The 114,239-nt window shown below is 63.0% G+C and carries 111 protein-coding genes and 1 tRNA gene (2 of these 112 cut by a window edge); 49 read left to right on the top strand and 63 right to left on the bottom strand.

The genetic code is table 11. The features are described 5' to 3' along the window. On the bottom strand, positions 1–237 hold the start of the coding sequence (locus BJD99_RS14585; RefSeq protein WP_084347767.1) for an NAD-dependent succinate-semialdehyde dehydrogenase. It extends 1,215 nt beyond the left edge of the window; 237 of the gene's 1,452 nt are visible here — the first part of the coding sequence; its start codon is at positions 235–237; the stop codon falls past the left edge of the window. 80 nt (positions 238–317) lie between these two features. On the opposite strand from BJD99_RS14585, the gene pgi reads away from it, so the two are divergent. The 3 genes from pgi to BJD99_RS21320 all read left to right on the top strand — a co-directional run bounded on the left by pgi (position 318) and on the right by BJD99_RS21320 (position 3,073). Continuing rightward, on the top strand, positions 318–1,967 hold the full coding sequence (gene pgi / locus BJD99_RS14580; RefSeq protein WP_084347765.1) for a glucose-6-phosphate isomerase: 1,650 nt from the start codon (positions 318–320) through the stop codon (positions 1,965–1,967). 158 nt (positions 1,968–2,125) lie between these two features. Then, positions 2,126–2,386, top strand: a complete 261-nt coding sequence (locus BJD99_RS21325) for a hypothetical protein (RefSeq protein ID WP_256895757.1) — start codon at positions 2,126–2,128, stop codon at positions 2,384–2,386. A 126-nt stretch (positions 2,387–2,512) separates the two neighbouring features. Next, positions 2,513–3,073: a hypothetical protein gene (locus tag BJD99_RS21320; protein WP_256895756.1), complete on the top strand. Its 561-nt coding sequence runs from the start codon at positions 2,513–2,515 to the stop codon at positions 3,071–3,073. A 112-nt stretch (positions 3,074–3,185) separates the two neighbouring features. Here BJD99_RS21320 and BJD99_RS14570 read toward each other — a convergent pair whose 3' ends face one another. Together BJD99_RS14570 and BJD99_RS14565 are read right to left on the bottom strand one after the other, a co-directional pair. Next, the gene (locus BJD99_RS14570) at positions 3,186–4,817 is read right to left on the bottom strand and encodes an acyl-CoA dehydrogenase family protein (RefSeq protein ID WP_084347763.1); all 1,632 of its coding nucleotides are present in this window, start codon (positions 4,815–4,817) and stop codon (positions 3,186–3,188) included. After that, positions 4,807–5,418, bottom strand: a complete 612-nt coding sequence (locus BJD99_RS14565) for a TetR/AcrR family transcriptional regulator (protein ID WP_084347761.1) — start codon at positions 5,416–5,418, stop codon at positions 4,807–4,809. Before BJD99_RS14565 ends, BJD99_RS14570 begins: the two co-directional genes overlap by 11 nt. A gap of 60 nt (positions 5,419–5,478) precedes the next feature. Here BJD99_RS14565 and BJD99_RS14560 point away from each other — a divergent pair, with 60 nt between their 5' ends. Continuing rightward, positions 5,479–6,243, top strand: a complete 765-nt coding sequence (locus BJD99_RS14560; protein WP_084347759.1) for a crotonase/enoyl-CoA hydratase family protein — start codon at positions 5,479–5,481, stop codon at positions 6,241–6,243. Positions 6,244–6,311: 68 nt separating this feature from the next. Continuing rightward, positions 6,312–7,463 (top strand): hypothetical protein, encoded by a 1,152-nt coding sequence (locus tag BJD99_RS14555; RefSeq protein WP_256895755.1) that lies wholly within the window; start codon positions 6,312–6,314, stop codon positions 7,461–7,463. 56 nt (positions 7,464–7,519) lie between these two features. Here BJD99_RS14555 and BJD99_RS14550 read toward each other — a convergent pair whose 3' ends face one another. Beyond that, entirely contained in the window at positions 7,520–8,281 is a 762-nt protein-coding gene (locus tag BJD99_RS14550) for an SDR family oxidoreductase (protein ID WP_084347758.1), read from the bottom strand. 29 nt (positions 8,282–8,310) lie between these two features. Here BJD99_RS14550 and BJD99_RS14545 point away from each other — a divergent pair, with 29 nt between their 5' ends. Next, complete coding sequence (locus tag BJD99_RS14545; RefSeq protein WP_084347756.1) at positions 8,311–9,747, top strand: NAD(P)/FAD-dependent oxidoreductase; 1,437 nt, start codon at positions 8,311–8,313, stop codon at positions 9,745–9,747. 3 nt (positions 9,748–9,750) lie between these two features. Here the strand turns inward: BJD99_RS14545 and BJD99_RS14540 are convergent, their stop codons facing one another. Together BJD99_RS14540 and BJD99_RS14535 are read right to left on the bottom strand one after the other, a co-directional pair. After that, positions 9,751–11,154 carry an APC family permease gene (locus BJD99_RS14540; RefSeq protein WP_084347754.1) on the bottom strand — a complete coding sequence of 468 codons (1,404 nt, stop codon included), beginning with the start codon at positions 11,152–11,154 and terminating at the stop codon, positions 9,751–9,753. Beyond that, positions 11,151–11,537, bottom strand: a complete 387-nt coding sequence (locus BJD99_RS14535) for a hypothetical protein (RefSeq protein WP_084347752.1) — start codon at positions 11,535–11,537, stop codon at positions 11,151–11,153. Before BJD99_RS14535 ends, BJD99_RS14540 begins: the two co-directional genes overlap by 4 nt. A 37-nt stretch (positions 11,538–11,574) precedes the next feature. Here BJD99_RS14535 and BJD99_RS14530 point away from each other — a divergent pair, with 37 nt between their 5' ends. After that, a complete protein-coding gene (locus BJD99_RS14530) occupies positions 11,575–12,180 on the top strand; it encodes a TMEM175 family protein (RefSeq protein WP_179142345.1) in 606 nt (201 codons plus the stop codon). Between the two features lie 23 nt (positions 12,181–12,203). On the opposite strand, the gene BJD99_RS14525 is transcribed toward BJD99_RS14530, so the two are convergent. Genes BJD99_RS14525 through BJD99_RS14515 form a run of 3 tightly spaced genes read right to left on the bottom strand, consistent with a single transcriptional unit; the run spans position 12,204 to position 15,321 of the window. Further along, the gene (locus tag BJD99_RS14525) at positions 12,204–13,196 is read right to left on the bottom strand and encodes a D-glycerate dehydrogenase (RefSeq protein WP_084347748.1); all 993 of its coding nucleotides are present in this window, start codon (positions 13,194–13,196) and stop codon (positions 12,204–12,206) included. Further along, the gene (locus BJD99_RS14520; protein WP_084347746.1) at positions 13,193–14,128 is read right to left on the bottom strand and encodes a hydroxymethylglutaryl-CoA lyase; all 936 of its coding nucleotides are present in this window, start codon (positions 14,126–14,128) and stop codon (positions 13,193–13,195) included. Before BJD99_RS14520 ends, BJD99_RS14525 begins: the two co-directional genes overlap by 4 nt. Beyond that, the gene (locus BJD99_RS14515) at positions 14,128–15,321 is read right to left on the bottom strand and encodes a CaiB/BaiF CoA-transferase family protein (RefSeq protein ID WP_143542190.1); all 1,194 of its coding nucleotides are present in this window, start codon (positions 15,319–15,321) and stop codon (positions 14,128–14,130) included. The genes BJD99_RS14520 and BJD99_RS14515 overlap by 1 nt, the downstream gene beginning before the upstream one ends. Before the next feature lie 104 nt (positions 15,322–15,425). On the opposite strand from BJD99_RS14515, the gene BJD99_RS20800 reads away from it, so the two are divergent. Beyond that, a complete protein-coding gene (locus tag BJD99_RS20800; protein WP_143542173.1) occupies positions 15,426–15,647 on the top strand; it encodes a hypothetical protein in 222 nt (73 codons plus the stop codon). A gap of 69 nt (positions 15,648–15,716) precedes the next feature. Here BJD99_RS20800 and BJD99_RS14510 read toward each other — a convergent pair whose 3' ends face one another. Then, the gene (locus BJD99_RS14510; RefSeq protein ID WP_084348066.1) at positions 15,717–16,283 is read right to left on the bottom strand and encodes a molybdenum cofactor biosysynthesis protein; all 567 of its coding nucleotides are present in this window, start codon (positions 16,281–16,283) and stop codon (positions 15,717–15,719) included. Positions 16,284–16,337: 54 nt separating this feature from the next. On the opposite strand from BJD99_RS14510, the gene BJD99_RS14505 reads away from it, so the two are divergent. Then, on the top strand, positions 16,338–17,891 hold the full coding sequence (locus BJD99_RS14505) for a carboxylesterase/lipase family protein (RefSeq protein ID WP_084347742.1): 1,554 nt from the start codon (positions 16,338–16,340) through the stop codon (positions 17,889–17,891). Here BJD99_RS14505 and BJD99_RS14500 read toward each other — a convergent pair. Next, positions 17,884–18,750, bottom strand: coding sequence for an Fpg/Nei family DNA glycosylase (locus BJD99_RS14500; RefSeq protein ID WP_084348065.1), 867 nt, complete (start codon positions 18,748–18,750; stop codon positions 17,884–17,886). The genes BJD99_RS14505 and BJD99_RS14500 overlap by 8 nt on opposite strands. 29 nt (positions 18,751–18,779) lie before the next feature. Between BJD99_RS14500 and BJD99_RS14495 the strand changes: the two genes are divergently transcribed. The 3 genes from BJD99_RS14495 to BJD99_RS14485 all read left to right on the top strand — a co-directional run bounded on the left by BJD99_RS14495 (position 18,780) and on the right by BJD99_RS14485 (position 20,474). Continuing rightward, positions 18,780–19,580, top strand: a complete 801-nt coding sequence (locus BJD99_RS14495; protein WP_179142344.1) for a thymidylate synthase — start codon at positions 18,780–18,782, stop codon at positions 19,578–19,580. After that, positions 19,580–20,086, top strand: a complete 507-nt coding sequence (locus tag BJD99_RS14490) for a dihydrofolate reductase (RefSeq protein ID WP_084347740.1) — start codon at positions 19,580–19,582, stop codon at positions 20,084–20,086. The genes BJD99_RS14495 and BJD99_RS14490 overlap by 1 nt, the downstream gene beginning before the upstream one ends. A gap of 61 nt (positions 20,087–20,147) precedes the next feature. Further along, a complete protein-coding gene (locus BJD99_RS14485) occupies positions 20,148–20,474 on the top strand; it encodes a cupin domain-containing protein (protein WP_084347738.1) in 327 nt (108 codons plus the stop codon). On the opposite strand, the gene BJD99_RS14480 is transcribed toward BJD99_RS14485, so the two are convergent. Both BJD99_RS14480 and BJD99_RS14475 read right to left on the bottom strand, forming a co-directional pair. Continuing rightward, the gene (locus BJD99_RS14480; protein WP_143542172.1) at positions 20,471–21,337 is read right to left on the bottom strand and encodes a universal stress protein; all 867 of its coding nucleotides are present in this window, start codon (positions 21,335–21,337) and stop codon (positions 20,471–20,473) included. The two genes, BJD99_RS14485 and BJD99_RS14480, sit on opposite strands and share 4 nt — an antisense overlap. Before the next feature lie 163 nt (positions 21,338–21,500). Then, positions 21,501–22,373 (bottom strand): acyl-ACP desaturase, encoded by an 873-nt coding sequence (locus BJD99_RS14475; RefSeq protein WP_256895754.1) that lies wholly within the window; start codon positions 22,371–22,373, stop codon positions 21,501–21,503. A gap of 366 nt (positions 22,374–22,739) precedes the next feature. Here BJD99_RS14475 and BJD99_RS14470 point away from each other — a divergent pair, with 366 nt between their 5' ends. From BJD99_RS14470 to BJD99_RS21440, 5 genes are all read left to right on the top strand, one after another. Continuing rightward, entirely contained in the window at positions 22,740–23,972 is a 1,233-nt protein-coding gene (locus BJD99_RS14470; protein WP_084347734.1) for a CdaR family transcriptional regulator, read from the top strand. Between the two features lie 222 nt (positions 23,973–24,194). Beyond that, on the top strand, positions 24,195–24,893 hold the full coding sequence (locus BJD99_RS14465) for an ABC transporter ATP-binding protein (RefSeq protein WP_084348062.1): 699 nt from the start codon (positions 24,195–24,197) through the stop codon (positions 24,891–24,893). Continuing rightward, the gene (locus BJD99_RS14460; protein WP_084347732.1) at positions 24,890–27,364 is read left to right on the top strand and encodes an ABC transporter permease; all 2,475 of its coding nucleotides are present in this window, start codon (positions 24,890–24,892) and stop codon (positions 27,362–27,364) included. Before BJD99_RS14465 ends, BJD99_RS14460 begins: the two co-directional genes overlap by 4 nt. A 34-nt stretch (positions 27,365–27,398) precedes the next feature. Continuing rightward, a tRNA-Arg gene (locus BJD99_RS14455) sits at positions 27,399–27,474 on the top strand. Positions 27,475–27,540: 66 nt separating this feature from the next. Further along, a complete protein-coding gene (locus tag BJD99_RS21440) occupies positions 27,541–27,879 on the top strand; it encodes a helix-turn-helix domain-containing protein (RefSeq protein WP_306294102.1) in 339 nt (112 codons plus the stop codon). Here the strand turns inward: BJD99_RS21440 and BJD99_RS14445 are convergent. Beyond that, positions 27,876–28,463, bottom strand: a complete 588-nt coding sequence (locus BJD99_RS14445) for a ClpP family protease (protein WP_084347730.1) — start codon at positions 28,461–28,463, stop codon at positions 27,876–27,878. The two genes, BJD99_RS21440 and BJD99_RS14445, sit on opposite strands and share 4 nt — an antisense overlap. After that, the gene (locus BJD99_RS14440) at positions 28,463–29,071 is read right to left on the bottom strand and encodes a ClpP family protease (RefSeq protein WP_084348060.1); all 609 of its coding nucleotides are present in this window, start codon (positions 29,069–29,071) and stop codon (positions 28,463–28,465) included. The genes BJD99_RS14445 and BJD99_RS14440 overlap by 1 nt, the downstream gene beginning before the upstream one ends. Positions 29,072–29,246: 175 nt before the next feature. Here BJD99_RS14440 and BJD99_RS14435 point away from each other — a divergent pair, with 175 nt between their 5' ends. Both BJD99_RS14435 and BJD99_RS14430 read left to right on the top strand, forming a co-directional pair. After that, positions 29,247–30,560 (top strand): HNH endonuclease, encoded by a 1,314-nt coding sequence (locus tag BJD99_RS14435; protein WP_084347729.1) that lies wholly within the window; start codon positions 29,247–29,249, stop codon positions 30,558–30,560. 256 nt (positions 30,561–30,816) lie between these two features. Further along, complete coding sequence (locus BJD99_RS14430) at positions 30,817–32,217, top strand: DEAD/DEAH box helicase (RefSeq protein WP_143542171.1); 1,401 nt, start codon at positions 30,817–30,819, stop codon at positions 32,215–32,217. A 65-nt stretch (positions 32,218–32,282) separates the two neighbouring features. Here the strand turns inward: BJD99_RS14430 and BJD99_RS14425 are convergent, their stop codons facing one another. Then, a complete protein-coding gene (locus BJD99_RS14425; RefSeq protein WP_084348059.1) occupies positions 32,283–32,735 on the bottom strand; it encodes a GNAT family N-acetyltransferase in 453 nt (150 codons plus the stop codon). A gap of 63 nt (positions 32,736–32,798) precedes the next feature. On the opposite strand from BJD99_RS14425, the gene BJD99_RS14420 reads away from it, so the two are divergent. Together BJD99_RS14420 and BJD99_RS14415 are read left to right on the top strand one after the other, a co-directional pair. Beyond that, complete coding sequence (locus BJD99_RS14420) at positions 32,799–34,826, top strand: ABC transporter ATP-binding protein (protein ID WP_256895752.1); 2,028 nt, start codon at positions 32,799–32,801, stop codon at positions 34,824–34,826. Beyond that, the gene (locus tag BJD99_RS14415) at positions 34,823–35,557 is read left to right on the top strand and encodes an energy-coupling factor transporter transmembrane protein EcfT (protein ID WP_084347725.1); all 735 of its coding nucleotides are present in this window, start codon (positions 34,823–34,825) and stop codon (positions 35,555–35,557) included. The genes BJD99_RS14420 and BJD99_RS14415 overlap by 4 nt, the downstream gene beginning before the upstream one ends. 8 nt (positions 35,558–35,565) lie before the next feature. Here the strand turns inward: BJD99_RS14415 and BJD99_RS14410 are convergent, their stop codons facing one another. The 16 genes from BJD99_RS14410 to BJD99_RS14335 all read right to left on the bottom strand — a co-directional run bounded on the left by BJD99_RS14410 (position 35,566) and on the right by BJD99_RS14335 (position 53,381). Next, entirely contained in the window at positions 35,566–35,952 is a 387-nt protein-coding gene (locus BJD99_RS14410; RefSeq protein WP_084347723.1) for an HsmA family protein, read from the bottom strand. A gap of 98 nt (positions 35,953–36,050) precedes the next feature. Then, the gene (locus BJD99_RS14405) at positions 36,051–37,700 is read right to left on the bottom strand and encodes a VWA domain-containing protein (RefSeq protein WP_084347721.1); all 1,650 of its coding nucleotides are present in this window, start codon (positions 37,698–37,700) and stop codon (positions 36,051–36,053) included. A 98-nt stretch (positions 37,701–37,798) separates the two neighbouring features. Beyond that, the gene (locus BJD99_RS14400) at positions 37,799–39,379 is read right to left on the bottom strand and encodes a VWA domain-containing protein (protein WP_084347719.1); all 1,581 of its coding nucleotides are present in this window, start codon (positions 39,377–39,379) and stop codon (positions 37,799–37,801) included. 157 nt (positions 39,380–39,536) lie between these two features. After that, a complete protein-coding gene (locus BJD99_RS14395) occupies positions 39,537–39,971 on the bottom strand; it encodes an SRPBCC family protein (RefSeq protein WP_084347717.1) in 435 nt (144 codons plus the stop codon). 80 nt (positions 39,972–40,051) lie between these two features. Next, the gene (locus BJD99_RS14390; RefSeq protein ID WP_084347715.1) at positions 40,052–41,683 is read right to left on the bottom strand and encodes a cation acetate symporter; all 1,632 of its coding nucleotides are present in this window, start codon (positions 41,681–41,683) and stop codon (positions 40,052–40,054) included. Continuing rightward, the gene (locus tag BJD99_RS14385) at positions 41,680–41,979 is read right to left on the bottom strand and encodes a DUF485 domain-containing protein (protein WP_084347713.1); all 300 of its coding nucleotides are present in this window, start codon (positions 41,977–41,979) and stop codon (positions 41,680–41,682) included. Before BJD99_RS14385 ends, BJD99_RS14390 begins: the two co-directional genes overlap by 4 nt. 208 nt (positions 41,980–42,187) lie before the next feature. Continuing rightward, complete coding sequence (locus BJD99_RS14380) at positions 42,188–43,921, bottom strand: cation acetate symporter (protein WP_373270546.1); 1,734 nt, start codon at positions 43,919–43,921, stop codon at positions 42,188–42,190. Positions 43,922–43,923: 2 nt separating this feature from the next. Further along, positions 43,924–44,289: a hypothetical protein gene (locus tag BJD99_RS14375; protein WP_084347709.1), complete on the bottom strand. Its 366-nt coding sequence runs from the start codon at positions 44,287–44,289 to the stop codon at positions 43,924–43,926. Beyond that, a complete protein-coding gene (locus BJD99_RS14370; protein WP_084347707.1) occupies positions 44,286–45,140 on the bottom strand; it encodes a LytTR family DNA-binding domain-containing protein in 855 nt (284 codons plus the stop codon). The genes BJD99_RS14375 and BJD99_RS14370 overlap by 4 nt, the downstream gene beginning before the upstream one ends. 28 nt (positions 45,141–45,168) lie before the next feature. After that, the gene (locus tag BJD99_RS14365) at positions 45,169–46,338 is read right to left on the bottom strand and encodes a sensor histidine kinase (RefSeq protein ID WP_179142359.1); all 1,170 of its coding nucleotides are present in this window, start codon (positions 46,336–46,338) and stop codon (positions 45,169–45,171) included. 11 nt (positions 46,339–46,349) lie between these two features. Then, on the bottom strand, positions 46,350–46,745 hold the full coding sequence (locus BJD99_RS14360; protein WP_084347703.1) for an MmcQ/YjbR family DNA-binding protein: 396 nt from the start codon (positions 46,743–46,745) through the stop codon (positions 46,350–46,352). A gap of 3 nt (positions 46,746–46,748) precedes the next feature. Further along, positions 46,749–47,942, bottom strand: a complete 1,194-nt coding sequence (locus BJD99_RS14355; protein ID WP_084347701.1) for a lipase family protein — start codon at positions 47,940–47,942, stop codon at positions 46,749–46,751. Next, complete coding sequence (locus BJD99_RS14350; RefSeq protein ID WP_084347699.1) at positions 47,943–49,580, bottom strand: Na+/H+ antiporter; 1,638 nt, start codon at positions 49,578–49,580, stop codon at positions 47,943–47,945. A gap of 34 nt (positions 49,581–49,614) precedes the next feature. Beyond that, entirely contained in the window at positions 49,615–49,803 is a 189-nt protein-coding gene (locus BJD99_RS14345; RefSeq protein ID WP_084347697.1) for an antitoxin, read from the bottom strand. A gap of 34 nt (positions 49,804–49,837) precedes the next feature. After that, a complete protein-coding gene (locus BJD99_RS14340) occupies positions 49,838–52,258 on the bottom strand; it encodes an HAD-IC family P-type ATPase (RefSeq protein ID WP_084347695.1) in 2,421 nt (806 codons plus the stop codon). Between the two features lie 22 nt (positions 52,259–52,280). Further along, positions 52,281–53,381 (bottom strand): MBL fold metallo-hydrolase, encoded by a 1,101-nt coding sequence (locus tag BJD99_RS14335; protein ID WP_084347693.1) that lies wholly within the window; start codon positions 53,379–53,381, stop codon positions 52,281–52,283. 123 nt (positions 53,382–53,504) lie between these two features. Between BJD99_RS14335 and htpG the strand changes: the two genes are divergently transcribed. After that, entirely contained in the window at positions 53,505–55,442 is a 1,938-nt protein-coding gene (gene htpG, locus BJD99_RS14330) for a molecular chaperone HtpG (protein WP_084347691.1), read from the top strand. A gap of 122 nt (positions 55,443–55,564) precedes the next feature. Here the strand turns inward: htpG and shbA are convergent, their stop codons facing one another. After that, positions 55,565–56,140, bottom strand: a complete 576-nt coding sequence (gene shbA, locus BJD99_RS14325) for an RNA polymerase sigma factor ShbA (protein WP_084348057.1) — start codon at positions 56,138–56,140, stop codon at positions 55,565–55,567. A gap of 229 nt (positions 56,141–56,369) precedes the next feature. Here shbA and BJD99_RS14320 point away from each other — a divergent pair, with 229 nt between their 5' ends. Both BJD99_RS14320 and BJD99_RS21315 read left to right on the top strand, forming a co-directional pair. Continuing rightward, on the top strand, positions 56,370–57,116 hold the full coding sequence (locus BJD99_RS14320; RefSeq protein ID WP_256895750.1) for an alpha/beta fold hydrolase: 747 nt from the start codon (positions 56,370–56,372) through the stop codon (positions 57,114–57,116). Then, on the top strand, positions 57,014–57,310 hold the full coding sequence (locus BJD99_RS21315) for an alpha/beta fold hydrolase (protein WP_373270545.1): 297 nt from the start codon (positions 57,014–57,016) through the stop codon (positions 57,308–57,310). Before BJD99_RS14320 ends, BJD99_RS21315 begins: the two co-directional genes overlap by 103 nt. On the opposite strand, the gene BJD99_RS14315 is transcribed toward BJD99_RS21315, so the two are convergent. After that, positions 57,293–57,913: an FHA domain-containing protein gene (locus tag BJD99_RS14315; protein WP_084348056.1), complete on the bottom strand. Its 621-nt coding sequence runs from the start codon at positions 57,911–57,913 to the stop codon at positions 57,293–57,295. The two genes, BJD99_RS21315 and BJD99_RS14315, sit on opposite strands and share 18 nt — an antisense overlap. A 53-nt stretch (positions 57,914–57,966) precedes the next feature. After that, positions 57,967–58,698, bottom strand: coding sequence for an enoyl-CoA hydratase (locus BJD99_RS14310; protein WP_084347689.1), 732 nt, complete (start codon positions 58,696–58,698; stop codon positions 57,967–57,969). A 52-nt stretch (positions 58,699–58,750) separates the two neighbouring features. Between BJD99_RS14310 and BJD99_RS14305 the strand changes: the two genes are divergently transcribed. From BJD99_RS14305 to BJD99_RS14290, 4 genes are all read left to right on the top strand, one after another. Continuing rightward, entirely contained in the window at positions 58,751–59,833 is a 1,083-nt protein-coding gene (locus BJD99_RS14305) for an NAD(P)-binding domain-containing protein (RefSeq protein WP_084347687.1), read from the top strand. A 156-nt stretch (positions 59,834–59,989) separates the two neighbouring features. Beyond that, a complete protein-coding gene (locus BJD99_RS14300; RefSeq protein WP_084348055.1) occupies positions 59,990–60,811 on the top strand; it encodes a mycofactocin-coupled SDR family oxidoreductase in 822 nt (273 codons plus the stop codon). Positions 60,812–60,820: 9 nt separating this feature from the next. Continuing rightward, on the top strand, positions 60,821–61,780 hold the full coding sequence (locus BJD99_RS14295; RefSeq protein ID WP_084347685.1) for a MoxR family ATPase: 960 nt from the start codon (positions 60,821–60,823) through the stop codon (positions 61,778–61,780). Positions 61,781–61,849: 69 nt separating this feature from the next. Further along, the gene (locus BJD99_RS14290; RefSeq protein WP_084348054.1) at positions 61,850–62,773 is read left to right on the top strand and encodes a VWA domain-containing protein; all 924 of its coding nucleotides are present in this window, start codon (positions 61,850–61,852) and stop codon (positions 62,771–62,773) included. A gap of 67 nt (positions 62,774–62,840) precedes the next feature. Here the strand turns inward: BJD99_RS14290 and BJD99_RS14285 are convergent, their stop codons facing one another. Further along, a complete protein-coding gene (locus BJD99_RS14285; RefSeq protein ID WP_084347683.1) occupies positions 62,841–64,052 on the bottom strand; it encodes an acetyl-CoA C-acetyltransferase in 1,212 nt (403 codons plus the stop codon). Positions 64,053–64,113: 61 nt separating this feature from the next. Next, the gene (locus BJD99_RS14280; RefSeq protein ID WP_373270550.1) at positions 64,114–65,019 is read right to left on the bottom strand and encodes an SDR family oxidoreductase; all 906 of its coding nucleotides are present in this window, start codon (positions 65,017–65,019) and stop codon (positions 64,114–64,116) included. 191 nt (positions 65,020–65,210) lie between these two features. Here BJD99_RS14280 and BJD99_RS14275 point away from each other — a divergent pair, with 191 nt between their 5' ends. Continuing rightward, positions 65,211–66,758 carry a FadD3 family acyl-CoA ligase gene (locus BJD99_RS14275; RefSeq protein WP_084347679.1) on the top strand — a complete coding sequence of 516 codons (1,548 nt, stop codon included), beginning with the start codon at positions 65,211–65,213 and terminating at the stop codon, positions 66,756–66,758. Between the two features lie 82 nt (positions 66,759–66,840). Here the strand turns inward: BJD99_RS14275 and BJD99_RS14270 are convergent, their stop codons facing one another. Then, positions 66,841–67,902, bottom strand: coding sequence for a ferredoxin--NADP reductase (locus BJD99_RS14270; RefSeq protein ID WP_084347677.1), 1,062 nt, complete (start codon positions 67,900–67,902; stop codon positions 66,841–66,843). A gap of 106 nt (positions 67,903–68,008) precedes the next feature. Next, positions 68,009–68,770, bottom strand: coding sequence for an SDR family NAD(P)-dependent oxidoreductase (locus tag BJD99_RS14265; protein ID WP_084347675.1), 762 nt, complete (start codon positions 68,768–68,770; stop codon positions 68,009–68,011). A 125-nt stretch (positions 68,771–68,895) separates the two neighbouring features. Between BJD99_RS14265 and BJD99_RS14260 the strand changes: the two genes are divergently transcribed. Continuing rightward, on the top strand, positions 68,896–69,669 hold the full coding sequence (locus BJD99_RS14260) for an SDR family oxidoreductase (RefSeq protein WP_084347673.1): 774 nt from the start codon (positions 68,896–68,898) through the stop codon (positions 69,667–69,669). A gap of 10 nt (positions 69,670–69,679) precedes the next feature. Here the strand turns inward: BJD99_RS14260 and BJD99_RS14255 are convergent, their stop codons facing one another. From BJD99_RS14255 to BJD99_RS14225, 7 genes are read right to left on the bottom strand one after another with little or no spacing between them, the layout of a single operon-like run. Then, on the bottom strand, positions 69,680–70,513 hold the full coding sequence (locus tag BJD99_RS14255; RefSeq protein ID WP_084347671.1) for a MaoC/PaaZ C-terminal domain-containing protein: 834 nt from the start codon (positions 70,511–70,513) through the stop codon (positions 69,680–69,682). After that, complete coding sequence (locus BJD99_RS14250) at positions 70,510–71,688, bottom strand: lipid-transfer protein (RefSeq protein WP_084347669.1); 1,179 nt, start codon at positions 71,686–71,688, stop codon at positions 70,510–70,512. The genes BJD99_RS14255 and BJD99_RS14250 overlap by 4 nt, the downstream gene beginning before the upstream one ends. Continuing rightward, a complete protein-coding gene (locus BJD99_RS14245) occupies positions 71,685–72,119 on the bottom strand; it encodes a MaoC family dehydratase (RefSeq protein WP_084347667.1) in 435 nt (144 codons plus the stop codon). Before BJD99_RS14245 ends, BJD99_RS14250 begins: the two co-directional genes overlap by 4 nt. Further along, the gene (locus BJD99_RS14240) at positions 72,116–73,228 is read right to left on the bottom strand and encodes an acyl-CoA dehydrogenase family protein (protein ID WP_084347665.1); all 1,113 of its coding nucleotides are present in this window, start codon (positions 73,226–73,228) and stop codon (positions 72,116–72,118) included. The genes BJD99_RS14245 and BJD99_RS14240 overlap by 4 nt, the downstream gene beginning before the upstream one ends. Next, on the bottom strand, positions 73,228–74,136 hold the full coding sequence (locus BJD99_RS14235; protein ID WP_084347663.1) for a Zn-ribbon domain-containing OB-fold protein: 909 nt from the start codon (positions 74,134–74,136) through the stop codon (positions 73,228–73,230). The genes BJD99_RS14240 and BJD99_RS14235 overlap by 1 nt, the downstream gene beginning before the upstream one ends. Beyond that, positions 74,133–75,299 carry an acyl-CoA dehydrogenase family protein gene (locus BJD99_RS14230; RefSeq protein ID WP_084347661.1) on the bottom strand — a complete coding sequence of 389 codons (1,167 nt, stop codon included), beginning with the start codon at positions 75,297–75,299 and terminating at the stop codon, positions 74,133–74,135. Before BJD99_RS14230 ends, BJD99_RS14235 begins: the two co-directional genes overlap by 4 nt. A gap of 54 nt (positions 75,300–75,353) precedes the next feature. Beyond that, positions 75,354–77,066, bottom strand: a complete 1,713-nt coding sequence (locus BJD99_RS14225; RefSeq protein ID WP_084347659.1) for an AMP-binding protein — start codon at positions 77,064–77,066, stop codon at positions 75,354–75,356. 269 nt (positions 77,067–77,335) lie between these two features. On the opposite strand from BJD99_RS14225, the gene BJD99_RS14220 reads away from it, so the two are divergent. Further along, positions 77,336–78,997, top strand: a complete 1,662-nt coding sequence (locus tag BJD99_RS14220) for a class I adenylate-forming enzyme family protein (RefSeq protein ID WP_084347657.1) — start codon at positions 77,336–77,338, stop codon at positions 78,995–78,997. 77 nt (positions 78,998–79,074) lie between these two features. Here the strand turns inward: BJD99_RS14220 and BJD99_RS14215 are convergent, their stop codons facing one another. From BJD99_RS14215 to BJD99_RS14195, 5 genes are all read right to left on the bottom strand, one after another. Beyond that, the gene (locus BJD99_RS14215; protein WP_084347655.1) at positions 79,075–79,725 is read right to left on the bottom strand and encodes a PaaI family thioesterase; all 651 of its coding nucleotides are present in this window, start codon (positions 79,723–79,725) and stop codon (positions 79,075–79,077) included. Continuing rightward, positions 79,722–80,594, bottom strand: a complete 873-nt coding sequence (locus tag BJD99_RS14210) for a MaoC/PaaZ C-terminal domain-containing protein (RefSeq protein ID WP_084347653.1) — start codon at positions 80,592–80,594, stop codon at positions 79,722–79,724. The genes BJD99_RS14215 and BJD99_RS14210 overlap by 4 nt, the downstream gene beginning before the upstream one ends. Positions 80,595–80,634: 40 nt before the next feature. Continuing rightward, on the bottom strand, positions 80,635–82,827 hold the full coding sequence (locus tag BJD99_RS14205; RefSeq protein ID WP_084347651.1) for an acyl-CoA dehydrogenase: 2,193 nt from the start codon (positions 82,825–82,827) through the stop codon (positions 80,635–80,637). 36 nt (positions 82,828–82,863) lie between these two features. Then, positions 82,864–84,039, bottom strand: coding sequence for a steroid 3-ketoacyl-CoA thiolase (locus tag BJD99_RS14200; RefSeq protein ID WP_084348053.1), 1,176 nt, complete (start codon positions 84,037–84,039; stop codon positions 82,864–82,866). 106 nt (positions 84,040–84,145) lie between these two features. Further along, a complete protein-coding gene (locus tag BJD99_RS14195; protein WP_084347649.1) occupies positions 84,146–84,757 on the bottom strand; it encodes a TetR family transcriptional regulator in 612 nt (203 codons plus the stop codon). A gap of 239 nt (positions 84,758–84,996) precedes the next feature. On the opposite strand from BJD99_RS14195, the gene BJD99_RS14190 reads away from it, so the two are divergent. Further along, positions 84,997–86,523, top strand: coding sequence for an FAD-dependent oxidoreductase (locus BJD99_RS14190; protein WP_084348052.1), 1,527 nt, complete (start codon positions 84,997–84,999; stop codon positions 86,521–86,523). On the opposite strand, the gene hsaA is transcribed toward BJD99_RS14190, so the two are convergent. Beyond that, positions 86,524–87,690, bottom strand: coding sequence for a 3-hydroxy-9,10-secoandrosta-1,3,5(10)-triene-9,17-dione monooxygenase oxygenase subunit (gene hsaA / locus BJD99_RS14185; RefSeq protein WP_084347647.1), 1,167 nt, complete (start codon positions 87,688–87,690; stop codon positions 86,524–86,526). Between the two features lie 196 nt (positions 87,691–87,886). Here hsaA and BJD99_RS14180 point away from each other — a divergent pair, with 196 nt between their 5' ends. The 3 genes from BJD99_RS14180 to BJD99_RS14170 are packed head-to-tail and all read left to right on the top strand — an operon-like array spanning position 87,887 to position 90,102. Further along, a complete protein-coding gene (locus BJD99_RS14180) occupies positions 87,887–89,050 on the top strand; it encodes a Rieske 2Fe-2S domain-containing protein (RefSeq protein ID WP_084347645.1) in 1,164 nt (387 codons plus the stop codon). Beyond that, positions 89,028–89,288 carry a hypothetical protein gene (locus BJD99_RS14175; RefSeq protein WP_084347643.1) on the top strand — a complete coding sequence of 87 codons (261 nt, stop codon included), beginning with the start codon at positions 89,028–89,030 and terminating at the stop codon, positions 89,286–89,288. Before BJD99_RS14180 ends, BJD99_RS14175 begins: the two co-directional genes overlap by 23 nt. 22 nt (positions 89,289–89,310) lie before the next feature. Continuing rightward, positions 89,311–90,102, top strand: a complete 792-nt coding sequence (locus tag BJD99_RS14170) for an SDR family oxidoreductase (protein ID WP_084347641.1) — start codon at positions 89,311–89,313, stop codon at positions 90,100–90,102. A gap of 81 nt (positions 90,103–90,183) precedes the next feature. Here BJD99_RS14170 and bphC read toward each other — a convergent pair whose 3' ends face one another. The 4 genes from bphC to BJD99_RS14150 all read right to left on the bottom strand — a co-directional run bounded on the left by bphC (position 90,184) and on the right by BJD99_RS14150 (position 95,033). Further along, positions 90,184–91,125 carry a biphenyl-2,3-diol 1,2-dioxygenase gene (gene bphC, locus BJD99_RS14165; protein ID WP_084347639.1) on the bottom strand — a complete coding sequence of 314 codons (942 nt, stop codon included), beginning with the start codon at positions 91,123–91,125 and terminating at the stop codon, positions 90,184–90,186. Positions 91,126–91,153: 28 nt separating this feature from the next. Next, positions 91,154–92,332 (bottom strand): acyl-CoA dehydrogenase family protein, encoded by a 1,179-nt coding sequence (locus tag BJD99_RS14160; RefSeq protein ID WP_084347637.1) that lies wholly within the window; start codon positions 92,330–92,332, stop codon positions 91,154–91,156. A gap of 110 nt (positions 92,333–92,442) precedes the next feature. After that, positions 92,443–94,158, bottom strand: a complete 1,716-nt coding sequence (locus tag BJD99_RS14155; RefSeq protein ID WP_084347635.1) for an FAD-binding protein — start codon at positions 94,156–94,158, stop codon at positions 92,443–92,445. Beyond that, entirely contained in the window at positions 94,155–95,033 is an 879-nt protein-coding gene (locus BJD99_RS14150) for an alpha/beta fold hydrolase (protein ID WP_084347633.1), read from the bottom strand. The genes BJD99_RS14155 and BJD99_RS14150 overlap by 4 nt, the downstream gene beginning before the upstream one ends. A gap of 195 nt (positions 95,034–95,228) precedes the next feature. On the opposite strand from BJD99_RS14150, the gene BJD99_RS14145 reads away from it, so the two are divergent. Next, entirely contained in the window at positions 95,229–95,765 is a 537-nt protein-coding gene (locus BJD99_RS14145) for a flavin reductase family protein (RefSeq protein ID WP_084347631.1), read from the top strand. Positions 95,766–95,837: 72 nt separating this feature from the next. Here the strand turns inward: BJD99_RS14145 and BJD99_RS14140 are convergent, their stop codons facing one another. Continuing rightward, positions 95,838–96,731: an IclR family transcriptional regulator gene (locus BJD99_RS14140; protein WP_084347629.1), complete on the bottom strand. Its 894-nt coding sequence runs from the start codon at positions 96,729–96,731 to the stop codon at positions 95,838–95,840. A 209-nt stretch (positions 96,732–96,940) separates the two neighbouring features. Between BJD99_RS14140 and BJD99_RS14135 the strand changes: the two genes are divergently transcribed. From BJD99_RS14135 to BJD99_RS14115, 5 genes are all read left to right on the top strand, one after another. Then, positions 96,941–97,834: a TIGR03619 family F420-dependent LLM class oxidoreductase gene (locus BJD99_RS14135; protein WP_084347627.1), complete on the top strand. Its 894-nt coding sequence runs from the start codon at positions 96,941–96,943 to the stop codon at positions 97,832–97,834. After that, positions 97,831–98,313, top strand: a complete 483-nt coding sequence (locus tag BJD99_RS14130; protein ID WP_084347625.1) for a nuclear transport factor 2 family protein — start codon at positions 97,831–97,833, stop codon at positions 98,311–98,313. Before BJD99_RS14135 ends, BJD99_RS14130 begins: the two co-directional genes overlap by 4 nt. A gap of 205 nt (positions 98,314–98,518) precedes the next feature. Further along, entirely contained in the window at positions 98,519–99,460 is a 942-nt protein-coding gene (locus tag BJD99_RS14125; RefSeq protein WP_084347623.1) for a 3-oxoacyl-ACP reductase, read from the top strand. Next, positions 99,457–100,200, top strand: a complete 744-nt coding sequence (locus BJD99_RS14120) for an SDR family NAD(P)-dependent oxidoreductase (RefSeq protein WP_084347621.1) — start codon at positions 99,457–99,459, stop codon at positions 100,198–100,200. Before BJD99_RS14125 ends, BJD99_RS14120 begins: the two co-directional genes overlap by 4 nt. Positions 100,201–100,263: 63 nt before the next feature. Further along, complete coding sequence (locus BJD99_RS14115; protein WP_084347619.1) at positions 100,264–101,100, top strand: mycofactocin-coupled SDR family oxidoreductase; 837 nt, start codon at positions 100,264–100,266, stop codon at positions 101,098–101,100. Between the two features lie 21 nt (positions 101,101–101,121). Here the strand turns inward: BJD99_RS14115 and BJD99_RS14110 are convergent, their stop codons facing one another. The 3 genes from BJD99_RS14110 to BJD99_RS14100 are packed head-to-tail and all read right to left on the bottom strand — an operon-like array spanning position 101,122 to position 103,673. After that, positions 101,122–101,913, bottom strand: a complete 792-nt coding sequence (locus tag BJD99_RS14110) for a 2-keto-4-pentenoate hydratase (RefSeq protein ID WP_084347617.1) — start codon at positions 101,911–101,913, stop codon at positions 101,122–101,124. Between the two features lie 48 nt (positions 101,914–101,961). Further along, positions 101,962–102,804, bottom strand: coding sequence for a uroporphyrinogen-III synthase (locus BJD99_RS14105; protein WP_084347615.1), 843 nt, complete (start codon positions 102,802–102,804; stop codon positions 101,962–101,964). Positions 102,805–102,824: 20 nt separating this feature from the next. Next, positions 102,825–103,673, bottom strand: coding sequence for an aldo/keto reductase (locus BJD99_RS14100; RefSeq protein ID WP_084347613.1), 849 nt, complete (start codon positions 103,671–103,673; stop codon positions 102,825–102,827). A gap of 140 nt (positions 103,674–103,813) precedes the next feature. Here BJD99_RS14100 and BJD99_RS14095 point away from each other — a divergent pair, with 140 nt between their 5' ends. The 6 genes from BJD99_RS14095 to BJD99_RS14070 are packed head-to-tail and all read left to right on the top strand — an operon-like array spanning position 103,814 to position 109,904. Further along, the gene (locus tag BJD99_RS14095) at positions 103,814–105,448 is read left to right on the top strand and encodes an ABC-F family ATP-binding cassette domain-containing protein (protein WP_084347611.1); all 1,635 of its coding nucleotides are present in this window, start codon (positions 103,814–103,816) and stop codon (positions 105,446–105,448) included. A 38-nt stretch (positions 105,449–105,486) separates the two neighbouring features. Continuing rightward, positions 105,487–105,759, top strand: coding sequence for a helix-turn-helix transcriptional regulator (locus BJD99_RS14090; RefSeq protein WP_084347609.1), 273 nt, complete (start codon positions 105,487–105,489; stop codon positions 105,757–105,759). Then, complete coding sequence (locus BJD99_RS14085) at positions 105,756–106,292, top strand: hypothetical protein (protein WP_084347607.1); 537 nt, start codon at positions 105,756–105,758, stop codon at positions 106,290–106,292. Before BJD99_RS14090 ends, BJD99_RS14085 begins: the two co-directional genes overlap by 4 nt. Before the next feature lie 12 nt (positions 106,293–106,304). After that, a complete protein-coding gene (locus BJD99_RS14080) occupies positions 106,305–107,198 on the top strand; it encodes an ABC transporter ATP-binding protein (RefSeq protein ID WP_084347605.1) in 894 nt (297 codons plus the stop codon). Further along, positions 107,195–108,388 carry an ABC transporter permease gene (locus BJD99_RS14075; RefSeq protein ID WP_084347603.1) on the top strand — a complete coding sequence of 398 codons (1,194 nt, stop codon included), beginning with the start codon at positions 107,195–107,197 and terminating at the stop codon, positions 108,386–108,388. The genes BJD99_RS14080 and BJD99_RS14075 overlap by 4 nt, the downstream gene beginning before the upstream one ends. Before the next feature lie 10 nt (positions 108,389–108,398). Beyond that, on the top strand, positions 108,399–109,904 hold the full coding sequence (locus BJD99_RS14070; protein WP_084347601.1) for a carboxyl transferase domain-containing protein: 1,506 nt from the start codon (positions 108,399–108,401) through the stop codon (positions 109,902–109,904). Here the strand turns inward: BJD99_RS14070 and BJD99_RS14065 are convergent. Together BJD99_RS14065 and BJD99_RS21310 are read right to left on the bottom strand one after the other, a co-directional pair. Further along, positions 109,881–110,246, bottom strand: coding sequence for a hypothetical protein (locus BJD99_RS14065; protein ID WP_143542170.1), 366 nt, complete (start codon positions 110,244–110,246; stop codon positions 109,881–109,883). The genes BJD99_RS14070 and BJD99_RS14065 overlap by 24 nt on opposite strands. Positions 110,247–110,419: 173 nt before the next feature. Further along, positions 110,420–110,800, bottom strand: a complete 381-nt coding sequence (locus tag BJD99_RS21310) for an endonuclease domain-containing protein (protein WP_256895732.1) — start codon at positions 110,798–110,800, stop codon at positions 110,420–110,422. A 310-nt stretch (positions 110,801–111,110) separates the two neighbouring features. Between BJD99_RS21310 and BJD99_RS14055 the strand changes: the two genes are divergently transcribed. Both BJD99_RS14055 and BJD99_RS14050 read left to right on the top strand, forming a co-directional pair. Continuing rightward, positions 111,111–112,967, top strand: a complete 1,857-nt coding sequence (locus BJD99_RS14055) for a propionyl-CoA synthetase (RefSeq protein WP_084347596.1) — start codon at positions 111,111–111,113, stop codon at positions 112,965–112,967. Between the two features lie 51 nt (positions 112,968–113,018). Then, entirely contained in the window at positions 113,019–113,921 is a 903-nt protein-coding gene (locus tag BJD99_RS14050) for a DMT family transporter (RefSeq protein ID WP_084347594.1), read from the top strand. Positions 113,922–113,951: 30 nt separating this feature from the next. Here BJD99_RS14050 and BJD99_RS14045 read toward each other — a convergent pair whose 3' ends face one another. Then, positions 113,952–114,239: the end of a deoxyribodipyrimidine photo-lyase gene (locus BJD99_RS14045; protein WP_084348051.1), read on the bottom strand. It continues 1,041 nt past the right edge of the window; only the last 288 of its 1,329 coding nucleotides appear in the window; the start codon falls outside the window, past its right edge; it ends in the stop codon at positions 113,952–113,954.

Genomic DNA, 114,239 nt, shown 5'->3' with positions numbered 1-114,239 from the left:
CGCGCGCAGCAGCTCACCGCGCTCCCTCGGCGCAGTGGCCGCCCAGGAACTCTGCGCATTCGCTGCCGCGTCGAGAGCCCGGAGCGCGTCTGCAGGGCTGGCGTCGGCCACCTTCGTGAACGGCCTGCCGGTAGCTGGATCGTTGACGTCGAAAGTCGCGCCGTTCTCGGCGTCGACCGCGTGGCCGCCGATCCACAACTTCGCTGGAATGGATTCGATGAGAGTGCTGTGGTCCATACCTCGAGTGTGCCCTCGAGCAGTCCTCACCAAACGGGATGACGCGCGCAACCCGTCGGCGCACATTAGGGTTGGCAAATATGAGCGGCGACATCACGGGCACCGAGGCCTGGAAGAACCTGACGGCACACCACGACTCCATCGGCGAGACCCATCTGCGCGATCTGTTCGCCGCCGATCCGGATCGCGGCCGCGAGTTCACCCTCGACGCCGGTGAACTACACATCGACTACAGCAAGCATCGCATCGACCGCGCGACCCTCTCACTGCTCGTAGAGCTCGCACGGACAGCCGACGTCGAAGGCCATCGCGACGCTATGTTCGCGGGCAAGCACATCAACACCTCGGAAGACCGCGCCGTGCTGCACACCGCGCTGCGGCTACCCGCCGACGCAACCCTCGAGGTCGACGGCCAGAACATCGTTGCCGACGTGCACGAAGTACTGACGCGGATGGGTGAATTCACCGATCGCGTTCGCTCGGGTGAGTGGGTGGGAGCCAGTGGTCAGAAAATCCGAACCGTCGTCAACATCGGAATCGGCGGCAGCGACCTCGGACCCGTCATGGTCTACCGCGCGTTGCGCCACTACGCCACCGCGGGCATCGAAGCGCGTTTCGTCTCCAACGTCGATCCCGCGGACCTGGTTGCCGCTCTCGCCGACCTGGATCCGGCGACCACGTTGTTCGTCATCGCATCGAAGACGTTCTCGACACTCGAAACCCTCACCAACGCCACCGGTGCACGACGCTGGCTGACGGCAACCCTCGGCGAGGACGCCGTCGCCAAGCACTTCGTCGCCGTCTCCACCAATGCCGAACGGGTCGCCGAGTTCGGCATCGACACCGCCAACATGTTCGGGTTCTGGGACTGGGTCGGCGGACGGTATTCCGTCGACTCCGCAATCGCCCTCTCGGTCATGGCCGCCGTCGGAAAGGAAGCATTCGGGGAGTTCCTCGACGGATTCCACCGCATCGACGAGCATTTCCGTACGACCCCGCTCGCGCAGAACGCTCCGGTACTCCTCGGACTGATCGGTCTCTGGTACACCAACTTCTTCGGCTCGGAAACCCGAGCAGTACTTCCTTATTCGAACGACCTCTCGCGTTTCCCCGCCTACCTCCAACAATTGACGATGGAATCGAACGGCAAGTCCGTCAAGGCCGACGGCACGCCCGTCACCACCTCGACCGGAGAAATCTTCTGGGGCGAGCCCGGCACCAACGGTCAGCACGCGTTCTATCAATTGCTGCACCAGGGAACACGTCTGGTGCCCGCCGACTTCATCGGATTCGCCGAGCCCACCGACGACCTCCCCACCCGCGACGGCACCGGCAGCATGCACGACCTGCTGATGAGTAACTACTTCGCGCAGACCCAGGTGCTGGCATTCGGCAAAACCGCCGAGGAGATCGCCGCCGAAGGCACCAAGGCCGACGTCGTACCGCACAAGGTCATGCCCGGCAATCGGCCGACGACATCGATCCTCGCACCGAAGCTGACACCGTCCGTCGTGGGTCAGCTCATCGCCCTCTACGAGCACCAGGTGTTCGTAGAAGGTGCCATCTGGGGCGTCGACCCCTTCGACCAGTGGGGCGTCGAACTCGGCAAAACCCAGGCACTCGAACTGACCCCCGTCCTCACCGACACCGACGCCCCGGCGCCGCAGAGCGATTCCTCCACCGACGCCCTCGTGCGTTGGTACCGCGATCAGCGGGGTCGGGCAAAGTAGCGTCGGGACGCTGGGGCGCTGGGTCCGGGGCGCGATTTACTCCCCTTGTAGGGATCCGTACCCCCTGCACGTTCTTTGCCAGGAGGTTCGAATCCCTATACGGGGAGCATTTTGTCCGCAGATGAATCCAAACGACCTCGATACACGTCCAACTGGGTATGGACTTCGATCAACCGGGCATGTTCACCCGCGCCGACGCGCTTGCATCCGGCTATACGGACGACGATCTAAGACGCAGTCGAGCCGACCGAACCCTGTTGTCGATTCGTCGTGGCTACTTCGTGCGATCAGCGGTGTACCGAACACTGGACTCCTCCTCGCAGCATCTCCTGCTCGCCAAAGCTGTGCTGTCGGACTCTGCAGACGACGCTGTGCTCAGTCACGTGTCAGCCGCGGTGTTGCACGGCATGCCGGTATGAGGCATTGCTCTCGACAAAGCTGCTCTGACGATCGGACGAAGCTACGCCAGCAAGCGCGGCAGACGACGGACCCTGCACGGGACGCGTCTGCCCGATTCCGATCGCATGATCATAAATGGCGTACCGGTGACAGTTCCTGCGCGGACGGTGATCGACCTGGCAAGAGCCGAGGGCGTCGAGCAGGCGGTGTGTGTCGGTGACCATGCACTGCACAGTGGCCTGACCACAGCGTTCGAGTTGGCCGAAGCCATCGACGACGCCGCTGGACGAACAGGGGTGGGCCGTGCACGCCACGCGGTCGGTCTCATGTCCTCCCGCAGCGAAAGCGTCGGCGAATCACGGAGTCGACTGCTCTTTCACAACCTCGGCTTGCCTACGCCCTTGCTGAACCAGTGGGTCTACGACACCTCGGGGGGATTCCTGGGCAGGGTGGACTTTCTGTTTCCCGATGGCGTGATCGGCGAGTTCGACGGTGAGGGTAAATACGAGTCGGATCCTGTGCGAGCCGTCATCGACGAAAAGAACCGCCAAAACCGTCTGCACGACCTCGGGTGGGTCGTCGTTCGGTGGGACTGGCGGGATCTGTCGAAGCCCGACGTCCTGGTCACGCGTCTGCGCGGCGCTTTTCGCCGGGCAGCAGCAAATGGCACACCTGTTGGTACGTACCGGTCGGATCGACTCCCCTAGTGGGGATCCGAACCTCCTGCAGGGGGTTCGAATCCCAACTCGGGGAGTAAATTCGGCCCAGCAACAAGCCAACCCGGCCCAGCAACCACCCGCCCAGCACGCAGCACCGCCCCTACACCCGAGCCAACACCGCCCGCGTGTCCACTCCGGTCGGCAGTGTTCCGAATGCACCGCCCCAATCTTCACCGAGCCTGCTGGCGCAGAATGCGTCGGCGACGGCCGGATCGCCGTGGCGGACGAGAAGCGATCCTTGGAAGACGAGTGCCATGAGTTCGACGACGCGTCGAGCGCGGTATTCGATATCGGAGCGGTCGGAGAGTTCTTTGCCGACGCGTGCGATGGCGTCGTCGAGGCGCGAGTCCGATCCGGATGCCAACGATACTTCGGTGAAATACGCTTCGACGCTGTCCGGCTGCTTGGCAAGTGCGCGAAGCGAATCCAGTGCAGCGACGTTGCCCGAGCCCTCCCAGATCGACATCAGCGGCGATTCGCGAAAGAGCCGCGGCATGCCGGATTCTTCGACGTAACCGTTGCCGCCGAGGCATTCGAGAGCTTCGGCCGCATGTGAGGGCGCACGCTTGCAGACCCAGTACTTGCTGACGGCCAAGGCGATTCGACGCAACTCGGCTTCACCGGCATCACCGTGTGCTGCGCGATCGGTAGCTCCGGCCAATCGCATCATGGCCACGGTTGCCGCTTCCGATTCGATCACCAGGTCCGACAACACATTGCGCATCAGTGGCTGATCTATCAGCGGCACACCGAATGCGGAACGGTGTCTGGCGTGATGCACCGCGCGGACTGTTGCGTTACGTATCCCCGACGCCGAGCCGATGACGCAGTCGAGGCGGGTCATGTTGACCATCTCGATGATCGTCTGGACGCCGCGTCCTTCTTCGCCGACGAGCCACCCCGTCGCGCCCTGGTATTCGAGTTCGCCCGAGGCATTGGACTTGTTGCCGAGCTTGTCCTTGAGGCGTTGGAGCACCATCCGATTGCGGGTTCCGTCGGGCAGTACGCGAGGAAGCAGGAAGCACGACAGTCCACCCGGTGCATGCGCCAACGTGAGGAACATATCCGACATCGGTGCGGAGGTGAACCATTTGTGTCCGACGATTGCGAACGTTCCGTCCGAGGACGGAGTGGCCGTGGTGGTGTTGGCTCGGACGTCGGACCCGCCTTGTTTTTCGGTCATCGACATTCCGGCGATGAGCCCCCGCTTGGTGGTGGGAACGCGAAGGCCGAAATCGTAGTGGGTCGATGCGAGCAGGGGTTCGTACACGTCGGCCAGTGCTGCATTGTGGCGTAGCGCAGGCACCGCCGCGTAGGTCATGGAGATCGGACACATGTGCCCTGCCTCGGCTTGACCCCAAGCGTAGAACTTGGCGGCGCGGGCAACGTGGGCGCCGGAGCGATCGCACCGCCACGGCGTCGCGTGCAGTCCGTTCGCCACCGCAACCGACATCAGGTCGTGCCAGTGCGGATGGAACTCCACCTCGTCGATGCGGCTGCCGTAGCGGTCGTGCGTGCGCAGGATGGGAGGGTTCTCGTTGGCGAGCCGACCCCATTCCTGCACTTCGACGCTGCCTGCGAGATCTCCGAGTTCGCGCAGCTCGCTCGACGCCCACTCCGCTCCCTCGCGGTGGAGCCCTTCGAGGAGGGTCGCGTCGTCCGAGGTGTCGTACGGCACCAGATCAGGCACCTGGTTGAACACGGTGTGGGTGACGGGAAATTCAGCGGTCAAGGCGAACTCCTAACGAGCGCAGGGCGAATGCAACGAGGTCGGGTACGACGTCGGACGCTGTCGCTGACTTACTATCCGGACCGAGCGGGCCGACGAGAACTTCGCCGACGGCACCGACGAGTCCCGCCGCCGCGAGGTCGGCGTTCTGTTCCGGTATGTCTCCCGCCGCGATACCTGCAACGACCGCGCAGGCGATGGCGTCGGTGAAGCTCCTGCGGAAGACGAGCCGTTCGGCGTCGACTGCGCGATCGACGGGTTCTGCGAGCAGCGCGTAGGCCATGGTGCGGTTTTTCAAGGCGCGCCCGGCAAAGGTCTCGACGATCGCGGTGACTCGTTCGACGACAGTGCCGCTGGAACCTGCCTCCGCAACGGCGTCGACCTCCCGGCTGCATACTTCACGAAATATCGTCACGACGAGGTCGGATTTACTGGCGAAATGGGTGTAGACACTGCCTGCGGAGACTCCGGCCGCGGCGGCGACCGAGGCGATCGAGAGGCCCTTGTAGCCCTGCGCGGACAGCACGTCGATGGCGGATGCGAAGAGCGTGGCGCGTCCGGCGTCGAGCCTGGCTTGCACGGCCGTGGTGCGGCGGTACGGCATGTGAAGGATTGAAGCATTGATTCAGTGCTTCACACAAGACCTCTCGAGTACGGTTCAAGCATGTCAGTTTCGATCGTGCGCTCCGGACCGGTCACCACCATCGTGCTGTCACGACCGGAATCCCGTAACGCGGTGGACGGCCCGACAGCTGCCCTACTTGTCGCGGCCTTCGAGGAGTTCGATGCCGACGAAGACGCGGCTGTCGCCGTGCTGTGGGGCGAGGGCGGCACGTTCTGCTCCGGGGCCGACCTCAAAGCGCTGGGCACCGAACGATCGAATCACGCCACCGAACACGGCGACGGCCCGATGGGCCCGACGCGGATGCGGTTGTCGAAACCGGTCATCGCCGCGGTCTCCGGCTTCGCCGTCGCTGGCGGACTGGAACTCGCCCTGTGGTGCGACCTACGAATTGTGGAGCAGAACAGTACATTCGGGGTCTTTTGCCGACGCTGGGGCGTACCTCTCATCGACGGTGGCACCGTGCGATTGCCGAGGCTGATCGGCGCCTCACGCGCGATGGATCTCATCTTGACCGGCCGTGCCGTCGACGCCGAGGAAGCACTCGCGATAGGCCTGGCAAACAGAGTGGTCCCGACGGGGCGTGCGCGGGCGGAAGCCGAAGCTCTCGCCGCGCAACTCAGCACGTTTCCGCAGACCTGTATGCGCGAGGATCGGATGTCACTACTGGAGCAGGACGGTAAGAGCGAAGAGGACGCCATCGTCAACGAATTCCGACACGGGGCAATCTCGATGGCGGCCGATGCCCTCGCCGGTGCCGAAAAGTTCGCGTCGGGCGCGGGAAGGCACGGCGTACCGAACCCGTGATATCAGCTCGACTCTCCGTCATAGACGACATCTTTCTGCGCACCCATCGAGGCTTTGGCATCCCAATCGTGCTCCAGGGAGTCTGGCGCAGCGACGACGCCGTCGATCACGTCGAGCTGGCGGCGATCCACTCGAACCTGTCGTTGGGTCCACTCGGACGCCGGGTCGTCACCCCTACAATGCCCTTCGCACGACGACGTTGGGCACCGAGCACCGACTCACTTCCGCTCGAGTACGACACCTCTCCCCTGGCCGTGTCGGAGGTACTCGATTGGGCAGACGCGCAGGGTGAATGCGACCTCGATCCGGAAACCGGCCCGAGCTGGCGCCTCTCGGCACGATCGACCGACGACGGCGGCACTGTCCTGTCACTTGTCTGTTCGCATGTCGTCGCCGATGCTGCGGGTCTGATCGAGGCTGCAGGAATGGCTTTGACCGGCAGCGTCCCGCCGGAATCGTATGCGTACCCGATCTCCGATGTCTGCGACGCCGCCGCACTGGTCTGGCGTGTTTCCAAAGCTGCACTTCTAGCTCTCGCCGGCCTGCTCTTCAGTCGGCGTGCCCGGAGCGAACTTCGTGACTATGTCCGAGCTTCGTCCGAAGCGAGTCCGCACGAAATGTCCGTATCCACTGCGGTATTCGATATCGAAGCGCGTCTGAGTAATTCCGAGTTCATCTCCGTCGTCACCGATATCATGGTTGCGCTCGGGCAGCACGAACCGGTGGCGATCAATGTCCCGTTCCGCTCGAACATACCGGGCGCCAATGGAATCGGAATGGCCACGGTTCACACCTCACGCACCGATTCGCTCGCGGAGATCAAGAACGCCTGTAAGCGTGCGTTCACCACCCCCGCGGGTGCTCCGAGCGGATTCCCTGCCGAAATGGTTCAGTTGCTGCCCGAGCGGGCCGCAGCGGCGCTCACCTCGGCGCCGGGGCACGCGGCGGCCCTGTGCTCCAACATCGGCGACCTACCCGATGCGGTCGGTGTCATCGGCAGCCATCGCGCGAGCACCGTGGCGACGCGGGCGCTCCACCCTCACTCCGGGTCGGCGCGCACCACCAAGATCCTGTCCGCATACCTCTCGACGCTGAACGGGACGTCGACGTTGTCGCTCGTCGGCACCGATCCAGCGTTGATTCCGTCCTCTGACACTTTGGCCGAGCAAGCGCATGCGGTGTTGACGGATCGGCAACTCACTGCCCGATCGTGGCGATAGAAGTGAACCGATAGAAGTGAACACTGCCGAGCAGGTCGAGCACTACCTGCAATAGGTCACACCAATCGGTTGGAAATTTTGTTCGGCAGGAAGCGCAGAGCGATATCGATGCCCTGCCACTTGAGACCTGGCAACGCAGCGCGCCGCGATTCTTTCTCGATAGCGCCGACCATTGCGCTGACACCTTCGTCGAGAGTTGCTGTCAGAGCGGAGTTGTCGCCGGCCTTCGAGGACATGTCCGTGGCAATGAATCCGGGCAATAGCGTCGTGACGACGATGTCCGTCTTGGCGAGTTCGGCTGCCAACGCTTCACCGAGGGCCGCGACTCCGGCCTTGCTTGCCGAGTACACGGCCTTCGCACCGGGGAGACCGCGGTCCGCGCTGATGGAGGAGACGAGTACGAGATGACCGTACTTCTGTGCGCGGAAGATTTCGAGTGCGGCCTCGGCCTGCGACAGTGCACCGACGAAGTTTGTGCGTGCGGTTGCGAGGTTGGCGTCCGCGCGTCCGGATCCGATCTTCGCGCCCTTACCGAGACCTGCATTGACGATGACGCGGTCGAGACCTGAAAGTTCGTCCGTCAACTCGCCGAAGACGCGGACGACAGCGTCGTGATCGGTCACGTCGAGTGCACGAACGGCAACCTTGATTCCGGGGTTGGCGGCGATGAGTTCCTCACGCAGCACGTCCAGTCTGTCTATTCGGCGCGCGCACAGCGCCAGATCTCTGCCGGTCGCTGCAAACCGCCGGGCCATCTCCTCCCCGAGCCCCGAGCTGGCACCGGTGATCAGGATCTTCTTCCGCGTCTTCCCTGTCATGACCGCCGACCCTATGCCACGCTGGTGTGATGACCGAGAAGAGCACTGACGAATTCGATGTCATCGTGATCGGCGGCGGGCCGGTCGGCGAGAACGCGGCAAGTTATGCCATCGCCGGCAGCGATCGCACCGCAGTCATCGTCGAGCACGAACTCGTCGGGGGTGAATGCTCGTATTGGGCCTGCATGCCGAGCAAAGCGTTGCTGCGTTCCGGCGAGGTCTTCGACAGTGCCCGAAAGATGCCGGGCGTCCGAGAGGTGATCGGTGACCGATCACTCGACGTCGAGGCCGTCATGGCCCGTCGGGAAACGTTCACTCATTCTCTCGACGATTCTCCCCAGGTCGAATGGGCCGAATCCGCCGGGATCTCGATCATCCGCGGGAGCGGCCGCCTTACCGGCACCAAGACGGTCGACGTCGATGGGCGGACGCTGACAGCCCGACACGCTGTGGTTCTCGCGACCGGAACTACGGCATCGGTCCCGAACACCCCAGGGCTGCGTGATGCGTTGCCGTGGATATCTCGCGACGCCACCAACATGCATGAGGTTCCCGCCCGAATCGCCATCATCGGTGGCGGTGTCGTGGCGTGCGAGAGCGCTACGTGGCTCCTGTCGTTCGGCGCCGAGGTGACCATGATCGTCCGCGGGTCCGCCCTGCTTGCGTCCGGCGAGCCGTTCGCCAGTGACCTGGTGGCCGATGCGCTTCGTGCGCGTGGCGCAGAGATTCACTTCGATGCGGAGGTGACGAGCGTGTCGCGACCAGATGCGCGGGACACCGGTGTCGGCAAGATCCACGGCGGGCCGGTCGAATTGACGGTCGGCGGCGAGCTGATCGCCGCGGACGAGGTTCTCGTTGCGGCGGGACGGCACCCGGCAAGCGGGGACCTCGGGCTCTCGACTGTCGGGATGGTGGACGGGAAGTACGTCGACACCGATGACCAACTGTCCGTGGCCGGCACCGAGTGGCTTTACGCCGCCGGCGATATCAACGGGCGCGCCCCGCTGACACATATGGGCAAGTACCAAGCCAGGGTTGTCGGTGATGTCATCGCCGCGCGAGCCGAAGGTAAACCGTTGCACGGCAAGAGGTTCGCTGCTACCGCTGATCACGGACAGATACCGCAGGTGGTCTTCACTGCGCTCGAGGTCGCATCGGTCGGGCGGACCGAGAAGCAGGCCCGCGGGGCGGGGATCGACGTCGAGATTCTGGGTGTGGACATCGCCGTCGCCGGATCTTCGCTGCAGCAGGACGACTACTCCGGTCATGCACAGTTGGTGGTCGACAAGGCGGCCGACGTCATCGTCGGCGCAACCTTCGTCGGGCCCGGGGTGGCCGAATTGGTCCATGCAGCAACCGTTGCCGTTGTCGGCAAGGTGACGCTGGACGACCTATGGCATGCAGTCCCGTCCTACCCGACCGTCGGTGAGGTGTGGCTGCGGTTGCTCGAATCTCGCCGCGGGTAGCAGTCAGCGCAAGGACGCCGCCGCAATGCCTGCGTAGACCTCCGCGTCTCGACGCCGAATTCTCAACGCGACGAGGACGCCGACGATCGCGGCGACAATCAGAACAATCGGGATAGCGTTGACGACAACGGAATCGGATCCGGTGAGAGTGCTGTAATGGGTCCCAGCCAGGATCAATCCCGTCGTCAGGCCGACGAACCCGATGCCCGGCGCGAAGACCGTGCGCACCATCGACCGGTCGGGACGTGTCCAGAAGAAAACCACGACCGACAATGCGGCCGCCGCCTGTAACGCGATGATTCCCAGCGTGCCGAGACCGATTGCGCCTGCCGCCACCACCAGATAGGGATCGGCTCCCACGACCGCGAACACGACGAGTGCCACGGTACTGACAGCCGTCACTGTGATGCTGCCGATGTGTGGGCTGAAATGTACGGCATGGAACCGCCCGAGAACCTCTGGTAGTACTCGTTCACGACCGAGCGCGAACAGGTACCGGCTCGCGGCATTGTGCACTGCCAAATACGACGCGAGGACGCTGGTGCACAGCAACACTGCGGTGCCGTCGTAGAGGATCGTGCCACCGAATTCCTGGGCCAAAGCGAACAACAGATTCCCGAGTTCGGTCTGCGCCATAGCCGGCGCGTCGAGACCTCCGGCGGCACCGACGATGACCCAACTGGTCAGCACGTAGAACACCGCGATGGTCGAGACGGCGATATACGTCGCACGAGGAATGCTGCGTCGAGGATCTTTCGTCTCTTCCCCGTACAGTGCAGCGGACTCGAATCCGATGAAGCTGGAGAATGCGAACATCATCGCAATACCGATGGATCCGGAGAATACCTGTGCCGGAGCGAATGATTCGAGCGGGAGAGCAGCCGTACCCTTCTGCCCGAGAACGAGAACATCGAACACCGTCAGGAACGCGAACTCCGCGACCATCAACGTACCGAGCACCTTCGCCGACAGATCGGCGTTACGAAACCCGAGACAGGCGACGATGGCGACGGCGACAGCGGTGAAGACCCACCAAGGAACGTCGAGACCGGAGTCGAGGACCACGAGGTGAGTGAAGTATCCGAATGCCGCGGCCAACCCGCATGCGAGCGAGGTGTACGCGAGCACCGCGACGTACGCAGCTGCGACACCCGGTGGTTTACCGAGCGCAAGCCCTACGTAGGTATAGAAGGCGCCCGTGTTGATCACTTGCTGGCTCATCGCCGCGAACCCCACCGAGAAACACAGCAGCACAATGCCGCTCACTGCGAATGCGGCAGGCAGGCCCGCGCCGTTGCCTCGAATGAGCGCCAAGGGGACATTGCCGATCATGGCAGCCATCGGTGCTGCTGCTGCGACGACGAGAAACACCACGCGACCTGTCGTGAGTGTGCGCCGCTCGTTCATGCGTCTCCGAACTTGTAGACTGCACTCAGCTGCGACCAGTTCGGCCAGGTCAGCTCCCAGAACCGATGCATCAAGCCGTCGACGAAGTTCGGGATGAACATGACTTCGATGCGTGTCGGCTTATCCTCGGGGCGTGTCGTGGTGATCCGCATCCGCCCTGTAATACAAGTCGGCGACTGGACCCATGCCTGTTCGTCGTACTCGATCTCGCAGGTGTTGTCTGTGGCATGAACCGTGCGATGTCCGCGCTCGAATTCGGCATATGTCCGGGTTGTCCCATTAGTGAACAATTCGAATTGCGGGTGATAGGACCTCGGGACAGCGTCAGCATTCTTCGATACGACAACGACTGAAAACATCTCACGCAGCTTCTCGATAGCCATGAATGAAAAGTACGCTGCCGCAGACGACAATAACGGGATGCAACCACAACGCGGTCTTGAACGGCTCGTCAACCTGAGCGACGCGGTGGTCGCTATTGCTGCAACACTGCTCGTCCTACCCCTGGTGGAGATCGCCGGCCCTGACTCCGGCAGTTCGACATGGGAGGCCATCACCAGCCACCACGTCGACCTCTTCGCATTCGTTCTCAGTTTCACGGTGATCTTCGTGCTGTGGATGACGCACCATCGAGTATTCCGCGACGTCACCGGCTACACGACGAACCTTGCCCGGGCTAACTTTTTCTGGCTGCTCTCCATAGTCTTTCTTCCCTTCCCGACCAAATTAATCGCCGAGAAGAACGGATTCGATGACGGGGCGACGGCCACTTACGTGGGCACCATCGCCCTGTCGATGATGGCAATATTTGCGCTTCAGGTCGTCATTGCACACACCCCCGGCATCACCCGGCTTGTACCCGAGCACGGTCGGCGCACGGCGACAATCGGAGTGGTGCTCGTCCTCATCGCGTTCGGGCTTGCTTTCACCCCGGTCGGTCTGTGGTCGTTAACCGTGCTCGCACTGACAGCGTCGATCGACCGGTTCTTCGACAGCCGGGCCGCGAAGGTAGAGGTGAAGAAGTGACTCCAGCACTCGGCCTGCCGTCTCTATTCCATATGGGTGTTCCACGCCGCCGGGTTCACCGGGTGCGGAGGTGGGGCGCCGTTGGCCATCGCCGCCGCATTCTCGGCACAGAGCCGCGCCATCTCCGATCGCACCGACACCGTGGCACTTCCGACATGCGGTAGGAGCACTACATTGGGCAATCCGGCAAGACCGGGTGCCAGCTTCGGTTCGTTTTCGTACACGTCGAGTCCCGCGCCACCGATGACGCCTTCGCGCAGAGCAGTAACCAGTGCAACCTCGTCGACCACGGGTCCGCGAGCAGTGTTGATCAGGATCGACGAGTTCTTCATCGCCCGCAGCGTCGACGCATCGACGAGGTGATGGGTGCCGGCGGTGAGCGGAACATGGAGCGACAGAAAGTCACTCGTCGTCACCAGCTCGTCCCACACTACGTGCTGGACGCGGCCGGCGAACTCCCCGAGCTCGTCGTCGGTCACCTCGCGGTCGGACGGCGGGCGTGGACAGAACTGGACCGTCATGCCGAATCCGAGGGCCCGACGGGCGGTCGCGCGGGCGATGCGGCCGAAACCGGCGAGACCGAGCACCCGCCCGGACACGTCGGTGCCGAGCATCAGCTCGGGCTCCCATCCGGTGAATGCACCGGATCGAACGAAGTTGTCTGCCTCGATCACACGCCTGGCCGTCGACAGCATCAGAAGTAGCGCAATGTCCGCTGTCGAATCCGTCAGCACCCCAGGGGTATTGGCGACAGTGATTCCCTGCGCCGTTGCCGCTGCAATATCGATGTTGTCGTACCCGACCGCGTAATTGGAGATGCCGGTGATGTCCGCCGAGGCGAGTAGTTCGCGGTCGAACCGATCATGCAACTGCGACACCACGACGCTGTACTCCCCCGAGGCGCAGCGTTCGGCCAGCCCGTCGTGGTCGACGGTGAGCAGTTCCACCTCGCCCGCCGCGGCGAGAATGTCCATCCCTGGCGCGGGAATCGGCGCGGTGACCAAGATTTTTCTCATATGACCCACTCGAACGCGGGAGCATGACCGAGCTGCCGCGACCGTGCACCCTGAACTGTCTTGGAACGCACCGGTTCTCCCAGATCGATCAACAGCTGTTCCGATATCTCCACCATGGCTTCCAGGGTAGCGGGAGTCAGCCAGTCCGGTCTGGTCGCAAACAGTATGTCTTCGCTCGAGGTGTTACCGCTGGCACCGGGAGCGAACGGGCAACCGCCCAGCCCTCCGAGAGAGCCGTCGACAAGCGTGGCTCCCGCGGAGATGGCCGCGAGCGTGTTCGCGACCCCGAGACCCCACGTGTCGTGTCCGTGAAAGACGATGCGCCGCTGCGGGGTCTCTGCAACGACACGCGAAATCAGCGAACCTACCTGCGCGGGCACTGCCTGACCCAGGGTGTCGCAGATGACGATGTCCGTTGCGCCGTCGGTTCGCTCGTCGCGGGCGATATCGAGCACTCGATCCTCCGATACCGGCCCGTCGAACGGACAGGTGAAGGAAGTGGCGATGCACAGTTCGATCTGCCCACCGACCGATCGCGCGATGTCGATCGCGTCCGGCATGGCCGCCAGTGAGACCTCGGTGCTGCGTCCGATGTTCGCTTCGTTGTGCGCGTCCGATGCCGAGAAACAGTATTGAAAGTTGCGGGCTCCTGCTGCCGCAGCCTTCTCGACGTGGCGCGGCGTAGCGACCCACACCCAGCAGGAGGCAAGTTCCTCGGCGGTGAGCTCGGCGACCACCTCGAGCGTGTTGGCCATGGGTGGCACTTTGTCGCCCCGCGCCAACGATCCGATCTCGAGCTCGGGCACCCCGAGAGCGAGAAGCTGCCGGATCACCTCCAGCTTCCGGTCGGTGGAGACCATCTTGCCGGTGAGCTGGAGTCCGTCTCGCATCGTGACATCGCGCAGCTGCGCAGAAGGAGCGAACTGATACATCAGAGTCCCATCTCTTCTTCGGTCCTACCGAGAAGGGTCGAGAGCACTTCTCTGGTGTGCTCGCCGAGGTCCGGACCGACCGAGCGGATAGGAATCGATGTGTCACCGATCACGGGGACGATGCCGACGAATCCCACCTCGGCCGGTTCGGCTTCACCGGTGTCCACCTCGAAGTTCTGAATCATGTTGCGCGCCTTGTACTGCTCGTCGGCGACGACGTCTGCTGCCGTGTAGATCGGGCCGGACGGCACACCCGCTTCGTCGAGAATCCTCAATGCGTCCTCGCGCGAATGCAGGCCCGTCCATGCCGAGATAGCGGCGTCCAACTCCTCGCGCCTGCTCCAACGGCCGGCATTCGAGGACAGCTCCGGGTCGGCGCCGAGGTCGGGGCGGTCGATCGTCGCCATGTAGCGCGCAAAGATCGCATCTCCGTTGCCCGCGATGATAATCGAATGACCGTCGTTGCAGGGGTACGCGTTCGACGGCGCGATGCCTTCCATCCGGCCACCGACTCGCCCACGTTCGACGCCGTAGGCGAGATAGTCGGGGATGAGCGATTCCATCATGGACAGAATCGACTCGTTGAGTGCGACGTCGATGGACCGCTCCGACAACGACAATGCCGACTTCGCATTCTGTCGCTGAAACAGCGCCATGACGCACCCGAACGCCGCGTACAGCCCGGCGATGGAGTCACCGATGGACACTCCGACGCGGACCGGCGGCCGATCGGCGTCGCCCACAAGGTTCCGGAATCCGCCGTAGGCCTCGGCAACTGCCGCAAAACCTGGACGATCGGACATCGGACCGGTCTGCCCGAACGCCGAAATGCGGGTGATGATCAACTCGGGATTCTTCTCACTGAGCACTTCTGGCGAGAGCCCCCACTTCTCGAGCGTGCCCGGCCGAAAGTTCTCCAACACGATGTCGCATTTCTCCGCCAAGTCGATGACGTCCCGACGCCCCTGCTCGGTGCGGAGATCGAGCACTATCGACTTCTTGTTCCGGTTGATCGTCCGATAGAGCATCGAGGTGGTTCCGGAGTAGAGCCGCCAGTTGCGTAACTCGTCGCCTGTCCCAGGGCGCTCGACTTTGATGACCTCGGCCCCGAAGTCGGCCAGCATCCTGGCCGCGGTGGGCGCCGCAATGTAGTTTCCGAGCTCGAGGACGCGAACACCACTGAGCGGCAACATGTTCTCCCTTTCGTACCCCGAAGTGGAAGCATCACACTTGATTGTCAAGTTGCGATAGTGTCACCGGCGAACTGCCTGATCCGCCGACGAATGAGGTATAGCACATGAAAAGACTTGCAGCCGTTGCGCTCACTGCGGCCGTCATAGGCCTTGGGGCGCCCGCAATTGCGAGTGCGGGTACCGGCAGCTCGGATACCGGCAGCTCAGAGGTAGCGACCGCAGCAACGGGGGTGTTGTCGTTCATCGCAGCGGTATGGGCGAACTGTGGATTGCTTGGGTTCACGACGCTATGTGGAGCCCCGGGCGAAGATGCATACATCGGCTAGGGTCGAAATCTGAGGGCTTCGAACCCCTTCACGGGACCGACGCTGCGGGGCTCGGGCCCAGCTCGCAACTCATCGCTGCGGCTGGGCTCGTTTGACCTGCGACGACGCCTTTGCCGCATCCAGTTCCACCGGGGAGTGCAGGGTCACCGGACCCACGCGCAGGACGCCGTCGTTCAGCGGTTCGGTCCGCAGGCCGCCGCGGCCGATCAAGGCCTTTCGGGCGCCGGCGATCACCATCGAATCCATCCATGAACAGGGATGCGCGGGCCTACCTCCGCGGAATCGCACTGCGCCTTCGCCCGAGTCGAGTTCGAATTCGATGGCGCGCAGTCGATCGAGTTCGACGCCGCGTATCACCACATTGCGCCTGGCCACGGACGGGTCGGGCATGTCCGTGCCCAGCGCGTGACCTGCCGCCTCCCACGCTTCCGCGGCAAGAAACGTCACTGCGGCCTCGGTGTGCGCTTTCACCCCGAAGAAGCGATCTCCGCGGATGCCCTTGTTCGCGACGATCTCGACACGGTCGACCAACTCGGTGGACACGTCCGCCGCCGGGCCGTCCTTGGAACGACCGAAGTACGCGTGGGCCGGAGATACGAGAAGTTGCACGATCTCGGCGCGGTAGTGGAAAACCATTCCCCCATTCTCCACTCCTACCCCTGGGTAACGTTACATTTGTACACTCGGTGTATGTCAGCGAATACCAGAGTGGCCACGGTGGACGGCGTCATCCAGGGCAAGACGCTGGGGGACCTTCTCACCTGGCGCGGCATACCGTACGCGGAGCCGCCCGTGGGACCGCTGCGCCTGCGTGCGCCGCAACCGACCGTGGCGTGGGAGGGCGTTCGAGACGCAACCGACTGGGGCAACGCGTCCGTGCAGAGCAAGTTCTACACCAGGCTCTCCATCAACAAGTACCAGCCGGTGAGCGAGGATTGCCTCAACCTCAATGTGCTCGCCCCCGCTGCAGCGAGCGCGAAGCCGCGGCCGGTCATGGTGTTCATTCACGGCGGTGCCTATACCCTCGGCAGCTCAGCAACGCCGTTGTACGTCGGCGGCTCGTTGGTACGGCGTTCGCTACGCGAGAGCGACGGCATCGTCTATGTGTCGATCAACTACCGTCTCGGGTCTCTCGGCTACTTGGACATGACCCAGTTCTCGACGCCTGAGCGGCAGTTCGATTCGAACCTCGGCTTGCGCGATCAAGTGGCTGCGCTCGAATGGGTTCAGCGCAACATCAGCCGGTTCGGCGGCGACCCCGACAACGTGACGATCTTCGGCGAATCAGCGGGCGCCAACGCCGTCACCACACTTCTCGCGACACCTGCGGCCAAAGGATTGTTCAGGCAGGCCATTTCGGAGAGTTCGGTGCCAGGTCTCGTCGCGACGCACGAGCGCGCAACGCAGTGGGCGAAGGACTTCCTCGGTTTTCTCGGTGGCGACGCCGCACATGCCGCGCAGACACTGGACTCGGCCGATGTCACAGAGTTCGGCCGTGCCGGAAACAGGCTCGCCAAGTCAGTTCTCGAACGAACTCCAGGCCTGCACCCGTTCGGCCCGGTGGTCGACGGGGATTTCCTGCCGCGCAATCCGCTCGAAGCCTATGCCGACGGCTCCGCACATCGAGTGCCGCTGATCATCGGTACGAACAGCCGCGAGGCGACACTGTTTCCCAAGATTCTCGATGCACTGCCGACCAACCCCGAACGCATCGACAAGCTGTTCGCCCTTACCGATCCGACGGCGAAAGCTGCAGTCACCGAGGGCTACCCCGGGTATCCCGACGCCGACGCCGCAATCGACCTGGGCGGGGATTTCACCTTCTGGAAGCCTTCGTTGGAGGTTGCCGAAGCGCATTCGAAGTACGCATCGACCTACAGCTACCGCTTCGACTACGCGCCGAGAGTCATGCGGTGGCTCGGGCTCGACGCGACGCACGGATTCGAGATGTCCGCGGTGTTCGGGCTCAACGACACGATGGTCGGAAAGATGATGACGATTCCGGGAGGCCGCTCGGCTTGGGCGGCGGTCACCGAGCAAGTGCAGTCTCAGTGGCTGCACTTCGCAACTACCGGCGCACCGCTCGACTCATGGCCCGAGTACGCCGCGGCCACCCGCGAGACGATGATCTTCGACCTCCGCACGCGCGTACAGCGCGATCCTCGACGTGACCGTCGGCTCGCATGGGAGGGCTACCGCGGATATGCCAGCGGAATGACCGAGCCGTTCAGCGCCGCTACTTGAGAAGCCGCGACATCCGGCGGTCGGCAAGAATCTTGCCGCCGGTCTGACAGGTTGCGCAGTACTGGAACGATCGCTCGGCATAAGAAACCTCGCGGACCGGGTCGCCGCACACCGGACACGGCAAACCGGTTCGGGCATGCACAGCCATCCCGGACCGCTTCTCGCCCTTCAGTCGTGCGGCGTCCTGCCCTTCGGAGCGAGCCACGGCGTCGGCGAGCACCTCGCGCATCGACCGGTACAACACGGACACTGCTTCGGCGTCGAGTTTGCCGGCCGAGGCGAACGGAGACAGTTTCGCCACGTGCAGGATCTCGTCGGAATATGCGTTTCCGATCCCGGCGATGAGCGACTGATCCACCAGGGCAGTCTTCAGCCGCGCGGTGGTGCCGCCGAGAATCTCGGCGAACTCGGGTTCGGTCACGGCCATCGCGTCGGGACCGAGGCGGGCGATGCCCGGAACTTCGCGCGGATCGTGAACGACCCACACTGCCATCCGCTTCTTGGTGCCTGCCTCGGTCAAGTCGATCGCCGGCGTCAGGCCTTCGGGAGTGAAGAAGTGGATTCGAAGCGCAAGCGGACCTTTGCCTGGCTTCGGCGGCGCGTCGCTCGGCTTGTCGGTCCAGCGCAGCCAGCCAGCACGGGAGAGGTGGGTGATCAACCACAGGTCGCCTGCCTGCAATCCGAGGTGTTTGCCGAACCTGGCGGCATCGGTGACATCACGCCCCTGCAGATCGGTGACGGGCGGATCGAATGTCTTGAGGACGCTCAGCGCGGCGATGTCGATCCGGCCGATGACGGCCCCTACCGCGTGTGCGCGCAGGAATCCGGCGAGCGCTTCCACCTCGGGCAGCTCAGGCATCGATCCAGTATGCGCCTACACTGTTCACCGTGAAGGTTCCAACGCCGTACGAGGACCTGCTCCGCCACGTTCTCGATTCCGGCACTGCCAAATCGGACCGTACCGGAACGGGTACCACGAGCATCTTCGGGCACCAGATGCGTTTCGATCTCAGCGAGGGCTTTCCGCTGATCACCACCAAGCGCGTGCACCTGAAGTCGATCGTCTACGAATTGCTGTGGTTTCTGCGCGGCGAGTCCAACGTCGAATGGTTGCACGAGCACGGCGTCAGCATCTGGGACGAGTGGGCGGCCCCGGACGGTGAACTCGGGCCCGTCTACGGCGTGCAGTGGCGATCATGGCCGACGCCGTCGGGTGAGCACATCGACCAGATCTCCCAGGTGCTCGATACCCTCCGCACCAACCCGGATTCACGACGCATGATCGTCTCGGCGTGGAACGTCGGTGAGATTCCGCAGATGGCGCTGCCGCCGTGCCACGCGTTCTTCCAGTTCTACGTTGCAGACGGCAAACTGTCGTGCCAGCTGTATCAACGCAGCGCCGATCTGTTTCTGGGCGTTCCGTTCAACATCGCGAGCTATGCGTTGTTGACGCACATGGTGGCGGCGCAGGTCGGCCTCGAGGTCGGTGACTTCGTATGGACGGGCGGAGACTGCCACATCTACGACAATCACCGTGATCAGGTCGCCGAGCAGCTGACCCGTGAGCCGTACCCCTACCCGAAGCTGATACTCGCACAACGTGATTCAATCTTCGACTACACCTTCGAAGATGTCGAGGTCGTCGGGTACGAGCACCACCCTGCCATCAAGGCGCCGGTGGCAGTCTGATGCCCTCTCGTCATATCGGCATGATCTGGGCGCAGACCACGGGCGGAACCATCGGCGACGGCGGGTCCATCCCCTGGCGAGTACCGGAGGATCTTGCGCATTTCAAACAGATCACCGCTGATCACGCGGTGATCATGGGGCGAAAGACTTGGGATTCGCTTCCGCCGAAGTTCCGTCCGCTGCCTGGGCGTCGGAACGTCGTGGTCACGCGCAACCCGGACTGGCAGGCGCGAGGCGCTCAGGTCGTCTCCAGCGTCGAGGCTGCACTGAGTCTCACCGACGGCGATACCGCCTGGATCATCGGCGGCGGTGAGATATACCGAGCGGCAATGCCGTTGGCGACGGAGTTGCAGGTCACCGAAATCGACCTCGATATCGACGGCGACACCTCGGCGCCGGAGGTCACCGGTGAGTGGTCGGCACTTACCGGACAATGGCTGATCAGCCGAAACGAAGGCATCCGATATCGCCACGTTCAGTACGGCAAGGCTTACCAAAGTACTTGATCTGCACAGCCATTCGAGCAGACCACTCTGACCGAAGCTGCTCGTGGGTCATACTGAGCGCATGGACAAGAAGTCACTCACCGCCCTTGCCCGACAACAGTTGAAACTCGCCGTCGGCACGTCCAGTGGCAGAAGTTCACAGACCGTCTACGGCGGACATCAGCGCCATCTCCGTCAGACAGTGGTAGCCCTCGTGGCAGGTACCAAGCTCGGTGAGCACGACCTGTCCGGAGAATCGACCGTGATCGTCCTCAGCGGTCAACTCAAGCTTGTGAGCGGCGAGAAGTCCTGGAAAGGCTCCGCCGGCGATCTCCTGGTCGTTCCGGACGCGAGACACAGCGTCGAGGCCGTCGAAGACGTCGCGTTTCTCCTGACCGTCTCGATCTAGGAGCCGCGAACCACCATCACCGGGCAGTCGGCAGTCTGAATCAACGCATAGCTGGTGGATCCGAGCAACATGCCGGTGAATCCGCCTCGTCCACGACTGCCGACCACGATCAGCGCAGCCTGCTCGGACAACTGACTGAGCACGCGTACCGGACGATCCTGTGCGACGACGCGCCGCACCTCGACGTCTGGGTACTTCTCCTGCCAGCCTGCAAGGCTTTCCGCGAGCACGGCTTGTTCGGAGGCGGAGATGACTTCCCAGTCCTGCGGTACACCTGCGCCATGCGCGAGACTGACATCGGACCAGACGTGCACCGCGATCAACGCCGAACCACGTTGCGCTGCTTCGTCGAACGCGGCAGCGATCGCGACCTGATTGATTGCCGAGCCGTCGACTCCAACCACTACCGGCCCCTGAGCCGGCGGCAGACCATCCATGGACCGCCCACGGACTACCACCACCGGGCAGGCGCAATGCGCGCTGAGCGCAACCGCCACCGATCCGAGTACCCCTGAATCCGACTCGCCGAGCCCGCGCGCACCGAGGACGACGAGGTCGCTCCTGGACGACTCGTCGAGCAGAACGTCGACTGTGTTGCCCTCGCGCGCTTCGACGACGATGTCGAGTGGGGCACCTTCGACCGACTCACGGGCAAGGATTCGGGCGGCATCGAGTCGCGAGCCGGCCACTGCCTGCGCTGTTTCGCCAGGGTCTCGCGACGTAGGTGAAAGTTGCGGCGCGACGGCGGTGACGATGCGCAACACCGCGTTCCTGACGACGGCCGAATGGGCGGCCCAGATCGCCGCACGGTCCGCCGATTCCGATCCGTCGATGCCCACGACAATGGTTCGGGGTCTATTCACGTGCGAACCTCCGGTAAGGATCAGATGTCGGCCCAGGATAGACGACATGTGTTCCTGACGGGGGGCAACAAAAAGGTGCCTCTCTCCAGTTTCATCATCGAAACCGGAGAGAGGCTACTTTTCCCACAGACCCCCCGGGGAGCTATTTCCTCGTGCGTCGCCCCTACGACGCACGGAGCTTTTGGGCCTCGATCACTTCCGCCTGGTTCTCCAAGTCGTCGAGGAAGTCCGAGAGAATCGCCGTGCTTCCCGCGCCCCGGCCGAGATCGACACGGTCGAAAATTCGCCAGTGCCTCAGGATCGGCAACAACACTTCGTCGAGATGACGTCGCAGATCGTAGATCCCGTTGCGTGAGACAAGCATCGCGCTGCGTTCGAAGCCTGGCATACCGGTACCCGGCATCCGAAAGTTGAGGATGACCTCGGTGATGGCCTTCGCCATCTGGGCAGGTGCGATATCGAGCGCGGCAGACGCTGCGTCGCGAAGAAAATTCAAGTGCAGTTGCTGATCCGCGACGATGCGGCCCAGAAGTTTCGTAGCGACCTGATCGTTGCACTCGGCCGCGGTGTTGCGATGACTGACCATGGTGGCCATGACGTCGACCGTGGCGTGAACGATCGATCGCAGCAGGTGCTGCCCTTCCATCGCGGACTCGATCCCCACGGTCATGCACTGAAAACGCGCTCGGTCCAATGCAACCGGATCTACGCTTTGCGTCGCCACCAGGTATCGATGGATCGCCTCGGCGTGACGCTTCTTCTCACTGTTCCACTCGTATATCCACCTGGACCACGTGTTGCGGGCGGTACTCGTCCCATACACTTCACGGTGATCGAGCGCAGTACTACTGTGTGTCAGCAGCGTGGTGACCAGCGCTGCCTTGGCCGTTTCGGTCAGGGTGGATCGGCGCTGACGCCAATACCTATCGGGATCGACATACTCCGCTGGGTCCCATGTGGTCGCTGCAGCCAAGTGCCTGTGCAGATTCGCTCCGATCACGGGTTCCAGCTCTCGAAGCAATACCAGTTGACTCACCGCTCCGCTGACCATCCACACCCCCCGATCGCACCCTCGCACGTGTCTTCAAGCCGACGCAACGGCCGTCCGTCAACGTTAAGCGGCCGACCACCGTGTTGTGAACCAGATACCGATTGTTTAGGTCATGTCGCAAGCCCCGGGACACGAAGCTGAGAGCCTTCACAAATTCTTTCTTTCAAACCCTGGATAACGCGTTCATAACATCCTATGATCAAGTCCGTTAGTGAGCCGAAAACAAACCTGAAGTATGCAAAAAGTGGTTATATGCAATAGGTCGAGTTAAAAAATGCAATTTTGCACTATAAAACGTGTGAGAAACTTTGTTCCCTCCAGAGCTGAAGTTCCTACCCGAAGGGCTGATCTGTGACCGTTCACAACACGAAGAGTCTCGGAATAATGGTCGCAGGCGAGCTCGCGTCCGCTCCGCTTCGCGATTTCCGTGCCGTGGCGCGCCAACTCGTCGGCCACTTCGCCGCCAACACTCCCTGCGGTTCACTGCCCGGCGAGCAGCTGCACGGCGACGTCACCGAATTCACCGTCAAATGCATCAGCATCGCGGTCCAGATGCTCGACGAACGTCGACCTCCCAACGAGAGCGATCTTGCCCAACTTCGAGCCAAGGCAAGCCAGTGGGCGCGCGAGGGAGTTCCACTCGAATCAGTGCTCACCGTCTACCACGAGGGAATTCAGATCGGTTGGAATCTCGTATCCAAGCGTGCAGGCGAAGGTGACACCAGCAACCTGATCGAAGCGGCCAGGATGTTCGTACTGCTGTCCGAGAAAGTGTCCATTGCTGCGTCCAAGAGCTATGTCGAGGAACTCCAAGCAGTCGCCAGCGAACACCACACAGCTGCACACACTTTGGTCTCCTCACTACTCAGCGGCCACAACGCCGTCGCAATTGCGCGGCAGTCCGGCATAGAACTAGCCGAGAGTTACCTCGTACTCGCGATCTCCGTCCCCCCACACCCGGACGAGAACGACCCGGCGATCCAGAAGACAGTCGCGGCCCGTCGCAAGCTACGACGCGTGCAAGCTGAATTGGCAACGATATGCGGCCGCACTCCGCTGTCCATGCTGAGCACCGAGGGCGGCACCGTACTCATCCCCGGTGTCCACGACGAAGAATGGGTCGAAGCTCTGGTGCATCGCATCAGCACCGCCGCCGAAGTGCCCGTCACCGTGACAGCCGAGCAGGCCGCCATGTCCGACATCCCCACAGCCGCCGACCAGGTCCATGAACTTCTTGCGCTCGCGCACCAACTTCACCGACCTTCGGGGCTGTACCGAATGGACGATCTGGTTCTCGAATACCAGCTCACCCGGCCTGGTCCAGGCAGGCGTCACCTTCGCCAGATCCTGGAACCACTCGATTCCTCGCCGGAGTTGCTCGAGACACTCGAGATCCACATTTCGCACGACCTCAACCGACAGCGATCGGCGCGACAGCTACATCTGCACACCAACACGGTCGACTACCGGCTCAAGCGCATCGCTCAGCTCACCGGTTTCGATCCGACCCGGCCCTCGGGCATCCGCCACCTGCAAGCTGCGCTGGTTGCACGCCGACTCGAAGCATCTCAGGGTGCTGCTTAGAAAATCCCCGCCCAGGGTAGTAACAGTGAAGGAATAGTTGCCCCAGGGTTGTGGTTGAACACTTCGACAGCGTTCGATCCATGCCCCGGGTACCAACAACATTGCCGCTTCGAGCGGCCTCTTGCCGAGAGGCGCACTGGCGGACGCTGTCACTACAGAGAACCGCCCGCACATGTGTGGGCGGTTCTCCTTTTTGGAACGGGAGCCATCAACATGGCAGCACTGTCGCTTCGCCTCGACCGCGTCGTCAAGCAGTACTCGGCCGGAGATCAACCGGTACGAGCCCTCGACGGCGTAGATCTCACGATCGAGGGTGGGCAGTTCGTCTCCCTCGTCGCTCCCTCCGGCGCGGGGAAAAGCACCTTGTTACACATGCTCGGCGCCCTCGACGTACCCGACTCGGGATCGGTCATCTTCGACGGCGTCGACATCACCCGGTTGAGCGACAACGAGCAATCGGACTTTCGACGTCACGAAGTCGGCTTCGTGTTCCAGTTCTTCAATCTGCTCCCGACGATGTCGGCGTGGGAAAACGTCGCCGTCCCCAAACTTCTCGACGGAATGCCCATACGTAAGGCAAAAGCCGATGCCCTCCGCTTGCTCGACATGGTCGGCATGGCCGATCGAGCCGAGCACCGGCCCGCGCAACTGTCCGGGGGACAGATTCAACGTGTCGCCATAGCCCGAGCTCTGGTCATGAATCCGGCGCTGCTGATCGCCGACGAACCGACCGGCAACCTCGATTCCAAAACCTCGCAGACCGTTCTGAACATCCTCGCCGACATAGCCCACGACAGCGACAGCTCCCGAGCCGTCGTGATGGCTACACATGACCTCGAGGCCGCGCGCAACACCGACCGGGTCATCAGCATGCTCGACGGCCGGATCGACACCGACGTCCTCTCGGGTTCCCGACTGTGATCGAAACCGCTCTCAGCCGATTCCGAGTTTTCGGGCTTCGAGATCTGCGCACGCACTGGGTTCGATCGCTCGTCTCTGCGGCCGTCGTCGCCGTCGCTGCAGGCTTGCTCATCGCAGTGCTCGGAACATACGGTTCGCTCACCGGCTCGGTCGAACGGCTCACCGCGTCCATTGCCGGCAACGCGGACCTCGAAGTCATCGGCGTCACCGACAGCGGGTTCTCCCAGTCCGAACTCGATGTGGTTCGCGCAGTACCGGGTGTCGACGCGGCCGTTCCCATGCTCCGCAGCGACCTCGTGACCGGGATCGGAAAGGTCACCGTCATCGGCGTCGACTCCTCGATCACGGCACTGGACTCCGATCTGCAATCCGCCGTCTCCGGGTCGGTCACCCAATTCGCCAAACCTGGAGCCGTGCTCGTCGGACCCTCTACGGGATTGCAGGAAGGCGAGAGTTTCGAGGTCGGCGGGACACCGTTGACCGTCGCCGGTGTGGTCTCCGGCGCAGGATCACAGCGCATCGGTGGCGGAAAGTTCGTTCTCGCACCACTGAACTTGGCGCAGACCCTCACCGATCGCTCGGGAGAAATCGATTCCATCTTCGTGATCGATGGTTCGGATCACGGTGTCAAAGAAGCACTGACCGACGCCGTAGCAGGCCGCGTCGCGGTGATGGACCCCGACTTCCGAGCCGATCGAGCGGACGCCGCGATCAGCCTGACACGCAACGCAACGTTGATGGTCTCGCTGATCGCCTTCGTCGTCGCAGGATTCCTCGTGTTCAACGTCATGAACATGGCAATAGCCAAACGCCGACCCACCATCTCGGTATTGCGCTCACTCGGAGGCAGACGATCGACCATCGTCCGCGATCTCCTCGGTGAAGCAGCCCTCGTCGGACTGATCGGCGGGGCAATCGGCACTCCACTCGGAATTATCATGGGCCGCATCGCCATCAGCAGTCTTCCGCCATTTCTGGTGCAAGAAATCGACACTCGCATCGAATACGTGATGCCGGGCTACGCCATCCCCGTAGCGATCATCGCCTGCATCCTGGCCTGCGTCGGCGCCTCCGCGCTCGCCGCAGTTCAGGTGTACCGAATCTCGCCGGTGGAAGCACTCGCCGTCGGGGGCTCGGAGACGGACGCCGGCAGAAAAAGGTCCGTCACGGTCGGCGCTGCAGCACTCGGAGTGCTCGGCGTCGTCGGAGCCGTCGTGCTCGCGTCCACGGTCGAAGGCCAACTCACCCTCGCCGCCGGTGCACTGTTCCTGGTCGGCGTCGTCGCACTCTGCGTCAGCGGAACCGATCTCATCGTCGACGCCGTTGCCGGACTCCCCCGCCGCTGGGGTGGCGCGGGAAGACTCGCGACGGCCACCGTCGAACGAGCACCGCGACGAATCTGGGCGACGGTGATGACCATCGTCGTCGCCGTCGGAGTCAGCGTCGGAGTGTCGGGAGCCCTGGACAACTTGACCTCAGCAGCAACGGATTCACTGTCCTCCCTCGGCCGCACCGATATCTACGTTTCGCTCACCCCCAGCTCGGTGGTCCCCGCGGGCTCCACCTTGGATCCTGCAGTGGTGCAACGTGTCCGCGACACCCCAGGAGTACAGAACGTGGTCGAAGGACAATGGGCTTACGCCACACTCGACGACGAGTTCGTCTCCATCCAAGCCGTCGGCGAGGGCAGCAATGCGGTCACCCTGTCCGTCCTCGACCAGGACGTTCGCGCTGCAGTGTTACGCGGCGACGGCGTCGCGATCTCCCGCACACTCGGTGAAGCACAGGGCATTTCGGTGGGAAGCATCATCGAACTCCCCACCCCGACAGGCACCCGAGAAGTCGAAGTCCTCGCACTCGTCGACTACCTCAACGCCGCAGGGGGAACAATGGCCATCTCGCTGCAATCGATGCAGCAATGGTTCGACCGCCCCGGCGCGACCTACCTCGAGATAGCCGTCGACGGCGACGCCGCCACCGTGCTCGACGAACTCGACGCCACCCTGCCGCCGGAGGTGTACGCGTACTCGGGCGAGGAAGCGCTGGCAGGGGCCAGCGGGTCCATCGCACAGGCGGGGGCACTGGCCGTCGCGCTCCAATGGATCGTGGCACTCGTCGCCGCCGTCGCACTGCTGAACACACTGACCCTGTCCGTCCTCGAACGCCGCCGCGAACTCGGCGTCCTGCGCGCCATGGGCGGGCGCCGCGGCACACTCGCTCGGATGGTCGTAGCGGAGGCAGTCGCCGTCGGGATCGTCGGCGGCATCCTCGGCATCGGAATCGGCGCCGCACTGCAATACCTCAGCACCCTCATCCTCGGCGCCAGCACAGGAATCTTCATCCCCTACTCCATCGGGCCGACCGTGGTCGTCTACGGATTCGTCGCACTCGCCCTCTCACTCATCGGATCGGCTCCCCCAGCCCTCCACGCTGCACGTTCGACAATCGTCGACGCGATTGCCGCCGACTGACAAGGCGAGTTGTACACTCGCACGTGCACAACTCGCCTTCGTAGCTCAGGGGATAGAGCAACCCTCTCCTAAAGGGTAGGTCGCAGGTTCGAATCCTGCCGAGGGCACCAGATCGCTCCCTCTGCTCTGAGCAGAATTGCGCACACCCGTTCCGGACCAGCGCTAGGGTTCGGCCCATGGGTGAGGTCATCAGCATCGAATCGCGCCGGCCGCCGCGCACTCCTGACACAGCGAAGCCACTCGGCCGGGCGACTGCCATGGAACCGCTGTGGCGCGAGGTGGTGGGCCGTCGACTACGCGAACGCCGACAGTCCCGAGGCGACACATTGTCCGACACCGCGACGCGCGCCGGAATTTCACCGCAGTACCTTTCCGAAGTCGAACGTGGCTGCAAGGATCCGTCGAGCGAGATCCTCGCGGCCGTCGTCGGTGCGCTGGGGACGTCCATCGCCGAGATCGCCGGGCTCGCGCACCATGACCTCATCCGGGGTGGGGTCAGCATGCTCGCCGCTTAGCGGTTCTTCAGAACCTGGTCGACGATTCCGTAGTCGAGAGCTGCCGACGCGGTCAGCACCAAGTCTCGGTCGGTGTCGTGCCGGAGCGTCGCAACGTCTCGGCCGGTGTGCTCGGCAAGTATCGCTTCCATCTCCGAGCGCACACGCACCACCTCGTCGGCTGCCAAAATGAGGTCCGGGATGGTGCCGCGACCTTGCGCTGCCGGTTGATGCAAGACCACCCGACTGTGGGTCAATGCAGATCGACGTCCCGGTGCACCTGCTGCAAGCAGGACTGCCCCCGCCGCCACCGCCTGACCGACACATGTAGTTGCAACGGCAGATCCGATGAACTGCATGGTGTCGTACACCGCGAGCATGGCTGCGGTATCACCTCCCTCGCAGTTGATGTACATCGATATCTCCCGGTCGGGCGAGTCCGCTTCGAGATGCAACAACTGCGCAATCAGTGCATTCGCAACACCGGCATCGATGCCGGTTCCGAGGTACACGATCCGTTCGCTGAGTAGGTGCGAATAGACATCGACGACGCGTTCGCCGCGTGAATCTCGTGTTATGACATTGGGAATGGTGTAGGAGCTCATCACTGCACCCCCATCCCGACCGGCATACGACGAGCCGGCATCACCTGATCGAACGAGTCGACGATGGCGTCGACGAAGCCGTACTCACGTGCAGCTTCGGCGGTGAACCAGCGATCGTGCAGCGAGTCGTCGAAAATCTGTTCGCGCGACTGTCCGGTGTCCTCGGCGATCAGACCGAGCACCGTGTCACGGGTGTGCCGTAGGTCGTTTGCCTGCACCTCCACTTCGACTGCCGAACCGCCGATGCCTGCAGAGCCTTGGTGCATCAGAATCCGGGCGTGTGGTAAGGCGTAACGCTTTCCATGGGTACCTGAGGACAAAAGGAATTGTCCGGCGCTGCAGGCCAATCCGAGGGCAAGCGTCGATACTTCGCACGGAACGAGGCGCATCACATCACGAATGGCCAGCATCGCCGGAACCGATCCGCCCGGCGAGTGGATCCACAAAGCAATGTCGGCCGAGGCGTTCTCGGCGGCGAGGGTCAGCAGATGGGTCGTCAGGACGGTCCCGTTGTCGTCGTCGAGGGCACCGTCGAGGACGAGCACTCGATGACGCAACAGCTGTCGGCGGAGGTCGGAGGAGAACATTCGCGGTGTCGAGTCGGTCATGGCTCCACTATTGCCCACGAGAACCGTTGCGCACCAGCATCTCTGCCGAGAGCAGAGATATTCGACGCCTATCTGCTCACAGCAGCGAAAGGGTATGTCGTCGACTTCAGCGGGGGCTTGTGGATCTGGCTGATGTTCGATATCGTCGAACATACGTTCGAGATTGGGGGATCTCATGCAGGTATCAGAGGTACTGGAGTTCGTGGCGCGACTGAACGAGCTGAAATCCGTAGCGGACGCGGCTATCGGAATCGATCTGATCACCGCACTGGAGACCGCAACCTGCGCGTGCGCTGCCGCCCAGGCAGTGGCCACCGATGCCGTCGCCGTTTCGATCAGCGAGCAACGGAAGGCGCTCGGAAAACCCAAGGCGCAGTGGCGGGCAGGCCTCGCCTCGCAGATCGGGCTCGCGCGGCGAGTATCCCCGAGTAAAGGTGCCACCTTCCTCGGATTGGCGCGATCACTCGTGCACGAGATGCCGCATACCCTCGACCGCCTACGCGGCGGTGAGCTCAACGAGTATCGCGCCATTCTGATCGCCAGAGAGACAGCATGTTTGACGGTCGAGGACCGGCAGGTCATCGATAGACGGCTGTGTGCGGACGGGCGCGCCCTGAATGGACTCGGTGACGACGCCATCGCCGCGAAGGCCCGCGCGATGGCCGCTGAACTCGATCCTGCGTCGGTGGTGAAACGCTTCGAAAAGGCGTTCTCGGCGCGCCGCACCAGCACTCGGCCACAACCGGATTTCATGTGCCAATTCACCACAGTGACATCGATGGATCGTGCCGTCTGCATGTGGGCGACCCTCCGACGTGACGCCGACTCGATCGTCAACGCCGGCGGAGAGATACGAACCCGAGACCAGATCATGGCGGATCTGGCATACGAGCGCATCACCGGAACGGCATCAGCGGGCGCGGGTGCACCGGTATCGGTCAACCTCGTGATCGCCGACACGACTCTCCTCGCCGACAGCACCGCCCCCGCCCACCTGCAGGGATACGGAGAGATCCCCGCGGTCATCGCCCGCAAGTTGGTAGGCACTGCGTGTGCAGACACCACACGGGTCGAGCTCCGCAGGGTGTATGCCACCCCCTCGACCGGCGCGCTCACCGCGATGGAATCGAAAGCTCGAATCTTCCCGGCAGCGCTGGCCCGATTGATCGACCTGCGTGATCGAACGTGCCGAACACCGTGGTGCGACGCACCGATTCGTCACCACGACCACATTCGGTCCTACGCACGAGGAGGCGAGACCAGTGCGAGCAACGGCGCAGGCTTGTGCGCCGCATGCAATCACGCCAAGGAAGCAGACGGGTGGAGTGCCGAACCTCGAAAAGCATGGAAACCCGGCGTCATCCACATCTACGACATCACCACACCGACCGGGCACGAGTACAGCTCGACAGCGCCGCCGCTGCCCGTGGTCGTCAGCTACACCTCGTTCGTCGAGCAGGAGATGGCCATCGGCCTCTCCGCGGCATAGATGCCTGATGGGTCACTCCGGGAAGGAAACGACAGCCCCACCGGTTACACTGGTCATCGACGCGCGTAGCTGCACGTCAGACGTCGTGGAATGCTTCTACTTCCGCCCGGCCCCGGCCGCGTAGTCCATGTGCACCGCGCACAGGCTTTTCTTACGGCGATCGAAACTGCCCACCGGCAGTCTCGCCACCCCTTTGCACTTGTCGGGCGTACAGCCCGTGGTGCAACACCTTGCCCGAAAGGCGCATCACATCGTTATGACTACCTTTGCTTCACTCGGCGTTCCGAACGCGCTCGCCGAAGTTCTCTCCAGCCAGGGCAAGGTCGACGCCTTCCCTATCCAGGCGGACACACTCCCCGACACTCTCGTAGGACGCGACGTTCTCGGCCGCGGAAAGACGGGCAGTGGCAAGACACTCGCTTTCGCCATCCCCATGGTCGCGCGCCTCGCCGGACAGCTCCCAGGTAACCGCAAGCCCGGCCGCCCACGCGGGCTGATCCTTGCCCCCACTCGCGAGCTGGCAACCCAGATCGCCGCCGCAATCGAACCGTTGGCCGCGGCGTACAAGCTCAGCGTCACGACCATCTTCGGTGGCGTCTCGCAGAACCGTCAGGTATCCGCCCTCAAGGGTGGCGTCGATATCGTCGTCGCCTGCCCGGGTCGGCTCGAAGACCTGATGAAGCAGCGCCACGTCTCACTCGACTCCGTGCAGATCACCGTTCTCGACGAAGCCGACCACATGGCAGACCTCGGGTTCCTTCCGGTCGTCACTCGACTTCTCGCAGCTACCCCGCCGAAGGGTCAGCGTCTCCTGTTCTCGGCAACGCTCGACAACGGCGTCGACAAGCTCGTCAAGCGGTTCCTCACCGACCAGGTGACGCACTCCGTCGACGAGGTCACCTCGCACGTAGAAGCCATGACGCACAGCGTCTTCGAGGTCGACGGCGTCGAAGCCAAGAAGAAGCTCGTTCAGCAATTGGCCTCGGGCACCGGACGTCGCATCCTGTTCATGCGGACCAAGCATCAGGCCCGCAAGCTCGCCAAGCAGCTCACCGAAGCTGGAATCCCGTCGGTCGACTTGCACGGCAACCTGTCTCAGGGTGCACGTGACCGAAACCTACTCGCGTTCTCGTCGGGCTCGGCGCGCGTACTCGTCGCCACCGACGTTGCCGCTCGCGGTGTGCACGTCGATGACGTCCAGCTCGTCGTGCACGTGGATCCACCTGCCGAGCACAAGGCATACCTGCACCGTTCGGGCCGCACCGCTCGCGCGGGAAGCGCCGGAGATGTCGTGACGGTCGTTCTCCCAGAGCAGCGCAAGGACACAGCAATCCTCCTGCGCAAGGCCAACATCAAGGTGACCCCGGTCCGCGTCACGGCGGACTCGCCCCAGGTGTCCGAACTCGTCGGCGAGCAGGCTCGGTACGTCGAGCCCGTACCGGTCAAGGCTGTTCAGCAGCCGCGCCAGGGCAGCCCACGCGGCAACGGCAGCTCACGCAGCAGCAGCAACCCTCGCAGCGGCGGCGCTCCGCGTCGCAGCGGCGGTGGCGGTCAGGGCCAAGGCAGCCAAGGCGGCGCAGCACGCCAGCACGCAGCCGGCGGCGGCGGTGGCCGTAGTCGCCGTCCCGCAGGTCCTGCCGCGAGCCGTACTCGCTAGATCCAACGAAAACTGTGCGCGCGCGACCGATGGTTGCGCGCGCACAGTCGTTTCCGGACTTGGTTCTACAGCGTGCGGGCGTAGCAGATCGAGGTCAGGGCGTCGACGTACGGGCCGAATGGCTCGATCCTGGTGTAGCCCTCCCGTTCGTAAAATCTGACGGCGTCCGGTTGACCCGATCCGGTTTCCAACTTGAGAGTATGGATACCGTGGGCGCGCGCTGCTTCCTCGAGCTTGCGCAAAATTGCGACCGATGCACCGCGTCCACGTTCAGCGGGAATGACGTACATCCGCTTGATCTCCGCTTCCTCGCCCCCGAGCAACCGAAGTCCCCCGCACCCGATGCCTACCGACGAATCGTCGCGCGCGACGACGAACACCAGCATGTCCTCCCCGGACGGTGGCATCCCTGGTTCGTGGCTGCTGTTTCCGTAGCGAGCATCCAACTCCGCCCGCTGAGCGGCTCGCAACTGTGCCCCGGCCGGGGTATCCCAGCCTTCTTCTTCCACCGTGATCACTCGGGTACGCCTCTCTGGTTTCTGTTGGCGTGAGTGCAAGGACGGTGCTGGCACACTGGACCGGTGACCGAAAGCCGCACCGAACACCACACGTCGACTGCGTTGACGCCTGTCGAACTCGCGACGGCCGCCGTGATGAGCAGCTTTGCAGTCGCTCTCTCGGTGGTTGCGATGGTGGTTCCGCTGGCCACCGCGTTACAGATCGTAGCTGCTGTCCCGATGGCTGTCGTCGCGCAACGCCATCGCACTCGGGTGCTCGTCTCGGCAGCTGTGGCCGGAACCCTCGTCGCGTTCGTTGCCGCCGGGTGGTCGACGGCCGTCACCGTGGCCACGGCTGCTCTTCTCGGCGGGATGGTCGGACGGGCGAAACGTCTCGGTCATGGGCTGTTCCGAGTGCTCGTCACCTCAGCGATCGTCGGGCCCGCCATCGGTTTGGTGACGGTGGGCGTGTTGTTCCTGTTGGCGCCACTGCGTGAGCTGTTTCTGAAAACTATCGAGAACACCATCGAGGGCGTCGCCCGACTGATGTCGCGGACCGAAATCCTGATACCTGCCGCGGACACGTTGCGTTCGGGTGTCGTTGCCGTGCTGGACAACTGGTGGTGGTGGATACTCGGCACCGCGATATTCAGCATTGTCCTCGGTGTGTTCTTCACGTGGCTGATCCTCGGAGCAATTCTCGACCGCCTCTCGACAATCCCCGTCGCTGATCACCTACCTGCCGCGATCGACGGAGTAGTGGCACCGCTACCAGTTCGCTTGAACAACGTCGGGTTCAGTTACGACGGCTCCCGCACCGCCGCCTTGCAGGGCCTCGACCTCACCATCGATTTCGGGGAGTTCGTCGCCGTGGTCGGGCACAACGGGTCCGGAAAGTCGACGCTGACTCGAATCCTCGCGGGCCGCACACCCACCACCGGGACCGTGGACCGTCCCGGTGTCGCCGGTTTGGGGCTGGCAGGCGGAACGGCAGTGGTTCTGCAGCGGCCGGAGAGTCAGATCCTCGGCAGCCGCGTCGGCGACGACGTCGTGTGGGGTCTGCCCGCAGACGCCGAGACAGATATCGACGCGTTGCTGACCGAAGTGGGTCTGGGCGGAATGGGAGCACGCGACACCTCGACTCTGTCGGGCGGTGAAATGCAACGGTTGGCGGTCGCGGCTGCACTGGCGCGGCGCCCCGCACTACTGATCGCCGACGAAGCAACCACGATGGTCGACGCCGCAGGCCGAGCGAGTCTGGTGGCGCTGCTGGCCGATCTCCCCACTCGACACCGGATGTCCGTCGTACTCGTGACGCACCAAGAGCTGGAAACGGTTGCGGCCGATCGCGTCGTTCATCTTCAGGGCGGGGCGCAGGTGCAACACAGCGCCGAATGGATGCGTACGGCGTTGCTCGACCCGGCGACCACCCACTTTCGTGCCGGACCACCGATCATGACTCTTCGCGGAGTCGGGCACACCTACAACAGGCGCACACCGTGGTCGCAGTTGGCGCTCACCGGGATCGACCTGACAGTGCACGCTGGTGACGGGCTGCTTGTCCTGGGCGGCAATGGATCCGGAAAGTCCACGCTCGCATGGATTCTCGCGGGACTGACCAAGCCGTCGACCGGGACCGCGGATTTCGACGGTTCTCCGGTGTCGGACAACGTCGGTGTCGTAGGTCTGGCGTTTCAGCACTCACGGTTACAGCTTCAGCGCCGCACGGTCGCAGAGGATATCGCGGCTGCCGGGGGCCCGGAAGTGGGTTCCGTGCAGGTCTCTCGCGCAATGGACGCGGTCGGCTTGGATCGACTGCTCGCAGGTCGAGAGATCGATTCACTCAGCGGCGGACAGATGCGTCGGGTCGTCATCGCCGGGCTCGTGGTGAACAAGCCTCGGGTGCTCGTCCTCGACGAACCGCTCGCCGGACTCGATCCGCCGGGACGAACCGACATCATCGGTGTGCTCGGTCAACTACGACGTCAGGGAATCGCGATAATAGTCATTTCGCACGATATCGACGGTATCGACAGCGTGTGCGACCGAACGATCACCCTTTCCGGCGGGCGCATCACGTCCGAAACGACAACCCGCGGAGTCGCGTCGTGACAACTGTTGTACTGCGCCAAGTTCCGCGGCACTCGCCGATACACCGACTCTGGGCCGGCACGAAGCTGATGTCTGTGGTGCTCATCAGCCTCACGCTGCTGATCGCGCCGTCGTGGCCGGCACTGGGGATCGTCGTCGGCCTGCTGGTGGTCACCGCGATCATCGCGCGCGTGCCGCCGACCGCGATACCCCGCCCGCCGAAGTTGATCTGGGTTCTCTTCCTGATCGGCGCACTCATCAACGCGCCGTTGGGGTTCTCGGCTGTGCTGCTCTTTCTGCGGGCAATGGTGTTCGCATTCGTGCTGCTCGGGGCGTCGCTGATGATCGGCTGGACGACGTCGATGAGCGATATCGCACCCGCCGTCTCCATTCTCGGAACGCCGCTGAAGAAGCTGCGGTTGCCGGTCGACGAATGGGCCGCGACCGTCGCATTGTGCCTACGTTCGCTTCCGTTGTTGATCGAGGAAATGCGCGTCATGATCGCTGCCCGACGCCTGCGCCCCAAATCGGTCCTCAACAGCGTCGCGGACAATTCGATCGTCGACCTCATCACCGCAACGATGTCCATTGCCATCCGTCGGGCCACGGAAATGGGTGAAGCCATCACCGCCCGCGGCGGCGCTGGCCAGATAACCGCCTATCCCAGCCGACCGCACCTGCCCGACGTCCTTGCCTTCACCGTCGTCGTGCTCAGCTGCACCGCAGCCCTGGTAGTCACGTTCGCGTTCTGATTTCGGGTCTAACCCGTCATCGCGCCGATGGCTCCCGTGAAGTAGGGCACCAACCAGATAGCCCACACGATCAGGCTGAACTTGTGAAACTTCGCCTTCTCGGAGGGGCGATCTCGAAGTAGGACGATGACAGCCCACACCAGGTGAATTGCCATGAGCACGATAGCCAAGGCTCCGGTGACGACCATGAGGCGGTTGAAAGTGGACACGCCGGTATCCGTCGACTGATCGGCAATTCGGCTCATCAAAAAGGTGCCCGTTGCATCGCATATGAGGCCGAGAGTGAAAGCACCGGCGTGCCACCACTTCAGCGTCTTCTGGATCCGTTCCGACCAGACGCCGATCGAGTAGAAAACCAGAGCAAAGGTGATGACGATAATTGCGGTTGCCAACATCGACCGACACTACCTCGCCTCTGTGCCGCTGATCGATATATCGCTTTGTACGATCGGGGGTGGCCGGCCTTGTCCATTCCGATCGACTTACGGTGCGGTTATTCCCCGCCGATACGCTGGGTTCGGCTGTTGAGCGCTTGGACGAACACATCGGGGATGTCGCGCGGGTCCTCGGCGATGTAGCTCGTACCGCCTGTGGCCGCGGAAATCTTCTGCAGGGCAACAGGATCCGCGTCCGTCGTGATGCCGACCGTCACGATGACCACCGGCCGAACCGGATCCTGCTCACGCTGCAACGTGGCGATCAAGTCGTCGAGACTCGGACTACCTGGATCTTCGTTGGCACCATCGGTCAACAGGATGACACTGTTGACGAAGTTGGGGTCGTAGCCTTCCTTCACTCTCCGGAAGGCAGCAAGCGTGGTGTCGTACAGGCCAGTACCCCCACCGACCAGTGACGGTAGCGACCGAATGCCGGCGAGAATTGCTTCACGCTGGGGAAGTCCGTTGACGACATTGCTTTCAGGTCCGATGGGGACCAGTTCACGGTAGTCCTGACTGCCTCCGCCGAGTCCGATCGAGAACGCCCACAAACCCATCTCTGCTTGAGAGTTGAACAGTGCGTTACCGCCGAGGCTCGCCTCGACGGTCAATGCGATGCGGGTCGAGTCACCCGATTTGACCGCCATCGACCCGGATACGTCTTCCACTACGACTGTTCGCAGTGGCAGGGCCAGAACCGACCAGTCCCGGAGCGTCGATTCGATGGAGAGTGGATTCTTCAGTTCGAGGGCGGCAACCGATCCGACGCCTGTGCCATCAGTCAACGGAGTTCCACTGGCCTGTCGAAAACCTGATTCGAGCAGCGCGTTGGCTGTCGTCGAGTTTGCCAACAGCGAGGCCAGGGCGGCCCCGGCCTTCTTCGCGGCGTCGTAATCCGGTCCCATCGCTGCGGTCACGGCAAGCGGGTAGTCCAAAAAGTAGCTGCCGGTCGGCGGGACCGACGCGAGGAGAGGTGACTGCGGGTTGGCCTTGTTGTAGGCCACCACGCTCTGTTCGGTGGCGACACTGCTGCCTCCTTCGGCAGCGACCTGGGTTACCAGGTCGTTCGTATCGTGCGGGGTACCGGCGATCCGCCCGTAATCCTGGGCGATGGGAACCAGAGCTGCCGAGACTGCCTTCGGATCGGAGATCGCGACCTCTGATTCGGCCAACGCACCCAGTATCGAAGCAATCGAAACGCTGCTGTTGAGTGGATCTCCGATGCGCTGCTGTGGGGTCTGCAGAACCTGCAGCCAATTCTGTGCCGTGGGTGCTTCGCCTTGGCGTGTGACCAAGACCGGCAGCGTTTTGGCGACCGAGGACTTCGCAACTTCCGGTAGCGCCCCAGTCGAGCGAAGCGTCTTGAGCAACCAGAGCGTCGAATCGGGAATCCACAGGTCGGGACGGCTGCCATCGACACCGGCAAGTTCCGTTGCGGTATCGGTCGGCGCCTCGGCGCGAATCTCGAAATCGGTACAACCGCGGTCGAGCTCGCTGGACCGGCTCAACACCTCGGTCACCACCGGCTCGATGGTCGGGTCCACGGCCAGGGATACCTGGCCCGTGGAATCGCAACCTGCCACCGTCGCGCGTACGGCCTGGACTCCGAAGTACCCGCCCACGACGACCACGACCGCCACCACCACAACCGCAGCCCATTTTGCAGCCGGAGTGCTCCGAGTTCCTGTTCCGTGACGCCCAGACATTTCCGCGCACTCCCCCATTGGTCAGCTATTTACCAGCGACCTGCATCATGCACCAAAATACGACCCCTGGAGACGCTTACCCCAAAAAAGCCCAAAAATCAGCGACCTGATCGACTTTTGAGAGCATTCACGAACACATTGGGAATTTCTGCTGGATTTCGAGCCAAAAAGCTTGTACCACCGGTGGCCGAAGAGATCTGTTGAAGTACTCCGGCGTCGGCGTCGTCGGTGATGCCGATGGTGACGATGATGACCGGCTTCGTCGGGTCCTGCTCCGCGCGGAGCGTGGAGAGCAACTCCTCTAGCCCGACGCTGCCTGGATCCTCGTTGGAACCGTCGGTCAAGATGATGACGCTGTTGATGTAGTCGGGGTCGTATCCCTCTTTGACCTTGCGGAATGCGGCAAGAGTCGTGTCGTATAGGCCGGTACCCCCGCCGACCAGACCCGGGAGGGCGGCGATCTGCTGGACGACGAGGTTGCGTTGCGAGGTCCCGTTCACGTCTTCGTCGAGACGGCGAATCGGAACCAATTCCTTGTAGTCCTGACTGCCGCCGCCGAGGCCGATCGAGAATGCCCACAGCCCCATCGCCGCATTGTCGGGGAACAGCTTGCTTCCCGTTGCGCTGGCTTGAACGGTCAATCCGATGCGCGTGTCCGCGCCGGCACCGTAGGCCATCGAACCGGAAACGTCCTCCATCACCAGAGTCCGCGACGGCAGGGCCAGTACTTGATACTGCCGCAACGTCGCCTCGGCGGTCTGCTGGTCGGCGATGGTCAACGTCAGGATCTTTCCGACGCCGCGGCCGTCGCTGAGAGGTGTGTTGTCCGGTGGACGGAAGCCTGCGTCGGACAACGCTGCCAGGCCGGAAGAGGAGCCAAGTGCATCGGCGACGGCGAGTCCGACGGTCTTGGCGCTCTCGTGAGAGGCACCGGCGGGTTCGGTGACGGCGAGTGGGTAATTCAGGAAGAAGCTACCCGTCGGCGGTGCCGTGGCGCCGAGCTCGGTGCCGGTCGACTTCTCGTAATCCACCAGCGTCTGTTCGGAGACGACGGAAACGCCACCATCGGTAGCCATGTCGTCGAGGCGAACAACCGGATCTGCCTCGCCTCTCGTCGACGCCTGCGCCTGCGCGATCGGGACCAGGGCAGCAGAGACGGAGTCGACTGTGGCGGCGTCTGCACCGGCCTCGGCGAGGGCACCGAGGATTGCAGCGTCGGAAATGGTGTTGGTCAACGGATTTCCGATCCGGAGACTTTTGAGTTGTAGCGCGGTGAGCCAGGTGTCGAAGAACGGCACCTCGTCTCGACGAGCGGCTATCACCGCAGGCGAGCTCGCGACGGACTGGCTGGCGACATCGACGAGCGAGCCGGTGGCCCGAACTGTCTTACCCACCCAGAGTGCCGAATCCGGTATCCACAGCGAGGGGACATCCACGCCCTTGGACACGGCAGCGGATGCCTCTCCCGAGTCGGTGGCCGTCACCTCGATGTTTGCGCAACCGAGATCCTCGGCCGACGTGTCGTCGACCACGTCCTGCACGACGCTCGCGATCGCCGGGTCGGCAGCAAGGGTGTAGGTGGATGGATCCTTGCACCCGGACCCGAATGCTTTCTGCGCGGCGAAGACGCCGACACCGACGATCACCAGGAGTACGACAGCGAGAACGCCGTACTTCACCAATCCCGTCGAGTGGGTGGCCGAACTAGCGGCACTATGTTTCGCTGGACTGTGTCTACCAGGCATTGTGAAGAACCTCTCCGTATGAGCGAGGGCCTCCGATCAGACCCCCACTGCGCGGCTCGCCGAAGCGTATCGCGGCTTTGACCTGCACGCGTTATGCGTAGAGCGACTCGAAGGTCTTCAACGAGTTCTCGATGTCACCTTTCAGAGCTCTCGCGACGACAGAGCCGATGGGACCGAACAGGGGTGTGCCGCCGAGATCGATGTCGAGAGTCAACTGCGAACCGCCGTTTCGGGCAGCGCTCACCGAAAGCACGAGAGCGATCTTGACGCCGCCTTTGCCGTTGCCCTTCAGCTTCAGCTTGTTCGGCGGGTCGTAGCTTTCGATGGTCCAGCGCACCCGATTGCGCATGCCTTTGACGCTGGCGACCGAGTCCAGAGTGGTGCCGACGGCGAGCTCGGCGGGTAGCTCACCTCGCCACGCCTCATGGATGGAAAGCCACTTGTCGTAGTCGGAGAGATCGGACGCATGCGTCCACGTTTGTGCCGGGTCGAGGGGGACGTCGGCGGTCACTTTGAGCTTGGCCACAGCACGGATGGTAGCCGGACACGTCGAGACGCCCGTGTGAGGAGCACATACACGGGCGTCTCGATTGGTAAAACCCAAGGTCAGTGAGCTGAGGCCTTCTCTGCTCCGATGCCGGTCAACGAACGGACCTCCATCTCGGCCTGCTTCGCTTTACTCTCCGAATCCTTCGAAATCAACGTGCCCACGATGCCGAGGATGAACGCGAGTGGGATCGACACGATGCCAGGATTCGACAGCGGGAACCATGCGAAATCCGATCCGGGGATCATCGAGGTCTTCGAGCCGGACACCGCAGGCGAGAAGATGATCAGGACGATGGTCGAGATCAAACCGCCGTACATGCTGAACAGTGCGCCGGTGGTGTTGAACCGACGCCAGAACAACGAGTACAGGATGGTCGGAAGGTTCGCTGCCGCAGCGACGGCGAATGCCAGTGCGACAAGGAATGCGATGTTCTGACCGTTGGCAAGTATTCCGAGACCGATAGCGATGACACCGATGACGACGGCCGTGATGCGGGAAACCTTGACCTGCTTCTTCTCGTCGACGTTGCCCTTCTTGATGACGCTGGCATAGATGTCGTGGGCGAACGACGCCGAGGCGGTGATCGTCAGACCTGCCACGACGGCAAGGATCGTCGCGAATGCTACTGCCGAGATGACACCGAGGAGGATGACGCCACCGAGCTCGAAGGCGAGCAGTGGTGCAGCGGAGTTCTGGCCACCTGCCGACGCGAGGATCCGGTCGGGTCCCACGATCGCGGCGGCGCCGTAACCGAGGACGAGGGTGAAGAGGTAGAACGCACCGATGAGGGCGATCGCCCACACGACGCTGCGTCGAGCTTCTTTCGCAGTAGGCACCGTGTAGAACCGCATGAGAACGTGCGGTAGACCTGCGGTTCCGAGAACCAGTGCGATACCGAGCGAGAGGAAGTTGATCTTCGACGTCGCGCTGCCGCCGTATTGCGCACCTGGCTCGATGATGTCGCGTGCGGCGACTGCGCTGTCGGCCGATCCGGCCACCATGGTCTGTGCGCTACCGATGAGTTCGGAGAAGTTGAGTCCGAACTTGGCGAGCACGAGAACGGTCATGAATGCGGCGCCGACGATCAGGAGCACCGCCTTGATGATCTGCACCCAGGTCGTGCCTTTCATACCGCCGATGAGGACGTACGCGATCATCAGTACACCGACGATCGCGATGACGATCGACTGACCGGTGCGGTCGGAGATGTCGAGCAGGAGGGCAACGAGGCCACCCGCCCCTGCCATCTGCGCCAGCAGATAGAACAGCGAGACCGTCAGCGTCGACAGCGCAGCGGCCGTGCGCACCGGCCCCTGCCGCAACCGGAAGCTCAAGACGTCTGCCATCGTGAATTTGCCGGTGTTCCTGAGCAATTCGGCGACCAGCAGCAACGCGACGAGCCACGCGACGAGGAAGCCGATGGAATACAGAAAGCCGTCGTAACCGTAGACGGCGATCGCACCTGCGATACCGAGGAAGCTTGCAGCGGAAAGATAGTCACCGGCAATCGCGATGCCGTTCTGTGGTCCGGAGAATCCACCGCCCGCGGTGAAGAACTCCGACGCGGTGGCGTTCTTCTTACTGGCCCGGATGACGACGACCATCGTGATGAGCACGAAGGCCACGAAGATGGAGATGTTGACTATCGGCTCGCCGACTGTCGTGTCTGCTGCTTGCGCGAGATTCATCGCTTCAACTCCTGGGAGGCTTCCATCTCGGTACGCAGGGCCAGCGCGCGTGGGTCGAGTTCACGGTTCGCAAATCTCACGTAGATGCCGGTGATCGCGAAGGTGGTGACGAACTGTCCGAGACCGAGCAACAGCCCTATGTTGATGTTTCCCCATACGAGAGTGGACATGAAGTCCGTCGCATAGGTACTGAGCAGGACATACACGAGATACCAGAGGAGGAAGAACGCCGTCATCGGAAAGACGAAGCTGCGCAATCTACGTCGTAACTCCTGAAACTCCGGGCTCGCCTGCATGTCGATGAATGCCTGCGCATCCGGTGGCGGCGGTGAAGTATCCGGTCGTGTCACCTTGTCAGCTCCTCATCTAGCTCGTCACGGGCTGTGACTTACACCTGAGGGAAAACAGTAAGAGAGCCAGCTCACAAAATGATGCAGTGGTGGCGATCGCACGCTCAGCTGTCGGGTTGTGCGCCGAACGGTCGTGTGGCAACGGCGAACGGACTCACAACTCCTGCTCACGATCGCGTCCCACGCCTAGACGTTCGGGGGCATGAAGCCTGGTGAAGATTCGGCCGACGTCGGCCGGAATCGACGACGGCGTCGCCTTGCTCACCACGATCATCAGAGCGAACGCGATCGGCACGCTGACCGCGGCCGGGTAGCCCAGAATCGCCGTGGCCCAACCACCCCACAGTCGATCGGGAATGCCGAACACCGACAACGACGCTGCGCCGAGCGATAGAACGCCGCCGCCGATCAGTCCTGACGCCGCCCCGGCAGGGGTCAGGCCGCGCCACCAGATACCGAGCACGAGCAGCGGACACAGCGTCGATGCGGCGACGGCGAAGACCAGACCCACCGTCCTGGACAAGTCGAGCGAGACCAGCCCGAGGGATAGAACCAGCGGGACCACCCCCGCGAGAATCGCAGCGATGCGGAAGTCTCGGACTCTGCCCCGCAGAACGTCGGTGCTCAGCACCCCGGCGATGCTGACCAACAGGCCCGAGGACGTGGACAGGAATGCAGCGATCGCACCGGCCGCGACGAGAGCAGCGAGCAGTTGCCCACCTACCCCGGACAGCACCGAACCCGGCAACAACAGCACGGCCGCATCGGACGCTCCGGTGATCAGCAACTGTGGCACATACAAGCGCGCGAACACACCGAGCAGCGTGGGAAACAGGTAGAAGACACTGAGCAGACCGAGCACGGTGAGCGAGGTCAGCCGGGCTGCACGCCCGTCGGGGTTGGTGTAGAACCGCACCAACACGTGCGGCAGCCCCAGGGTGCCGAGGAACGTCGCGAGTATCAACGAATAGACCTGATACATCGGATGTGTTCCGCCGAGACCCCAACCGGGCGAGGCCCATTCGCGATCGATCGTAGGCGCACCTGCGACTACCGGCACCGGCGAATCCGCGTCGAGAATCAGCGATGTCCCCTCACCCAGTTCGTGTGTGCCACCGTCGAGGGCGATCCTGCCGGCCACCGGTGCGTCGTCGACGGTGCCGTGGACGGTCACCTCGATGCGCGAATCCACCTGCACCAGAACATCTGTGCTGATTTCGACGGTGGTCTCGCGGTCGACCGTCGGTGGGGCCGAACTCCCCAACACGCGATCGTCACCGTAGAAGTGCAGTGCCAGGACGACGGCGGGGACGGCAACAGCAGTCAGCTTGAGCCAGTACTGGAACGCCTGCACGAAGGTGATCGAGCGCATGCCGCCGCCCACCACGTTCGCGATCACGATGACACCGACCAACGCTGCGCCGACCCATCCGGGTACGCCGAGGAGAATGTTCAGCGTCAACCCCGCGCCTTGGAACTGTGGAACCAGATAGAGCGCACAGATGACGACGACGACCACCATCGCGAGCTTGCGGAGCCACAGTGATCCCAACCTGAACTCGGCAAAATCGGGAACGGTGTACGCGCCGCTTCGCCGTAGCGGTGCAGCGACGAACAACAGCAGGCCGAGGTAGCCGGCGGTGAAGCCGATCGGATACCACAGTGCGTCGGCGCCGTATTTGGCGATGAGCCCGGCGACTCCGAGGAACGAGGCCGCGGAGAGGTACTCCCCCGAGATCGCCGCGGCGTTCCACCGCGGCCCGACGGTACGTGAGGCGACAAGAAAATCGGAGGTGGTGCGGGCCAATCGGACGCCGTAGATTCCGATCGCGACGGTAGCGACGGCGGCAGCCAACAACGCCGCCACCGTTACCCACGGCACTGCCACGGCTAGTCGTCCACGAGATCGGTGAACTCGTGTTCGTTGCGCTCGGCCTCGCGCACATAGACCCATCCCACACCGAGAAGCAACGGGTAGATCAGCACACCGAGCACCAACCACGGCAGTCGGATCCCGAACACGACGGCTTCGGCGAATGCTGGAACCAACAGTCCGACAAGCGGAATCGCGAACAGTACACCCAACGCCAGTGCAGCCGATCGGATCGACAACCACAACTGTGCGCGCACGAGGCTTCTCACCATCGCGTCGCCCACTTCGGTCTGTTCCTGCACTTCGACGCGGGTACGAACGATTCTTGCCCCACGCCGTTGCGCGAGGATCACACGCTGCCGGGCGGGCTTCGCATCCGTCATGGGTTGGGCCAAGACTGTTTGGACCCGGCCGGTTTGGGCCCGGCCGGTTTGGACCATGCCTGTAACGGCCCGCGAACGAGACGGTCCTTCAGCTCGCGGGCATGTCTGCGGCTCACCGGCAGCTCGACGGCGGCAAGCTCGCCTTGCGCTCGTAGACAGACCACCAGCCCCGATCCGACGCTTTTGATGCCCGTCACCAATGCCAAGGACACGAGGTAGGAACGGTGCACCCGCAGAAATCCGATGTCGGCCCAGCGGCTTTCGAGCGTCGAGATCGGAATCCGAACGAGGTGTGACCCCTGGGTGGTGTGCAGCCTGGCATAGTCGCCCTCCGCCTCGACCCACCCGACGGACGAGCGTTGCACCAGCGTCGTGGTGCCGCCGAGCTCCACGGGAATGATCTCGTCACTCCCCGCAGACTCCTGACCACCGGTACTGCGGCCCGCAGCGACGATCCTGCGCAACGACTCCGCGAGCCGCTCCTCGCGCAAAGGTTTGAGCAGATAGTCCACGGCACCGAGATCGAACGCAGCAACTGCACGGTTCTCGTGTGCCGTCACGAACACCAGGGCAGGTGGCCGAGCGAAGTTCGCGAGAATTCCAGCGAGCTCCAAGCCGTCGAGACCCGGCATGTTGATATCGAGAAACACAGCATCGACGACGGGTGAGGACGGGCCCGGTTGCTGCTGTAGCCGTCGAAGTGCTGTGGTGGCGTCCGAAGCCGTGTAGACCTGGCCGACGACATCCTGCCTGCTCAACAGATATGCAATCTCGTCGAGTGCAGGTTTCTCATCGTCGACTGCGAGCACGGTCAGACCAGGATGGGCCGGGGCGTCGGAGCTTGGAGTCATGGGCGCCGCTCATGTTGCCAGATGAAGGTCACGCTCGAATACCTGCTTTGAATTTCGGCACCCGCATACTCACCTTCGTACCCGATCCCGGCGCGGTGTCCACGACGAGGCCGTAGTCGTTGCCGAAGGCAGCACGCAACCTGTCGTCGACGTTCGACAACCCGACGTGAGCGTGGGTCGATCCGTCGGAGTCGGTGCTCGGAAAGCCCGCGCGCAGCAGTTCCGGATCCATCCCGACACCGTCGTCCTCGACGCTGATCAAACAGTCGGTGCCCTCGTCGGCTGCCACGATCGTGATGCTGCCGCCGCCGGGGTGGCCGGCGATCCCGTGCCGTACGGCGTTCTCCACCAGCGGCTGCAGTGCGAGGAACGGCAGCGCGACGCCCAAGACCTCGGGAGCTACCTGCAGAGTCACCTGGAGCGCGTCGCCGAAGCGCGCCCGTTCGAGGGTCAGATACCGGTCGATGTTGCGCAACTCGTCGGCGAGGACGGTGAACTCCCCTGCAGTTCGGAACGAGTATCGCGTGAAGTCGGCGAACTCGAGAACCAGTTCACGTGCCCGATCCGGATCCGTTCGCACGAACGAGGCGATGGTGCCGAGCGCGTTGTAGATGAAATGTGGGCTGATCTGCGCCCGCAGTGCCCGCACCTCGGCACGATCCAGCCTGGCGCGGGATGCGTCGAGTTCAGCGAGTTCGATCTGGCCACACGCATAGCGCGCGACCTCGGTGATAGCGCCGAGCATGCCGGGCCCCGGCACGTCCGTGGTGACGGCACCGAGAACACCGACCACCCCGACGTCCTCGATGAGCAAGGGCTGGGCGATCAGCGCACGTACCGCATGATCCCCGCCCAGCGGATACGCCAGCAGCACCCGACGCTCGCCGTCGATCGCGCGTCGAGCAGCGTGGTGAAAGAGCTCCGACAGCTCCTCGTAGGGGCCGTTCCAGGTCAACAGTTCGCCGTCCGAATCGCTCACCCCAAGTGCGTCGGTCCCGGTCAGTGCACGTAGATGAGGGGCGGCCTCGGCTGCGGATTCCGGGTCCAGTCCCTGCCTGAGTGGCCGTGCCGCGAGTGAGGCAGTGTGCAACGTCGAATGGACTGCCCGCTCCTCCGGCGTCGTCAGTGCGCGGCGTCCGCGCAGGCTGATCACGGCGATGGCGACGACTGCGAACGCCACGATCACGGCGAACCACATGAGCGCAGAACTCACTCCGGTTGCCGCTCCGCATCGAGTTGGGTGACGAGCGTTCTCGGCGCGACGGTGCGGTACGCATCCTCGACGATATCGGCGATCTGCTCCCAGTCCTGTTCGACGTCGAGGTACACCCCGATCCAGCCGCGACCGCCGACGTACGGTGGATCGTAGAATCGGCTCCCATCGCGAGCGATCCAATCCTGTTGCGCCCCTGCAGGCGCTGCGGCAACGAACCCGATGCGGTCGTCGTGATGGTGGTCGGCGAACATGACGAACTGCGGTGACTTGCGGACGAACCATGCAGGCTCGCCGTGACTGACGCGTTCGGTCGCCTCCGGCAGTGCCATGCACAATGCGCGCAACATCAGCAGTGGCTCGGCAGCCTCTGGTGTCGGTCGATCGAGCATCCTTCAGCCTCCCTGGCAGGTATCGAGTGCAGCTTGTCCCTCGAGACGACCGCTGAGCCACTCGACTGCGTCGTTCGTCGCGCCTTGATCGGAATGACCCTGGTCCGGCGATCGACGAAGCTCGACGACGTCACCCATCGAGCATGCCTGTGTGACGGCGTCCTGTGTCCATTTCGGGTCGATCAGTTGATCCTGCTCGCCGACGACGACCAACAGCGGGACAGCAGTCGGGGTTCGGGGCAGTGCTACCGAACGCAGCCAGTCGACCATCGTGATGCGTGCGGCCTCGGTAGTGGGCTTCGCGTCACCCGGCATCAGTCGCGTTGCTGCGTCCGCCTTCTGGAAACCGAGCAGGTCCGTGCACGCCGTCAGGGCCCGCCGATCTGTGACCAGGGCACCGTTGATGTAGTCCGAGTCGGAAACGTCCGGCTGTTGTGAGCGGAGCCCGTCCACCAGAAAAGGGACCAACAGCATTTGTGCAAGGGTGTTCGACGCCCCGAGATCGAACATGGGGGCGAGATCGAGCGCGGGCGAGAGCGCAGCACTACCGACGAGTTCGAGTCCGTCGCCGTAGTCCGTGCGCTCGGCAGCAGCCCACACCGCTTGTCCACCTTGCGAGTTGCCGACGGCACCCCACCTGGTTCCGGCATCGGGCACGACATTACGGGCTGCTCGGACGGCATCGATGATGTTGTGGGCCGCTGCATCGGGATCGAGATAGGGATGCTCCCCCGGCGTCCCGAGGCCTTCGTAGTCGGTCACCGCGACCACCATGCCGCGTTCGAGGAACGGCGCTACCGTGCCGATGGTGCCCAACAGGTTCGGGTAGAGCGAGGGCGCGCATTCGTCCGTGACCCCGGTCGTGCCGTGTCCGACGGACACGATCGGCCAGCCACCTTCAGGCGGAGCCCCTTTCGGCACGAACACCACTCCCGACACCTCGGTCCCGGTATCACCTGTTCGCGATGTCGACCGATACACGACGCGGGTGGCGGTGGCACCGAGGACGCGGACCGCAAGATCGGTATGCCCAATCTCGATCGAGGAGACGATCGAACCGCGCTCCGCGCCGACCGGCGCAGCAGGAACGGGAGCGTCAGCGGATGGGAGTGTCACCGCTTGGGGCTGAGCGCAGGCAGTCAGGGCCAGCACCGAGAGGGTCAGCGCCGAAAAGGCGGCCACTATCGTCTTGCGCATCTACCTGCTCCTACGATCGATGCGAGCCTCGGCGGCAGCCTCTTCGACGTCGAGACCGTCGAGGACGTCTCGAAGAATCTCGTCGTCGAGCTCGCCGGAGTCTCGCGCTTGGACAAGGGCGGCACGCTGCGCCACCAGAACGTTTCGGCGAAGCGCGTCGAACAGTGCCCCTGCAGCGGCTGCCCGTTCCTCATGGTCCTCGGTTTCGTCGGCGTCCATTCGGGCGCGAACGGATCTTCGCACTCGTTCGAGAACGGCATCGACGGATTCAGCACTCACACCCGGAAGTCCTTCGTGCGCAGCGGCTGTCATGTACTTTTCGGCCGATGTGCGGGAGATGGTCCGCGCGAGAGCCCACTGCTCGTCGTGCTGCTGCTGCTCGAGTGGGTCGGCAACGTCCAATCGACGGATCAGATACGGAAGCGTCAGCCCTTGGATCAACAACGTGCCGACCGCGACGACGAAGGCGACGGCTTGGATGACTCCACGCCCGGGGAACGGATCGCCTGCGACCGTGACGAGCGGAACACCGGACGCTGCAGCAAGTGTCACCACGCCGCGCATCCCGGCCCACGACAGGACGAGGTTTTGGCGCCAGGTCAGGCCGAGCGCATCGGAGTTCTCGGATTTGTTCTTGCGCACCATTTTTCGCACCAGGATCCGGCGACCGGTGTTGAGAAATATCCACCCGGGACGCACCGCGATGACGAAGGCGAGAATCACGAGTGCATACGCGAAGATGTGCAGCACCGGCAGGCCGTCCGCTCGAACGTCCTCGATGACGAACTTCAGTTGCAAACCCATGTAGGCGAACACGAACGCCTCGAGCAGAAGATCGACCGTCGGCCACACCTGACGTTCCTGAATTCTGGTTGTCACCGCGACATCGGCCGTCACGCGGCCCAGCACGAAACCAGCTGTGACGACGGCCAATACACCCGAGGCGTGGATCTCCTCGGCGGCGAGGTACGCCGCAAAGGGAAGCACGAGCCCGAGGACGGTCTCGAGCGCCGAGTCCTGAATTCGAGACCGGACGAACCGCACCAGGCCGGCAAGGACGAGGCCGATGAGGACACCGCCGACGATCTCGTATGCGAAGAACAGGACCGGTGAGTCGATGGCGATGCGTTGCCCGGTCACCGAGGCGACCGCCAAGGTGAACAGCGTCAACGCTGCGGCATCGTTGACGAGGCTTTCCCCGGTGAGTATCGCCATCATCCGCGACGGCAGCCCGAGCTTACGGCCGACTGCGATGGCAGCCACGGCATCGGGTGGGGCGACGACTGCACCCAGCACGAGCGCCGCTCCGAGCGTGAATTCCGGAACCAGCCAGTTGGCGAAGTAGCCGACTGCGAAGGTCGTGACGAGAACCATCACGATCCCCAGTCGAAGAATGTGTGCAAGGTTCTTACGGAAACTGACGAACGAAAAGTTCAGCGCCGCTGAATACAGCAGCGGCGGCAGCACGACCCCGAGGATCAGATCCGGCGCGAGCGTCACATGCGGCACGCCCGGGATGAACGATGCAACGGACCCCACTGCGACCAGAACCAGCGGAACCTGCAGGTCGAGACGCTTGGCGAACCCAGCAACCGCGACAGCGGCGATGACGACGAGAAGCAGGATGGGTCCGTCCACAGCTAGATTGTGCCGTCCACCGAGCAAGAACCCACTACTTGTCCGGAATGGCGTTCTTCGCGGCGTCCTGAACCTTGTCGACCTGATCGGCGTACTTTCCACCGGTCTTCTTGTCGACGAAGTCTCCGGCTTTGTCCACGGCCTGCTCGATCTTGTCCGAATTCTCGGCGGCAGCTTTCTGCCCCTTGCCGATAAGGCCCTTCAACGAATCTGCAAAACTCATGACCGCTCCTTCTGGTACGTGGATGGCAACAAGACTACGTCGCGCCGCCCACCGGCATGGCACCGAACAGTCGACGCTTTTCACCGTGCAGCGCGGCACTGATCCACCAGGCGGCTTCGACCGCGACGATACCCACGGCCCCGATGACGATCGCCGACGTCGTCATAGCGACATTCGAGGGGTCGAGTTTGAAGAACGTCCGGCAGAACGGAATGGTGAACAGCAGTAAGTAGCCGACGACCGATCCCGTGAGCAGCGCGATCTTCCACCACTCGTACGGTCTGGCGACGACCGCGAGCACCCACAACGCGATCATGATCAAGGTGATCAATGCTGTCGTACTGGCCTGGATGGTTTGTGTTTCGGTGGCGTCGGCGCCCTGGTAGGCGAGCAGATACGACACGAACGTCGCGACTCCGACGATCACGCCCGAGGGGACCGCCAAGCGCATGACGCGGGATACGAAGCCGGTTCGGGCACGCTCATTGTTGGGTGCGAGCGAGAGAATGAATGCCGGAATACCGATCGTGAACCAGGCTGCAATGGTCACGTGCCGCGGGAGGAACGGATACGGAATCGGTTCGAAATGGAAGATCTGCGACAACACCCCGGTCAGCCCGATGAGGAACGCCAGCAATACCGAATAGACGGTCTTGGTCAGAAACAGGTTCGATACGCGCTCGATGTTGCCGATCACCCGGCGGCCTTCGCCGACCACATACGGCAGTGTCGCGAACTTGTTGTCCAACAACACGATCTGCGCGACGGCACGAGTTGCGGCGCTACCCGAGCCCATGGCCACACCGATGTCGGCATCTTTGAGTGCGAGCACGTCGTTGACTCCATCACCGGTCATCGCCACGGTGTGCCCGCGCGACTGCAGCGCGCCGACCATCGCTCGTTTCTGATCCGGCCGGACCCGTCCGAAAGTCGTCGAATTCTCGATGGTGTCGGCCAAATCCTCCGAATTCTCCGGCAGATCGCGTCCGTCGATCGGCGAACTCGTCAGACCGAGCGAACTCGCGACAGCTCCGACCGAGACCGCATTGTCACCGGAGATGACCTTGACGGCAACTGCCTGGCTTGCGAAGAATTCGAGCGTTTCGCGGGCATCCGCGCGCACTTTCTGCTCGAGAACGATCAATGCGCGGGGCGTCACCTCGCCCGGGGCAGAAGGGTCGTCGACGGGGAGGTTGCTGCTCGCCAACAACAGGACTCGCAGACCGGCCGATCCGGCTTCCTCGGCCGCCCGCGCGGTGTCCGATTGCGGGTCCAGCAGGACATCGGGCGCACCGAGCAGCCAATCGCCGTGGTCGCCGTAGGACAATCCGCTCCACTTCTTTGCCGAGGAGAACGGAGCTACCGCGGTCTGCGTCCAACCGGGAGCGTCGGGGTACGCCTCGGCAATGGCGAGCACGCTCGCGTTCGGTCGCGGATCGTCGTTCGCCAGCGCAGCGAGAACCGGCGGCAGGACCTCGGCATCACCTGGATCCACGACCCGCAGTTCGGCCAGCCGCATACCGTTCTCGGTGAGCGTTCCCGTCTTGTCGGCGCACACCACATCCACGCGCGCGAGACCCTCGATCGCGGGCAGCTCCTGCACGAGACATTGCCGCCTGCCGAGTCGGACCACTCCGACGGCGAAGGCGATCGAGGTCATCAGCACCAGACCCTCGGGAACCATCGGCACCAACGCCGCGACCATGCCGTTCAGCGCAGGTCCGAGAGACTGTCCGCTCGAAAACAACTGGTTGTAGATGATCAGGGCGCCCGCCGGAATCATCAGATAGGTGATGAACTTCAAAATCTTGTCGATGCCGCTACGCAGTTCGGAATGTACGAGCGTGAACTTGCTGGCCTCGTCGGCGAGCTTGGCGGCATAGGCATCGTGACCGACCTTCGTCGCCCGGTACGCCCCACTCCCCGCGACGACGAAACTCCCCGACAGCACCTCACCGTCGACCTGCTTGTGAATGGTGTCGGCCTCGCCGGTCAGCAGCGATTCGTCGATCTCGAGACTGTCCGATTCGATCACCACCCCGTCCACGACGATCTGATCACCCGAACCCAGCTCGATGACGTCCCCGAGCACCACCTCGTCCGGCGCAACTTCCCTGGCCTCACCGTCACGCCTGACGACCGGTTTGCTCTGCCCCACGATCGCAAGCGCGTCGAGAGTTCTCTTGGCTCGAATCTCCTGGATGATGCCGATCCCGCTGTTCGCGACGATCAGCAGCCCGAACATGCCATCGATGACCGAACCCGTCGACAGCACGATGGCCAGTAGGACACCCAGAATCGCGTTGATGCGGGTGAAGACGTTGCCACGAACGATTTCCTTGACAGACCGGCTTGCGCGGGCCGGGACGTCGTTGGACTTGCCCTCGGATCGAAGTGTCGCCACCTCTTCTTCGGTGAGTCCGTTCTCGCGCTGAGCGTCCGTTTCGATCGACATGGCAGTAAGACTAGGCCGTCGATCAGCCCAACCGAGCCCACCAACGGTCGCCGGCCAACCCTCGCGCGAGATCCACCCGTTGACCAGGCATCGGAACCGAAACCTTCACCCCCGACTGCTCGGCTGCCGCGGTCAAACGGACGATCGGCTCCGACCACGGATGGAACGCCAAATTGAATGTCGCCCAATGCACGGGAACCAGGACGTCGCCGCCGAGGTCTCCGTGTGCGCGCACCGCTTCCTCGGGATTCATGTGAATGTCCGACCAGCGCGGGTCGTAGGCCCCGACGGGCAACAACGTGAGATCGAAGGGACCGTACTTTGCCCCGATCTCGGCGAATTTGGTGGTGTATCCGGTGTCGCCGCCGAAGAAGACGCGGTGCGAGGCGCCGGCGAAGGCCCACGACGCCCACTGCGTCAGATCCCGCCTGAGCCCACGTCCGGAGAAGTGCCGCGCCTCGGTGCACGTGATCGTCAGTCCGGCGACCTCGGTCTGCTCGTCCCAATCCAGCTCGATGATTCGGTCCTGAGGAATTCGCCACCGAAGAAGGTGCGCGCCGATCCCGATCGGTACGACGAACGGTGCATTGTGTAGCCCCGCGAGCTGCTGCACGGTCGCCTTGTCGAGATGGTCGTAATGATCGTGGGAAATGACGATCACGTCGACACGTGGCAACGCGTCGAGCGGCGCAGGGCTCGGATGCAATCGCGCGGGTCCGACGATCGTGGACGGAGATACCCGGTTGCTCCACACTGGATCGGCCAACACACGAACCCCGTCGACCTCGATGAGTACACTCGAATGCCCGTACCAGGTCACTGCGATATCGCCGGCATCGACGGGAGCGATCAGTGGGGCGAGCGGAACCGGACGGCTCGGCCGCCCCTGCGAACGACCGCGCAGCAGCGACCGCAGGATCGACTCCTCGCCACCGCCGGTGAAGCTCGAACTCGGTTCGGAGTTGTGGAAACGTCGGTCACGATATCGAGAGGAGCCCGCGGCATACGGGGCGATCTTGGCGGTGCCGGCTCCCAGTTGTGCCGGCAAACCCCAGGCAGCCCTGGTCAGCCACGCCGCGCCGGCAGCTGCGAGCGCGATCGGCACTATCGTTTTCTTCGTCACCGCACCACAGTAGGTCAGCCGCGCTTCGCGCGAGGTGCGGCCAGCTCGACATATGCGCGCAGAAGTAGCCTTGCACTAGAATATTTGCTTACCGTTTGCCCTAGAAGGAGATCTCACTTACCCATGACCACGGAACAGCGGGAATTTCAGGCGGAGACGCGACAGCTCCTCGACTTGATGGTTCACTCCATCTACTCCAACAAGGACAGCTTTCTACGCGAGCTGATTTCCAACTCCTCCGATGCACTCGACAAGCTGCGCCTCGAGTCGTATCAGAACAAAGACCTCGACGTCGACGTCTCCGATCTGCACATCGAACTCGACATCGACAAACAGGCACGCACACTCACCATCCGCGACAACGGCATCGGCATGTCGCGTGCGGAGGTCATCGACCTCATCGGCACGCTCGCCAAGTCCGGCACCGCGGAAGTACGCAAGAAGCTCAAGGAAGCCAAAGATGCAGCAGCCTCCGAAGAGCTGATCGGACAGTTCGGGATCGGCTTCTACTCGACGTTCATGGTCGCCGAGAAGGTGACGCTGCTGACGCGTCGGGCAGGCGAGGCAACGGCAACCAAGTGGGAGTCCACCGGCGAGGGCACCTACGAGATCAGTGACGTCGAGGACGCACCTCAGGGCAGTTCGGTGACTCTGCACCTCAAGCCTGCCGACGAGGAGGACCACCTCCACGACTACGCAGACGAGCGCAAGGTCAAGGAACTCGTCAAGAAGTACTCCGACTTCATCGCCTGGCCCATCCGCATCGATGTGGAGAAGCGAGTCACCAGCCCGAAGGACGAGAACGGCGAGGGTGGCGAAGAGACCGTCACGATCGAGACGGAAACCGTTAACTCCCAGAAGGCGCTGTGGACCCGCTCCAAGGACGAAGTATCCGAAGAGGAGTACAAGGAGTTCTACAAGCATGTGAGCCACGCCTGGGACGAGCCACTCGAAGTCATCCCGTTCAAGGCCGAAGGCACCTTCGAATACCAAGCGCTGCTGTTCATTCCGTCGCAGGCACCGTTCGACTTGTTCATGCGCGAAGGCAAGACCGGCGTACACCTGTACGTCAAGCGAGTCTTCATCATGGACGACTGCGAAGAGCTGATGCCCGAGTACCTGCGTTTCGTTCGCGGTGTCGTCGACGCAGCCGATCTCTCGCTCAACGTCTCCCGCGAAATCCTGCAGCAGGACAGGCAGATTCGCGCGATCCGTCGTCGCCTCACCCGTAAGGTGCTCGCGACGATCAAGGAAATGCAGGCCGAGCAGCCCGAGAAGTACACGACCTTCTGGTCGCAGTTCGGTCGCGCGATCAAGGAAGGTCTGATCTCGGACTCCGACAATCGCGAGGCGTTGCTGGCACTGTCCTCGTTCAGCTCGACTTTCAGCGAGGAAGGCGTCACCACCCTCGCCGAGTACGTCGACCGCATGAAGGACGGCCAGGAGCAGATCTACTACATGACGGGCGAGTCCCGTTCGCAGATCGAAAGCTCCCCGCACATGGAGGCCTTCAAAGCGCGCGGCCTCGAAGTGCTGTTGCTGACCGACTCGGTCGACGAAGTGTGGGTCGGAAACGTCCCCGACTTCGACGGCAAGGAGTTCCAGTCGATCTCCAAGGGCGAGGTCGACCTGGACACCGAGGAGGAGAAGAAGGAGGCCGAGGCCCAGCGCGAAGAGCAGGACAAGGACTTCGCCGACCTGCTGACGTGGATGACCGAGACTCTCGGTGACGACGTCAAAGAGGTACGCCTCTCCTCGCGTCTGACCACCTCACCTGCCTGTGTCGTCGGTGACGAGTTCAGCTTCTCGCCGCAACTCGAGAAGATGTACAAGGCGTCGGGGCAGTTCGTTCCGCCGTCCAAGCGCATCCTCGAACTGAACCCGAAGCACGATCTGGTGACGGGTCTGAAGAAAGCGCGTGAGGATCGCAGCGAGGACCCGAACCTCGCAGAGACAGCCGAGTTGCTGTATGCGACAGCACTGCTCGCCGAGGGTACCGAACTCAAGGACCCTGCCAAGTTCTCCCGTTTGCTTGCCGATCGGTTGACGCGGACGGTCTAGTCGGCTCGGGTGCGTGCGCCACTGACCGCGCACCCTTTTTCTCGAGTGAACCCCCTAGTTCTTCCAAGAGCTTGGGGGTTCACTCATGGAAAAGGGTGTTCACTCGCCGCGGTGATATACGTTCACGCACACAGTAGAGAAAAGTTGGTCAACTCCGAACGCAGATTGTTCAGCGCTCGGTGCTGCGCTACCCGAACCGCCCCGGCGGTCATATTCAGGGCGCGACCTGTTTCGGGGGCCGTCATTCCCCACACGACGCGCATCAGAATGATCTTTCGGTGCTGCGGCGACAGGGTGTCCATCAACGCCTGCGCGTGAGTCTGCAATTCGGTTTCCAGAACGCGGTCCTCGGGCGTTTCTTCCGACACCAATTCATCGGTTGCCGCTTCTAGCGAGTAGGCCCGCCGAACCGTTGCTCTTCGACCCGCGTCGGCCAGTTTGTGTGACGCGATGCCGAACACGAACGCCATGAAGGGGCGCCCCATGTCGCGGTACTTGGGAACGGCAGTCACCAGAGCGAGGCATACGTCCTGCACGACGTCGTCGGCCGAGACGTCCAGATTGCCCAACCGTGCAGCGCAGTAACGCTTGAGGCGCGGCTGTACCAGTTCGAGCACTTTGCCGAGCGCTACACGGTCTCCGACCACCGCCAGCGCCACCTGTGCCTCGAGCAACTCCACGACGTCGACATCGGTCATCGCCCCGTCCTCCCTGCTCACCCTGCGCCTGTATGTAGTTCGATCCTGTGCGGTCGATGGTTTGGTCACTACCCACCCGAGGGTGGAAATAGTGACCCCTCGGGTGCGGCCCTACCCCCTATCAGGTGCGTTCCGAAGCCAGAAGCGCCGCGGCACAGTGATGTAGGTAACACAAGTGGCGGTTCTCGCGAATCACCACTAGAGACCATCGAAGACATCGGAGTCCCTCATGAACGAACGGCGCAGGTTCAGCACAGTCGCGACAGACGACGGCACCACGCTGGCAGTTCACGAGAGCGGACGCCTCGATGCCGGTCTGACCGTGGTGTTCGTGCACGGTCACTGCCTACGGATGGAATCCTGGTTCGACGTCCGAGACGAACTCGAGCAATCGTGGGGAGCGGACGTTCGGATGGTCTTCTACGACCACCGCGGCCACGGTGCGTCCGGGTCCGCCGACGCCGAGTCGTACACGATAGACACTCTCGGCCGCGACCTCGGTGCAGTGGTACGAGCAGTGGTCCCGACCGGCAGATACGTGATCGTCGGGCACTCGATGGGTGGTATGACGACGATGTCCTACGCCCGTCAGCACCTGGGTGAAGTAGGCGAACGCCTGGTGGGCGTCGGATTGGTCGCCACCGCATCCTCGGGGTTGGCCGAGGAGGGCCTCGGCGTCTGCCTCGCACATCCGCTGCTCGCGATGTTCCAGTCCGCGGTTCGACGCGCCCCGTCGATCATGGCGATCACCAAGCGCATGAGCCGGGGGTGTGCGCCCCCATCGTCCGGGCTGCCGGGTGCGGATCCCGCCGCGTCAGACCGCGGGTCGTCGCGCTGGCGACAGCGATGCTCAACGACACCTCCGTCGTCACAATGGCAGGATTCCTCGGTTCACTGCACGACTTCGACGAGAGGGAAAGCCTTGCTGCCCTGGCCGTCGTACCGACCTTCGTGCTGTGTGGGTCCGAGGACTTGATGACGCCCATCCGCCACTCGCATGTCATTGCGGCCCTACTGCCCGCGGCCCGAATGGTGAGCATCGAGAACGCCGGGCACATGGTGATCCTCGAACGCGCAGCAGAAGTGGCCGACGCGATCCGTACTCTCGTCGTGGCAGCGGAGACCGCCGCAACAACCACGACCGGCGCCGCCCTACAGGTCGCGTTGTGAGATGGCACCGCTCTGCAGGGCACGTTCGGCGAGCCTGAGTCGCTTCTGATTCTGCGGCAAGTCCTCGACCCCGAACTTGGCGAACAAGACGCGGAGGTGAGTCTTGACGGCATCGATGCTCAGGAAGATCTCCGCTGCGATCTGCTGATTCGACGACGGGTTCGCAAACGTCGCATTGTGTTTGTAAGGCCTGCACAACGCGATGAGAACGGCGCGTTGAGTGTCGGTCAGTGTCCTGGCCTTCGGGAGGTCCGCGGCGACGCGAGTGGCCTCGTCGCGGAGGCCTGAGTAGTCGTGGAAGGTCAGAGTCGACCCACCGACGCGGATCGTGTCCCCCTGCCGCAGACTCCGCCTACCGGTGAGCCGGTCCCCGTTCAGGTAGGTACCGTTCCGGGACAATCCGTCGTCGACGAGAGTCCAGTGCGTTCCCATCCACTCGATGGCCGCGTGAAGCCGTGAGACCTCGTGATCGGTTTCGAACGCGATGTCAGCCTGCGGGGAACGTCCGACAGTGAGTCGAACACGCTCGGGCGAGAGGATCACCTCGTGTCGCACGCCGTCGGACCCTTCGTACTGCAGGCGCGAATTCTCTTCGGTGCTCACCACACCTCCCGGTTCACGTGAAAAGCATACGCACGCGGGAGAGCGGTTGGCAGCTAGCGGCCGAGGAACTTCGGCGGGCGCTTCTCGTTGCGTGCGCGCCGGGCTTCTTGCATGTCCTCGCTCTTCCACGCAGCGCCGAACGCTTCCCACTGCTCGGGCTTCGGCTCGTCGTGCGCACCGTCGTCGTTGAAGACGAGCTTGAGGTGCCGCAATGCCAGCGGCGCGAGTTCGGTGATCGACTGTGCCCACTGCTGCGCGACGTCCGCTCCGCCGCGTTTGTTGGCGAGTCCGCTGTGATGTGCCTGTTCTGCGTGCAGACGTTCGCCGCCGAGAAGGATCGTGCGCGCGACCGAGCCGCCTGCGAGCGAGGAGAGCCGCTTGATGGTCCAGTTGTTCACCGCGATACCCAGGCGGGTCGAGGGGATCTCGAAGTAGCCTCCGTCTGCGACGACCCGAAGATCGCTCGCGATGGCGAGCTGGGTACCGGCGCCGACCGCTGGACCGTTGACTGCGGCGATGACCGGGACCGGGACATTCTGGACTGTCTGCAGAAGCGTGTTCAGGGTCTCCGGGAAGTCACTCGAGAACGAGTCGCCACTGAGATCTGCGCCTGCGCAGAAGCTCGAGCCCTGCCCCGTGATGACGATTACCCTGGCGTCGCCGGCGACGGCGTCTTCGATTCCCTCGCGCAGGGCCACACACAGTGCAGTATCGAGCGCGTTGCGGCGTTCCGGTCGCTGAAGTTCGAGTGTGACGACGTCGCCGTCACGAGTCTGTCCGATCATGACCTAGACGTTACCCAGCGGTAGCGACGGTGGTGCTGCGCGGGCTGATCTACTGGTCGATGTGATCGAGACGGATATTGCGGTGATCGGCGCGGGACAGGCCGGGCTGTCGGCCGGTTACCACCTGCATCGGGCAGGGCTGCAGGTCGAAGAAGACTTCGTGATGCTCGACCGCTCTCCGGCACCGGGTGGGGCATGGCAGTTCCGCTGGCCATCATTGACGCTGAGCACCGTCAACAGGGTCCATGATCTGCCAGGAATGGAGTTCGTGGACACGTTGACGGGCGAGGCCCCCGAGTCCGTCGTGGCAGCCGAGGCAGTACCCCGCTACTACCGTGCCTACGAGGCCAAGTTCGACCTCCGGGTGCGACGGCCTGTCACGGTGAACGTCGTCTGCGACCGCGAACCACGCTTCCGCATCGAAGCCGGTGAGACAGTTCTGTCGGCACGAGGATTGATCAATGCCACCGGTACGTGGGAGAAACCGTTCATCCCGCACTATCGGGGCGCCGAGTTGTTCGCCGGCCGGCAGCTGCATACGAAGGACTACCGAACGGCAGACGAATTCGCCGGCGAACGCGTGATCGTCGTCGGTGGTGGCATCTCGGCCGTCCAGCTGCTCGACGAGATTTCTCAGGTCACCAGCACGACGTGGGTCACGCGCCGCGAACCGGAATTTCGCGAGGCGAACTTCGGACCCGACGCAGGGCGGGCCGCCGTCGCCATGGTCGAGGATCGAGTTCGACGGGGACTGCCGCCCGGCTCGGTCGTGTCCGTCACCGGATTGCTGCTGACCGATCGTCTGAAGGCAGCGCGGGATCGGGGCGCCTTGAACCGCCTGCCGATGTTCTCGCAGATCACCTCGAACGGGGTTCGATGGGAGGACGGCACGAGCGTGAATGCCGATGTAATCCTGTGGGCGACCGGATTTCGCAGCGCGCTCGACCACTTGGCGCCGCTACGATTGCGCGGACCCGGCGGCGGAATCGTCATGGACGGCCGTCTAGCGACCCGTGTCGCGGCGAACCCGCGCGTGCACCTGCTCGGGTACGGGCCGTCGGCGAGCACCATCGGTGCCAATCGGGCCGGGCGGGCCGCGGTCACCGAGTTACTCGACACACTGAACAGCAATTAGAAATTTCAAGCAATCCGGCCACTCCTGCACTCGGTGTCATATACCTTCGAGCGTGTGTCCGACACGGACATCGCGCCGCACAACGCCCTCGTCCATTTCGGCGAAGCGTTCTGCGCTCGAACTGATTTCACCGACGGACAACGAGGAAGCTCGATCATGGGAAAGCTCGACGGGAAAGTAGCCTTCATCACCGGTGCGGCACGCGGCCAAGGCCGTAGCCACGCCATCAAGCTTGCGCAAGAAGGTGCCGACATCATCGCCGTCGACATCTGCGCACAGATCGATACGGTCCCCTACCCCCTGGCAACGCCGGAAGATCTCGCGCAGACCGTCAAGGAGGTCGAGGCCCTCGACCGGCGAATCATCGCCACGGAAGCCGACGTCCGTGACTACGACGTGCTGAAGAATGTGGTCGACAAGGCGGTCGCCGAATTGGGTCCGATCGACATCATTCTCGCCAATGCCGGTATTGCACCCCTGGGTGCCGTGAACCCGGATCACGTCAAGACTTTCCGAGACGTCATCGAGGTCAACCTGTTCGGCGCGTGGAACACTGTCCACGCGGGTGTACCCAGCATGATCGAGAAGGGCCAGGGCGGATCCATCGTCCTGACGAGTTCCACCCAGGGCTTGTCCGGTGCAGGCGGCACCGGATCGGGAGCGGCCGACGGTTACGCGGCAAGCAAGCACGCCCTCGTCGGGCTGATGCGTACGTTCACCAGTTGGCTGGCGCAGTACTCCATTCGAGTCAACAGCGTGCATCCGACGGGCGTGGGCACCCCGATGGTGCTCAACGAGGCCATGCAGAACTATCTCGTCTCCAACCCCGAGGCCATTGCGCTGGCGGGCAATCTCCTGCCCGTCCCGATGATCGAGTCCATCGATATCAGCAACGCCATTGCCTGGCTCGTCTCGGACGAGGCCCGCTATGTCACGGGCGTCACACTGCCCATCGATGCCGGATACCTGGCGAAGTAGCGAGAACCCATGGCACAGCTCGACGGCAAGTACCAGCTCGCTCCGTTGTCGATCGTCGAGATCCGCCGCCGGATCGCGGCGCGCCTCGTCGGGCGAGAGCACGAACTCGACTTGCTGTTGGCTGCGGTTGCAGCCGGGCGGGACCTCCTCATCGAGGGTCCGCCCGGCACCAGCAAGAGCACTCTGCTCGGCGCCATCACTGCCGAGTGGAACATCCCGCTGCTCTTCGTCGAGGGCAACGCGGACCTGACGCCCGCCCGAATCGTGGGCCACCACAACCCTGCCCGAGTTCTTCGCGAGGATTACAGCGAGGACAACTTCGTGCCTGGGCCGCTCGTCGAGGCCATGCGTACCGGTGGGTTTCTGTACATCGAGGAGTTCAACCGTGCACCGGAAGACACCTTGAACACGCTGCTCACCGCGATGGCAGAGCGACGCATCGCCATCCCGCGTGTCGGTACCGTGCACGCCCTCCCGACGTTCCGTTTGATCGCATCGATGAATCCCTACGACAACGTCGGCACGACACGATTGTCGACGAGCGTGCACGATCGGTTGTGCAGACTCGCGATCGGGTACCAGGATGCCGAGGCGGAACGTGGAATCGTAGGACTACGAACCGAATCCGACTCCCCGCGCTTGATTGCAGATTCGGTGGCGATCACCCGAGCCACGCGCGAACACGAGGACATCACGCAGGGCAGCAGTGTGCGCGGCGCGATCGATCTGACCCTGCTCGCGGAGCAGTTGGCATTGCTCCGCTCCGTCGAACTCCCCGCGAGTACCGACGTCGAGCCCTCTCGTGATCTACCGGCGAGCTACCAGCAGGTCATGCTCGACGCGCTCCTGCTCGCACTGTCCGGACGCATCCACGTCGACGAGACATCGGATGCGACACCGGAAATGATTCTGCGCTCCATCTGGGAGGACCACTTTTTGCTCCGCCCCGCCGCAGCGGCACCCGGTTGAAGAGCCGTCACTGCAGACTCACCGGTCCGAAGGCCCGGAAACCGAGGCACCGGCGGCGCCTTGAAGCCGTTGCGGCGCAAGCCGAAACAACTCACCGAGTCGCCGTCGCTGTTCCGTCCCGGCGGTGGGGCGGGAGCAGCGCTGATCGCCGACGGACATCCCGGGCCGGGGAAGGCAGCCGGGGAGAACAACCCGTCGGCGCCGGGGTTCACCGAGGAGACTGCCGAGGTGATCGCACTCGCAGACGCCACCGCGCAAGAATCTGCATCCGACGCCGCAACCCGAGCACTCGCTCGAAAGATCGCTGCTCGCCTGGCTGTTCGACGTCCCCGTCGCGACACTCATGCCCGACGAGGGGTCGGTGAACTGACCTCACTCCGATACCGGGGCAGCAGCGACGAGATCGACCTCGACCGCACGCTCGATGTGCTCGCTGCCATTCCGATGCCGGAAGACGACGACATCGTGGTACGAGAACGACTGCACACCAAGCGGTCTGTCGTTCTCGTCGTCGACATCTCCGGATCGATGAAGGGCGAACGAGTGCGGACGGCCGCAGCGACCGTCGGCGCACTCGCTGGTGAACTGAATCGCGACAACCTCGCCGTGGTCGCATTCTGGTCCGACGCAGCCGTTCTCACGCGTTTCGGTGACCCGATGACTCCTCTCGGAATCCTCGATACCGTCCTGCGGATTCCTGCCCGCGGTCTGACCAACGTCCAGTTTGCGCTCGACACCGCGGCCGGGCTGCTACGGACAGTGTCCTCACCGGACTCGCGAGTGGTTCTGCTTTCCGACTGCGTGCACAACGCCGGGCCCGATCCACGGCCCACCGCGGCGAGGATTCCGCGCCTGGACATCCTGCTCGACACCTCGGGTGAGAACGACGTCGACCTCGGCCGTGATCTCGCTCGCCTCGGGCACGGCCGCATCAGGGTCATCCGCACTTATCGTGACGTCGGCCCCGCGCTCAGCGCACTGTTCGAGCGTTGACCGTATGGTGCCCGCCACCATGACCCTTCTGGGCCAATGGAACTGGCGGGCACCATACGGTCATGAATCACTTCAGACGCTGAACAACCATCGCCATGCCCTGGCCGCCGGCCGCGCACATGGTCTCGACGCCGATCTCCTTGTCGCCCCACGAGAGAGCGTTGAGCAGCGTCGCCGTCATCCGGGCTCCGGTCATACCGAACGGGTGCCCGAGTGCAATAGCACCGCCGTGCACGTTCACCCGATCGACGTCGACTCCCAAGTCGCGGTAGCTGGGAATGACCTGTGCAGCAAAGGCTTCGTTGATCTCGAACAGGTCGACATCGCTGACGTTCAAGCCCGCCGAAGCGACGGCCCGACGGGTAGCTTCCACCGGGCTCAAGCCCATGATTTCGGGAGATATTCCGGAAACCGAGGTCGACAGGATGCGCGCGAGCGGCTCGATCCCGAGATCCTTGGCGCGCTGCTCGGACATGATGACCAGGGCCGCTGCGCCGTCGTTGACCGGGCAGCAGTTGCCTGCTGTGACAGTTCCATCCGGCCGGAAGACCGGCTTGAGCGTCGACAGCGAATCGACGTCGACACCGGCGCGGGGGCCGTCGTCGCGAGAGACCGTCTGTCCGTCCGGAGTCTGGACCGGGGTGATTTCACGATCGAAGAATCCGGAAGCGATGGACTCCTGAGCGCGTGCCTGACTGAGCGCGGCGTATTCGTCCTGCTCGCGACGGCTGATGGAACGAAGGCCTGCAACGTTTTCCGCGGTCTCGCCCATTGCGAGGTAGACATCGGGGAGAAGCCCTTCCTCGCGAGGATCCGTCCACGTGCTGCCTGCCTGCGCCGCAGCGCGCTCTGCGGGTGCAGCAAACTTGCTGTTCTTGGTATCCGGCATCCCGTCGGACTTACCCAGTCCGAAACGCGAGACCATTTCCACGCCACCGGAAATGAAGGCGTCGCCTTCGCCGGCGCGAATGGCATGGAACGCCATCCGAGTGGTCTGAAGGCTCGAGGCGCAGTATCGCTGCACCGTGGTACCGGGCACGGTGTCGTAGCCGAGAAGAACGGAGATCACGCGAGCGAGGCCGTAACCCTGCTCGCCTGCCGGCTGCGCACAACCGATCATGATGTCGGTCAGTTCCCGCGGATCGAACGCCGGGATTTTGTCCAGTGCAGCATGAATGATGGTGGCGGCGAGATCATCGGCGCGAAGATCCCGCAGTGATCCCTTGCGTGCGCGCCCGATCGGTGAACGGGCGGCGGAGACGATGACAGCTTCGGGCACGTGGGGCTCCTGAAAGTGGATTGAGTCGAAATCGATGGTTGAGCAAAGGCAGTGCGAGCGTTCAGGCTCCGTACACAGGTGTCGGCGGTACGGCGCCACCGATCAGCTCGTCGACGACGGGTCCGAGTTCCTGCGGATCCCAACGGGCACCCTTGTCGATGACGGTTCCGTGGCGCCAACCGTCGGCGAGAGAGACCTTGCCGCCCTCGACCTCGAAGACCCTTCCGGTGACATGAGCGGAAGCAGTGCTGCCCAGCCACACGACCAAGGGAGAGACGTTCTCCGGCGCCATCGCGTCGAAGCCTTCCTCGGGCGCCGCCATGGTCTCTGCCATCGCGCCTCCCGCACCGACGGTCATGCGAGTACGCGCAGCGGGTGCGATCGCGTTGACGGTGATTCCGTACCGAGCGAACTCGGCTGCGGCCTGGATGGTGAGCGTCGCGATTCCGGCCTTGGCCGCCGCGTAGTTTCCCTGTCCGATGCTGCCCAGCAGGCCTGCACCCGAACTGGTGTTGATGATGCGGGCATCGACGGCATTGCCTGCCTTCGCCTGTGCGCGCCAATAGGTGCTGGCATGACGCATCGGCGCGAAGTGGCCCTTGAGATGCACTCGAATGACCGCATCCCACTCTTCTTCGCTCATCGTCGCGAGCATGCGGTCACGCAGAAATCCACCGTTGTTGACGAGAACGTCGAGACGTCCGAAGCCGTCGAGGGCCGTGTTCACGAGCCGCTCGGCACCGTCCCAGTCAGCGATGTCGTCTCCGTTGACCACAGCTTCGCCGCCTGCGGCCCGAATGGTGTCGACGACCTGCTCGGCCGGGCTCTCCCCCGTCGGACGTCCGTCTTTGCCTGGGTCGAAATCGTTGACGACAACTTTGGCGCCTGCGGCCGCGAAAGCCAAAGCGTGTGCACGCCCCAAACCGCGGCCGGCTCCGGTCACGATTACAACGCGTCCCTCGAGCATGTCATTCACGTGTATGTCTCCTTGACGTTGCTGACGTGGAAGTCGATCGGTCGAGCTGCCGACAGCTCTCATGATTGCCGTGTTAGCGTACCAAGCAAGTGCTTGGTTGTTCAATCTGCCATTCGGCAACGAAATACGCTGAGCCTCCTCGATAGGATAATCTGCCAAGCAAGCGTTAGGTTAGGAGCCGAATGATCGAAGGACCGAGCACGACACCGGCAGCGCTCACGCGCGCCGCCGAGAACCATCCCGACCGTCTCGCGATCATCGACGGCGTTTTCAGCCTGACCTTCGCCCAGCTGCACGAGCAGGTAGAAGCATTCGCTTCCTCGCTCATTGCCTCCGGGATCGAAGCAGGTGCGCGCGTAGCGATCTGGTCGCCGAACACCTACCACTGGATCGTGGCAGCGCTCGGTACCCATTGGGCAGGCGGCGTCGTCGTTCCCATCAACACCCGCTACACCGGCACCGAGGCCGGCGACATCATCGAACGGGTACACGCCGCGGCACTCGTCGTGGTCGGTGACTTTCTCGGCACCGATCGACTCGATCGACTGCAGGAGGCCGCACCGGAGTTGCAGGTGCCCGTCATCGTGCGAATCCCACTGAGCGGCACCGATCAACCGAAGACCGGCGTCACCGACTGGGACGAATTCTGCACCATCGGTACCGCCGCGTCCCGCGCAGAGGCCCACGTACGCAGCGCAGCGGTCGACGCCGAATCCGTCTCCGACATCTTGTTCACTTCGGGCACCACCGGTCGCAGCAAAGGCGTGCTGAGCGCGCATCGTCAACTCATGTCGGTGGCGCAGTCGTGGGCCGAGAACGCCGAACTCACCGCAGAAGACAATTACCTGATCATCAATCCGTTCTTTCACAGTTTCGGATACAAGGCAGGTTTCGTCACCGCGCTACTCGCCGGAGCCACAGTGGTACCGATGGCAGTGTTCGACGTGGAGGCCGTCATGGCCATCGTGTCCGAGCAGCGGATCAGCGTCCTCCCCGGCGCGCCGACGATCTACCAGAGCATTCTCGATCACCCCCGGCGTGCCGACTACGACATGTCCAACCTTCGAATTGCGGTCACCGGTGCGGCCCCGGTCCCGGTGGCTCTGGTCGAGCGCATGCAGAACGAACTGTCCTTCGATGCCGTCCTCACCGCATACGGTCAGACCGAAGCGGTAGTTGCAACGATGTGTCGTAGCGACGACGACCCTGTCACCGTGTCCACCTCGTCCGGACGCGCCACTGCAGGTTTCGAAATCCGCATCGGCGACCAGGACGAGATCCTTCTGCGCGGCCCCAACGTGATGCTCGGTTATCTGGACGATCCCGAGGCGACGGCCAAGACCATCGACTCGGACGGATGGCTGCACACCGGCGACGTCGGAGTCCTCGACGACCGTGGCTATCTCGATATCACCGACCGTCTCAAGGACATGTACATCAGCGGCGGATTCAACGTGTACCCGGCCGAGATCGAAGCAATGTTGCTGCGACTTCCCGGGGTGTACGAGGCCGCGGTGATCGGTGTACCCGACGAGCGGATGGGAGAGGTCGGCCGCGCCTATGTCGTCCTGAGCCCTGGCAGTGATCTGTCCGAGGAGACGATCATCTCGTTCTGCAAAGACAAGCTGGCCGGCTTCAAAGCGCCCCGGTCGGTGCAGTTCACCGAATCTCTACCTCGGAACGCGTCGGGCAAAGTACTGAAAAATGAGCTGCGCGAGAAGAAGTCGTGACTCGATAGCAAGAGCATGAATAAAAGACCGGGAGGGTGGCAATTGCCACCCTCCCGGTCTTTTTCGTTCGGTCCGAGAATTCTCAGAACTCGATTTTAAGCCTGTCACTCACCGGGCGTGCTTGGCAGGCGAGGATGTATCCCTCTTCGATGTCGGCAGGATCGAGTATGGACGAATTGCCCATCACTACTTCACCGTCGAGGACACGGCAGGCGCACGAACCGCATTCGCCCTCTCTGCACGAGTACGGCACGTCGAGATTCTTGGACAACATCACGTCGACGAGCGTTGCGCTACGCGGCCAGGCTATCTCGTGAGATTCACCGTCCATCTCGACCTCTACCGACGCAGGTGCGGGCCCGTCGGTAGCGTCGAGTGCGCTCAGCTCTTCGATCACCGGCGCGAAAGGGTCTCCGGTCAGCGAGACGAAAATTTCCGAGTGGATCTTGCTTCGCGACGCACCGGCGGTCGTCAGCGACTCGTGGATGGCGTCCATGAACGGCTTGGGACCACAGATGTATGCGCGGCGGTCGGTCCAATGCTGCGACAGCGATGCCAGTTGGCCGATCGTGGGTCGACCCTGCACGGATTCCAACCAGTGGACGATGGTCAGTCGATCGTCGAACTCGGCAGCCAAGTCTCGTAGCTCCGCAGCAAAGATGATCGAGTTCTCGTCACGATTGGCGTAGAGCAGCGCAACCTTGCCGGTGCCCTGGTCGAGAAGGGATTTCAGGATCGACATCACCGGGGTGATGCCGCTGCCTGCCGCGAAGAGCGCGACGTCTTCGTCGAGGTCCACCACGGTGAACACCCCAGCCGGGGGAAGCACTTCGATGCGATCGCCGACAGCGACGTTGTCGCACAGCCAGTGCGAACCGAAACCACCATCGGTACGTTTGACCGTCACCTTGAGGAGTTCGTCGGTGAACGGCGAGCTCGCCAACGAATAGCAGCGCGCCACCGAGCCTTCGCGATCACTCGGAATCCGCAACGTCAGAAACTGTCCCGGCTTGTACTTCAAGCGCTCCCGACTGTCGGTCGGTACGTCGAAGACCAACGAGCGCGCGTCCGCGGTTTCCTCGACTACGGCAGCAACTGTCACCACCACCGACCGTGAACTGTGCGGCGCCTCGACTAATGTCATCGCGTTCGTGCCCTTTCCGATGCGAAAAATATCCAGGCTGACTATACTGGCGCCTCTGGGCAGGTTCGACGCGTTCCCGCTGTGCGAGACTCGGCCGGAAGAGAAATCATCCCCAGCGCGACTGTCCGCCGTCGAGGGGAATCGTGGCTCCGGTGAGATAGCCGGCATCGTCGCTGACGAGGAACAGCACAGCGCGGCCGATATCGGCTTCCGGGTCACCGACCCGGCCGAGCGGAATACTCTCGACGAACTCGGCAGCCTCCTGCGGATTCTTCTCCATCCACCGTTCGAGAGCAGGGGTCTTCGCGTGCGGGGCCACGGCCAGAACGCGGATTCGGTCCTCGCCCCATTCGCAGGCCGCGGACCGGGTGAGCGCGCGCATGCCTTCCTTGATCGAGGCGTATGCACCGTAGTTGCTCGCATCCCAGCGCACCGAAGCCGCGGTCACCATATTGATGATCACTCCGCCCCCACGCGCCTTCATATGTGGGTGGCACAGTTGCATCAAGCGCAAAGCTGCCAGGGGCCCCGATGCGAAAGATCTTTCGTAGTCTTCGTCGACGATCGACAAAATCGGTCCGGGCTTGCAGTCGTTGGCGTTGTTCACCAGGATGTCCACTGAACCAAGGGCACTCACGGTCTGTTCCACAGCGGCGGTGATGTCGCCACGATCTTTCACATTGCAGACAACAGCTTCGCTACGCACTCCGATGTCGGTCAGCATTGCGCAGGTGTCGTGCAGTTTGCTTTCGGTGCGGCCGGCAACGGCAATGGCCGCACCTTCCTTCGCCAAGGCAAGTGCGATACCTTGGCCGATACCTTGACCCGCACCCGTGATGAGTGCAACCTTGCCGTCGAGCTTTCCCATTTTCACTCCTGATTATCTAGAATCGAATTTTTCTTTACTGTTTGTAGTCAGACCGGAACCGAATACGTTCTCATCGAAAAATCGGTAATTCAACCGATTCCGCCATCATCGAAGAAGGATTCATTGTGACTGCCCCTCGAGCTTTCGACTTCTCCCATCGCAGCATCGTCGTCACCGGCGGAACGAAAGGTATCGGCTTCGAAATCGCCACCGCGTTCTTGGCGGCCGGTGCTGACGTAATGGTCTGCGGCCGCACCGTTCCCGAGACGTTGCCGAGCTTCGACGGACGCAGTGCGAAGTTCCGTGCAACGGACGTCCGCGACCCGGCCGACGCCGCCGGATTGATCGAGGATGCAGTCGCAGCCCACGGCCGACTCGACGTTCTGGTGAACAATGCCGGAGGCTCACCGGATGCCGATGCTGCCACCGTCTCACCACGATTCGTCGAAAAGATCGTGGCATTGAATCTTCTCGCGCCCTTCAACGTGTCGCAGGCCGCCAACGCGGTGATGCAGACGCAACCCGAAGGTGGTTCGATTGTCAACATCGGCAGCGTCTCCGCGCACGATCCGCAACCCGGAACTGCTGCTTACAGTGCCGCCAAAGCCGGTCTCCTGGTGCTCACCAAGGCCCTCGCGCTGGAGTGGGCCCCCAAAGTACGTATCAACCACATCACGACGGGACTTATCCGCACCGACAGCGCCGCCGCGGTGTACGGCGACGATGGCGGTGCGGCTGTAGTTCGTACCCTTCCGATCGGCCGAATGGCCGTTCCCCAGGACATCGCCGGAGCGTGCCTGTTCCTCTCCAGCGAGTGGGCGTCGTACGTCAACGGAGCAGACCTTGCGGTGCACGGAGGCGGCGAGTACCCCGCCCGTTACCTGGCGACCCATCCCTGACCTCGGTCGCTCATTTTCCCGAGTGAGAGTGGAACCGCGCACGGGCCCCGGCGATGACCGGTTGCCCGTCGCGGACCAACTCGAAGGCGGTGCCGTCGGTCTCGTCCCACGAGAGCAGGTCCGGTGAGTCGCCCGGGAACAGCGGGGCCGCGAAACGTCCGCTCACGCTGGAGAGGTCGGCCGGGTGAGCACCGAGCCTGCGGGCCAGTGCGAGGGTGCTCGCTGCCAGAGTGCAGAGTCCGTGCATGATCGGTCGCGGCTGACCGATGGCCTCGGCCGCCTCGGGGTCGATGTGGATATGGTGGCGATCGCCGGTGAGGCGGTACAGCGCAGTTTGATTCGCGCTGGTGCGGAGCACATCGGTCGAGGAGGGACTCTGCTCGGGTCGGGTCGTTTTCGCCGGCCCACGCTCACCGCCGAAGCCGCCTGATCCCGGCGCGAAGATTGCCCAGGTTGCCACGAAGAACGGCGATTCGACCTTTACCTCGAAGACGGCCGCCGCGCCCTTGTCCCACACCTCGCCCACCGATGCCTGCATGGTGACCGAACCGCTCGTGGGTAGCGGGGCGATGACCTCCATGCTTTGCGATCCGTGAAGTGCGGTGGTGGTATCGAAGCCGCCACGTGAGCCCAACTCGTCGGGCGCCCATTGTGCAAGGGTCAACGCGAAGGTGGGCAGAACACGAAGGTTCTTCTCGAAGACCAGATCCAACTCGCCGGCCTCTGCTCCCACCGCCAGCGCATAGAGGATGGCGTCCTTCTCTTCGTAGGACACCGTCCGGGTGCCGAGATCCACGCCTTTCCACTGATCCGGGGTCATGGGGGTCTGCTCGGTCGGGCTCATTGCTCGCGTCCTAGGATCAGCCCACTGGTGGGCACGGCTGTACCGGCAGTGACCAGTACATTGTTCACTTCGTTCGGTTGAGTGGTCGACGTCCCACGCAGTAGCCGCACGGCTTCGGCGATACCGTTCACCCCGTGTAGGTAGGCCTCCCCCAGCTGGCCGCCGTGCGTGTTGGTGGGCAGGGATCCACCGATGTCGAGATTTCCTTCGCGAATGAAATCCTTCGCCTCTCCTCGCCCACAGAAGCCCAATTCCTCCAACTGAGGAAGCACCAAGGGAGTGAAGTGGTCGTAGAGGATTGCGGCGGAAATATCCGCAGGCGTCAACCCACTCTGGCCGTACAGCTGCTTAGCCACCACTCCCATTTCGGGGATGCCGGTGATCTCGGGCCGGTAGTAGCTCGCCATCATGTGCTGATCTCGACCCGATCCCTGCGCAGCACCTCGGACGATGGCCGGGGCATGCTTCAGATCCCGTGCACGCTCGGCAGAGACGATGACCAATGCTTGCCCCCCGTCGGTTTCCTGGCAGCAGTCCAGCAAGTGCAGCGGCTCGGCGATCCATCGAGAATTCTGGTGATCTTCGAGTGTGATGGGGCGGTTGTAGAACCACGCGGCGGGATTGACCGCGGCATGTGCCCGGGCCACCACGGCGACGCGGCCGAAGTCTTCACTGGTCGCGCCGTATTCGTGCATGTAACGACGGGCGAACATCGCAACCCACTGAGCGGGAGTCGACAAGCCCTGCGGCGTCAGCCACGCGTACGCGGCTCGATCGGCCGTACTGTCCATCGGCCGGTCGTGCTGGCCCAAGCCGTAACGGGTACCGGATCGCTCGTTGAACGCGCGATAGCAGACGACGACGTCGGCGACGCCCGTGGCGACCGCCATCGCTGCCTGTTGCACGGTGGCACATGCGGCCCCGCCGCCGTATCCGATGCGTGAGAAGAACTTCAGTTCACCGAGACCGGTATTGCGAGCAACGATCGCCTCGCCGTTGGTCTCGGCAGTGAAGGTGGACAATCCATCGACCTCGGAAGGATCGATACCGGCATCTGCCAAAGCTGCGACGATGGCCTCGCAAGCGAGCTGAAGTTCACTGCGCCCGGAATTCTTGGAGAACTCGGTGGCACCGATTCCGACAATGGCTGCAGCACCGGACAACTGGTTACTCATCGAGCACCCGGGGATTCATATGCCACGGTCACAGTCCCATTGACGTGTTCACCGAGACTGTTGCGGCCGCGCACTGTCACCTCGATCGTGTCGCCGTCCTTGCCGGACACCGTTCCACTCAAATGCATGTCGTCTCCAGGATAGTTGGGCGCCCCGAGCCGGACCTTGATTCTTCGCACGGTCGCAGCAGGGCCCGCCCACGCGCTGACGAACTGTCCCACCAGACCATTGGTGGTCAATATGTTCATGAAGATGTCCTTCGACCCACGCGCGACCGCCTGTACGGCGTCGTGGTGAACGTCCTGGAAGTCGCGGGTCGCAAGCGCACCTGCGACGATCAGTGCCCGCGTGATCGGCACGATCGATTCCGGTAGTTCTTCTCCCACTGCACAATCACTCAGGGCTCGCACACTCACCGCGGGGCTGCTCATGCGATGACCTCGACCCCGGTTGCCAAGAGGTCGCCGAGCCTGTTTAGGTCGGACGCCGCTCCTCCCAGTGTGGCGCCGATCTGCTTGCCCCACAGCAGATAGCGGTGAATCGGGTAGTCGGTGTCCACGCCGATCCCACCGTGTACGTGCTGCGTTCGGTGCACGACTCGCGCTCCGGCGTCGCTGGCCCACCACTTGGCGACCAACACCGACGTACCCGGGTCCTCCCCCGCCGACAGCAGCCAGGCCGCCTGCCAGAGGGTGACACGCATGGCTTCGATGTCGATGTAGCAGTCCGCGAGCTGATGCCCCACCGCTTGAAACGTGGCGAGCGGTCGGCCGAACTGAACTCGCTCGTTCAGATACGCCACCGCCTGCTTCACTGCACTCTCGGCTACACCCAACTGCACTGCAGCCAAAGCGATTTCGGCGTAGGACTCGATCTTCCCGACGGCACTACCATCGGCTGCACCGAGAATATCGACGCGCGCGCCCTCGGCAGTGATATCGGCACAGAGTTCGTGCGTCGTGGATTCGTTGTCCCGGCGGCTCACACCGTCGGCAGACGGATCCAACAGGAAGAGGGCAGGGCCCGAGGACGTCTCGGCAGAGACCACAACTCGTGCGGCGACATGTACCGACGGGACTGCAACCTTCGATCCTGTCACCCGCCAGACGCCGTCGACCTCTGCGGCAGTCATGGACGGTGCACCGCTACCGAAAGGCCCGAAGCCTTCCAGCCCGATTGTCAGAATCTTCGAACCATCGGATGCGGCGGGAAGCCACTCGTTCTTCTGATCCTCGGTTCCGAATTCGCCGATGACCAATGCGCTCACCAGGTGTGGCCACAACGGGACCGGTGCAACCCGGCGGCCCTGTTCGACGAGCACGACGCAGAGTGCGGAGAAATCGAGGGCGCTTCCGCCGAATTCTTCACTGACCGCGATGCCGAGCACACCGGTGCGGCCGAGCTCGTCCCACAGTTCCCGATCGAACCGCTCCGCCGAGGCCTCCACGGCCACGATTCGGTCGGTGCTTGCGCGCGCTCCGAAGACATCGGCGGCAAGTTCGCCGATCGTTCGCTGCTCTTCGCTGAAACTGAAATCCATCAGTGCTCCTGAGATGAAATAGGCCGGAAGGCAGGCAAAGTCAGATCCGAGTCGGCGTCGATCCACGTCAACTCGACGGCCATGTCGATGGTGACGTCCGCGGGCTCGATGCCGGTCATATTGGCGACCAAGCGAGTGCCCTCCTCGAGTTCGATGACAGCGACGATCAACGGATAGTCGAAGGCATCGATCTGTGGATGGTGGTTGACGACGAAGCTGTACACATGACCGCGCCCTGACGCATCCACGGTGTCCCAGTCGGTGGATCGGCACTGTCCACACATCGGACCGGTCGGATGTCGAAGCACACCGCAGGAAGCGCATCGCTGGATCACCAAGCGGTGTTCGAGGGCGGCTGCGAACCAGAACGCATTGTCGTCGTTCAGCGCCGGACGAGGTCGCAGGGCGCGAGCAACGGCTTTCTCCGCCGGCCGGTACCGCAACGTACGCCACCGCTGTGTGCCGACGACCATGCCGTCGGTATCGCGATATGTCTTGAGCGTGGTGATGAAATGTCCGACGCCCAGCCCGGTCTTCTTCTCCTCGGAAATTGCTTCGACAACTTCCGACACCTGAAGATGGTCACCTGGACGTAGCTCTCGGAAGAACTCCATATCAGAATCGGTGGCGACCACCGAGGTGAATCCGGCGTCGTCGAGGATCGCGATCAGGTCGGTCCAGGTCGGCGAAGGGTCGACTCCGGACATCTTGTCCGTGTAGGACTTCATCGTCCACACCTGGAGCATGGCGGCGGGTGCGACCGAACCGTCGGCATGCTTCGGATCCTCGCCCCCCATGACCTCCGTCCAATGTCTGATCATCGGCGCGTTCACCGGGTCCGGTCCGAGTGTCGGTGGGACCAACACTGCGCCCTCGAATTCGCGTAGGCGCGCGCTCACCTCGATCATGCGTTCCTCTTGGCGCGAACGAGGCCGAGGCCCATCGTGCCGACCATGTCGCGCAGGACTTCGTTGACCCCACCGCCGAAGGTGTTCACGACGGATTGCCTGGAGATTTGTTCGATCTGGCCGCCGAGAACTGCACCGGGAGAACCGGGCCGAAGACGCCCCACGGCACCGAGGATGCCCTGCAGTGCGCGATAGACCTCGATGTGCGTTTCCGTGCCGTAGGTCTTGATGGCGCCCGCGTCCGCTCCGGACAACGTGTCCTGTGCGACGGCAGCGGCCATCTTCCAGTTCATCAGCCGCATCGCCTCGAGCTTGGCGTGGGTACGGGCGAATTCGATTCGTACCCAAGGAATTTCGAGTGCACCGTTGTCTCGAGCCCAGTCGAATACCTGACGCCAGAGACCGAGTGTTCGGCCGCCGAGCGCAGCGAGGCCGATCCGTTCGTGGTTGAGCTGCGCGGTGATGAGCTGCCAGCCTCCGTTGATCTCGCCCACCACTTCGGCGTCCGTGATGCGAATATCGCTGTAGTACGTCGAGGTGACCATCAATCCACCGACGGTGTTGATGGGCGACCAGCTGAAGCCCTCGTCGTCGGTGGGCACGATGAGAATCGAAATTCCGCGATGCTTCGGAGCTTCCGGGTCCGTGCGGGCTGCGAGCCACACGTAGTCGGCCGTGTTGGCGCCACTGGTGAAGATCTTGTTGCCGTTGACAACCCAGTCCTCACCGTCCCGGACTGCCTTCGTCCGCAGCGACGCGAGATCCGTGCCTGCCTCGGGCTCGGTGTAGCCGATGGCGAAGACGATCTCGCCGGCCAGAATGCCGGGCAGAAAGCGTTCTTTCTGCTCTTCGGTACCGAATTTCATCAGCGTCGGACCGACGGTGTTGACCGTGACGAACGGGAACGGCAATCCGGCCCGCTGAACCTCGTCGAAGAATACGAACTGATCCTCGGCAGAACGTCCCTGGCCGCCGAACTCCACGGGCCAGCCGATTCCGAGCCATCCGTCTTTGCCGAGCAACCGCACTATCTCCCGAAAGTGCTCACCGCCGACCCCTTGCTCTCCGGCGACGCGTCGCTTCTCCGGTGGCAGCAGCTCCGCAAAATATGTGCGTAACTCCTGCCGGAGAGCGCTCTGTTCTGGTGTTTCCTTGAGATCCATCTCAATACTCCTCGTGCCTGACTCCGGCTGTCACTACCAAATGGGTGGATCGACTCAGGCGGACAGGAACCGTCGACGCCCATAGGTGTCGAATTCCTTTTCCAACAGATCTTTGTCTTCTTCGGTCATCAACCGGTACTGAGGAGCCCCTCGACCCTCCCACCGGAAGATCAGGTCTTCGCAGCGCCAATTCTGCTGCTGCAGCTTGTTTTTGACGATTTTGTTGGAACCTGTCACGGGCAGGTTCGCCGAGACTCGAAGAAAGCGCGGCGCCGACTTGGTTCCCAGATCGTCCTGCGCGGTGAGGAAGGATGCGAAGGCCGCGGCGTCGAAAGCGTCGACGTCGGGCACCTCCAGCGCAGCCATCACCTGATCACCCGAACGAGGGTCGGGCACCGAGTAGACACCGGTCGCTATGACGGACGGGTACCGCCGGCAGATGCGCTCGACCATCAGCGCCGAGGTGTTCTCACCGTCGACCCGAATCCAGTCGCCCTTGCGTCCGGCGAAGTAGATGAAGCCGTCCTCGTCTATGTAGCCGAGGTCGCCCGTCCAGTACCAACCGTGCCGCAGCCGGTCCGCGATCGCGCTCTCGTTCTTGTAGTAGCCCTCGAAGGCCGACGCGCCGGCCATATCGACCATCTCACCGATGGACTCGTCCGGGTTGAGAACCCGCCCGTACTCGTCGCACCGGGCGAGCCCTTTCTTCTCACGCGTCTCGGGGTCCACGATCGCGATGTTCTTGTGAGCGGGACGACCGAGCGCGCCTGCCGGTGCATTCGGATCCAGCGTTACCGAACCGGCGCCTTCACTCGATCCGTACCCCTCGAACAGTTCGGCACCGAATCGCCGAACGAATTCCACCTTGTCCTCCGGGGACGCCTCGGTACCGAATCCTCGCACCAGCGTGTTGACGTGGTCGTCCTCGGATTCCGGTGTCGCCATCAAGTAGGCGAGAGCCTTCCCGACATACGTAAAGAAGGTTGCGCCGAAGAATCGCACATCGGGCAGAAATCCCGACGCGGAGAACTTGGGGGTCAAGCACACGACGGCACCGTTGGCGAGAGCCGGGGCCCACAGCGCCATCAGTGCATTGCCGTGGAACAACGGCATGCAGCAGTAGTCGACGTCGTCCCGCGAATGTCCGTACTTGGCCGAGTTGGTGTAGGCGAGCCTGGCAAGCCGTCCTTGACTGCAGCGGACCGCTTTGGACGCACCCGTCGTCCCGGAGGTGAACAGCAACAACATCAGGCTCGAACTATCGACCGACGGTGCTGCTACCGGCGCCTCCTGCATGAAACCGGCGCACCTGTCCAGGTATTCGGGCTCGTCGACAAGGACGAACCGGTCCGGCGTCAGGCCCAGATCCAGGCTGGAGAGCATGGTCATACCGGCAGTGTCGGTGACGATCAACTGGCAATCGACGTAGCGAATCTCGGCTTCGAGTTCGCCGCCCCGCTTTGTCGGATTGATCCCGACGATCGTTCCACCGACCAGCGCCGCGCCACCGAGCCAGAACACGAATTCAGGAGTGTTCTCGAGCAGGACACCGATGTGGAACGGCCCGTCGACGCGCATCGACTCGGCAAGCGCACCGCGCGCTGCACTCTCGAGGACTACCTCGTGCCACGTCCAGTCCTGCTCGCGGGTCCGTAGTCCGTCGTGGTGATCGCCCAGTCGATCGAGAAGCATCTCCGCGATGGTCCCGCGATGCCCCTTGTCGTCCTGCACGGTGGTCTTCTTCTCGGAGGCCAAGTCCTGGGTCATGCGCACATCTCTGTCGTCGTTGTTTCGATGATGCGGTTACGCAGCGTGATCGGCCCGAATGTGGCCTGCGCCGAACGACCGACCTGCGCGGTGGGCAAGTCGAGATCTATGGTCATAACTGTCCTCCAAGTCCGATTACTCCCGTAACGTATCTGCCGATGGTGACTGCCCGGGGGGGAGTCTCGCTCAGTGGCAACGACCGTCTGCCACTGCGTGCTTACATGCCATCTTGTGGCGGTACACCTGCCCGAGGACGAAAGGCCCTTTCGATGACCGCTTCTACAGATCCGCAGTTCTACCTGGACCAGGTGATCACCCGGCTCACCGGACCCGGCGGGAGATTCGAACTGGCCGAGGAATCGGTACTGGGGACTCGCATGCCCGTGATGAAGAACCGGACGCGGGGAGTGGGCGAACTGCTGGCGGCGTCGGCGAAGTGGGGTGAGAGGGACTACCTCATCACTGCGGACCGCAGACTGTCCTACGCCGAACACGCCACCGCCGTCGCGGCATTGGCGACCGCACTGCGCGATGACTACGGGGTGAGCAAGGGAGACCGCGTAGCGATTCTCGGCGCGAACTCGATGGAATGGGTCATTGCGTTCTGGGCCACGCAGTCGCTCGGCGCCATCACTGTCGCCTTGAACAGCTGGTGGGTTCCCCGCGAGATCGAATACGGCGTGAAGCACAGCAGGCCCAGCGTGATCATCGCCGACGCCAAACGCGCCGCGACGCTGGCCGAGATGAAGCTCGACACCCCGGTCCTGACGATGCTCGATGACCTACCGAAGATCATCGAGCAGTACCGCGGCGCCACGCTCCCGGTCACCGCTGTCGACGAAGACGATCCCGCAGCCATCCTCTATACGAGCGGCACGAGCGGCAAGCCCAAGGGCGCCCTGCACTCACAGCGAAATATCCTCGCGGTGGTCGATTACCACCGATTCAGCGACGCCATCGTCGCCGCATTCAAAGGTGTCGAGTTCGATCCGTCGCTCCCGAGCGAGAAGAAGTACCTACTCACCTCGCCTTTGTTCCACATCGCCAGCCTTCACAATCTCGTGATCCCCCGCCTCGCAACCGGCAGCGCGGTCGTCATGAACGAAGGCGCCTTCGACGTCGACACCATCCTCGGCCTCGTCGAACGTGAGCGAGTGACGGACTGGGGCGCGGTCCCCACCATGGCTGCCCGTCTCGTCGAACACGGCAATCTCGATCGCTTCGATCTGAGCTCGCTGACCTCGTTCGCACTTGCCTCCGCACCTTCGTCGATCGCGTTCAAAGAACGCCTGCGCCAAGAGGTTCCGTTCGCCAAGAACTCACTGGTGGACAGCTACGGCCTGACCGAGTGCAGCACTGCCATCGCTGTCGCTGCCGGGCCGGACCTCGAGCGCCATCCCGGAACCCTGGGCCGTCCCATCATCACCGTCAGCCTCGAGATCCGTGATCCCTTCGGAGAATGGCTTCCCGACGGCACCGAGGGCGAGATATGTGTACGTAGTCCCTTCGTGATGCTCGGATACTGGGAAGACCAAGCGGCAACCGACGCCGCGATCTCACCCGGACGATGGTTGCGTACCGGAGACTACGGGTTGATCGAGGACGGCAGACTTCGACTGACCGGCAGGCGGTCGGACCTGATCCTTCGTGGTGGAGAGAACGTCTATCCCGTCGAGATCGAGCAGTGCCTCGACGAACACCCTGACGTACTCGAATGCGCGGTCATCGGAACACCGCACACCGACCTCGGCCAAGAGGTGTCTGCGGTGGTGGTTCTTCGACCAGGCGCTGTGCTCGAGGAAAGCGAACTGCGCGAGTGGACGGCGGAGCGGTTGTCTTACTTCAAGGTACCCACCCGCTGGCGTATCACCGGAGACAGCTTGCCCCGCAACGCAACCGGGAAGCTCTCGCGGCGCGACATCAGCGTGTAAGAGCAGTCACGACAACGGCGTCGCACCGGGTGAAAACCCTGTGCGACGCCGTTCGTTTTCCAGCTTGCCCACTCGGGTCAGCGTGGACGTGGCACCGTTTTGTCGATGAACAAGGCCTCGACGGATACGCATACCCGACCGTCTGCGGTCCTGATGTAGCCGACCGTGTTGATCTTGCGGCCATCGACGGAATCGAGCTTGGCAGTGACAGTCAGCGGCTCGAACAACGGTGTCGGGGAGTGGTAGCGAAGATTCAATTGCGCCGTCATGCCGGCCTTTCCGGCCCACGCATTGGCGACTCCCAGCGTGTGATCGAGCAGCAGTGCAGACACTCCTCCGTGCACGTGTCCCGGGGGACCCTGGTAGGCGAGCGTCAAGACGACAGTGCCTTCGACGGAGCCGTCGGACTTGCCTTCCAGCACGAGAGGAGGGGCGATCGCATTCTCGAGACCGGTCACCGGGTCGTGCCGTGTCACACCCTCGCCGTTCCACATGTCGATCAATCGCTCTTCCACCGCGGGCGCATGACTCTCCAGGTGCTGGGCGACACTGATCAGCTCCTCTGTCACCCGCTCGAGGTTGGCGTTGCCACGATCGGTCCGCAGCAGAGCATCGATCACTCGGCGTGCCGCTTGGGTGGCTCGATCGACTGAGGAATCGTTGCTGACCGAGGTCAGCACCGTCCCCGAGGGGCTGGTTTCATACGTGGGGTGCGTACCGGGGATCATGAAACTACTTTCATGGATGCGTGGGTCAGGATGGCTTGTCCGTCGCGCTCGGGAGAACTCGTGCGGAGAATCAAGAGTCCGTCTTCTTCCCAGACAGAGGTTTCGAGTGGTTCACCCGGATAGGTGGGCCCGGCGAAACGGACCGAGAAATCGCTGACTCGGCTCGGGTCGGAGTCCAACAGACGCTCGGTCACTGTCCTGCAGACGATCCCGTAGGACGCGAGTCCATGCAAGATGGGCCGATCGAATCCCACCGCCGCGGCGATGCTCGGGTCTATGTGCAGTGGATTGAGGTCACCACTGAGGCGATAGAGCGCCGCTTGATCGGGACGGGTCGAAGATTGCAGAAGGTGATCCGGTTTCCGATCCGGCACGGTGTCAGTGGTGTCCGGCCCGGCCTCGCCACCGAAGCCGCCCTCGCCACGAGCCCAAATTTGCATCACCGTCGTGAACAGTGCACGGCCGTCATCATCGGTTGCAGCATGTTCGAGTTCGATCACTGCTGCCTTGCCCTTGTCCCAGATGTTCGCCACACGCGTCGTGATGCGGGCGCTGCCGGTCGACGGTATCGGTGCATGTGCAGTCAGCGATTGGCCACTGTGCAGGAGCTTGCGCAGATCCACTTCGACGCCCGGCATCTGCAGACCTGCGCTCTTGGAGACACCCGCTGAAATACCACCTCCAGCAACCAGCGCGAAGGTCGGCAGCACACGTAGGTTTTTCTCGTACACCCAGCCGAGCTCGGCAGGGTCCAGTGGGTTCTCTCCCGCACCGACACCGAGGTGATAAAGGATCACATCTCGGTCGGTCCACGAGATCTCGCGCACTGTCGGCTCGGCGGCCAGCGCGGTAGCGAGGTCTATTGCCATTGGGGATTCCTTCGATCTTTCGAGTGTGGTTGTCGGATGGTCACTTACCCGGCTCGGGATCCCGCGGAAGGCCCAACAACCGTTCGCCGATGATGTTGAGCTGAACGTTGGTGGTGCCGCCGGCTATCGACATGCACTGAGCGTTCAAGAACATGTGTTGCGCAGAGCTTCGGGGCTGCTCACCGACCAGAGACGACGGCCCGGCCCACTCCATCGCCACTTCCCACACCTGTTGAAGGTGTTCCACGCCGATAACTTTAGCGACCGAGGATTCCGCTCCGGGCTGGGCGCCGCTAAGTGTGCGTAGCGTGGTGCGCAGTGCGAGCAATCCCCCGGACTGGGCGTCGCACAGAACTTCACCGAGAACTGCCGATTGCTGGGCGTCGAGGCCGCTGGGCAATTCGGCGGCGAGACTCAACAACGCCTCACCGCCCGAGCCGAGAGATGAATCGTTCGACAACGAGACTCGTTCGTTGGCGAGTGTCGTTCGAGCCAATTTCCATCCGGCGCCGCTCTCCCCCACCAACATTTCGTCCGGAACGAACACGTCGTCGAAGAAGACCTCGTTGAACAACGATTCGCCGGTGATCTCTCGGAGAGGCCGGATGTCGAGCCCGGGACTGTTGCGCATGTCGACGAGGAAGTAGGACAAACCTTTGTGCTTGGCCACCGATGCGTCGGTGCGAGCGAGACAGATCCCCCAGTGCGCTTCACGCGCCATGGACGTCCAGACTTTCTGGCCCTGCAATCGCCAACCGCCGTCCACCTTGGTCGCCTTGGTACTCAATCCGGCGAGGTCGGAGCCTGCACCGGGTTCGGAGAACAGCTGACACCAACGAATGTCTCCGCGCAGGCTGGCCGGGACGAACTGCTCGACCTGCTCGGGGTTGCCGTGCTCGATGAGCGTGGGCACTACCCAGTTACCGATGATCATGTCGTATGGAACGAGAGAGAACGAGGCCAATTCCTCGGCGATCACCAGTTGTTCGACGGCGTCTGCCCCTCGACCCCACGGTGCCGGCAAATGTGGTGCTGTATAGCCTTTTTCGGCCAACAAGCGGATGCGATCGGCATCGTTCGAATCGGCAATCGCAGTAAGCTCGGATCGCACCTTCGCGCGAACCTGCTCGGCTTCGGGTGGAAGCTCTACTTCGAGTGAACGCCGGGTCCCGGCGAGCGTCGCAGCGGTCACCCGAGAACGCCATGACGCGGTCGAGCCGAGCATGAGCAGCAAGGTCTGCGCCCGCCGAAGATAGAGGTGCGCGTCGTGTTCCCAGGTGTATCCGATGCCGCCGAGGATCTGGATGCAGTCCTTGGTCAACGAGAATGCAGCATCGAGTGCGGTGGCTCCAGCTACCGCAGCAGCCAGGGACACCTCCGCGGGAGGCTCACCTGCGTCCGCTGCACGGGCGGCGTCCCATGCGCACACGCGTGCTTGCTCGCTGCGGATGAGCATGCGCGCGATGCGGTGCTTGACGCCTTGAAATTGACCGATGATGCGCCCGAACTGCTTGCGCGTTCGCGCGTAGTCACCTGCAGTGCGCACCGCCCAGTCCGCGACACCCGACGCCTCGGCGGAGAACAGTATTGCCGCCAGATCCACTACGCGTTGGGCATCGATCGAGAGGACGTCGCCGGGTGCGAGGGAGATACTGCGTGCAGTCGCAGTTGCGTTGCGTCGCACGAGATCATAGCTCTCCACGGCAGTGATCTCGAGGCGCTCCCGTGGGACGACGACGAATACAGTGTGGTTCTCGGCATCGAGCGCGGCCAGCAGGAAGAGATCACCGATCTGGCCACTGACGACGAAATCAGATGCACCGTCGAGTACCGACTGGTTCGCCTCGGAAGTCACGCGCAACGAACCGGGGTGCAGCGATATGGCGCCGATCGTCGAGCCGTCGGCCAGGGCTGCGAGCTCCTCGCTGCGACCTGCTTCGTCGAGTACCGCACTGAGAAGGACAGTCGAGAGGAACGGCCCCGGAACCAAGGCTCTACCGAGTTCCTCTGCCACCACGGCAGTTTCGCTCAATCCGCAGCCGGCGCCGCCATCTTCTTCCTTCAGATGCAGACCCAGCACGCCGAGCGCGGCCAGCGAGCTCCAGAAAGCGGGGCGCTCCTCGGTCTCGGCATCCACCGCACTGCGCAGGACGTCGGAGGTGACGGTACGGGCTGCCCATGCGCGAACCGCATCGGTGAGGTCCCGCCCTTGTTCGGTCAATGCCATTGTCATGAAAGGTCTCGGCTCTCTCGTCGGTCGGGTGCGCTCTTACCGGATGCGTTCGATGATCGTCGCTGTCGACTGTGCACCACCGGCACACATCGTCACCAGCGCGGTGGACTTGTCGGAACGTTCGAGCTCGTGCAACGCCGAGGTGATCAACCGAGCTCCGGTCGAACCGACTGCGTGCCCCAGCGCAATAGCGCCGCCGTTCACGTTCACCTTCGACATATCGGCGCCGTGAACCTGGGCCCAGGACAACACCACCGAAGCGAAGGCCTCGTTGATTTCCACCAGATCGATGTCGGCAAGCGACATCTTGGCGCGTTCGAGCACGAGCGCGGTGGACTCGATCGGACCATCGAGGTGATAGTAAGGATCCGAGCCGATCATTGCCGAGGCGAGGATCCGTGCACGCGGGCGGACTCCGAGCTCGTGCGCCCGTGCCTCGCTCATCAGCAGCACTGCTGCCGCGCCGTCACTGATCTGCGAAGAGTTGCCGGCGGTATGAATCTGATTCGGCATCACGGGCGCAAGTCCAGCGAGGGCGGCCGAGCTCGTCTCACGTAGTCCCCCATCGCGTTCCACGCGCACACTCTCGCCGGTGGGGGCGCCATCTTCGCCCAGTACTGGAACGTCGACCGGGACGATTTCGCGGTCGAAGACCCCCTCCGCCCACGCCCGGCCGGCCCGCTGTTGCGAGAGCAGGCCCAACGCGTCGGCGTCTTCCCGCGTGATTCCGCGAAGATCGGCGATGCGTTGTGCCGAGGTGAACTGGTCACCCATGTCGATGGTCCAGTCCGGCGGGTACGGGTTTCCGGTTTCCGGGGTCGCGGCTTGACCGAGGAAGACCCGGCTCATCACCTCGACACCGCATCCGATACCGGCATCGATCTGGCCGGATGCAATGAGACCGGCGACCATGTGTACGGCCTGTTGGGATGATCCACAGGCACAGTCGATGGTCGTCGACGCGGTGCCGTAGGGCAGTCCGGCGTGCAGCCATGCCTGCCGAGTCACGTTGTTCGACTGTTCGCCCGCTTGGGTGACGCAACCGCCGACGACCTGACCCACGCTCGCTGCCGAGACGGAGGATCGGTCGAGAACTGCGCGCTGCGCGACGCCGAGGAGCGTGGCGGGATGCACGCCCGACAGGGCCCCTCGCCGACGTCCGATAGGTGTTCTGGCCGCCTCGACGATTACCGGGGTGTTCTGAGCAAGCATGTCGACTCCTCGAGACATTACCGCCGCGCGAAGCGACGTCGAATTTCTGAAATGTATTCTACTTTTTACGATAATGCACTGCATTCGAGCACTGCGGGTCCACTGTTCAGCGAGGCGACAGATCGACGAGAAGCAGATCGCATCCTCGGCGAATGTCGTGCTCCGCGTCGAGAATCGACACCCGCCCGTTCAGGCAGGACTGAATGACCCCGAACCAAAGTTGCACGACCAATCGAAGGGCCGTCAGATCCGATTCGGTGGGCGTTTCGATTCCGGCCGCCTCGAGCAGGAGCTGGCGGAACGCCAGATCGACCTTCGCCGCATCGGGCACGGCCGCGACGTTGGAAGCCGTCGTGGATTGAATCATGGCCGTCGACAGCAGCGGCCGGCGCAGCAACCCACGCGTGGCGCGCACCAGTACGTCGTACACCGCGTCACTGGGCCGCGCTGCGGCAGATGATCCTTTCGCGAAGCCCGAGCCCATACGGTCGATCTGATCGACCATCACCGCGACGAAAAGATGAGTTTTCGACGGGAAGTACCGGTACAGCGTCCCGATAGCAACGCCCGCAGCCTTGGCTACGTCGTGCATCTGGACGCGTGCGAGTTCCTTCTCGGCACCGAGTGCTGCCGCTGCCTGGATTATGCGGACGTGCCGAGCGTGCTGCTCGACCGAACTCGGCTCTGCGGCATCGCGAACTTCGGCAATTCTCGGCACTCTCGTTCATCCCTCCCGAGACTTCTCACGCTGGGCCTACGCAACGGTAGGTTCGTTCGTCGTTCGATCTTGACATCTCGCTTCGGATTCTTCGACTTTTGCCCGCTCAGTGAGACCCGGGGTACGCAACCAATGAAAGTACTGTTGCGTGGTTCACCGCATCTTCGTGTACTCGACCCGCCCGCATGTCGAAGTACACGCATCATCACCGCGGGCACTTCGAAACGGAGAACACCACCATGCACGAGTCGATCGAGTGCGATGTCCTGGTCATCGGTTCGGGCGGCGGCGCTCTGACCGGCGCATATTGTGCCGCAGAAGCCGGTCAGGACACGCTGGTCCTCGAAAAGACACCACTACTCGGTGGCACGTCCGCCTACTCCGGCGGAGCCGTATGGCTACCCGGCACCGCTGTCCAGGACCGCGCGAACATCGGAGATTCGACGGCGAAGGCACGGGAATACCTTCGAGCCGTCGTCGGTGATTACGAGGTCGAACGGCAAGAGGCATTCGTCTCGACGGCACCCGCCGTCGTCGATCTACTCGAGAAGAACCCGAACATCGAATTCGAATGGCGTCCGTTCCCGGACTACTTCCGCGCGCCCGGCCGAATGGATTCCGGACGAGCGATCAATGCCCTCGACATCGAGCCCTCTGCCGTCGGCGATCTGCTCGAGCGCGTCCGCCCCGAACTCGATGCAGATCGTGACGGAGCGCCGCACCCCGAGGGCAAGCTCGGCGGTGGACGTTCACTGATCTCTCGCCTGTTGTTGGCTCTGGAAAGCACGGGTAACTCTCGGGTGCTGACCGAGACGGCGTTGACGGAGCTGATCGTCGAGAACGACGCAGTAGTCGGCGCCATGGCGACCGGACCCGATGGGAAGACACTGCGCATCCTCGCGCGTCGCGGCGTCCTGCTCGCCGCAGGCGGTATCGAAAAGGATCAGCCACTGCGAGATGCAGAGTCGATGCCGGGCCTAGCAAAGTGGAGCATGGCACCGCAAGGCTCGAATACCGGCGATGCAATCCAGGCTGCGGTCCGGATCGGTGCAGACACCACATTGGCCGGGCAAGCGTGGTATTGCCCCGGCGTCGCCTTGCCGGATGGGTCAGCGGCATTCATGGTCGGTGTCCGCGGCGGACTGCTCGTCGACGACGCCGGCAAGCGCTACCTCAACGAGTCGCTTCCGTACGACCAGTTCGGTCGCGCGATGATCGAGCACGGTAGCGAGCGGTCGTACCTCGTATTCGAGGCGGCCGACAGCGGACCGGTCATTCCGACCATTTCGATTCCGTCGGTGGCCGCGGACGCTCATCTCGCGGCCGGTACATGGGTCATGGCCGACACGATCGAAGAACTGGCAGCACTGCTCGAGGTTGCCCCCGAGGTTCTTCGCAACACCGTCGAGCAGTTCAACGAATACGCGAGCACCGGTATCGACGAGCAGTTCCATCGCGGCGAGGACCCCTACGACAAGTTCTTCTGCCGGCCCGTTCCCGAACTGCCGAATGCTGCCTTGACGCCACTGAAGAAGGGGCCGTACGTCGCCGCACGCATTGTGTTGAGCGACCTGGGAACCAAGAGCGGAGTGCGCACCGACGTCGATGCTCGGGTACTGCGTGAGAACGACACCCCGATCGCGGGCCTCTACGCGGCCGGAAACACCAGCGCCTCGCTCAGTGGCGCGAAGTATCCAGGCCCGGGCGTGCCGCTCGGCACCGCAATGGTTTTCGCCTACCGAGCAGTTCGCGCCATGCTGTCCTGATCAGACTAGATTGTCCTCTACCGGGAGGCCGAACGCGCCTTGGCCGAACAACGCCAAGGCGCGTTCGGCCTCGTTGGCCACGTGGACACTTCCGGCATGGACATCGCGCCACGCCCGTTCGATCACATTCCCCCGGTACAACGAGTGGCCCCCTGCCGACTTGAACAACAGGTCCATCGCCTCCACCGCACGCTCGGTCGCTCGCACTTGATCACGTCGCGCACGCAGACGCATCGACATCGGTAGTTCTTCGCCTTCGAGCGCCAATTCCCACAGTTCGCGAACGTTGCGCTCCAACTGCAGAATCGCGGCATCGATCTCCGAGGATGCGCGCGCAATGGCGACCTGGGCGAACTGATCGTGCACGAACCTCCCGCCACCCAGGCTCAGACGCACTCGTTCGCGCATGTTGGCCAGATAGCGTTCGTAGCACCCTGCCACGATTCCGACTCCGGGTGACGCGACCGCAGTGGTGAAGATCGTGGCGAACGGAAGCCGGTACAGCGGCCCCCGGTTCACTTTCTGGCCCGGACCCCGAAGTTGCGCAGTTTCGTAGTTGCTCTTGGTGCGGTACTCGGGGACGAAGCAATCGACGATACCGATCTCGTTGCTGGCGGTGCCTCGCATTCCCATCACGTCCCATACATCCCGGATGCGGTAGTCCGAGCGCGGAACCAGGACGGTGAGGAAGTCCAGGGGGCGCCCTTCCTCGCCGACCACGATCGCACCCAGCAGCGCCCACGCCGTGTGGTCACACCCGGAGGAAAAATGCCATTCCCCGCTGAGGCGGTACCCGCCTTCGACAGGGCGCAGCCGCCCGACCGGTGCATATGCGGAAGATACGAGTGTGTCGTTGTCACGTTCCCACACATCGCTCTGCGCTCGATCGTCGAAGAGCGCGAGATGCCACGGGTGGACCCCCAGTACGGAAGTCACCCAACCGGTGGAACCACAGGAGCCCGAGATCATTCGAACCGCGTCGAAGAATCGGGCCGGATCGGATTCGGTACCGCCGTAGCGCTTGGGTTGAAGCAACCGGAAGACCCCGGTCGTACCCAGCTCGTGGATCATCTGGTCCGACACACGTCCGGTTTCGTCGACCTTGGCTGCCGCTTCGGCAATCATCGGCAGTAGATCGCGGACAGCACCCAGGACGTCGGTAGTCATACTCGAACGATAATCCGGTTCCGCTGCCATCGAGCGAATGGGTCGCTGATCGAGACCACGAATTCCTCCTGAAAAGTCCGAGTCCCGTCCAGTGAGAACTCACCGACTTCGGTGTCGGAGGTCACCTAGCGTTGCTACAAACACGGCAACGACCAGATCGCCGTTGGACTTCTCCACAAGACAGGACGGGACCACTGTGACCATCCAGCAGAACACGAGCGAAGAAGTACGAGAGATCGAAGCCGGCGCCGCGCCCACGCGCTTCGCCCGCGGTTGGCACTGCATCGGTTTGTCGGCCGACTTCAAGGACGGCAAGCCCCACTCCATCGAGGCCTTCGGGACCAAGCTTGTCGTCTTCGCCGACAGCTCGGGCACGCTCGCCGTCCTCGACGGATACTGCCGCCACATGGGTGGCGACCTCACTCAGGGAACGATCAAGGGTGACGAGGTCGCCTGCCCGTTCCACGATTGGCGTTGGGGAAGCAACGGAAAGTGCAAGAGCATTCCTTACGCGCGTCGCGTGCCCCCGCTGGCACGTACGCGTTCGTGGCATGTCCTCGACCAGGACGGCATGTTCTTCGTGTGGAACGATCCCGAGGGCAACGCCCCGCCGGCAGAGGTGACCATTCCCCGCATCGAGGGCGCACTCGACGATGGTTGGTCCGACTGGGTCTGGTACCGCACAGAGGTGGACACGAACTGCCGTGAGGTCGTCGACAACATCGTCGACATGGCGCACTTCTTCTACGTGCACTACTCCTTCCCCACCTACTTCAAGAACGTGTTCGAAGGGCACGTCGCCAGCCAGTACATGAACGGGCAGTCACGTGAGGACATGCGTCCGAACACAGCCGGCCAGCCCAAGTCGCTCGGCAACAGTTCGGATGCAACCTATTTCGGACCTTCCTTCATGGTCGATGATCTGACGTACAAGTTCGATACCCACGACGTGAATTCGGTGCTGATCAACTGCCACTACCCGGTCAGCGCAAACAAGTTCGTTCTGCAGTACGGCATGATCGTCCAGAAATCCGCCGAACTCCAAGGCGATGCCGCCGAGGAAACGGCGAGGAACTTCGGAACCTTCATCGCCAAGGGCTTCGAACAGGACATCGAGATCTGGAAGAACAAGTCACGCATCGAAAACCCGCTGCTCTGCGAGGAAGACGGTCCGGTCTACCAGCTTCGCCGGTGGTACCAGCAGTTCTACGTCGACGTAGCCGACGTAACTCCGGAGATGACGGAACGATTCGAGTTCGAGCTGGACACCACACGTCCTGTCGAGTCGTGGAAGAAGGAAGTCGAAGCCAACGTCGCTCGGAAGTTGGAGGAGCAGAATGCAACCGCTTCGGTGCAGTGAGTGCAGTGCGCAGGTGCTCGTTGCGAAGAACAGTTGGGAACACACATCGATCCAGTGGGACGAAGCAGCACGCGCTCTCTGCCATGAAATCGACAACGTTGCTCCCGACGACGGCCGGCTCGGCGCACCCAGCCGGGGTTGTCACGCACTGAGCGCAAGCATCGTCGATGCTGCCAACCGCGGCGACGTCGTCGTCACCGACAGCGATCCGGTCCCGACGCCGATCGTCGTCGACTGACGCTCTTCAGAAAGGCTCTTCCATGATCGATATCAAGCAGTACGGTCCCTGGGCGGTCATCGCCGGCGGTTCCGAAGGCGTCGGATCGGAATTCGCCGACCAGTTGAGCAAGGCAGGTTTCAACCTCGTTCTCATCGCTCGCAAGCCCGGCCCGCTAGAGGAGACCGCGACTCGCGTGCGCGCGAACGGCGTCGAGGTGCGGACGCTGGCACTCGATCTGCTCAACGCCGATGCAGTCGACGCTATTCGTACCGCGACCGAGGATCTCGAAGTCGGCTTGCTGATCTTCAACGCAGGCGCGAACAGCTACGGGCATGAGTTCGTCACCGGCGACCTGTCCGGCTTCCAGCAAGTGATCGACCTCAACATCACGTCGCAACTGCATTTGTCGCACTACTTCGGTGCTGCGATGCGCGAGCGCGGGCGCGGCGGCATCATCCTGGTTGGTTCGATGGCCGGTTACATGGGCTCCGAACACCAGAGCGTCTACGCGGCTTCGAAGGCTTTCGGGCGTATCTTCGCCGAGGGTCTGTGGCTGGAGCTGGCACCATTCGGCGTACACGTCGTCGACCTGGTCCTCGGGGTCACACGGACCCCAGCGATGGCACGCGCCGGGTTGAACTTCGACATACCCGGAATGCGTGTCTCCGAGCCTGCAGACGTAGCCCGCGAAGGGCTCGAACACATCACCGACGGGCCTGTCTGGGTCGCCGGTGGACACTACGAGACCGCCAAGAGCCGCAGCGGGTTCCCGCGCGGAGAGATGGTCGAAAAAGCTGCCGCAGGTATGAGGAAGCTACTCAACCGAGGCTGATTCACTTCGGCGAAGGCCTTCCGATACGCCAAAAGCGCTGCGCATTCATATGAATGCGCAGCGCTTTTCGTTGGGCTGCCGTCAGTTTCCTTGGGCTGCCTCAGCGGACGGAGTCGGCGCGAATGCTGCGAGCATCTCCGACCCGGACCAGTCGTGTCCCCAGTAGCTGTCGGCAGTGATTTCCTCCGAGGAGTAGTACCTCTCGTCGACGAGCTTGCCCTCGGTGCCGAATTCGAGATCCCATCCACCCGGTGCGCGGACGTAGAACGAGACCATCTTGTCGTTGGTGTGGCGACCGAGCGTGGAGGAGATGGAGAATCCCAGCTTCGCTACCCGATCGAGAGCCTGACCCACCGCGTCGAGAGTGTCGACCTCGGTCATCAGATGCACCATGCCTGGATCCTGGCTGTGCGGGGCCGGGCACAATGCCAAGCTGTGATGCCGCTCGTTGACACCCATGAACCGCACTCGCCGTGCAGGTCCGGCCCCGGGAGGACCGACGCGGATGGCCCCACGCGGCAGGAAACCCAACACGTCGGTGTAGAACGCGTATGTCTCGTCGATTGCCGGTGTCGGCAGAACGACATGGCCGAGTCCCTGCGGACCGGTGACGAACCGTCCACCGTGCGGAGTTACCACCGGGCTGTGATCGAGAACCGCTCCGAAGAACACCTCGACGCGGGTGCCCGACGGGTCGTCGAATGCGATCACTTGCTCGGCATCGCGATAGAGCGATTCTTCCTCGGACAGGACCTCGACAGCTCGACCCGACTTCTCCACCGCTTCACGGACGCGCTGAAGAGCGAACTGGTCACGGACCTCCCAGCCCACAGCCAACGCTTTGTCGGTGTCGCCGGGCAACACGATGAGCCTGGATCGACGCTCGTCGACGCGCAAGTAGAGGCCGTCGGCCTCCGGTCCCGATCCGACGGCCATGCCCAGCCCGTCGACAACGAGTTCGCGCCAGCGGGGCACATCCTTCGTCTGAATTCTGAGATAGCCCAGACCGCGTATTTCCGTCATCGTAAGTACCTTTCGTGGAGGAGGCTTGTCAGATCATCGAGCGATGGATGCCTTGCGGCTCACCGCCGAGCTGTGTCAAAGCCGAGGAATGGAAAATGGAACCGGGAACGTGAACAGCATGAGAGAGTCCCGCATGCGCGTCACGCCAGAACCGCTGCATCGGGAATTTCACATGAAGAGCGCCACCACCTGAACGGGCGAAAATTTCATCCACTGCCCGTACTGCTCGCCATGCTGCAGCAGTCTGCGTGCGACGGCCGATAGCTCGCATCTCGAAGGTGATCTCCTGCTTCTTCTCGGTCATGTCCCAGAAGCGATCCACGGTCTCGAGTACTGCGGCACGGGAGGCCGCGATCTCCGCGGCTGCATCGCCGATAGCGAACAACACATACGGATCTTCCTTGATGGCTGTTCCCGACACTGTTACCCGATCTCGCTGCGCGTCGAGATGGCATCCGAGGGCGCCTTCGGCGATGCCGATCAGTGACGAGGTGATCCCGAGCGGGAAAATGCACGAGAACGGGAAGTTGTAGAGAGTCTGCTCTCGCCCGAACTCCTTCGCCGCCATCCCGTTCATCACCTTCTCTGCAGCCAGAGTCCGGTAATCCGGAATGTACGCATTTTTGACGATGAGGTCCTTGGATCCGGTTCCGCGCAGTCCGACCACATTCCAGCTGTCCGGGTCGATCTCGTAGTCCGAGCGTGGAAGCAACACGTGCAGCATCTTCGGAGGCATCACGCGGTTGCCTTCGGCGTCACCGAGTGCGGCACCGATCATTATCCAACCGCAGTGATCGGTGCCCGAGGAAAACGACCACCGTCCGTTGAGGATGTAGCCGCCGTCGGTAGGCGTCGCGACACCCATCGGTGCGTACGGCGAGGCCATCCACATGTCGTTGTCTTCGCCCCACACCTCGTCCTGAGCCTTGCGATCGAAGAAAGCCAGCTCCCACGGATGGACGCCGACGATCCCGGATACCCAGCCTGCGGCACCGTCCATGGCACCGATACCCATCGCGGTCTCTGCGAATTCGCGAGGGTGAGACTCGTAGCCGCCGTACTCTTTCGGCGCCAGCATGCGCATGACTCCGGCGTCGCGTAGGCGCTTCGCCGAGGCATCGGACAAGCGCATCAGCTTGTCTCCTTCGACGCCCTCTGCGCGAATCTCGTCGGCGAACTGTGAGATGTTGTCAAGAACCTGACCCATGATGATCTCGGCTTTCTACTTCGTTGCCCGGCCGATGTGCGCAGGCGGTCGTCTTCTCCGTTGTACTGCATTTTTTCCACTGCGGAAGAAAGGGGTTCCTCCGGAGCGGATCAGACGCGCTTGGTGCGCCCGTTCGAATGTGCTCGATCGATCGACGACACCGTGCCCTGTGCATCGGCAGCATGCTCGGCTGCGATGTAGCCGAACACCATCGCCGGTCCGATCGTCGCTCCCGCTCCCGCGTACTCGTTCCCCATCACCGATGCGGATGTATTACCGGTCGCGTAGAGGCCCTCGATTGCGGAACCGTCGGTGCGAAGAACCCTGGCATGAGCGTCGGTGCTGAGCCCGCCCTTCGTGCCAAGATCACCGGGCTCACAACGAATTGCATAGAAAGGACCACGATCGATCTCGTCGAGACAAGGGTTCTTCATGGTGGGATCGCCGTAGTAGCGGTCGTAGGCGCTGTCACCCCGACCGAATTCCTCGTCCTTACCCGACCGCGCGTACCCGTTGAATCGAGTGATGGTGGCGGCGAGCGCGTCGGCAGGGACGTCGATCTTCGCGGCAAGTTCCGCGAGAGTGTCGGCCTTGTGGACGACCCCCGAGTCGTAGAAACCCTGAGGAAAAGGCATTCCCGGCAGCACCTGTGCAAACGGGTAACGCGACCGGGCTTTGGTATCCATCACGAACCAAGCCGGAACGTGACCACCTTCGAGCTGGTCGTGAACGAAGTTCACGTAGGGAGAGGATTCGTTGGTGAACCGCTGTCCCATGCTGTCGACGATCACCGACGGCGGAATGCAGCGCTCGGAGACCAACGGGATGACCGCGCCCATCGGATGCAGAACGGAAGGCATCCACCATGCGTCGTCCATCAATGCGACATCGGCGCCGATGGCAAGGCCGGCAACGATTCCGTCACCGGTGTTCTCGCGAGCACCGGAACTGATGTCGGCCGTTCCGTGCTCTGGCAGGTAGCGCGAACGCATCTCCAAGTTGTGCTCGAATCCGCCGGTAGCGAGGAGGACACCTTTTCGAGCCGCGATGCGGATCGTGTCGTCGCCGCGCTGTGCCACGACTCCGCGTACCACTCCGGCGTCGTCGACGATGAGCTCGGTCATCGAGGTCTGCAGCCATACCGGAACACCGGAGTCTTTGAGGACCATCCGCAGTCGCGCCACGAGAGCGCGTCCACCGGTCGCCATGTGGCGTCGACGAACGACGTTCGACGCCACCCGCCACGCCGCGACCATGGATGCTCGACGACCCCTCCACGTACGCTTCACCATCGCGAGGTCGTGGTAATCCTTCGAGGTGACCCAGAGTCCGAGCGGGCCCTTCATGCTGTTGGGACGCTGGAACTTCTCGTCGTCGCCGAGTGCACGGGTATCGAACGGCTGGCATTCGATAGTGCGACCCAATGCGCTGCCACCCTCGTTCTCGGGGTGATAGTCGGAGTAGCCCTTGACCCAGTACAACTTCATGTGCGGACTCTTGTCCAGCAGCTGCATCAACGCTGGACCGTTGTCGACGAACGCATCCAGACGCTCTGCCGGGACCGTGCCGTCGGTGATGCTGTCCAGGTACGTGCGGATCGACTCACGAGAGTCGACGACACCCTTCTCCACGAGAGTGGGAGCATTCGGGATCCAAATGCCGCCGCCGGATATCGCGGTGGAACCGCCGTATGTCACACCCTTTTCGATGACGAGGGTGTCGAGCCCGCGGTTGGCTGCTGCTACTGCGGCAGCCATACCTCCGCCGCCGCTTCCCACGATGAGGAAATCGACTGTTTCGTCGAACTGTTCCGAATCGATACTCATTTTTGGACGGCGTCCTCTCTCAGAAGAAAAGCAATTACTGCACTTTCGAAGGCGGCTTTCTGTTCGATCATCGCCCAGTGACCACACTTCGGGAATACGTGTAGTTCGGCATTGGGTATCAGACGCATCGGCAGCAGCGCCATGTCCATTGGACTCACGCGATCGTCTCGACCCCAGGTCAGCAGGGTCGGAGCTTGTACGCGGTGCAGCTGAGCCCAGTACGGTGCCTCCGTCGACTTCGCAGCGGCCGCCGCATTTGCGGCAAAAGCCGCGCTGCTGTACATCTTCCGGGCACTCGCAAGGGTCTCGGGATCAGTTGCCTGGACCCACCGTTCCTCGATCAGTTCCTCGGTGACCATGGCGGGGTCGTACACCATGGAGTGCAACCAAGAAACGAGGCGATCCCTGGTCGGATCGTCGGTGAACTCCATCAGCAGTTTGATACCTTCACCCGGTCCGGGGCTGAAAATATTTCTTCCGATGCCACCGATGGTGACCAGCTTCGAGACTCGCTCGGGGTGTTCGATCGCGAATCGAGTCGCGACTATCCCGCCCATGGAATTGCCCAGCAAAGCAACTTTGTCGAGGCCGAGGCCGTCGAGGAATCGCGAAACCGCGTCCATGGCAGTGACCATCGGATGTCCACCGAAGTCGTCGCTGACACCGAAACCCGGAAACTCGAGCACGTAGGTGTGGAAATGCTCGGCGAATACATCGATGTTGCCGCGAAAGTTTCGCCAACCCGTGACGCCGGGGCCCGATCCGTGCAGCAGCACCAGTGGTGGGCCGTCGCCGGCTTCGTAGTACCGAAGTACGCCGAGATCGGTGCGAAGCTCCTTTTTCGAGCTTTCCTGGACACTCGAGACAGTGGTCATGTGCGCACACGTTGCCACCAGCAGGCCGCTGGATCGTCCCTCATCCCGGTCAGCGAGACCACCCGATATCCGTGACCGCGTTCGCCGGCCGATTCCACTGAACGAGACGGCACTGTCGGAGTGTGCACGGAGCTACCTAACCTGGAACTCGATCGCCGAAAGCCTCGGCGACACAACGAAACCGAAAGGTGCGCGATGTCGATCGAGTCGATGGAATCCGTCCTCACCACCGTCAGCACGGCACCGACGCCGCACGAGATGCGCCACGCCATGAGCCACTTCGCCAGTGGCGTCACCGTGATCACCGGTCTCTCCGATGACGGGCCGATCGGGTTCTGCTGCCAGTCGTTCGCGTCGGTCTCACTCGAACCTCCACTGATTCTGTTCTGCGCCGATCACCGGGGCCGCGCCTGGCCGCGCATCCAGGAGATCGGCCGCTTCACCGTCAACGTGCTACGCGAGGACCAGGGGGACATGTGCTCTCGCTTCGGTTCCAGTCGAGGAACGAAGTTCGAGGGTCTGGACTGGACACGATCGGCTTGGGGAACTCCGGCCCTGCCGGATGTGTTGGCGCGCGTGCATTGCGAAGTGGAGACAGTCCACCGTGCCGGTGACCACGACATTGCCATCGGACGAGTTCTCGGCCTCGAAGCCCTCGGCGAGCAGCGCCCGATGGTCTTCTACCGCGGCGCCTTCGGCCTCGCCGACACGGCCGGCATCTCGGGCACCTGAGGCCCGAAAGCTATGCCGAATCAGCGGACACTTCCGATGTGCAAGCGTCGAGCAAAGTTCGACGCTTGCACATCAGAGCCAGTGCCCGGACTGAACCGCCAGCAGCTGATCCAACGTTTCGGTCGACCAGGAGCTCTCGTGCGCGTGCGGAACGAGAGAACGTCGGCGAGGGTTTTCGAGGGCGGGAAACATGGTCTTGGTGACTTCGCGGACCGCGTCGACGACGAGTGGAGCAACCCGTTCCAGTTGGACGATTCCCGCATCGCCGGAAAGCGAGATGCCGGCCACCGGCCCTTCCACCGTTCGGACAGCAGCACCGACACATCCGATCCCGCGGACGGATTCACCCCGCTCGAACGCCAAACCGCGCCGCTGCCGAATGCGGTTGAGTTCGCTGTGCAACGTGGTGATGTCGGAGATGGTGGTGTCGGTACTACGTTCGAGGCGTTCCCCGAGCAACCGATCCACTTCCTCCGGGTCCAACCACGCCAGCATCGCTTTTCCGCTCGCGCTTGTGTGGGCGGGTACCCGACCACCGACCCGGGTCGGGATGGCGGTCGCGCCGCGGCCACCGAGCTTGTCGAGGTACACGCTCATGCCCCCGTCGAGGACCGTGAGATGCACGACCATTCCGGTGCGCACATGCAAGTTGTGCAGCAGGGGTGCGGCCGCAGCTCGGACCTGACTGTGGTTGTTGTCGCCTCCACCGAGACCGATCGAACGGCGACCGAGGCAATAGCCGAAGCTGGCGTGGTCGACCCAGTTCAGACGTACCAGCTGGTCGAGGATTCGGTACACGGTGGACCTGGGCAGCTCCGTACGGCAGGCCACCTCCTCCAACGTCAGGCGGGAAGCTCGACCATCGAACGCATCGAGGATCAACGTCATGCGTTCCACCATCGAAGGCGGTAGATCCTTTTTTTCTGCAGCACCGGGTGTTGAGGTGTTTGGACCGACCGAGTTCATCCGGTGCCTCCGCAATCGGCAGTAAGCCTGCCGGTAAAATTGAAATGAATTCTTGAAATGGTAACAGTTGTTCGCCTCACAGAGAAGAGGGTCCGCCATCCCGATGCCGGCACCGAGTCCGGTGAACGGGAACTACCGACGCATCCGATCGCCAGAGGTACTAGAGATGGAGGTATGCAACCTTCTCGTCCAACCTCGGAGCGTCACCGATGCACATTGGAATAACGTCCCCGATCGTCGTTCAACACCCGAGCAATGCGGCGGACTGGGAGGCGGGCGCGGGCATCGAGGAGCTGGTCCGCATTGCGCGCCAGGCCGACCGACTCGGATTTCATCACCTGACCTGCAGTGAGCACGTCGCCGTACCGGTCGATATCGCCGCCGAGCGTGGTGCAACGTACTGGGATCCGCTGGCCACACTCGGTTTCCTCGCCGCGCACACCGACCGAATCAAGCTGGCCACCCAGGTTCTGGTTCTCGGTTATCACCATCCACTCGCCATTGCCAAGCGCTACGGCACACTCGACGTCGTCAGCGGCGGCCGGCTGATACTCGGTCTCGGAGTCGGCAGTCTCCAAGAAGAGTTCGAACTGCTCGGCGCCGAGTTCGAGGGCCGCGGAGCCCGCGCAGACGACGCACTCGCAGCACTGCGGGCATCGCTGTCGCAATCGAATCCGGAGTATCACGGCACGCACTACGATTTCGAAAACCTCGTGGTCAAGCCCCACGCAGTCCAGACACGAGTGCCCTTGTGGATCGGCGGACGGACCCCCCGCTCACTTCGACGAGCCCGATCCCAAGGCGACGGCTGGGTTCCGTTCGGCCTGCCGCTCGGCGATCTCGAAAGCATGCTGGCAAAGGGTGAGCAGCGAGAGGATTTCGAAGTGGTCTTGAGCGCAGGCGCGCCGCTCGACCCACTCGGCAACAGAGCCGCAGTCGCCGACTCGCTCGAGCGCCGACGCCAGGCCGGTGCCACTATCGTGAGCGCGTCGATCCACGCAACGAGTGCGGAACACTACTGCGATCAGCTCGCCACCCTCCGCGCCATCGGCGACGAGCTGGACGTGGAGTTCCATTCGAACCAGATCGGAGCAACATCATGACGGACACCGACCAGCTGCTGCAGAACCTCCTCGATCGAGTGAATGCTCTCGAGGACACGCTCGCGATCACGAAGTTGCTGGCCACCTACGGTCCAGCCGTCGACAGCGGATCGGCCGAGGCAGTTGCGCATCTGTGGACCGAAGACGGGGTGTACGACGTCGACACCGGCGTACTGAACGGCCAGGCCGAGATCAAGGCCATGGTTCTCTCGCGCGCGCATCAGGGCTACATCAATGGTGGCTGCGCTCACCTGCTCGAACCCGGACATGTGCAATTGGACGGGCAGCGGGCCGTCGTGACGTGCAAGTCGCAGTTGATCCTGAATGACGGTGACGCGTACCGAGTCGCTCGCATCACCGCGAACCGGTGGGAATTGTCCAAGATCGGTGGGCAATGGAAGGTGACACGACGTACGAACCGACTGCTCGACGGCCGCGCGGAAGCTCGGGAACTGCTGGCGAAGGGCGTTCGAGACTGACCACGACGGTTTCAGGCCGACCAGGACGGGACCGGGGCACTCTCCTTTTCGGGGGATTGCCCCGGTCCCGTCGCTGTCTGCCTCGGGTGTCCAGAGCACCACCGCCACGGGGGTTCCGAAGAGCGATTCACGAACCGAAAGCGTGCGCATTCAGCTTATATGCGCTAGAAATAGAATTAACTCTAATTTTGAATGGAGGCTTTTCGTGAGCACAGCACTCGAATTGACCGGAAGAACAGCAATCGTGACCGGCGCAGGTGCCGGACTCGGCCGTGCAGAAGCAATGGCTCTCGGGGCTGCGGGAGCCGCAGTCGTCGTCAACGATATCGGCGACAATGCGCAGTCCGTCGCCGACGAAATCATCGCCGCAGGCGGCCAGGCGATCGCGGTCCTCGGGGACGTCTCGGACTGGTCTTTGGGCGAACGACTCGTGCAGTCGGCAAAAGAGAACTTCGGTTCGATGGACATTCTGGTCAACAACGCCGGGATCATTCGCGACAAGATGATCTTCAACCTGACCGAATCGGATTGGGACGATGTCATCCGGGTGCACCTCAAGGGGCACGCGGCCACCTCACATGCCGCCGCAGTTCATTGGCGAGCGCTCTCCAAGGAGGTCGGCGGCCCGATCTACGGTCGGGTCGTCAACACCGCTTCGGAGGCCTTCCTCTTCGGGTCCGCCGGCCAACCGAACTACTCGGCAGCCAAGGCCGGGATCGTCGCCCTCACACTCTCGACTTCTCAGGGGCTCTCGCGCTACGGCGTTCGGGCGAATGCAATCTGCCCTCGTGCGCGTACCGCGATGACCGCTCAGGCATTCGGGGAGAACACCGATCCGGAAGCGATCGAGGATCCGCTCTCCCCCGACCGGGTCGCCACTCTCGTCCACTACCTCGCCAGCGAAGCTTCGGAAGAAATCACCGGACAGGTCTTCGTCGTATACGGCAGAATGGTTGCCCTGATGGCAGCGCCCAAGGTCGAGAACACGTTCCAAACCACAGGTTCTAAATTCACCATCGACGAGCTGTCGGACAATCTGACACCGTACTTCTCCGGTCGCGGCCAGTACGAGACCTACTCCGCATACAGCGTGGCAGAGCTCGAGAAGACCGCATTGGCAGCCGTCGATTCGATGAGCGTCCGATGAGACTTCAAGGGAAAACGGCAATCATCACCGGCGGCGCAGGCGGCATCGGCCGCGCGATCACCACCGTCTTCGCCCGCGAAGGTGCCAATGTGTTCTTCGTCGACATCGACGAAGAAAAGGGAGCCGCACTCAGTGCCGAACTGGGCCCGAACGCCGAGTTCCTGTGCATCGACATCTCGCTTCCCGACTCGGCACAGACGATCTGCGACGCTGCCGTCGCCGCCTTCGGATCCGTCGACGTACTGGTCAACAACGCTCACGCGTCAAGGCAGGCACTGCTTGTCGATACGACGAGTGAGATGTTCGATCTGTCGTTCAACACCGGTTTCTACCCCACGGTGCACCTCATGCAGGCCTGCTACCCCCACCTGAAGGCCTCCTCCGGATCGGTGATCAACTTCGCTTCCGGTTCCGGGTTGGACGGAATGCCCACCCAGGCCTCCTATGCCGCAGCGAAGGAAGCAATTCGAGGGCTCAGCCGCGTTGCCGCCAACGAGTGGGCCGCGGACGGCATCAGAGTCAACGTGCTCTGCCCCTTCGCAGCAACCGAAGGCGTGCGCGCCTGGCAGGCTGCACACCCAGAGCGCGCCGCAGCGAGTGCCGCCAAGGTCCCGCTACAGCGAATCGGAGATCCCGAAACCGATATCGCTCCGGTGGCAGTGTTCCTCGCCTCCGAAGATTCCAAGTACATGACCGGACAGACACTGATGGCCGACGGCGGAAGCAACAAACTGCGCTGACGTCGATCGACCCGCTGCATTGAACATCACCGAGGTAGAGACCAACCAGGAGGAGAACTACATATGGAACGTTTCGATGGCAAAGTCGCCCTGATCACCGGCGCAGCACGAGGCCAAGGACGCTCTCACGCAATCGCTTTCGCTGAGCGAGGCGCCGACGTGGTGCTGTGCGATCGTTGCGAGGACCGCGACGTCGTGCGGTATCCGCTTGCCACACAGGACGATCTCGACGAGACGGTCCGGCTTGTGCAGGCAACCGGACGCAAGGCGATCAGCGCCACCTTCGACACCAGTGACCGTCAGGCGATGAACTCGCTCGTGGAGCGCGCCGAGTCAGAACTGGGCCGCATCGACATCGCTGTCGCGAATGCCGGCGTATCGGTCGCCGCGCCGGTGCAGTCGATGTCCGAAGCTCAGTGGGCAGAAACCATCGGCTCCAACCTGACCGGAGTCTTCAACACCGTCGGTGCTGTCGCACCGGGGATGATCAGTCGTGGATACGGGCGAATCATTACGATCTCATCCATGCTGGGCCGCGCCGGAAACACCAATATGGCCGCCTACGCAGCGTCGAAGTGGGGGGTCATCGGCCTCAGCAAGAGTGCCGCACTGGATCTGGCACCCCACGGAATCACCGTGAACACGATTGCACCGGGAAACATTTCAACTCCCATGATTCACAATGATTCCCTGTACGCGATGATGCGGCCGGACCTCGAAAAGCCGACCGCAGACGACGTCGCGCCCATCTTCCAATCCCTGCATGCGCAGCCGGTGCCGTGGCTCGACGCGGAGGAGATCACCCGCGTCGTCCTGTTCTTCGCCGCTGAAGCAAGTGCACATATCAGCGGCACGGTGCTTCCGGTCGACGCCGGAAACGCCGCGCGCGTCACCGGCTGACGCACACCCGAATCGGTGACGTCACGCAGTGAATACCGCTGTGACGTCACCGATTCCGGTAATCGATGCAGAGTAGGTCGAGCCTGCGGTCACCGAGACCATCGGGCCGAGTGCACCGGATAGAACGACTTCTCCTGCACGCAACGGTGAACCGTAGGACAAGCTGGTGTTCGCCAACCACGCAAATGCGGCCCAGGGGCTGCCGAGGCAATCGGATCCCTTACCCGTCGAGACCTGCTCTCCATCGGCGTACAGCGTCATCTCGACCTCTTCGAGATTCGGGGCATCGCCGCGGTCGAGGGAATCTCCGAGAACGTACAGACCGGAAGAAGCGTTGTCCGCCACGGTATCGGCCAAGCTGATGTCCCAGTCGACCACTCGGCTGTCGACGATTTCGAATGCCGCGAAGACCTTGCTCACGTAATCCGGAGCGGTATCGGCATCGATGGGCACTTCGATGTCACGGGAAACAGTGAAGGCGATCTCGGCTTCGATCCGTGGCTGCAGTAGCCGGCTGAAGTCGACCGCGTCGTCCTGCGTGCAATCCATGTCGTCGAGAAGAACACCGAAATCAGGCTGATCGACACTCATCTGCTTCTGCACAGCGGGAGAAGTCAAACCGATCTTTCGCCCTACGACGGTGCGTCCGGAAGCGACAAGCGCCTCGATATTGCGCGTCTGGACCAGGTAAGCGGCGTCCACGTCCTCACTGCCGATGAGGTCCCGGACGGGTGAACACGGAGTGGAAGTCGCAGTCGCAGTCGCAAGGCGGTCAGCAGCTTCGCTGATCGTATGAGGTTCGATCGTAGTCATGCCTGTGACGTTATGCGCACAACTCCACATGTCCCAGCATCTGTCTCATCAGGCGGGACGGGGCGCCTGGTCACTCAGCTCCTCGATGACGAACTTGGCGAGACTTCCCAGCCGCGCGCGGTCCGGCATCCGCGTCGGGACACCGAGTACATCCAGGGGCGCGGAGGTGACCGGGCCGACACAGATCGCGGCAACCGGGCCCTTCAGCGCCGCAAGGACCTGCTCGAGCATTCCGTTGTCCTTCGCCGTCGACAGCAGCGACGCGACGGCCGGGGCACTGGTGAAGGTGACGACGTCGACTTCGTGATCGAGAATCTTGCCCAACAAGTTCACCAGTGGGCGCTGATCCACCGGTCGGATCCAGCGGTAGACGGGTATGGGGCGCACTCTAGCGCCGAGGCCGGTGAGCGATTCACTCAGATGAATCGTCGGTTCCCATTCGGTGATGGTGCCGTGCAGTTGGACTGCGACATCGACACCGGCAATACCTTCGGCTTCGAGGTGGTCGGCCACCTCCTGAGACGCCTCGGTGGTCGGCGACCATTCCTCACGAAGCCCGACGCCGCGAATCGCACCTCGCGCCTTAGGGCCTCGCGCAACGATGCGCGAGGCCCTGAGAGCTTCGAGAAGCTCGTCTTCGGTGTTCCACTCCTTGGCCGCGTCGAGCCATCCACGAAAACCGACGGCCGTACTGATCACCACCATTTCCGGTGGCGACGCGACGATGCCCTCGGTCACCTCACGCAGCTCGGAGTCGTCGAGCAACGGCAGCACGTGAATCGCGGGTACGTGCACCGTGGCCGCACCGCGACGCTCCAGCATCACCGCGAACTCTTCTGCCCGGCGCTCGGCCGTGAGGGCAATCGTCTTGCCTGCAAGCGGGAAGGCCATGGGGCCACCCTAGTGGCGAACTAGCTGCTGAACTTGTCCGGATCAGGGCCGGTACGCCCGTCGACCGTGTCGAGTGCATTGATCTGTGCAACCTCGTCGTTGGTCAGCTCGAAGCCGAACACGTCGAAGTTGCTCGCGATCCGCTTCGGAGTCACCGACTTGGGGATCACCACGTTGCCGTGCTGGATGTGCCAACGAAGTACAACCTGAGCTGGGGTTACCCCGTGCGCTTCGGCGATCGGGGCGAGCGCCGGGTCGTCCAGGACGGTTCCGGAACCCAGCGGGCTCCACGCCTCGGTAGCGATGCCCTTCTCGGTATGGAACGCGCGCAGTTCGGTCTGCACGAAGTGCGGATGAACCTCGACCTGATTCACCGACGGGGTCTCCCCGACCTCCTCGATCAACCTCTCGAGCGTCGGGATGGTGAAGTTGGAGACGCCGATGGAGCCGATACGGCCGTCTGCCTTCAGCGCCTGGAATGCCTTGAACGTCTCGATGTACTTGTTGCGATCGAGCTGCTGCCAATGGATGAGGTACAGGTCCAGGTAATCGAGCCCGAGCCTGGCCATACTGGCGTCGAACGCCTTCAGCGTCGAGTCGTATCCCTGGTCGTCGTTCCACAGCTTGGTGGTGATGAACAGCTCGTCGCGGGCGATGCCGGACTCGGCGACAGCCTTCCCGGTGCCGGTTTCGTTCTCGTACACCTTCGCGGTGTCGATGCTGCGGTAGCCCACCTTCAGCGCCTCGGCTACTGCAGCTTGGGCACCGTCGTCCGGAACCTGCCACACACCGAATCCGAGCTGCGGAATCGCATGCCCGTCGTTGAGCACGATTGTCGGGACGGTACTGGTTTCGGAAGAAAAGGTCATACGAATGCCAACGGGTGACCGGACGAGTCTGTTCCCGAGGATCTGTTCCTGAGGATCTGAGATGCCGGGAGTGGAGCCTGCGGAACGACCCAGAGATGACGGGAGTGGAGCCTGCGGAACGACCCAGAGATACTTGCAGTGTGACTGCAACCTTGCGCGTGGACGATCTTGCGGCTTTCCACGGCGACCGAACGCTTTTCTCCGGCCTTTTCCTCACCGTCACGGAAGGGGACGTCATCGGACTTGTCGGTGCCAACGGGGCCGGTAAGTCCACCTTGTTGACGCTGTTGGCAGGCGTCGGGACAGCAGATTTCGAGGGTGATATCTACACCTCTCCGCCCGATGCCACTGTCGGCTATCTCGCTCAGGAACCCGAGCGTGTTCCAGGTGAGAAGGTTGTCGAATTCCTCGGGCGCCGGACGGGTGTCACTCTGGCCGAGGAGTCGATGAATGCTGCGGCGGAAGCACTCGGATCCGGCGATGGCGAGGATCTGTACACCCCGGCGCTGGAGCGGTGGCTCGCACTCGGTGGTGCCGATCTGGCCGAGCGCGCCGAGAAGGTCCTGGCAGAGCTGGGTCTCGACACCGGCGGAGAGGTCTTGATGACCTCACTCTCCGGTGGGCAGGCTGCCCGAGCCGGGTTGGCTGCGATCCTGCTGGCGCGTTACGACATCCTGCTGCTCGACGAGCCGACCAACGATCTCGACCTCGCCGGGTTGGAACAGTTGGAGCGATTCGTCGTCGACACTCGTGCGGCGATCGTCGTCGTCAGTCACGATCGTGAATTCCTCGAGCGCACTGTCACCGGCATCGTCGAGCTCGATCGAGCGCAGCACCGAATCGACGTCTACGACGGCAGCTATCAGTCGTATCTGGCCGAGCGTGAGATCGCTCGGCAGCATGCGCGTGAGAAGTACGACGAGTTCGCCGACACCAAGTCCTCGTTGGAATCGCGCGCCCAGATGCAACGCAACTGGATGGAGTCCGGGGTTCGCAACGCCCGTCGTAAAGCCCCCGACAACGACAAGATCGCGCGGAAGACTCGTGCCGAATCGACCGAGAAGCAGGCGGCGAAGGCTCGGCAGACCCAGCGCAGAATCGAGCGGCTCGAAGTCGTCGAGGAACCGCGTAAGGAGTGGGAACTGCGGATGGAGATCGCGAGCGCTCCGCGTAGCGGCACCGTCGTTTCGGTGCTGAGCGGCGCCGTGGTTACTCGCCCGGCGTTCACTTTCGGTCCGGTGACGACGCAGATCGAGTGGGGTGATCGCATTCTCATCACCGGTGAGAACGGGTCGGGCAAGACGACGTTGCTGTCGGTGTTGCTGGGCAAGTTGGTGCCGGACGAGGGCACTGCATCATTGGGTTCGGGTGTCGCGATCGGCGAAATCGACCAGGCGCGTGAGCTTTTCACCGGTGTTGCGACGGTGTCCGACTCGCTCAGCGCCGCGGTTCCCGATTGGCCCGACGCCGAAGTCCGCACTCTGTTGGCGAAATTCGGTCTCCGTGGAGACGACGCATTGAGGCCCGCAGGATCCTTGTCTCCGGGTGAGCGGACTCGCGCCGCGCTCGCCCTGTTGCAGGCGCGAGGAGTCAATCTCCTGGTACTCGACGAGCCGACGAACCATCTGGACCTCCCGGCGATCGAGCAGCTCGAGCGGGCGATGGAGAACTTCGAAGGAACATTGCTGCTGGTCACGCATGATCGACGGATGCTCTCAACGGTGCGCAGTACGCGACGCTGGGTGATGTCCGACGGGAAGTTGTCAGAAATGTAGGGTTGACGAATCGTTGGGTTTATACAACACTTTGATACATGAGCCCCATAAAGCGTGGCAACACGCTCCCGATCTACAACCGGGTGGGAGTTCTGCGGGCAGAACGAAAGATGAGCCGCGCGCAACTTGCCGAACTCGTCGAAGTGAACCCCCAGACGGTGGGCGCCCTCGAACGTGGTGACCACTACCCGAGTCTCGATCTCGCATTGCGAATCTGCGATGTCTTCCACCTACCAGTGGAAGCAGTGTTCTCGCGAGAAGAGTTCGGACCGCTCTCCGCAGAGTTGTATCGAAGGGAGAAGAGCCCATGACCACACCCGACGCCGCGGATATTTTGACCCGCTACCAGGCATTTCGAACCCGACGCTTTCTCGAGAACGACGCCAAGACACGACACTGGCTCCCGACGTGGCGCACCCAGCGGCGTCGACGCATCCTAGGGGTTGCCGTCGTAGCCGTTCTCTTCACGCTCCTGGCGATTTCCATTCTTTCCCTTTTCTCGCAGTGGGCTCCCCTCGCCTGGTTGCCGGCCACCGCGGCGTTCCTCGTGCTGTGGACAATGCTGCAAACGGTGTCCGGACGACACAGCGACGCCCCGGCGGGCGCACTCGACGAGTGGGAAGTCCAGCAGCGCAACGAAGCTCGCTCTATCGGGCTGACGGTGACCCAGGGCCTGGTGATGGTGTCGGTCATCGCGCTGATCTTCCTCTCGACCTGGATCGAGAACGATCGCCTTGCCTACGCGGGAGCCCTCTGGACACTGACCGCATTGCTGGCCGGAATCTGCTCTCCCGCTTTGATTCTCGCGTGGATAACCCCCGACCCCGATCCAGAAGACCTCTGACCGAAAGGGACCATGAGTACCCTCACGATCGACTCCATCTCCAAACGCTACGGCGACACCATCGCCCTCGACGCACTGAGCTTCGACGTCCGCCCCGGCGAACTGTTCGGCTTCGTGGGCAGTAACGGCGCAGGCAAAACCACCACCATGCGCATCGCGCTCGGCGTACTGTCCGCCGACTCCGGACAGGTCCTGCTCGGCGGAAAGCCCGTGGACCTCGAAGTACGCCGCACCATCGGCTACATGCCCGAGGAACGTGGACTCTATCCCAAGATGAAGGTCGGCCCTCAGCTGGCGTATCTCGCTGAGCTGCATGGCCTCTCGTCTTCCGCTGCCAAGGATGCGGTACAGCGCTGGACCGAGAGACTCGGAATATCCTCGCGGCTCGGCGATACCGTCGACGCACTGAGTCTTGGCAATCAACAACGTGTGCAGCTCGCTGCGGCCCTCGTGCACGACCCCGCTGTTCTCGTTCTCGACGAACCGTTCTCCGGACTGGATCCAGTAGCCGTCGACGTCATGAGCGAGGTGTTACGCGAGAAAGCCGCTGCAGGAGTGCCCGTCATCTTCTCGAGCCATCAGCTCGACCTGGTACAGCGACTGTGCGATCGGGTCGGCATCATCGCCGCCGGCTCGATGCGGGCAGTCGGAACCGTCGACGAACTCCGCGGATCCGGCGACGCACAGCTGCAGGTGCATGCACCTGCAGCCACTCCAGGATGGGCCGACAGCATTGCCGGAGTCACCACCCTGAGTCAGCGCGACGGACACTTCGTGCTCAGCCTGAAGCAGGGCGCCTCCGATCAGGACGTCCTGCATGCCGCACTGGCCACCGGCCCCGTACACGAATTCTCCGTCCACAAACCATCGCTGAGTGATCTGTTTCGAGAGGCGGTAGTGGCATGAGCGAAAAACTGACCTCCACCCGGGCGATACGTTTGATCGCCAAGCGCGAATTCGCGGTACAGGTGATGAAGAAGAGCTTCGTCATCAGCAACATCATCATCCTCGCCGCCATCGTCGGCGGCATCATCGCCTTCTCCATCTTCTCCGGCGGTGACGACGACCGGGACGTCATCGGCGTCGTCGGCGATCAGTCGATAGCGTCGGTACTGCAGGCCACCGGGGATGCCGTCGGCAATCCAGTCGAGATCCGCGAACTCTCCGACGCCGCTGCCGCGCGCAGTGACGTCGAATCGGGCGAGGTTGCCGTGGCACTCGTGCCCGAGAATGCAGGGGCCTACACCGCGATCACCGATTCCGAACTGACCGGAACACTGCGGGCCATCATCGAAAGCAGCGTCCAGACGCACGCGACCGACACCGCTCTCGACGCACAGGGTGCCGATCGCGCCGCGTTGGCTGCTGCCACCACCGCGGCGACCGTCACCGTCGACGCCATCGATCCGCCAGATCCCGAAGCGGGACAACGCACTGCACTGGCACTGTCCGCAGTGTTCATCCTCTACGCGCAGATCATCGGCTTCGGCATGTACGTCGCGATGGGCGTCGTCGAGGAGAAGTCCTCGCGTGTCGTCGAACTGCTCCTGTCGACCGTGCGTCCACTACAACTGCTGTGGGGCAAGATAATCGGCATCGGTGCCGTCGGAATCCTTCAACTCGCCATGTACGGAGTCGCGGGCGTCGGCACCGGCCTCGCCACCGGAGTTCTGACCGTCACCGGCGCCGCGATCAGCGTGTTCGCCGGTACCCTCGGCTGGTTCATCCTCGGCTTCGCCTTCTTCGCGGTGCTCTACGCCGCGGGCGGGTCGATGGTCTCGCGGCAGGAAGACGTCAACTCCACGACGATGCCTCTACTGCTGCTGATCATGGCAATGTTCTTCTCCGCCTTCTACTCCGTCGGCGACCCGGAGAGCACCCTGAGCAGTGTGCTCAGTTGGATCCCACCGTTCTCCGCGGTCATGATGCCGCTACGCATCGCCGCCGGAGTCGCGCCGGTCTACCAGATTGTCGGAACCGCCCTGATCATGCTCGCGACCACCGCGGCCCTCGCCGTCGTCGCTGCAAAGATCTACCAGCGGTCCATCCTGCGCATCGGCAAGACCGTCACGTGGAAGGAAGCGTTCGCTCGCTAAGCTTCCCACCATGAGCCCACGAACATCCGCCGCCGAGATACTCGATGCAGTTCTCGACGGCGGATCGTTCGTCTCCTGGGACACCACCCCCCTCGACGTCTCCCCCGGCCCCGCCTACGCAGCCGACCTCGAGGCAGCCAGAGAGAAGACCGGCGTCGACGAATCGGTGCTGACCGGCTCCGGCACGGTCGACGGCCGTCGGGTAGCGGTCATCGCGTGCGAGTTCGGCTTCTTGGCAGGGTCTATCGGTGTGGCAGCTGCCGAACGAATCGTCGTTGCAATCGAACGTGCCACCGCCGAAAAGCTGCCGCTGATCGCGTCGCCGACGTCCGGCGGAACCCGGATGCAGGAGGGCACCCTCGCCTTCGTGCAGATGGTCAAGATCGCAGCCGCCGTCACGATGCACAAGCAGGCGGGATTGCCGTATCTGGTCTATCTGCGAAACCCGACGACGGGTGGAGTATTCGCATCGTGGGGTTCGTTGGCGCACGTGACGGTCGCCGAACCCGAAGCGCTCATCGGATTTCTCGGACCACGTGTCTACCAGGCGCTCTACGACAAGCCGTTTCCCGAGGGCGTCCAGACGGCCGAGAACCTGTATCGACACGGCGTCATCGACGGCGTGGTGCCGGTGGCGAGTCTGCGCCACCTGCTCGTGCGGATCCTGCGCGTCGTCGGAGGTGATGCCGCACCGGCGCTCACACTCGAACCTGCGCCCCTGGTCGCGGATATCGAAGAGCGCACGGCGTGGCAATCGGTGATCTCCTCCCGCCGACCCGACCGCCCCGGAGTTCGCGAATTGCTGGAACATGCAGCCACCGAACAGGTCCCACTGAGCGGAACCGGCCAAGGCGAATCCGATGCCACGATTCTGTTGTCGCTCTGCCGCTTTCGAGGAATCGCGTGTGTAGTCTTCGGCAACGATCGCAGCAGCCACAGCGTCACCGCCACGATGGGCCCGGGTGCGCTCCGCGAAGCCCGACGCGGCATGCGGCTCGCCGAAGAACTCTCGATTCCGCTGGTTCTGGTGATCGACACGTTCGGTGCAGCGCTGTCGAAAGAGGCGGAGGAAGGTGGCCTCGCGCCCGAGATCGCCCGCTGCATATCCGATCTCGTCACCCTCGACACGCCCACGGTGTCGGTACTTCTGGGGCAAGGCACCGGCGGCGGCGCCCTGGCATTGCTACCCGCGGACCGCACACTGTGCGCGGAGAACGCCTGGCTCGCGCCACTGCCGCCGGAAGGTGCAAGTGCCATCGTGCATCGCGACACCAGTCATGCCGCCGACATGGCCGAGTCCCAGGGCATCCGATCCGTCGATCTCCTCCGTGCGGGAATCGTCGACGCCATCGTCCCCGAGAGTCCCGACGCAGCCGCAGAACCAGTCGACTTCTCGCTACGCGTCGCCGGGGCCATCGCGCGCGAACTGCAAGGCCTGAGTCACCAGGATCCGGACGCGCGGCTGACCACTCGGCTGAGCCGCTATCGAACCTTAGGCCTTGAGGACCAGCGCTAGAACGTCACCTGCTCGGACGTCGGACGGTAGTTCGATCTTGGTGTCGCCGATGGCGAAGAACTCACGCCCTGCCACCGAATGCCTACCGGCAATCTCGGCGTCGACCACGTCATCGATCGTGCCGTCGATCCGGACGATGCCTGCGATGACCGAGCGCACCCGCGTCACCAGAACACCGTCGAACACCGCAGGCGTGCCCAAGCAATCGGCGACATCCTCGGCAGCCATCCCGTCGAACGTCAAGCGACCAAGGTGGTAACGCGTCGCCACCGGCCACATGGTCGGGTCGAATCGGGGACGTGATGCACCGGAAAGCGAAGGAAGAAGCTCGTAGAGGGTCACGTCCTTCAGTCTTTCCTCACCCGGCGGCCCGCTCAAGGTACTTGACGGAAATCTAACGTCGGCGGCACCGACTACGACGCCGCCCTGACGGTCGGGGGCGAATTGGCGCTGCTGTGTGCACACTATCGACCCATTTCGACGGGATTCGGGCGATCCGCGCCGATAGTGTGCATTCAGGTCGGCGGCGGAGAGTTGATCGACTTTCGTCTCCTCCGCACGACCGTCATGATCTCCTCGACCACACCGTCGAGATCCGACATCACCGTCGCCCCCGAATATCGCAGCACCAGCCACCCGTCCAGTACCAAAATGTTCTGGCGTCGACGATCGCTGGTGAATGTCGCCGGATCGATGTGAAACGTGCGCCCATCGATCTCCACGATGACGCGAGCGCGGAAGTCGACAAGGTCACCGTAGAACCGGCCGACTCTCGCATTGATTTCCATGCGAAAATTGCGCGCGGTCAATGCCCTGGCCACGCTCCGCTCAGGTTCCGAACGAGTACCCGGGCAGCACCGTCGAAGCTGTTCTCGCAGCGCAGTCGTACCGTTCATCCCACCTGCGGTCTCGCAGAATTCGGCGACCCTGCGCCAGGGGATGTGCGTGCCGATCGCAGAGTCGTACGAACCCCCATGGCGTACACCGTTGCCGACAGGACCGCTTCGCAGTAGAGGCGAACTCGAAACTGTGGATAACTGCTGTCCATCCACAGATTCGGGTGCCTCAGTGGAATTATTGGGTGCCTCAGTGCACACTATCGGCCCGATTCGACGGGATTCCGGCGATCCGCGCCGATACTGTGCAATTTCCGGCGGCCACCGGAGAAGTACCCACATGCAACCGACGCCCAACTAGGGTTGCCACATGAGCGGCGAATACCGGACAGCATTCGACAACAGCATCGACCGACGCGAGGAATTCTGGCTCGACGCCGCGCAGGGAGTCGACTGGGACAGCGCCCCGACGACGGCGTTCGACGGTGAGCGATGGTTCGCCGACGGCACCCTCAACACCTGCTACAACGCGCTCGACCGCCACGTCCACGCAGGTCACGGCGACCGGGCCGCGCTGATCTACGACTCCGCGATGATCGGCGTGCAGCGCACCTACAGTTACGCCGAGCTACTGGGCGAAGTGTCACGGTTCGCGGGCGTCCTACTCGCGCACGGCGTACGGGTCGGCGATCGTGTCGTGATCTACATGCCGATGATCCCCGAGGCCGTGGTCGCGATGCTGGCCTGCGCACGAATCGGCGCCGTGCACTCGGTTGTCTTCGGCGGGTTCGCCGCCAAAGAGCTTGCCGCACGCATCGACGACGCGGAGCCCACACTGCTGGTGACGGCGAGCGGCGGCTTCGAACCGGCCCGCGTCATCGAATACCTCCCCCTCATCGCCAAGGCACTCGAAATGTCCACGGCCGCAACGCCAAAGGTCATCGTCAAAGCTCGCGACGGGATTCCGACCGAACACAGCTGGCTCGACTGGGACACCGAGATCGCCGGCGCCACCGCCGCCGATCCGATCCCGGTGCAGGCGACCGATCCGCTCTACATCCTCTACACCTCCGGCACCACCGGGAAACCGAAGGGCGTCGTCCGCGACAACGGTGGGCACGCCGTCGCCTTGACGTGGTCGATGAGCAACATCTACGACGTCGGGGCAGGCCAGGTCATGTGGACGGCCTCCGATGTGGGCTGGGTCGTCGGACACTCCTACATCGTCTACGGTCCACTCTTCGCCGGCGCGACGACAGTTCTGTACGAGGGCAAACCCGTCGGGACGCCGGATGCCGGGGCTTTCTGGCGCGTCGTAGCCGACCATGGTGTTCGGGCGCTCTTCACTGCGCCCACTGCGCTGCGCGCGATTCGCAAGGTGGACCCGCAGGCAGCGGAGCTGAGCAAGTACGACGTCTCTTCGCTGAAGATGTTGTTCGTTGCGGGTGAGCGGCTCGACCCGGACACCTACGAATGGGCCTGCCGCATCCTGAACATTCCGGTCGTGGACCATTGGTGGCAGACCGAGACCGGGTGGCCGATTTGCGCCAATCTGCTCGGCTTGGAACCACTTCCGATCAAGTCGGGTTCGCCGACAGTGCCGGTGCCCGGCTTTCGTGTCGGTATTCTCGACGCCGTCGGCAACCCCGTCTCGGCGGGCGAGGAAGGCAATATCGTCATCGAACTGCCGTTGCCACCGGGCACCCTGGTCGGGTTGTGGAACGACGAATCACGTTTCCGCCGTTCGTATCTCGAAACGTTTCCGGGGTACTACCTCACCGGCGACTCCGGGTACATCGATTCCGACGGGTACGTATACGTGCTCGGCCGCAGTGACGACGTCATCAACGTGGCCGGACATCGGTTGTCGACAGGATCGATGGAGGCGGTGCTCGCAGGCCATCCGGCTGTCGCCGAGTGCGCGGTCATCGGTATTCACGATGACCTCAAAGGCCAACGCCCGAGCGGTTACGTAGTCCTCAAGGCAGGCGAGCAGATCACCGAGGATCAACTCCGCGCCGAACTGGTGGCCATGGTGCGGGAGCAGATCGGGGCGCTCGCGACCTTCCGCGACGTCACCATCGTCGGCGCGCTCCCGAAGACACGGTCGGGAAAGATACTGCGTAAGACGATGCGTCAGATCGTCGCCGGGGACGAGTACGGCATTCCTTCGACCATCGAGGATCCGGCGGTACTCGATGCGCTGGAGAAGCTCCTCCGACACTGATGGCGAAAAGCCGCGCGTCGAGATCGGCTCGGGCACAGTAGCGTCCTCGTCATGAGCAAGCTCGGTACCTCACCGAAAGCAGACTGGCTCGCCGTCGCTGCCGTGATCACCACGGTGGTGGCATGGGCGTCGGCGTTCGTGGCGATCCGCGGCGTCGGGACCTCGTTCGGCGCCGGGCCACTCGCGCTGGGGCGGTTGCTGATCGGGAGCACGGTGTTGGGGTCGATTCTGCTGCTGCAGGGCAAGTGGGTCCGGCCGAACCGAACTCAGTGGCTGCAGATCCTCAGCGTCGGGGTGTTCTGGTTCGCGATCTACAACGTCGCACTCAACGCGGCCGAGCAGCGCGTCGATGCCGGGACCACGTCGATGCTCATTCAGATCGGCCCGATTCTGGTCGCACTGTTCGCGGGCCTGCTCCTCGGCGAGGGCTTTCCCCGATGGCTCGTCATCGGTGCGGCCATTGCGTTCGCCGGTGCCGTCATGGTCGGGGTCACGACGGCTCTCACCACGAGTGATACGACGAAGACCGACGCCGGATTCTTCGGCATCGCATTGTGTCTGGTGTCCGCAGTGACGTATGCGATCGGTGTATTGAGCCAGAAGCCGGTACTACGTTCCGTGCCTGGCCTCCAGGTGACGTGGATGGCATGCGCGATCGGAACTCTGTGCACACTCCCCTTCGCGCCTGCTCTGATCGGCGACCTCACCGATGCGTCGGGAGCCGCTGTCGGTGGCCTGCTCTATCTCGGGTTGGTACCGACTGCATTGGCCTTCAGCACCTGGGCGTATGCGCTGACACGCATGGATGCCGGCCGTCTCGGAGTCACCACGTACGCGGTACCACCGATCACCATCACGTTGGCGTGGCTTCTGCTCGGCGAGATTCCGCACTATCTCGCAGTGGTGGGTGGAGCGATCTGCCTCGTCGGGGTCGGTGTCTCGCGTCGACGTTAGAGCCCCCCGAACTCCAGCGCACCTCCGACGCTAGAGCACCTTGAACCGCGCGATGGCCACCTCACGTTCATGCTTGTGATCGACGATCGGTTCCGGGTAAGCCGCTGGGCGTCCGAACTTCAAGGTGTGCACGGCTTTCCCCTCCTCCCCGCGCAGTTCGGGTACCCAACGCCGCACGTAGTCTCCGGTCGGATCGAACTTCTCGCCTTGAGTGATCGGGTTGAACACCCGAAAGTACGGCGAGGCATCGGTGCCCGATCCCGCGGTCCACTGCCACCCGTGCTGATTGCTGGCAAGATCGCCGTCGACCAGTGTGTT

Origin of the sequence: Rhodococcus sp. 1163, from assembly GCF_002091985.1 — a bacterium.
Lineage (GTDB): Bacteria > Actinomycetota > Actinomycetes > Mycobacteriales > Mycobacteriaceae > Rhodococcoides.
The sequence above is the reverse complement of the archived record's forward strand: the minus strand, read 5'-3'. Positions and strand labels throughout refer to the sequence as shown.

What these genes read in the sequence shown, in the direction of transcription:
- pgi (WP_084347765.1), top strand. Translation starts at nt 318, where the DNA reads ATGAGCGGCGACATCACGGGCACCGAGGCCTGGAAGAACCTGACGGCA.
- BJD99_RS21325 (WP_256895757.1), top strand. Translation starts at nt 2,126, where the DNA reads ATGGACTTCGATCAACCGGGCATGTTCACCCGCGCCGACGCGCTTGCA.
- BJD99_RS14565 (WP_084347761.1), bottom strand. Translation starts at nt 5,418, where the DNA reads ATGCCGTACCGCCGCACCACGGCCGTGCAAGCCAGGCTCGACGCCGGA.
- BJD99_RS14560 (WP_084347759.1), top strand. Translation starts at nt 5,479, where the DNA reads ATGTCAGTTTCGATCGTGCGCTCCGGACCGGTCACCACCATCGTGCTG.
- BJD99_RS14550 (WP_084347758.1), bottom strand. Translation starts at nt 8,281, where the DNA reads ATGACAGGGAAGACGCGGAAGAAGATCCTGATCACCGGTGCCAGCTCG.
- BJD99_RS14545 (WP_084347756.1), top strand. Translation starts at nt 8,311, where the DNA reads ATGACCGAGAAGAGCACTGACGAATTCGATGTCATCGTGATCGGCGGC.
- BJD99_RS14540 (WP_084347754.1), bottom strand. Translation starts at nt 11,154, where the DNA reads ATGAACGAGCGGCGCACACTCACGACAGGTCGCGTGGTGTTTCTCGTC.
- BJD99_RS14535 (WP_084347752.1), bottom strand. Translation starts at nt 11,537, where the DNA reads ATGGCTATCGAGAAGCTGCGTGAGATGTTTTCAGTCGTTGTCGTATCG.
- BJD99_RS14530 (WP_179142345.1), top strand. Translation starts at nt 11,575, where the DNA reads ATGCAACCACAACGCGGTCTTGAACGGCTCGTCAACCTGAGCGACGCG.
- BJD99_RS14525 (WP_084347748.1), bottom strand. Translation starts at nt 13,196, where the DNA reads ATGAGAAAAATCTTGGTCACCGCGCCGATTCCCGCGCCAGGGATGGAC.
- BJD99_RS14520 (WP_084347746.1), bottom strand. Translation starts at nt 14,128, where the DNA reads ATGTATCAGTTCGCTCCTTCTGCGCAGCTGCGCGATGTCACGATGCGA.
- BJD99_RS14515 (WP_143542190.1), bottom strand. Translation starts at nt 15,321, where the DNA reads ATGTTGCCGCTCAGTGGTGTTCGCGTCCTCGAGCTCGGAAACTACATT.
- BJD99_RS20800 (WP_143542173.1), top strand. Translation starts at nt 15,426, where the DNA reads ATGAAAAGACTTGCAGCCGTTGCGCTCACTGCGGCCGTCATAGGCCTT.
- BJD99_RS14510 (WP_084348066.1), bottom strand. Translation starts at nt 16,283, where the DNA reads ATGGTTTTCCACTACCGCGCCGAGATCGTGCAACTTCTCGTATCTCCG.
- BJD99_RS14505 (WP_084347742.1), top strand. Translation starts at nt 16,338, where the DNA reads ATGTCAGCGAATACCAGAGTGGCCACGGTGGACGGCGTCATCCAGGGC.
- BJD99_RS14500 (WP_084348065.1), bottom strand. Translation starts at nt 18,750, where the DNA reads ATGCCTGAGCTGCCCGAGGTGGAAGCGCTCGCCGGATTCCTGCGCGCA.
- BJD99_RS14490 (WP_084347740.1), top strand. Translation starts at nt 19,580, where the DNA reads ATGCCCTCTCGTCATATCGGCATGATCTGGGCGCAGACCACGGGCGGA.
- BJD99_RS14485 (WP_084347738.1), top strand. Translation starts at nt 20,148, where the DNA reads ATGGACAAGAAGTCACTCACCGCCCTTGCCCGACAACAGTTGAAACTC.
- BJD99_RS21440 (WP_306294102.1), top strand. Translation starts at nt 27,541, where the DNA reads ATGGGTGAGGTCATCAGCATCGAATCGCGCCGGCCGCCGCGCACTCCT.
- BJD99_RS14445 (WP_084347730.1), bottom strand. Translation starts at nt 28,463, where the DNA reads ATGAGCTCCTACACCATTCCCAATGTCATAACACGAGATTCACGCGGC.
- BJD99_RS14440 (WP_084348060.1), bottom strand. Translation starts at nt 29,071, where the DNA reads ATGACCGACTCGACACCGCGAATGTTCTCCTCCGACCTCCGCCGACAG.
- BJD99_RS14435 (WP_084347729.1), top strand. Translation starts at nt 29,247, where the DNA reads ATGCAGGTATCAGAGGTACTGGAGTTCGTGGCGCGACTGAACGAGCTG.
- BJD99_RS14430 (WP_143542171.1), top strand. Translation starts at nt 30,817, where the DNA reads ATGACTACCTTTGCTTCACTCGGCGTTCCGAACGCGCTCGCCGAAGTT.
- BJD99_RS14410 (WP_084347723.1), bottom strand. Translation starts at nt 35,952, where the DNA reads ATGTTGGCAACCGCAATTATCGTCATCACCTTTGCTCTGGTTTTCTAC.
- BJD99_RS14405 (WP_084347721.1), bottom strand. Translation starts at nt 37,700, where the DNA reads ATGTCTGGGCGTCACGGAACAGGAACTCGGAGCACTCCGGCTGCAAAA.
- BJD99_RS14390 (WP_084347715.1), bottom strand. Translation starts at nt 41,683, where the DNA reads ATGAATCTCGCGCAAGCAGCAGACACGACAGTCGGCGAGCCGATAGTC.
- BJD99_RS14385 (WP_084347713.1), bottom strand. Translation starts at nt 41,979, where the DNA reads ATGCAGGCGAGCCCGGAGTTTCAGGAGTTACGACGTAGATTGCGCAGC.
- BJD99_RS14375 (WP_084347709.1), bottom strand. Translation starts at nt 44,289, where the DNA reads ATGACGGATGCGAAGCCCGCCCGGCAGCGTGTGATCCTCGCGCAACGG.
- BJD99_RS14370 (WP_084347707.1), bottom strand. Translation starts at nt 45,140, where the DNA reads ATGACTCCAAGCTCCGACGCCCCGGCCCATCCTGGTCTGACCGTGCTC.
- BJD99_RS14365 (WP_179142359.1), bottom strand. Translation starts at nt 46,338, where the DNA reads ATGTGGTTCGCCGTGATCGTGGCGTTCGCAGTCGTCGCCATCGCCGTG.
- BJD99_RS14360 (WP_084347703.1), bottom strand. Translation starts at nt 46,745, where the DNA reads ATGCTCGATCGACCGACACCAGAGGCTGCCGAGCCACTGCTGATGTTG.
- BJD99_RS14355 (WP_084347701.1), bottom strand. Translation starts at nt 47,942, where the DNA reads ATGCGCAAGACGATAGTGGCCGCCTTTTCGGCGCTGACCCTCTCGGTG.
- BJD99_RS14345 (WP_084347697.1), bottom strand. Translation starts at nt 49,803, where the DNA reads ATGAGTTTTGCAGATTCGTTGAAGGGCCTTATCGGCAAGGGGCAGAAA.
- BJD99_RS14340 (WP_084347695.1), bottom strand. Translation starts at nt 52,258, where the DNA reads ATGTCGATCGAAACGGACGCTCAGCGCGAGAACGGACTCACCGAAGAA.
- htpG (WP_084347691.1), top strand. Translation starts at nt 53,505, where the DNA reads ATGACCACGGAACAGCGGGAATTTCAGGCGGAGACGCGACAGCTCCTC.
- shbA (WP_084348057.1), bottom strand. Translation starts at nt 56,140, where the DNA reads ATGACCGATGTCGACGTCGTGGAGTTGCTCGAGGCACAGGTGGCGCTG.
- BJD99_RS14320 (WP_256895750.1), top strand. Translation starts at nt 56,370, where the DNA reads ATGAACGAACGGCGCAGGTTCAGCACAGTCGCGACAGACGACGGCACC.
- BJD99_RS21315 (WP_373270545.1), top strand. Translation starts at nt 57,014, where the DNA reads ATGGCAGGATTCCTCGGTTCACTGCACGACTTCGACGAGAGGGAAAGC.
- BJD99_RS14310 (WP_084347689.1), bottom strand. Translation starts at nt 58,698, where the DNA reads ATGATCGGACAGACTCGTGACGGCGACGTCGTCACACTCGAACTTCAG.
- BJD99_RS14300 (WP_084348055.1), top strand. Translation starts at nt 59,990, where the DNA reads ATGGGAAAGCTCGACGGGAAAGTAGCCTTCATCACCGGTGCGGCACGC.
- BJD99_RS14295 (WP_084347685.1), top strand. Translation starts at nt 60,821, where the DNA reads ATGGCACAGCTCGACGGCAAGTACCAGCTCGCTCCGTTGTCGATCGTC.
- BJD99_RS14280 (WP_373270550.1), bottom strand. Translation starts at nt 65,019, where the DNA reads ATGCTCGAGGGACGCGTTGTAATCGTGACCGGAGCCGGCCGCGGTTTG.
- BJD99_RS14275 (WP_084347679.1), top strand. Translation starts at nt 65,211, where the DNA reads ATGATCGAAGGACCGAGCACGACACCGGCAGCGCTCACGCGCGCCGCC.
- BJD99_RS14270 (WP_084347677.1), bottom strand. Translation starts at nt 67,902, where the DNA reads ATGACATTAGTCGAGGCGCCGCACAGTTCACGGTCGGTGGTGGTGACA.
- BJD99_RS14265 (WP_084347675.1), bottom strand. Translation starts at nt 68,770, where the DNA reads ATGGGAAAGCTCGACGGCAAGGTTGCACTCATCACGGGTGCGGGTCAA.
- BJD99_RS14255 (WP_084347671.1), bottom strand. Translation starts at nt 70,513, where the DNA reads ATGAGCCCGACCGAGCAGACCCCCATGACCCCGGATCAGTGGAAAGGC.
- BJD99_RS14250 (WP_084347669.1), bottom strand. Translation starts at nt 71,688, where the DNA reads ATGAGTAACCAGTTGTCCGGTGCTGCAGCCATTGTCGGAATCGGTGCC.
- BJD99_RS14245 (WP_084347667.1), bottom strand. Translation starts at nt 72,119, where the DNA reads ATGAGCAGCCCCGCGGTGAGTGTGCGAGCCCTGAGTGATTGTGCAGTG.
- BJD99_RS14240 (WP_084347665.1), bottom strand. Translation starts at nt 73,228, where the DNA reads ATGGATTTCAGTTTCAGCGAAGAGCAGCGAACGATCGGCGAACTTGCC.
- BJD99_RS14235 (WP_084347663.1), bottom strand. Translation starts at nt 74,136, where the DNA reads ATGATCGAGGTGAGCGCGCGCCTACGCGAATTCGAGGGCGCAGTGTTG.
- BJD99_RS14230 (WP_084347661.1), bottom strand. Translation starts at nt 75,299, where the DNA reads ATGGATCTCAAGGAAACACCAGAACAGAGCGCTCTCCGGCAGGAGTTA.
- BJD99_RS14225 (WP_084347659.1), bottom strand. Translation starts at nt 77,066, where the DNA reads ATGACCCAGGACTTGGCCTCCGAGAAGAAGACCACCGTGCAGGACGAC.
- BJD99_RS14220 (WP_084347657.1), top strand. Translation starts at nt 77,336, where the DNA reads ATGACCGCTTCTACAGATCCGCAGTTCTACCTGGACCAGGTGATCACC.
- BJD99_RS14215 (WP_084347655.1), bottom strand. Translation starts at nt 79,725, where the DNA reads ATGATCCCCGGTACGCACCCCACGTATGAAACCAGCCCCTCGGGGACG.
- BJD99_RS14210 (WP_084347653.1), bottom strand. Translation starts at nt 80,594, where the DNA reads ATGGCAATAGACCTCGCTACCGCGCTGGCCGCCGAGCCGACAGTGCGC.
- BJD99_RS14205 (WP_084347651.1), bottom strand. Translation starts at nt 82,827, where the DNA reads ATGACAATGGCATTGACCGAACAAGGGCGGGACCTCACCGATGCGGTT.
- BJD99_RS14200 (WP_084348053.1), bottom strand. Translation starts at nt 84,039, where the DNA reads ATGCTTGCTCAGAACACCCCGGTAATCGTCGAGGCGGCCAGAACACCT.
- BJD99_RS14190 (WP_084348052.1), top strand. Translation starts at nt 84,997, where the DNA reads ATGCACGAGTCGATCGAGTGCGATGTCCTGGTCATCGGTTCGGGCGGC.
- hsaA (WP_084347647.1), bottom strand. Translation starts at nt 87,690, where the DNA reads ATGACTACCGACGTCCTGGGTGCTGTCCGCGATCTACTGCCGATGATT.
- BJD99_RS14175 (WP_084347643.1), top strand. Translation starts at nt 89,028, where the DNA reads ATGCAACCGCTTCGGTGCAGTGAGTGCAGTGCGCAGGTGCTCGTTGCG.
- BJD99_RS14170 (WP_084347641.1), top strand. Translation starts at nt 89,311, where the DNA reads ATGATCGATATCAAGCAGTACGGTCCCTGGGCGGTCATCGCCGGCGGT.
- bphC (WP_084347639.1), bottom strand. Translation starts at nt 91,125, where the DNA reads ATGACGGAAATACGCGGTCTGGGCTATCTCAGAATTCAGACGAAGGAT.
- BJD99_RS14160 (WP_084347637.1), bottom strand. Translation starts at nt 92,332, where the DNA reads ATGGGTCAGGTTCTTGACAACATCTCACAGTTCGCCGACGAGATTCGC.
- BJD99_RS14155 (WP_084347635.1), bottom strand. Translation starts at nt 94,158, where the DNA reads ATGAGTATCGATTCGGAACAGTTCGACGAAACAGTCGATTTCCTCATC.
- BJD99_RS14150 (WP_084347633.1), bottom strand. Translation starts at nt 95,033, where the DNA reads ATGACCACTGTCTCGAGTGTCCAGGAAAGCTCGAAAAAGGAGCTTCGC.
- BJD99_RS14145 (WP_084347631.1), top strand. Translation starts at nt 95,229, where the DNA reads ATGTCGATCGAGTCGATGGAATCCGTCCTCACCACCGTCAGCACGGCA.
- BJD99_RS14140 (WP_084347629.1), bottom strand. Translation starts at nt 96,731, where the DNA reads ATGAACTCGGTCGGTCCAAACACCTCAACACCCGGTGCTGCAGAAAAA.
- BJD99_RS14135 (WP_084347627.1), top strand. Translation starts at nt 96,941, where the DNA reads ATGCACATTGGAATAACGTCCCCGATCGTCGTTCAACACCCGAGCAAT.
- BJD99_RS14130 (WP_084347625.1), top strand. Translation starts at nt 97,831, where the DNA reads ATGACGGACACCGACCAGCTGCTGCAGAACCTCCTCGATCGAGTGAAT.
- BJD99_RS14120 (WP_084347621.1), top strand. Translation starts at nt 99,457, where the DNA reads ATGAGACTTCAAGGGAAAACGGCAATCATCACCGGCGGCGCAGGCGGC.
- BJD99_RS14115 (WP_084347619.1), top strand. Translation starts at nt 100,264, where the DNA reads ATGGAACGTTTCGATGGCAAAGTCGCCCTGATCACCGGCGCAGCACGA.
- BJD99_RS14110 (WP_084347617.1), bottom strand. Translation starts at nt 101,913, where the DNA reads ATGACTACGATCGAACCTCATACGATCAGCGAAGCTGCTGACCGCCTT.
- BJD99_RS14105 (WP_084347615.1), bottom strand. Translation starts at nt 102,804, where the DNA reads ATGGCCTTCCCGCTTGCAGGCAAGACGATTGCCCTCACGGCCGAGCGC.
- BJD99_RS14100 (WP_084347613.1), bottom strand. Translation starts at nt 103,673, where the DNA reads ATGACCTTTTCTTCCGAAACCAGTACCGTCCCGACAATCGTGCTCAAC.
- BJD99_RS14090 (WP_084347609.1), top strand. Translation starts at nt 105,487, where the DNA reads ATGAGCCCCATAAAGCGTGGCAACACGCTCCCGATCTACAACCGGGTG.
- BJD99_RS14085 (WP_084347607.1), top strand. Translation starts at nt 105,756, where the DNA reads ATGACCACACCCGACGCCGCGGATATTTTGACCCGCTACCAGGCATTT.
- BJD99_RS14080 (WP_084347605.1), top strand. Translation starts at nt 106,305, where the DNA reads ATGAGTACCCTCACGATCGACTCCATCTCCAAACGCTACGGCGACACC.
- BJD99_RS14075 (WP_084347603.1), top strand. Translation starts at nt 107,195, where the DNA reads ATGAGCGAAAAACTGACCTCCACCCGGGCGATACGTTTGATCGCCAAG.
- BJD99_RS14070 (WP_084347601.1), top strand. Translation starts at nt 108,399, where the DNA reads ATGAGCCCACGAACATCCGCCGCCGAGATACTCGATGCAGTTCTCGAC.
- BJD99_RS21310 (WP_256895732.1), bottom strand. Translation starts at nt 110,800, where the DNA reads ATGAACGGTACGACTGCGCTGCGAGAACAGCTTCGACGGTGCTGCCCG.
- BJD99_RS14055 (WP_084347596.1), top strand. Translation starts at nt 111,111, where the DNA reads ATGAGCGGCGAATACCGGACAGCATTCGACAACAGCATCGACCGACGC.
- BJD99_RS14050 (WP_084347594.1), top strand. Translation starts at nt 113,019, where the DNA reads ATGAGCAAGCTCGGTACCTCACCGAAAGCAGACTGGCTCGCCGTCGCT.